This is a genomic window from Anaerotignum faecicola, assembly GCF_003865035.1.
Classification (GTDB): domain Bacteria; phylum Bacillota; class Clostridia; order Lachnospirales; family Anaerotignaceae; genus Anaerotignum_A; species Anaerotignum_A faecicola.
Map to the genome: position 1 here is coordinate 747729 of NZ_BHVZ01000001.1, position 115343 is coordinate 863071.

A 115343-nucleotide genomic window follows, 5' to 3' on the forward strand; every position below is an offset into this window, starting at 1 on the left:
ACAAGGACGCAAAGGCGATTATCGACGGCTGGACAGCGGCAATAAAGCCTGTTTACGATTTCGTTGCCGAGGACGGCATCGGGCATACGGTTTGGGTGATTGACAGCGATACGGAAATCGGCATGCTAGTGGAATCCTTTAAGCAGGTGAAGAATCTCTACATTGCGGACGGACACCACAGAAACGCATCCGCCGTGAAGGTGGCGCTGAAGCGCAGAGAGGCAAAGCCGGATTACACCGGTGAGGAGGAATTCAACTATTATCTGTCCGTACTGTTTGCGGCAGAGGATTTATATATCATGGATTACAACCGCGTGGTAAAGGATTTAAACGGCTACAATACAGAGGAATTCATGCAGGAAATCGGCAAGAAATTCGACATTGCGCCTTACACAGGCGAAGGCCCTTACCACCCCGAAGCACTGCACACCTTTGGGCTGTATCTGGACGGGAAATGGTTCAAGATGACGGCGAAGGAGGAAATTATTACAGACGACCCTGTTCTGGGACTGGATGTTTCCATTTTGCAGAAGGAGCTGCTGGAGCCTGTGCTTGCCATCGGCGACCCCAGAACCGACAAGCGGATTGATTTTGTCGGCGGAATTCGCGGACTGGGTGAGCTGGAGCGCAGAGTAGACAGTGGCGAGATGAGACTGGCGTTTTCCATGTTCCCCACCTCCATGGAGGAGCTGATGGATGTGGCAGATGAGGATATGACGATGCCGCCGAAATCGACATGGTTTGAGCCGAAGCTGCGGAGTGGGTTATTTATTCACGATTTGGGGGAATGAAATAGCGGCGCAGGAGCGTCTAAGTTAGCGGCGCAAGCGCCGATTGGGCTCATTCGAGCCAAATATTTTGCTTGGACAACATCAGAAATTCGCCAGTTTAGAACTATTTTGGCAAGACAGAAGCTTTCTTTCTTACTTTTTATGCTAAAAAGTAACAAAAACTTGGAACCCGTTTCGCAATGGGTTCCAAACCTCCGCAACCGAGGAAAGGGCAACAAAGTTTCCCTTTCCAATCCCTTCCCCACTATGCCGGAAACGGCAGGGAGAAAAGCGGCGCGGTGCGCCTGAAAAAAGGCGGAGAAAATGGCGTTTCGGAATGGGTTCCGAACCTTCGCAGACAGAGAAAGGGACACATCATTTCCCTTTCCTATCCCTTCCCCACCATGCCGGAAACGGCAGGGAGAAAGGCGGTGCGCCTATGAAAAACCCATGATAAAAAGCACATACAAAAAAGAGTGAAATCCAAAAGGGTTTCACTCTTTTTATTTTATGGATTACAAATCCAGTTTCAGGTCATTTTCCTTAATAAGGTTCTTTTTGCGCATAGGATATGCGAAAACGAGGGTCAGGACTGCAGGCAGGATGAAGCAAACCAAAACCAGACCGAGCCAATCCATAGAGGTAATGCCTGCTTTTGTGCCGGCGGTGATATCGTTAATCCAACCAGTATAGACACCAATCTGTCCGACCAGACCGCAGGTACCCATGCCGGAGGCCACGGCATCCCCATTCATCTTCATGCGGAAAATACAGGTTGCGATAGGTCCTGTGACAGCAGATGCCAGTGTAGGCGGAATCCAGATCAGCGGGTTTTTGACGATATTCCCGATTTGCAGCATGGAGGTACCGATGCCCTGCGCCAAAAGACCGCTCCATTTATTTTCCTTAAAGCTCATAACGGCAAAGCCGACCATCTGCGCACAGCAGCCTGCAACTGCCGCACCGCCTGCCAAGCCTGTCAGACCCAGAGCCGCACAAATTGCCGCACTGCTGATGGGGAGCGTCAGCGCGATGCCGACGATAACGGAAACCAGAATCCCCATGAAGAAGGGCTGCAGCTCCGTTGCCCACTTGATGGCATTGCCGACTGCACTTGCCGCCGCACCGATGGAGGGTGCCCACCACATGGAAAGCAGCACGCCGACGCAGATGGTGACAGAGGGGGTCACAATGATATCGACCTTTGTTTCCTTGGAAACCAGCTTACCGAACTCTGCGGCAAAGATGGTGACAACGAAAACAGCCAGAGGACCGCCTGCACCGCCCAGCTGATTCGCCGCGCCGCCGACGGCAATCAATGAAAACAGCACCAGAGGGGGGCATTTCAGCGCATAGCCGATGGAAACTGCCATGGCAGGGCCTGTGACCGCCTGCGCGAAGGTACCGATATCCACCAGAATGGCAACGCCAAGCTGCTGCCCCAAGGTTTTTAAAATTGTCCCAATCAGCAGGGATGCAAACAAGCCCTGTGCCATTGCGCCCAAGGCATCAATGCCGTATCGCTTTGCTGAAAAAACGATATCCTTTTTTGCCAGAAAAGCGGCAAAGCCTTTTTGATTCTCGCTCATGTTCTTTCTCCTTTTTGTCTCTTCACTTGTTTTTACAGTTGTCTTGACAGCTTATCGGTTTGATTATACGTTATCCGTCATGGAAAATCAATAAAAATCCCGAAAACGGTCATACTAATTTCATCAAAGGAGGGATTTTATGAACAAATTTGCAACAGGGATGCTGCTTGGCGGCGCGGCGGCAATGGCAGGCATGGGATACCTGATGAAGGATAAGCGCACCTATCAGAGGCTTGCCAGAAAAGGGAAAAAGATGGTAGTGAAGGCAGAGGAGGCGATTGACGATATCATGGATGACATGATGCCTTAAAATCAGCCATAAAAAGCAAAAGAGCAAATCTTTCGATTTGCTCTTCTTGCTTTTACGTTTTATCATTTAAAAAGGGGAAGGGTATAATACTTATGTTCTCAAAAGGTGGTCCGTTCCTTTTGACACCTTTATCATATCATTCAAATTTGAATTCCATTTGTACAAAAACCAAAGAGTTTTTTAAGAATATTTGAATAATTTATGAACATAAAAGGAATCGATTTACTTACTCAATTTCTCAATCCCCTTGCGGATTCTGCGCAGAGCCTCCTCTTTTCCGAGGATATCCGCCAGCTCCATTGCACCGCCGGGAGAGGTCTGCTCACCGGAGAGGGCTGTTCTGACGGGCCAGAGCAGCTGACCGTTTTTGATGCCCAGCTCACCGACCAGTGCCATCAGGCTGTCATGGATGGCAGTTTCATTCCAATCGGACAGGTTCTCCAAAACAGGCAGAGCCGCCTGTAAGGAGGACAGTGCGATTTCATCGTTGGTTTTCATTTTCTTATGGGTATACAGCTCTGTGCTGTAATCGGGCAGCTCCTTGAAGAAATCCACCAGGCGGGGGATATCATTGAGGGTTTCAAGACGCTTCTGGAGCAGTGCCGCGATTTTTTTCAGGTCTAAATCGGTGCCTGCCAGTGCCTCCTCCAGCTTAGGTCTTGCCAGTTCAAAATATTTATCGAAGTCCATCGCCTTGAGGTATTCACTGTTCATCCATGTCAGCTTTTTGATATCGAAGATGGAGGGAGATTTGCTCAGCCCCGCCATATCAAATTTCTGTTCCAGTTCCTTGAGGGTGAAGATTTCCACATTATCAGAGGGACTCCAGCCAAGCAGTGCGATATAGTTCACGATGGCTTCTACCACATAGCCTTCATTTACCAAATCCTCGAAGGATTTATCGCCATGACGCTTGGAAAGCTTATGGTGTGCGTCACGCATAACGGCGGGCAGGTGTACATAAATAGGAGGCTCCCATCCGAATGCTTTATAAAGCAGGTTATACTTGGGTGTGGAGGAAAGATATTCACTGCCGCGGACAACATGGGTGATGTGCATGAGGTGGTCATCCACAACATTGGCGAAGTTATAGGTCGGGAAGCCGTCTGCCTTCATCAGAATCTGGTCATCCAGCTCCGCATTATCCACGGTGATATCACCATAAACCATGTCATGGAAGGAGGTTGTGCCGCTTTCGGGCATTTTCTGGCGAATAACGAAGGGTTCGCCTGCGGCAAGCTTTGCCTGTACCTCCTCAGGGGACAGATGCAGACAATGGCGGTCATATTTTGCGAAGGAAACGCCCTCTGCATTGGCTTCCTTCAAGCTTTCCAGTCTTTCCTTGGTGCAGAAGCAGTAATACGCTTCGCCCTTTTCCACCAGTTCCTTTGCATAATCCATATACAGACCCATGCGTTCGCTCTGCACATAGGGGCCGTATTCGCCGCCGACATCGGGACCTTCATCATGCTGAAGCCCTGTCATTTTCATGGTTTTATAAATGACATCCAGAGAGCCCTCCACCAGACGGCCCTGATCGGTATCCTCAATACGCAGGATGAATTTCCCACCCTGAGATTTTGCAATGAGGTATTCATAAAGCGCGGTACGCAGGTTGCCGATATGCATATAGCCCGTAGGGGAAGGGGCAAATCTTGTTCTTACTTCCATTTTTTTCTTCCTTTCTGCTTCGATAAATTGACTTTTCTGAAAAAAGCCACATATTCCTTTGTATAGTTTATACGCAAATGCCCGCTGTGTAAAGGAAAAACAGAAGAAAATATTAAGAATTGTGCGCGCGTATTGCAAGAAAATTTGCTTTTGTGATATACTTTCTTCTAATATAAATAAAAATATACCGGGAGTTGATTGGATGCAGTTAGACAAGGATACGCTCCGCAAGCTGCGGGGCTTAATTATATTTACACTGGTGATTCTGGTGGGGCTTTGGCGGTTTAGCATTGTGCTACAGGCGGTAAAAACGATTTTGCACATCCTGTTCCCCTTCCTTCTGGGGGGCGCGATTGCATTTGTGCTGAGTGTGCCGATGAACCGCATCCGGAAGCGGCTGTTTGCAAACGCAAAGGAAAAGCAGAAAAAATTTGCCGCACCCGTCAGCCTGATTCTGACGCTGATTTTTGTGCTGGCACTATTGAGCCTTGTGACGATTGTGGTTGTGCCGGAGCTGGGAAATACCATTGCTACGCTTGGGAAAACACTGCCCGAAAAGGTGCCCATACTGATGAAAAAGGCGGAACAGCTTGTTTCCAACCATCCTGAGCTGGTGGACTACATAGACGAGGTACAGGCACAGCTGAATTGGGAGGAAATTCTGAATCAGCTTGTGACATTCTTCCGCATAGGGGCAAATTCCATGCTGAGTTCTACCATCAGCGTAGCGACAGGAATTGTGAGCGGCGTGGGGACATTTTTCATCGGTCTTGTTTTCGCCTGCTATATCCTGTTGCAGCAGGAATTTCTGAAGCGGCAGATGAAAAAGCTGATTTTCGCCTATCTGAAGGAAAAGCACGCAAACCGTTTTCTGCAAATCTGCGCGCTGACGTATCGCACGTTTTCAAATTTCCTGACAGGGCAGTGCCTAGAGGCGGTGATTCTGGGGATGATGTTCTTCATTTCCATGACGATTCTGCGGTTCCCCTTTGCTGTTCTGGTTGGGGTGCTGATTGCATTTACGGCACTGATTCCCATTTTCGGGGCATTTATCGGCTGTGTCGTAGGGGCGTTTCTGATTTTGACGATCAGCCCCTCGCAAGCAGCTGCGTTTATCGTGCTATTTATTGTATTACAGCAGATTGAAGGAAATCTGATTTACCCGAAGGTGGTCGGCGGCTCGATTGGACTGCCTGCAATCTGGGTGCTGGTTGCGGTGACGCTGGGCGGCAGCCTGTTCGGGATTGTCGGGATGCTGGTGTTTATCCCGATTGTTTCGGTGGTGTATACACTGCTGAAGGAAAACGTCAACCAACGGCTCAGCGAAAAGAATATCAAAATCGACTAAAAAAAGTCCTCTCTCGAGGACTTTTTTTCGTTAAGATAGCTTATTTGAAGTTTTAAGGCTTTTAGCCGTTCGCTTATTTGTTTTTGCCTTACCCTCGGCTGTCTGCGCTCTCCAAATAACCGCAAATGGCACGGTAATACGCCTCTGCCGCATGCTTGCAGCCCTCCTCCGTGCCGAAGCTTTCCACATCGGATGTATTGGTAATAAAGCACTGCTCCGCCAGAACCGCAGGGCAGCTCATATTTTTGAGCATACCAAAGGTATCATAGGAATAGACCGTGGTATCGCTCGAATCGCGCAGCAGCTTATTGCCGTTTTCATCATAATAGCCATAGCGCACGCCTGCAATGCCCGTACCGCGGAGATTTGCGCCTATATTCTGCATTTCCTGCGCCAGACATGCAGCAAAGGCAAGGCTTTCTTCGTGGTTTTCATAGCCGGGAGGCGAAGGATAGCACTCAAAGCCATTGGCACTGCTGCTGTCGCTTGCGTTGCCATGGACAGAGAGCATTAAATCGGGGTGTCTGCGGCGGAATTTATGGTTACGCTCGGTGACGGTTGCGCCCTCGCCTGCCTTACGGGACAGCACCACGCGGAAGCGTCCGTCCTCCTCCAGAAGGGTTTGCAGCGCGGCTACAGTCTGCTCCGTCAGTGCGACCTCCTGTATCACGCCCTCTGCGCCGACATCCGCCCCGCCATGCCCTGCATCCAGTGCAACGGTATAGGGCTTGCCGAAATTATAATAGACCAGAAAGCCGACATAGCCAACCAAAAACAGCACCACTGCGAAACGCAGCTTGCGCAAAAGTCCGCCCTTTCTTCTTCTGCGCCGACGGCGCTTCGGCGGTTCATATTCCCTCCAGTTTTTTCCCTTCATTGCCTTTCCTTCTTCCGCTAAAAAACTAAGCCACAATCGAAATCAGGATTTCGACCGATTCTTTTCTATCCTTAGTATAAATGAAATTCCGCGGAAGAACTTGAAGATTTCCTTAAGAATTTCCGTTTAAATTTCAAATTTTTCGTTTTCCTGCGTGATTTCCGCAATCGTTTCACCATAGCCAAGCTGACGCAGCATCGTGCAGACATCAAAGCGTCCCCAGAAGTGCATGGGAAACAGCCTTTTTGCGCCGACGGTCTTGAGAAAATAATTGACCGCCCAGAAATATTTATCCTGCAGGCGCAAATCCGCAGGGACAAAGGCAACGTCTATTTTCTCGCCCTTCAGCCGATTGATTTCCGCAGTATAGCTTTTTTCGATATCGGCATTAAAGTCCTCCGGCTCGCCGTTCCAATGCCACCAATTCAAATCGCCTGCGTGGTAGATGATTTTGCCATCCGCCTTGACCAGAAACGCAACACCCTCATCATTGGATTGGAGCGTTTGGATGGAAATGCCGTCAAAATCGTATGTCCGGTGCGGCTCGGCGCAGAGGACTCTGCCTTCAAAGCCTGCTTCTGTCCGCACATCAAAGGAAAGCACATAGCGGACATTGGGGAGCTTTGCCCACGAAAGAATCCGTCTGTCATAATGATCCTCATGTGCATGGGAGACAAAGACGAAAACTGCTTTATCGGGGTATGCGGCGGGGTCGAAATACGCTTTTCTGCCGCCCTCTGTATAATAATCAAACAAAAGCACCTTTGTTTCGGTTTCAACGGAAAAGCCGCTGTGGTGCAGATAGGTTATCTTCATTACAGTCACTCCTTACTTTCTGAAATGTCATTAGTATAGCACAGGAAAAAGAGGCGCGCAATGTGCGCGCCCCTTGGGAATATCGACAAATCAGACGGCCTTCTTCGACCAGAAGCCTTCTCTGCCCTCGGTAATTACGGTGTTTCCGTTTGCATCTTTCCCGAAGAACAGCGTCACGCTCTGCCCGACCTTTCCGCTTTGCAGACGGGAAAGCCATTCCTTCGCGTTCAGCATGGCAGGGGCTTCGCCTGCGCCGCCAACGGTAAAGGCTGCATCCTCCGCAACGGGGAGGGTGGTCGTATAGTCAAGATTCAAATCGAAATAGCCGTTATTCGTTCTGCCTGTGGCATCCTCGATACGGATTTTTCTGGCAACGGTGACGGTATTCGCATCCTTGGCAGGGGTAACGGTGCAGAACCAGCCATCCGTAGGTGTTTCCTCATACCAACCATCCCAAGCGGGATTTTTCTTGTGAAAGGTAATCCTATGCGGATCGAAATCATCATTATAGAGATGGAAGGTTTCCGGATAGCAGGTGTCCTCATTGATTTTCTGTGCATCCGCCTGCACCTCGCAGGTAAAGCGGAAATAGGTATTTCCCTCTTTTTCCTCATAATATTCCTTATAATACACAGCATACACAGACTGTCCCGCCTCCTTTGCGCGGCGGATATAGCCTGCCTCATCGGGGTCGCGGAAGGGATTTCTATAATGCATATTCAAGCCGAAATCCACGGTCACCTGTTCTCTGCCGTTTGCCAGAGGGGTGCGTGTCACGCTGATGCGGTTAAAATTGAAGGCCTCCAATTCATACACATCCCAACCGCTTTGGCTGATAAAGCCGACCACGCTCTGCGAAAGAAAGTCCCAAATACCTTCGTCCAAATCCGATTCTGTACGGGAAACGGTGGGATGCACCTTGCCGTCCTCCCAATAGAGATTGGAGGTGAGATAGCCGGCGACAACGGTTTTTCCGTTTTCCTCCCCGAATTTCAAAAGCTCCTTCATGGTGTAATAAGCAGGCTGGCTATCCTGCATGGTATAGGTAATCATGGCTGCATTTTCGCGCTCCTCGATGGTATAGGAATCCACCCAAGGGCTGGAGCCGCCGATGACATAATTCCAATCCTCGCCACCAAGCGCCTTCTGCTCTGCGATAAACTGCGCCTTGGCAGCCTTGCCCATCTCTTTATAGCGGATTTTGCCATCTCTGTCGGAAAGAGCCTCTGCCCACCGCTCAGTCAGCTTGCGCTGTTCTGCGGTCAGGGTGCCTTGACTTACTGCTGTATCCTGCGTGGACTCCGATGCTTTCTCGTCCTTTCCACAGCTGATGAGGCAACCGCAGGTCAATGTCAGCACAAGCATAACAGAAACCAGTGCCATGCCCTTTTTTCGTTTGCTTTGATTCATAATCTCCACCAGCCTTTCCTGCAATGCCCGTTTCCCATCGGTGAAACAGGTTGTCAATGCTGCCTGCTTTTCGATGCTGCGCTCCGCCTCCTGCAAAATCATCAGGCCATACGCCTTGCGATACGCCGCATCCCTGCCCTGCACCGCCATGCTGTCGCAGGAAATTTCCAAATCCCGCTCTGCGCGCTTTGCCATCCGCCAGACCAAAGGGTTGCACCAATGGATACTTCTTGCGGCAAGCAGCAGCAGCTTATACCACAAATCCTTCCGCCGCCAATGGATCAGCTCATGACGGAAAATCATTTCCAGCTCCTGCGCGGTGTAGTGCTCATGGGGCAGATAGACAGTTGTGCGGAATAAACCGACCGCCATAGGACTTTCCAGCACAGGGCAAACCATGAGCCGCGGCTGCGTTTTGCCTGCCGTTTCGGCGAAAAACGCCTTTGCTTCGGCAGAGGGCTCTTTCTCCCAACGGCGGAGCAGCCTTTTCATCCGAAAAACGGAAACCGCTGTCCGCAGGGCGAAAAACAGCACGCCTGCCAGCCAGAGCGCAAAGCCAATCTGCAAGGGCTGCAAGGGTTCGGCTTGGGGCTGTGTCTGCTTTTGTGCTGCGGCTGCTGCGCCTTCTGCCTTTGGCGGTGCCTGCACGGGATTGAATTTCGCCTGTACCCATTCATTCGCCTGCTCCTCGGAAATTGCCACATGGATGGGGGCGGTTTCCTGCGGAAGGGTCAGATTCCACGGAATGAGCAGACGCACGGCAAGCACAAGCCAGATGACATAGGATACCTTAGCGGCATACCGCTTAGACAGGCGCGGCAAAAGCCAAAGTGCCGGCAGAATAATCGGAAGCATCCAAAGGCCGACCTTCAAATATTCCAGAAAAATACGCATGGCAGCTCACCCCTCCGTTTCGTCCTCGATAAACGCCTTCAATTCTTCTAAGTCCTCTTTTGTAACCGAATGATTGACATAAAGACAGGCAACCAAATCCCTGAGAGAGCCACCCGTCCATTTCTGAAAATAGCGGCGGCTATCCTCCGCGAGATAGTCCTCATCTGTGACGAGGGGGGTATAATAGCGGCTTTTGCCCTGCTTCTCCGTCTGCAAAAAGCCACGGCGCACCAGTCTGCCCAGAAGGGTCTGCAAAGCGGATAAATTCCAAGGGCGTTCCTTTTGCAGCTCCTCGCGGACGGCAGAGGTGCTGGCAGGGGATTCGATATGCCAGATTGCCTGCATGACCTTGAGCTCTGTATCGGGTAATTTCTGTTTTTCCATGGGGTTCACCTCTTTTACCTACAAGTGTATGTTTATTTATAACATACAGCTGTATGTCCATTCTGTCAAGCGAAATTTTATAAATTTTCCGTAAAAGAAAAAAAGCCGCCGTTCGTAAAGCGAAAAGCGACTTTTTGTATTTTATTCTTTTCTCTCGGAAACGCCGCGGACTGCGCCCGTATGGGGGTCCATGATGAAGCCGAGCACCTCCAGATCCTTAGGCAGCAGCGGATGCTCCCTAATGGCATCGACGGTGCTTTGCACAGAATGATTGATATCCCCGAAGCCGGTCAGCCATTGCTCCACGTTTTTATGGTTTTCATCCACATGGTCAATCGCTTCCTGTGAAATGCCGCGTTCCTTCATCTTGGCAATCATTTCCTTCGGGTCAAGCAGGCGACCGCCGCAATCATCATGCCCGATGACAACGACCGTATCCACGCCCAGCTCATAGACTGCAACCAGAAGGCTGAAAATGACACTGCCATAGGGGTGCATCACGCGACCGCCTGCGTTTTTAATCAGCTTGACATCGCCGTTTTTCAAGCCGAGGGCGGCAGGCAGAAGCTCCGTCATGCGGGTATCCATGCAGGCAAGAATGGCGATTTTACGGTCCGGATACTTGGTTGTGGTATACTTTTCATAGAGACCATGCTCCACGAAGGCACGGTTATAATCCAACATTTTCTTTACGAAATCATTCATAAAAGGGCTCACCTCGTTCATTGTTTTTTCATATTATACTCTTTTTTAAGGATTTTGTCTCTTTTTGTATGGCAAAATATTACAAAAAAATAAAAAGGCACTTGTCTTTTTATGTGAATATGCTATTCTATTCTTATACAACACTAATGTAACTATTTTTATTTCTGTGCGGACGCAGGAACGGGCGTATGTACAGAAAAAGGCACAATCGGTGAAAGCCGATGTCGCAAAGCCAAGGGTCTAAACGGCGAGGGGATTTGCCGCAGGACAGCCGGCTACCGAAATACATATTGTTTCCCTGTTCCGAAACCCGCAAACAGGAAAAGGGGGGTTTTTATGACAGAGAAAAACAAAGGCAAGAAGCTTCTCACTTGGACATTGGCACTTTCTATGACGCTTGCCCTGCCGCCAGTTGGGGTATTCGCAGAGGATGGTGCCGGGGGCGAAGGCTCTCAGCAGACGAATAGCGCGCCTGCTGCAGAACAGTCTGACGGCTCGTCCAATGGAAGCGGAACAAGCAACAGCGAAACAACAGAACCAACAAGCACACCTGAGAACGGCGGACAGAAGACCGAAACTGCCCCCCCCTCAGGGACAACCGGTACTTCTACTTCTTCCGGTGAGGGGCAGAACGGTAAAGATGAAACCTTAAAGCCTTTACTGGCACCTGTAAGCGGTGGAGAAGCAACGAAAGACGAGGGCGAAAGCAACCCTGCTCCTATCAAGGGTGAAGATGAAAACAAAGACGAAACAACTGGCGAAGTAAAGCATGAGGCAACCATCGATGGAACACAATACGATACGTTGAAAGAAGCAATCAGAGCTGCTCAAGACGGCGATACCGTTGTACTGGCGAAGGATGTAACCGCAAACATCAGTATCAACAAATCTATTACACTGAATTTGAATGGGAAAACCTTAACTGCCGACGAAGGAGAACGTGCGATTGAAATTACTCCTACGGTTGATTTTCCAGATGAGCTTAAAACGATACTCCGACAAAGCCATAGCATTGAAAATCCATATTTCCCCAATATCGATTTCAAAAGCTCCCCCTTCCTCTCTGAATATGAGGAGACCTATCCGGATACGTTTAATCTTCCGGTAATCAATGTTAAAATCAAAAATGGTACTATTACAGGTGGGGATCTTTCAAGCAAACAGGACGGTGAAAATAACCAAGCTTTCATCCGCTGTGGTGGCGGCATCCGTATCAGTTCCTGCACTGTTGAATTAACGGACTGTAATATTGAAGGCAATAAAGCAAGGTATGGTGGCGGTATCTTCTGTTCAAACAGTACCGTTACAATCAAGGGTGGTACTATTTCCGGAAATACAGCGGTAGACGGTCATGGTAACTTATACGCAGCCGGCGGTGGTATTTCTTCCTTCAGAAGCGACTTAATCATAAACGATGTTCGGATTACAGACAATACTGCTAACAAAGGCAACACTAGCTATGGCGGCGGTCTTGGTGTAAGAGGTGGTTCTCTTATCATGACTGACACTACAATTAGCAAGAATAAAGCGATCCAGAGTGGCGGCGGTATCTGCATCGGTCCTGTAAATAGCAGTAGTAAATCTATATTTCCTGTTGAATTTACAATTACAGGCGGCTCTATTTCAGAAAATGAATGTACTTATAATGGTGGGGGCATTTACTATGATTCTGTGCAGACTGCAGAACAAAGCCTCCCATGCTCTATTAGCGGAACTGAAATCACCAAAAACAAATCTACCCACAGCGGCGGCGGTATCTATTTAGGTAACAATACTATGTTAACAGTCGGAGATTCAACCCGCATTTGTGGCAATAGTGCTACAAATGAAGGTGGCGGCATTAGTGCCCTTAATGTCACCTCTCTGAATTTAGGCAAGGTTGATATTAAAAATAATCAAGCCTCTGTTCGCGGTGGCGGTATCTACGCACAGACTGTCGGAGCCTTTCAGCCGATCATCACATGCTCCGAAGGTGCTTGTATTGAGGAAAACAATGCCGCTACCGGCGGTGGTATTGCCACCTATGCATATCCAAACACAGAAGCACCTATGACTATAAACATTGAAGCAGGTGCTTCTGTAAAAAATAATACCGCTACAGCTGGTGGCGGTGTTTACACCTATGATCACACAAATCTGACTGTTGAGGAAGGTGTAGCTCTGTATAACAACACGGCAACCGATATGGCTGATGATTTATTCCTGTATAATTCTACTTCTACGCTTCCAAAAGCTACCGATATGTCCGGTGACAAAATTCTTGCTGATGGCAAAGAAATCACCGGTTGGTTCTATGACGGTTGGTATAAATGGAATACCGAAAAAAATGACTGGGATGCTATCTCGCGTTGGGGAAAAGAAGTAGACGGTTCTAAATATTATGATGAATACACTCCCATCGCAGGAGAAACGACCTCGATGGCATTGAAAGCGGCATACAAACCCGCACCTCCCAGCGGTGGTGGCGGCGGTGGCGGCGGACATCGTCCCAAGCCCAAGCCGACAGTAGAAATTCCTGATGATGACGCACTGGGTCTGAACAACACTGACCACTTTGCTTACATTGTTGGTTACGGGAATGGCGAAGTACAGCCGCAGAATTCCATCACCCGTGCAGAGGTAGCGGCAATCTTCTTCCGTCTGCTTGAGGATGGTATCCGCAGTGAAAACTTCACACATCAGAATGATTTCTCCGATGTGGCGGCAGATGCATGGTATTGCAGCTCCGTTTCCACGCTGAGCAGGATGGGCATTATCGCAGGGTATCCCGATGGGACATTCCGCCCGAACGCACCCATCACGCGTGCGGAATTTGCGGCAATCGCAACACGCTTTGACAACAACGGCGACAAAACGCCCGTAAGCTTCACCGATATCATCGGGCATTGGGCAGAAGGCGAGATTACGGTTGCGGCGAACCATGGCTGGGTAAGCGGCTACGGCGACGATACATTCCGTCCCCAGAATCAGATTACCCGTGCAGAAACCATGTCTCTGGTAAACCGTGTGCTGAAGCGTCTCCCTGAGACTCCGGCGGATTTACTTCCCGACATGATTACATGGACGGATAACGCTGATACAAGCAGCTGGTATTACCTGCCCGTGCAGGAGGCAACCAACAGCCATTACTACGAATTCAAAGAGAATTCCAAGCATGAAAAATGGACAGAGCTGCGCGAAACACGCGATTGGTCTAAATTAGGATAAAAAAGGCAATAAAAAAGGAAGGGTTAACATCCCTTCCTTTTTTATTGCCTTAAAACCATCAGCTTTCAGACAAAGCAAGCTTTATGGTTGTATCCGCATAAGGTACTTTTACCTCCGGCGAGCCTGCCGCGTAAGGCAGGATATCATAAGGATTATAATACAGAACCAGTGCATCCTCGGTCAGGCAGAAATTGACTGCGGAGAGTGCTTTCTCGCTGTTCTGCTGATAATACTCAAGCAATTCGCCTACGGTTTCTTTGACATACGCGTCAAATTTTTCCTTCACATAGCTATCCGTATCGGCGGCATTCTTCCCCAGAACCTCGCTCAGCGTAAGCGCTTTATTTTCCGCCAGATTGAAGGTCTTTGAGCTTTTCAGCGTATTGGGATGTGCGCCGTAGGTATTCGCATAATCCAGCTGTGTGATAGAAAGCAGGTTATCCTGATTCAGACTAACCTCAAAGGAGCGTGTGAAAACCATTGGATGGTAATTCTTGCCCTCGGAAGCAAGGACTGCCGCGGCAGAATCCTTAAATTCCGCTTCCGCTTCGGAAATAGCAGCTTCGGCATCCTTTTTATACTGTTCATTTACCGCTGTGATAAAGGCGTTATTGTCCTTATTTTCAATGACGGGGTATTCAAACGCTACCGTAATCAGGATATTTCCCTTATCATCTGTTATATTCTTGGAAATATGTGCGGATGTAACGGCATACTGCCCCTGTTTTTTCTGAATATCCACGGTTTTGGTATCGGCAGACCAATCAACCGTGCAGTCCAGACCTTCGGAAATGGCTCTCAGCGGCACAAGGGTTCTGCCGTTTACGATTTTCGGCGCAACATCCAGCTTCTTTGTTTCGCCATCAACGGTGATTTCGTTTTTGCCGATTTCCAGAGTGATCCATTGATTGCCTCTGTTTGCCGTAACCACCTGCGCGCCATTCTCCTTCGTATAGGAAACGGCACAATCCAGTGCTTCAAAAATCTTTCTGAACGGCACAAGGGTTCTGCTGTTTTCAATCACGGGATTTACATCAAACTCCATCTGACTGCCGTTCAGCTTTACCGTAACAGCATCCGCCGCATAGGCAGGAACTGCACCGAAAACCAGCACCGCACCTAAGGCAAGGCTTACGTTTCTTTTTACCGTATTTCTTTTCATCCTAAATCCACTCCTTTTTTATTCCGCTTCAATGGCATCCAGAAAAGCATAGAAATTTTTGAGCCTGCTCCATCCCTCTGCGAGGAACTGTGGTAATTCAGGGGAAAAGAGGATATCCTCCATACCGCCGTGTGCCACAAGCAGGACATCCTTTTTGGGATACCACGCCTGCAAAAGCGGGGAAAGCGTTTCATTTTTGAATTTTTTATATGCTCTCCCTTCCAGACGGAAAAGAGGGTCTTTCTCAAATTTTTTCGCCATACGTTCAAACGCCGCAGGATTGCTTTCGATTTTTCTGCGGTATGCCGCAAGGAAGGCAGACGGACTGCACCACATGCCAAGGCCATGCTCATAGCCTTCGGGGTTCAGCTCGAAATAGAAGGAAGGGCGTTCCTTCCATGCCGTTCCCTGCAATGCCGCATCATACAGCACAACCCAACGGCTTGCGCGGTAAGGGCTTTTATCCTTGGAAAAGCGGATATCGCGATTGATACGGGAAACGGAGCATTTCATTTCCCTGCCGCCGAAGGCTATGCTTTCCGCCACAAGCGCCGCCGCAAGGCTATCAAAGGGCTCCTTCAGCACGCGCTTATAGCGGTCGCGGTTCTCCTCCATCCATTCGCGGCTGTTATTCATCCGCAGCTCCCAGAGGAAATCTATTGTTTCCGCGGTAAAGCCTTCAAATGGTTTCATGGCTTAAAACTCCATTTTTTCCTTCAGATAAGGAACCAACTCTGCGATAGGCATTCTTACCTGTTCCATGGTATCTCTGTCACGCACGGTTACGCAGTGATCCTCAACGGAATCGAAATCGTAGGTGATGCAGAAGGGTGTGCCGACCTCATCCTGTCTTCTGTAGCGCTTACCGATAGAGCCTGCGTCATCATAATCGCAGTTAAATTCCTTCGCCAGTGCTGCATAAACCTCTGCCGCCTGTTCGTTCAGCTTTTTGCTCAGAGGCAGAACAGCCGCCTTGATGGGAGCCAGTGCGGGATGGAATTTCAGAACGGTTCTGACATCACCTTCGCCGACCTCCTCTTCGTTATAAGCATCGCACAGGAATGCCAGCGTTACACGGTCCGCACCAACAGAAGGCTCGATGCAGTAAGGCACATATTTTTCATTCTTTGCCTGATCATAATATGTCATATCCTCGCCGCTTGTGTTCTGGTGGCAGGTCAGGTCATAATCGGTTCTGTCCGCAATGCCCCACAGCTCGCCCCAGCCGAACGGGAATTTATATTCGATATCTGTTGTACCCTTGCTGTAGTGAGACAGTTCTTCGGGAGAGTGATCTCTCAGACGGATTGCATCCTCTGTCATATTCAGGCTCAGCAGGAAGTTTTTGCAGTATTTTCTCCAGTAATCCAGCCATTCCAAATCTGTACCGGGTTCGCAGAAGAATTCCAGCTCCATCTGTTCAAATTCTCTGGTACGGAAGGTAAAGTTACCGGGTGTGATTTCGTTACGGAAGGATTTACCAATCTGACCGATACCGAAGGGTAGTTTTTTTCTTGTGGTTCTCTGCACATTTTTGAAGTTTACGAAGATACCCTGTGCGGTTTCGGGACGCAGATAAACCACGTTTTTCGCATCCTCTGTTACGCCCTGGAAGGTCTTGAACATCAGGTTAAACTGACGGATATCTGTGAAGTTATGTGCGCCGCAGGAAGGGCAGACAACCTGATTATCATCTACAAATTTCTTCATTTCTTCATTTGTCCAACCGTCTACAACTACTTCGGGCATATCATGGGATGCCATGTGGTCTTCAATCAGCTTATCGGCGCGGAAACGCTCCTTACATTCCTTACAGTCCATCAGAGGATCGGAGAAGCCGCCAACGTGACCGGATGCCACCCATGTCTGGGGGTTCATCAGGATTGCACAGTCAACGCCGACATTCTTGGGGTTTTCCTGAATAAATTTCTTCCACCATGCTTTTTTCATGTTGTTTTTCAGCTCTACACCCAGAGGGCCATAATCCCATGTGTTTGCCAGACCGCCGTAAATTTCGGAACCGGGGTAAACAAAGCCTCTGTTTTTTGCCAATGCTACGATTTTTTCCATAGATTCTACTGCCATTTGAATTCCTCCTTATTTCTGTGGGACTCACCAATGTATCTTGCAAGGGACGAATAGAAACTAGAAAAGCTCCCGTCTCCTCGCTGTTCAGCAAGGGACGAAAGCTCTTAAAATCTTCCGCGGTTCCACCCTCGTTGATTGATGCCGACGCATCAACCCTCTCTTGTGACACTGCTCCAAAGTGCCCTTCTCTGTTTCGCACCGCTGCCTCACACCAACCGACAGCTCTCTGCAAATGCTCCGCAGATACTCCTCTTCTTCATCGCAGTAATGATTAACTTGTGGTTTATGATAACGCTTTTCTCTTTTTCTGTCAAGGCAAAAAATTGCACTTAAATCCATGTATTTTTCCGTCTTTCTGCAAAGGAATAGACAAAAAATGTACGATACTTTATTCACTGTTCAAAAAAATCGCGTGTTTTCAGCCTTATGCCCATGTGAACCTCCATATATTTCCGTAGGATAAAGGTCAGCTGTTCGAGTGCTTCGGCGGAAAGCTGAAAGCCAAACGCCGCGCGGCTCTCTCTTTCCAGCACAAACCGAACCGCCCTTCGGACGGCATCCAGAACAAAAATGCTATCCTCTGTGCGGTGCTTTTCACAGTAAAACGCACCCATCCTGCCATCAAAATAGAGTGTCCCCTCGCCTTCGCCGCAGATATGACATACATCTGACGCAAAGAGCCCATTCAGCTGCAAAAGCTTTAATTCAAAGATACGGGAAATCAGCTTCGGCGGCAGAATCCCCCTATCCATCACAAGAAAGGCATAATACAAAAGCTCCAACACAGCATCCTGCTCCATACCGGCAGGGCAGCTGCGCTCCGTCAGCTCCGCCAGATACATGCCCTCAGAGAACTTATCCATATCCAGCCGCAGACCATAAAAGCTGTTTTTCAGCTCCGCCTGCGTGACGGAATAAAAGCCCTTACCCTCATAGACCACAAAATCGGCATAGCAGAACAGCTGCGTTGCCGCCAGAAGCTTACTTTTCGCTCTTCTGGCACCGCGGGCAGAAAGCAGCACACGACCCACGCCCTGCGCCAGAAGCACAATCTGCTTATTGCTCTCGCCCTTTGCCTGCTCACGCAGGACAATGCCGCGCAGCTTTTCCGTTCCCATAGCCGACCTCGTTTCCTTCCTAAAGCACTGAAAAAATGCTTAATAAAAATGCTTATACCTTGATGCTTCCTCTATACGGCGGCGCGGATTTTGCGATTCCTTTTCCGCCTGTCTGCGGTAGCGCAGATAATCCGCTACCTGTCCTGTCTGCAAAAATCTCTGCCAGTGTTCTCTTTCGTTCATACAGCACATCCCCTTTCGGGAATAGGATATGGAGAAAGAAAACCGCCCATACTATAAAAAACTTGCCATTCAAAAACCTTAAAACCTTTTTCACGGGACTCTGTCCCGTACCCTGACAGGGGAATGTGGTCAAAGTATCTTCCCTTCGGGAAGACGGCTACGCCGCCGCCTTATCTTGGCGGTACTCATACCCCTGTACCCCCATTTGCAGAAACATAAAATGTTTCTGCGGTATCGGATTCCAAGGGAGTGACTCCCTTGGCGGAGTTTGAGATACGCACCGCCGAACAGATGCGGCGGTTGCCCGAAGGGCAAGGGTTGAAAACCCTGCTTGAACAGAGCCTCAAAAAAATTAAATATTCTTCTTGTCGTAGCCGAAGTTTTTCAGCAGGAAATCACTGTCGCGCCAGTCCTTCTTCACCTTCACCCAAAGCTGTAAATAAATAGGCGAGCCAAGCAGTCTCTGCATATCATAGCGTGCGGTGGAGCCAATGCGCTTGAGCATCGCCCCCTGCTTGCCGATGATAATGCCCTTATGTGAATCCCTCTCGCAATAAATGGTTGCCTGCACATCCACAATATCCTTATCGGGACGCTTCTTCATGGACATAATCTCCACCGCAATCCCATGCGGCACCTCATCCTGCAACAAATACAACGCCTTTTCGCGGATAATCTCCGACGCAATCTGGCGTTCGGGCTGATCCGTCACCATATCCGCAGGGAAATACTGCGGCCCTTCCGGCAGATATTTCCGAATTACCTCCAGCAGCTCGCCTGTATTTCTGTCCTTCATGGCAGAAATCGGCACCACCTCCGCAAAGGGATATGCCTTGCTGTAAACAGAAATCACCTCTAACAGTGCTTCCCGTTCTACGGTGTCGATTTTATTGATAACCAGTACAACGGGTGTTTTTACGTTTTTGATGCGTTCCAGAACGTATTCATCCATTGTCTGCACCTCTGTGGTGGGTTCAATGAGCATCAGCACCAGATCCACCTCGTTAAAGGTGGTTTCCGCAGAACGCATCATATATTCGCCCAGCTTGGATTTCGGCTTATGAATACCGGGGGTATCCAGAAAAACACACTGAAAATCATCCTTCGTCAGAATGGAGGTAATTTTATTTCTTGTGGTCTGCGGCTTATGCGAGGTAATGGCAATCTTCTCCCCGATCAGGCAGTTCATCAGCGTGGATTTGCCGACATTCGGTCTGCCGATCAATGCAACAAAGCCGGAGTGAAATTTTTTCATTCTGTTTCTACCCCTCTTTCCTTCAGCATTTCCTTCTGCTCTGCCAGGAAGATTTCATCCTTTTTCTCCCAATCCTTCGCCATATCCAAAAGAAGCACATATTGCAGCCATCTTTCGTTTTTGGTATCAATATCCTCCTGCGACAGCCCCTTAATCAGACACAGTGCCTGATAATATTTCATGCCGTTTTCTGCTGTCATATATTCGGAATTCATCCCCAGAACAACGTGGATTTTGTTGGTATTGGGCAGACGGTATCTTCTGATATCATCCTGAAAATCGGTTACATCCTTTCCCATCATTTTTGCAAATTCGCAGGCAGCCTTATAATGCGCCATCAGCTCGCTTTCTGTGATCTTCACACGAAATGCGCCCCAGTTTTCCTCGATATAGGCAACCACCTCTTCCATGGTTCTTGCGTTTGCCTTCAGTTCCACATCTGCAAATTTTGCCTTCAAAGCGTCAATGCCGTTCATGTTTTTTCCTCCTAAATTCTCTTTCCATGTTCCTTCAATTCGTCCCACTTGGCACGAATCGCCTGCATATCCTCCCATGCAGGACGTTTTTTTGTGGCATCCCTGAGCAGTGCAGAGGGATGATAGGTTGCTATGATATGATACCCCTTTCGCTCAAACCACTGCCCTCTCTGACGGGTAATGCGAAATTCGGGGTCGATAATTGTTGTGGCGGCAATACGCCCCAGACAGACGATGATTTTCGGCTGAATCAGCATCAGCTGATATCTGAGATAATTCAGACATGCCTCCTTTTCATCATCATGGGGGTCACGGTTGCCGGGCGGACGACACTTGACCACATTGGCAATATAGGCATCCTCTAAGGAAAGTCCGACACTTGCCAGCATTTTATCCAATAATTGTCCCGCAGGGCCTACAAAGGGTACGCCCTGCAAATCCTCCTGCTGGCCGGGGCCCTCCCCGATGAACAGAATATCCGCATTGCGGCTGCCCTTGCCAATGACAACATTGGTGCGCATTTCCCATAGCCTGCATTTTTTGCAGGAATGGCACGCGCCCTCTAAAATTTCCCAGCTTTTTTCCGCCATGCCTTCCACCTCAAACTCTTACTTACAAATATATTCCGCTAAAGCGTCCCGCGCCGAAGTGCTGAAGCTTGCACCTGCGCCCCAGTCAAATCGGAAAATCACCCCTTGACCGCCGCCGCCGGCAGAAAGATGCACCCTCGTGTGCTCCTCCAGATTATCCGCCAGAAAGGTCAGCGTGGCTCTGTTGCCGGAGCGCATATAATATTTCTCGAATAAAACCATGATGATTTCCTTGCCATTCGGCAGGATTCGCACATATTCATCCAGAATTTCTCCCGAATATAAGCCGGCTGTCACCGCTTTCTTGACCTTCTCCGCCGCCTCTTTCGGGGAAAGATATACATAAAAATCCATTTTTTCCATTGGGATTCCTCCTTACCGAATATCCTCCTTGCGAAAGCCCATCGGGAGCAGCTCTCTGACTGTATATGTTACCATGCCCTTTTCCTCGCTGTAAAGCAGGACTTTGCCTTCGGGCATAAATTCCGCTAAAACCTGCCTGCAAATGCCGCAGGGAGAGGCATAGTCCCCACTGCTTGCCACGATTGCGATTTTCTCAAACTCCCGATGCCCCTCGGAAACCGCCTTGAAAACGGCTGTCCGTTCGGCACAGTTCGTTGCTCCATAGGACGCATTTTCAACGTTGCAGCCCTTGAAAACCGCCCCATCCTTCGCTAAAAGCGCCGCCCCGACCCGGAATCCGGAATAGGGCGCGTAGGCATTTTTCATCGCATCCTTCGCCTGTAAAATCAATGCTTCGTCTGTCATAAAGGAATCCCTCCTTTGCTGCCTGCCATCCGGCAGAAAATACTTTTTTGAAGATTTAAAAACGCTGTCAGAACTTTGCTCCGCAAAGCCGCCTGCGGCGGTGCCGTTTCTCTTCGGCATTCATTGCTTTTTCCAATGAGAAAAAGTTTTTTCAACAAGCCGCCGCCCGAAAATCATTCCGCCCGATAGAAAATACTTTTCAGAACTGTTTAGCCTGCGTCTCTGTTCTGAAAAGTTTTTTCTATGCAAGGGCGGCTTCAAGCACTTTTACTTCCTCGGAAAGCCTGCCTGTAATAAAATCTCCTTCTGGCGGCGGAACATCTCCGCTTCCTCCTCCGGCTCCATGTGGTCGTAGCCTAAAAGATGCAGCATGCTGTGCGCCGTCAGAAACGCAATCTCCCGTTTCAGAGAATGTCCGTATTCCTCCGCCTGCTCCTTCGCACGCTCCAGAGAAATAATAATATCCCCCAGAACGATTTCGTCATTCTCGTTGACCTCTGCTTCTTCCCCCTCCGCAAACGTCAGCATGGGAAAGCTGAGTACATCCGTTGCTCTGTCAATGCTTCTGAACTGGCGGTTAATCTCACGGATTTCCTCGTTATCCACAATGGAAACGCTGATTTCGCAGTCCTCGTCAAATTCTTCGTATCGCAGAGCCTCTGCCGCCGCCCTGCGGATGGCATCCTCCAACTCCGCCGTCAATGGCTCGTCCGTTCTGTTGTCAATCAGTAAGTTCACTGCTTTCTTCCTCTCTTTTTTCTTCTCTTTTTTCTTTCTTTTCTTCCGCCTTGCTTTCCTCTGCGCCCTTCTTCGCCGCTGCATTGATTTCTTCCTGCTTGGGATACGCCACTCTCTCGTGATACATCCCCTGGAATACCTTCAAAAATGCTCTGCGGATGATTTCCAGCTCATGAATCCCTAAGCCGCTGTTGTTCAGCTGTCCGTCATCCAGCTTGTCCTTGATGAGCGTTTTAATAACACTTTCCGCTTCTGCCAGTGTTTTTCCGCTGCCAAGCATGGAGCGCACCGCCGCTTCTACCGTATCCGCAAGCATGACAACCGCAGATTCTCTCGTGCTCGGAATCACACCCTGATAGCGGTAATCCGCTTCATTCACGTTATCCGCACCATAAAGCTTGAGCGCCTTAAAATAGAAAAACTTCACAAGGCTTGTCCCATGATGCTCCCGAATGACATCCAGAATGACATTCGGCAGACCGTGTACCCTCCCCATTTCCACACCGTCCTTCGGGTGCTGTGTAATGATTTTCGCACTCGTTTCGGGTGCAAGGTCATCATGGGGATTATAGCCCGCCTGATTTTCCGAAAACATCTGCGGATTTTTCAGCTTGCCGATATCGTGATAATATGCACCTGCTCTTGCCAGAGCAGTATTTGCGCCGATTTCATACGCCGCCGTCTCTGCCAGATTTGCCACAATCAGGCTATGATGATACGTTCCCGGCGCTTCAATCATCAGCCGACGAAGCAGCTCATTATTCGGGTTTGTCAGCTCCAGCAGGCGCAGGGGCGTGTTCGCCTCAAAGGTTGCCTCCCAGAAGGGCAGGCTGCCCACCGCAATCACAACGGAAACCAGTCCCATCACCGCCGCAAACAGGCACTTTAACAAAAGTCCTGCGGAATAGCCGCTTTCAAAAAACAGCCCTACCCCAAACATTGCCGCAAAGCTGACCGCCGCCATCGCCACAGCCACCCAGACCATCCGCTGACGCTTTTCCGTTTTCTGGATGAGCAATGCACCTAAGGTGCCGACCAGAAGGGAATACATCAGAAACTGCACATCCCCATTGAAGATGAAGCAGCCAATGATGCAGAACAGCGTATTCATCACCAATGCTACGCGCCGCCCCACCAGAATGCTTGTCAGCATGGCAAACAGCCCAAGTGGAATCAGCGTAAAATAAGCCGCGCCGCCCATCAGCCGCAGCAGCAGTATCATAATCACATAAATCGTAAAGAGCATTTTCGCTTCATTGGGCTTCAGCTCAAACTGCCCTCTGCCCCATACGAAGAAGAGATACAGCGCAACAAACAGCAGCACAACCAGCAGAAAGCTCCCCAAAAGCGGCAGCACACTGCTTTTATAATCGGCACCGCCGACCAGATGCAGGCTCACCAATCTATCATAAATCTCCTGCGTGATGATTTCGCCCTCATCTACAATTTTCTGGTTTTTGCGGATCATCACATCCGCAACCTCTGCGCGCTTTTCCTCTCTCGCGGCTTCGATTGCCGCTTCATCGGGCAAAAGGTTCGGTGTAATCGCCGCATCGAAAATCGCCCCTGCCATTTCCTTTAAGCCTTTATTCCATGCCGTTGCCGCAAAGGCTTCGTTTGCCTTCTGCCTGCCTTCCTCCAGCGCATCGGCGGTAATGCCCTCGGTATAGAGATTGTTCATCGTGACCAGGCAATCCTCCTGAAAAAGGGTGCGGTTAGATTTCCCCAATGCCTGATACGCCTTAAGCTCCCGTTCGGAAAGCACAACCGGCAGCTTCCAGGGGGCCTCCTGCGCCTTCTCGACAAAGCTTTCGCCCTGCTTCAAATTGGCAAGAATCTGTTCCAAATCCTGAAACAGCTCCTTCACCTCGGCATTGCTTCCCTCCTCCACCGCAGCATCCTGCTTATAAATAGGGGCAACGCTGTCCGCCGCCGCGTCCTTGAGCTTATTGGTCGCAACCTCATCCACCGCATCCGCTTCGGCAACATAGCGTTTTTCCGCCACAGAGCCGACCTGCACAGTATCCAGCTGCTGCACATAGGAGCCTGTGCCGATGCAGAGAAGCGTCAGCAGAAAGGCAACCGCAAACATCACCTTGCGCGCCTTTTTCTGCTTTCTGTTATTTATGAGGGATTCGTCTTTCCTTCTTGCCATCCTGCTCGCCTCGTTTCCTGTTTTCAAACTTTTCGTATGCCAGAATGATTTTCTGCACCAGAGGATGACGCACAACGTCCTTATTCGTCAGGGTAATCTGCCCGATGCCCTCGATACCGGAGAGAATCCTTGTTGCCTCCATCAAGCCGCTGCGCTTGCCCTCCGTCAGGTCAATCTGCGTCACATCTCCCGTAATAACCGCCTTCGAGCCATACCCGATACGGGTCAGAAACATTTTCATCTGCTCAGGTGTCGTATTCTGCGCTTCATCCAGAACGATAAACGCATTATCCAACGTGCGTCCACGCATATATGCCAGAGGGGCAACCTCAATCAGACCCTTTTCCATGTTTTTCATGAAATTTTCCGCGCCCATGATTTCATACAGCGCATCATACAGGGGACGCAGATAGGGGTCTACCTTCTGCTGCAAATCTCCGGGCAGAAAGCCCAGCTTTTCCCCCGCTTCAATGGCAGGACGGGTCAGGATAATGCGGTTCACCTCGTTATTTTTAAAGGCAGTAATCGCCATTGCCATTGCCAGATAGGTTTTCCCTGTACCGGCAGGACCAATGCCGAACACAATCGTATTATTCTTAATTAAATCAACATATTTTTTCTGCCCCAGTGTTTTGGGCTTCAGCGGTCTGCCGTTTACGGTAATGCAGATTAAATCATCATACATTTTTTCCAGCTCACGCAGGTCGGTTTCCTCTGCGGAGGAAATGAAATATTCCAGATTCTGCTCCGTAATTTCCTCGCCTTTTTTCACCAGAGCAACAAGAGAATGGAGGATATTCCAAGCCTTATGGACATCCTTTTCCTCGCCCGAAATCTTTACATCATCCCCACGATTGACAATGCTCACGCCGCACGCCTTCTCGATTTTCTTGATATTTGCATCAAACTGCCCGAATACAGGCAGAATGATATGGTTTTCCATCTGTATGGTTCTTTCAAAGCTCATTCGCGTTTTCCTGCTCCTTTTCTTCGTTCTGATTTTCTGTTTCTATGTTCTGCCTTTTCTCCTCTATTCTTTCCGCCATGGTAACTTCCGCATCTGCGCGGACACTGTTGGCGTAAACCTCATATCTGATTTGTATATCCTCTATTGTACCGTAAGAAGACAATAAATTCTCTGCATTTTTTCTTAATTTTTCTTCCAGAAGCGTTTTTGCTTCCGCCACGGTGCGCGTTTTCTGCACCGTTTCGTATGCCCGCCAGCACTCCATCCGCCATGTGAGGGGCAGTTTCCTATCCCCCAGACCGAGGGTTTTCTCGGAAAGCAGCTCCCTCTCCCACTGCACATCACTGTCGGGGTGAAGGATATCCAATTCCCTTCCCGAAAAGAGAAGGCTGTGGTTTTTCCTTTCCTCGCCGCTATAGACGGCTTCCTCATACTGCAAGGGCAGCTCCTCAGTCAGCCGCCGCCAGATGCGCGCCGTTACGGTGCCTTCCGCCGCAGTATATGCGGTATGCTGTTCCTCCCCCTCCAAGCCAATCGTCAGCGCGGAGGAAATCAGCACATCCCCCTTTTTCACTACATCCCCTGCGGCAACCAGAGGGGTTCCCCGTTCCGCAGTAATCTGCAAAATCACGCCATCCGTCGATGCAACGATATCACAGGGCGTTTCCTTATCAATGATTTCGACCCCTTCAATCGTTTCCGCAAGTCGGATGGTCGCATCTGTTCCGTGAATCCCGACGCTTACCCACGAAATGTCCGCAAAGTCCTCCAAAAGACCATTGGTGACAGCCTGTGTATCCACACTCCGTTTCCGGACACCGGGGTATAGTCCCATTTCCCTGCAGGCGGAGAGAAGCTCCTCTCTGGAAAGGCGTTCATTCCCTTCAATCCGCATTACCCAGACAAACGAGGACAGAAGATACAGCCCTGCCGCAAAGCACAAAAGCCCTGCCGTCCAGACCTGCCGCCTGCCAAATCGCCCCAGAAAAACGGGCAGACCGCCATAGGAAAGCACCTCCAGCGCACAGCCCGTTTTTTCGGCACACGCCTGCAAAAGCTCCAGGCTGTTTCCTGCTGCTTTCATCGTCATGCTGGCACCTTCGCGCGCCACCTCCCATAGATAGACACCGCGATACGCCGCCATATTCATAAAGCGTTCCGCCGAAAAGCCTTTCACCCTTATTTTAACATATCCACATAAATAATACCATAACGCTAGGAACAAAATCCTCCCCCCAATGTCCTGCCCGGATGCTCATTGCAGAAATTCCATTTTTTCCACTCTGCCCGTCACCACCATGCACTCCGCCGAAAGCTGCTTCAGGCAAAGCCTCTGCCCCTCCAGCCGCAGAACCCCTGCCGCCGTGCCGATGCGCACCGTCTCCTCGCTGTATTCCAGAATCCCCTTATAATTTTCTATCGTAACCTCCTCCTGTCCGATAAAGGAAATCAGCGGCAGATGCAGCAGTATTTCCTTCGGCAGCTCCAGTGCCTCTGTCATATTCCTACGAAATCCCATGCCATCACCTCATTTATTCACTTTATGCAAGCAGGGGATAAACTAGAATTTTCTACATGCTTTTCTGCATGCAAAAAGGCAGAGCCTTTGCTCCGCCTTTTCGCTGTGCGCATTCATTTTTTTCAGAGGAACTCTCATGTGAGAGGAACTGCTTCATTTTTGATTGCTGCTCTTTAGTTTTCGATTGCTACCATATCCTCGGGAATGGTGATATTCAGTGCTTCTGCGATGTCAGCATTGTATTTTTCTGTAATGCCATCAGTTACATAGCCGATTGCCATCTGTGCGGGATCTGCGCCGTTTGTCAGAATTTCATAAGCCATTTCCGCTGCCTTTACGCCCAAATCATAGTAGCTGATGGACAGAGTTGCCAGACCACAGCCGCTGCACATGCCTTCTTCACCGGTTACAACAGGAATCCCTGCGGGAACCGCTACGTTCTTTACGATTTCTGTGTTATTTGCGATGGTGTTGTCTGTAGGGATATACAGTGCATCACATTCGCCGACTGCCTTTGTTACAACAGACTGTACCTCGTTGGAATCTGCTGCTGTAAATTCAGCCCATGCAATGCCTTCCTTATCCAGCTCAGCCTCTGCCAGCTTCGCCTGATATGCAGAGTTGGGTTCTGCAGAGCAGTATACGATGCCAACCTTCTTTGTATCGGGAACCAGCTTCATGAGCAGCTGAATCTGCTGATCAACGGGTGCCAGATCGGAAACACCGGTTACATTTCTGCCGGGCTTTTCATTGGAATCAACCACGCCTGCTGTTTTATAGTCTGTTACGGAGGTACCAACGATAGGAATATCCCCTGTTGCCGCTGCTGCCGCCTGCAAAGCTGTGGTTGCGTTTGCCATAATCAAATCAACATCATTGGAAACAAATTTTGTTGCAATCGTGGTGCAGTTTGTCTGCTCGCCCTGTGCGTTCTGATAATCGAATTTTACCTTATCGCCCAGAAGCTCTGTCAGCTTATCCTCAAAGCCCTTTGTTGCCGCATCCAATGCAGGGTGCTCCAGCTGCTGAATGATGCCGACTGTATATGTTTCGCCTGCATCAGCGGAATCGTCTGCCGCATCATTGCCGCCGCAGGCTGTCAATGCCATTGCTGCAGCCATCATTGTGGCTGTCATTTTCATCCATTTTTTCATAAGAATCTCTCCCTTTTTCCTCAGTTTCCCCTTTCGGGTTTTGCTTTATTACATGCACGCATATCCGCGTCACACTGTTAAAGTCATTATAGCACTCAAATCTTCAATGTCAAGCATAATCCTCCCTTTTTTGCAAGTATTTTGTATACCTGTATCCGCCGTCCGCGCACAAAAAAAGGACACATCCTATAGAGTGTCCTTTTTGTTTTTTCTGTTTTCAAATCAGCCGAGCAAAGCACGGTCGTTTGCAAATTCCTTGCCGCTGGCAACGGTGAACTGATGCAGCAGGTCATCAACGGTCAGGTTTTTCTTTTCCTCTCCCTTGATGTCCAGAATAATCTTGCCGTCCCACATCATAATCAGACGGTTGCCATGCACAATGGCATCCTTCATGTTATGCGTTACCATCAGCGCAGTCAGGTTATGCTCCGCAATAATCTTATCGGAAAGCTCCAGAACCTTCGCCGCTGTTTTAGGGTCCAGTGCCGCGGTATGCTCATCGAGCAGGAGCAGCTTGGGCTTTTTCAGCGTTGCCATCAGAAGGGTCAGTGCCTGTCTCTGCCCGCCGGAAAGCAGACCTACCTTTGCGCGCAGACGGGTTTCCAGCCCCAGATCCAGTGGCTTCAGCAGCTCAACATATTCTTCTCTCTCTTTTTTTGTAATCCCCCATCTGAGGGTACGGGTCTGTCCGCGGCGTTTTGCCACAGCCAGATTTTCTTCGATTTCCATATCGGCAGCTGTCCCGTTCATGGGATCCTGGAATACGCGCCCCAGATATTTTGCTCTTTTGTGTTCGGGCAGCTTTGTGATATCCTCGCCGTCAATGATAACAGAGCCGCTGTCTACAGGCCAAACGCCCGCAATGGCATTCAGCATGGTGGATTTCCCTGCACCGTTGCCGCCGATGATGGTAACAAAGTCGCCATCCTCCAGCGTCAGATTGATGCCGTTTAAGGCTCTTTTTTCATTGATAGAACCTGGATTGAAGGTTTTATAAATATTTTTCAGCTCAAGCATTCTTGCCGCCTCCTCTCTTTACATGGCTGGCAGCATATTTGCCCTTCAGGTGGGGCAAAGCAAGGAATGCCGCTACAATCAAAGCACTGATCAGCTTCAGGTCGGTGGTTTCCAGACCAAGCCACAGCACCACTGCGATAACGATATAATACAGGATTGCACCGCCGACAACGCCAAGCATACGCAGTGCATAGTTATAATCAAATCTCTTGAATACAACGCCCGCAATGATAACGGATGCCAGACCGATAACGATGGCACCACGCCCCATGTTTACGTCTGCATTGCCCTGATACTGCGCATACAGACCGCCTGCAAGCGCAACCAGACCATTGGATACCATAAGCCCCAGAACCTTCATTGTATTGGTATTGATGCCCTGTGCGCGCGCCATTTTTTCATTATTGCCCGTTGCACGGAAGGCACGACCCATTTCTGTACCGAAGAAGCCATACATCAGCGCGATGACTACAATACAGAAAATCGCGGAAACAATGATTGCACCATGGATATCTCTCAGGCTGAGAATCAGATTATATTTATCTACGCTGATTGCCTGATTGGATTTACCCAAAATACGCATATTGACAGAATACAGACCCAGCTGGGACAGGATGCCTGCCAGAATACCGGGGATACCCAAAGCCACATGGAAGATACCTGTTACCATGCCTGCCAGCATACCGACAATCGTAGCCACTACCAGAGCAACCGCTACGTTATGCCCGGAAAGCATCATCATAACTGCAACGGAGCCGCCTGTCGCAATGCTGCCGTCTACGGTCATATCCGCAAAATCCAATACCTTAAAGGTGATGTAAACGCCGATGGCAAAAACACCCCAAATCAGCCCTTGGGCGATGGAGCCCGGAAGGGCATTGAGCAATGCCATAATATTCATAAATATACCTCTTTCTATGCTTTCTTTTTTTACAGGAATAAGCGAAGCACATGCTTCGCTTATTCCTGTATTCAATTCAAATCAAACCGCAGGTCTTTCGCTTAAGCAACCGGCTCCATCCCTTCGGGGATTGTAACACCCAATGCTTCTGCGATATCTACATTATATTTGGGAACCAGACCATCTGTCAGATATTCAATGGGCATTTCCGCAGGCTTCTTCCCGTTCACCAAAATATCATACGCCATTTCGGCAGCCTTTGCGCCCAGATCATAGTAGCTGATAGACAGTGTTGCCAATGCGCCAACCTCGCACATTGCTTCCGCACCTGTAACAGTGGGCACGCGTGCGGGAACTGCGATATTCTTTACGATTTCCATGTTGTTTGCAAATGTGTTATCAGTAGGGATATACATTGCGTTGCAGTCTGCAACTGCCTTTGTCACAACCGCCTGAATTTCGTTAGAATCTGCTGCGGTGTAGATTGCATAAGGAATCTTCTGTTCCTCCAGATATTTCTTTGCCAGCTCTGCCTGATAGGTAGAGTTCGGCTCTGCGGAGCAGTAAACCACTGCAACCTTTGTGCTTTCCTTATCACAGAACTGCATCAGCACATCAATCTGCTTTTCGACGGAAGCCAGATCGGAAACGCCTGTGACATTTTTGCCGGGTGCTTCATTGGATTCTACCACGCCTGCTGTCACATAATCTGTAACGGAGGTACCGACGATGGGGATATCGGAGGTTGCTGCCGCCGCTGTCTGCAATGCTGTGGTTGCGTTTGCCATAATCAGGTCACAGCCGTCGGAAACAAATTTCGTGGAAATGGTGGTGCAGTTTGCCTGCTCCCCCTGTGCATTCTGGTAGTCAAATTCCACATTATCCTCACCCAGAAGCTCTGTCAGCTTATCCTCAAAGCCCTTTGTTGCCTGATCCAGAGAACCGTGCTCCATCTGCTGAATAATGCCGATGTGATATACCTTATTCCCTGTGCTTTCATCTGCCGCATCATTGCCGCCGCAGCCTGTCATTGCCATTACTGCCGCTACGGTCATAGCCAGAAGGCCTGTTACTTTTTTCATTTTCATAATCTACCCTCTCCCTCTTTGATTTTTTTCATGTCTGATTTCGACATATAATTTCATCGCAAAATGAATTATAGCATCCCTGTTTTGATTGTCAACAGCAAATCGAATTTTTCGATTAAGTGTATCGAAAAAACTGTTTCTTCGATACAGGTACTTTCATCCTCTGCGAAGGGGAAGGTTATTCCATCGTTTCCTCCAGTGCTTCCATATCGGCAGGAGGAGTGATGCCCAAAGCCCTTGCGATTTCCGCATTATACTTCGGTGTCACGCCGTCGGAAACAAACGCGATTGGCATTTCGGCAGGCTTTGTGCCGTTTACCAGAATATTATACGCCATTTCCGCCGCCTTCACCCCCAGGTCATAATAACGAACGGAAAGCGTAGCCAGCGCACCGATGCGGCTCATATATTCCGCCCCTGCAAAGGTAGGTACACCTGCCGGAATCGTGATATTTTTTACGATTTCCATGCTGTTCGCCATGGTGTTATCGGTCGGGATGAAGATAGCGCCACATTCCTGCACCGCCTTTGTCAGCACCGCCTGCACATCATTGGAATCCGCAACGGTGTAGATGGCACAGTCCCGTTTGAGCCGCTTCAGATATCTTTCCGCGCGCTCTGCCTGATAGATGGAGTTGGGCTCTGCGGAGCAGTAAACCACCGCAATCTTCGTATCGGGCTTGCAGAATGTAAGCAGCACATCCACCTGTGCCTTGATTTCGCCCAAATCGGAAACACCTGTGACATTTGTGCCGGGCTTTTCATTGGAATTCACTGCACCTGCCGCGATATAATCCGTTACGGATGTACCCACGATAGGGATATCCGCCGTTGCCGCTGCCGCAGACTGCAAAGCCGTTGTGCCGTTTGCCAGAATCAAATCGCAGCCATCGGAAACAAATTTCGTAGCAATGGTGGTGCTGTTTGCCTGTTCGCCCTGCGCGTTCTGGTAATCGAAGGTGATATTTTCTTCTCCCAGCAGCTCCATCAGCTTGTCCTCAAAGCCCTGCGTTGCCGCATCCAGAGAGGAATGTTCATCCTGCTGGACAATGCCGATGCGGTATGCCGTTTCTCCTGTGCTGCCGCAGCCGGATAAAGCCAGTGCCGCGCACAAAAAAGCCGCCGTTACGCCCATCATTTTTCTGAATTTCATAGCCTTTCCCCCTTCAACGTAAAAGGGTCACAGGCAATCGCCTGTGACCCTATGGTTTCGATTATTACTTGCCTTGGAGCATTTTTTTCACAAGACCGCCGACAATTTTCATATCTGCGCGACCTTTCGCCTTGGCTGTCACGATACCCATGACTTTGCCCATATCCTTAATGGTAGAGGCTCCGGTCTGTGCGATGGCGTCTTCAACAATCTTCTGAATTTCATCCTCGCTTAACTGCTCTGGAAGGTAACTTAACAAAACTTCGATCTCTTTATTGAGTTTTTCGATCAGATCCTGTCTGCCGCTTTTTTCATAGTCGGGCAGGGAATCCCTTCTGCTTTTCAGCTGCTTGGAGATAACCTCGATGACACCTTCATCATCCAGCTCAACCTTGTTATCCTTTTCGATCTGCAGGACACCGGAACGAATCAGCTGAATCGTATCCTTCTTGATGGTATCCTTTTCTTTCATAGCAGTTTTCAAATCTGCAAAAAGCTGCTCTTTTAATGACATATAATCATCCCTTTTCGCTTCGTAAAACTTAGTAAAATTTATCAAACCATGAAAGCAATTCGTAAAACTTCGTTTTACTCATCCACTCAGGTTTTCTCGTGTCTGCTCAAAAATGCCTGCAAGCAGTCATTTTGTTGACAGCCACGGAAAACGCTTTCATACGATTATCTGAATTTACGTTTTCTAGCGGCTTCGGATTTCTTTTTGCGTTTTACGCTGGGTTTGTCATAATGCTCTCTTTTGCGTACTTCGCCCATGATACCATCTCTGGCACATGTTCTTTTAAAACGACGCAGTGCGCTGTCCAAGGATTCATTTTCTTTAACTTTTACCTCTGACATGAATTTCCCTCCCTCCCAGTGCGAGATTCGTTGATGGCAAGAAAGGTGCTTTTACGCCTTTTTTTACCATACATTTAAGAATTATACACAAAAACTCGCGCAACGTCAATAAGAACTAAGAGAAATTCTCAAGAAAAATCATGGCAAATCTGCCTGTTTGGCGGTTTTTTCCGTATTTTTTTCGGGATGCTTCCGTTTTGCATCTGTTTTTGTACCATTTGCCGCCGTCCTTGTCTTAGGCTTTTTTGCCCGCGGCTGCTTCTTCGGCTGCTCCCGCTCCAGAATGACCATCCCCAGAGGCGGCACATCCAGCTCTACCCGAAACGGGCAGCGACCTGCCGGCTCCGCCCTGCTTTGCAGCGGTACGGCGTTGATGACATCACTGCCGCCGAAGCGCGCGGCATCGCTGTTCAGCCGTTCATGATAAACACCCTCCTGCGGCACGCCGAGCGAAAACCCACGATGCACCACAGGTGTAAAATTGCAGAGGAAAACCAGCTCCTTCTCCTGACTGCGGCGCACAAAGGAAACAATCGAGCTTTCCGCATCGTCACATTCAATCCATTGGAAGCCGTTCGGGTCGAAATCCTCCGCCCAGAAGGCAGACTCCTCTGCATAAAGATGATTCAGCTCCTTCACATACGCCTGCATTTCCTGATGGTCTGCATATTGCAGCAGATGCCAATCCAAAGAGCGTGCCTCGCTCCATTCGCTGTACTGCGCAAATTCACCGCCCATAAACAGCAGCTTTTTCCCCGGATGCCCCATCATGAAGCCATAGGAAAGGCGCAAATTCGCAAAGCTCTGCCAAACATCCCCCGGCATTTTCCCAATCATTGAGGATTTTGTATGTACCACCTCATCATGCGAAAGCACCAGCACAAAATTCTCCGCATAATGATATGCCATGCCGAAGGTCAGCTTATTCTGATGATATTTCCGATAAATAGGGTCAAGCTTGATATAGGAGAGAAAATCATTCATCCAACCCATGTTCCATTTCAGGCTGAACCCAAGACCGCCCTCATCAACCTTCTTCGTCACACCGGGCCATGCGGTGCTGTCCTCCGCAATCATGAGTGCGCCCGGCTCCCTCTCGGCAATGACGGAATTCATGTGCTTGAGAAATTCGATTGCCTCAAGGTTTTCACTGCCGCCGTATACATTGGGGAGCCACTGCCCCTCCTCCTTGCAGAAATCCAGCCGCAAAAGAGATGCTACCGCATCCACGCGCAGCCCGTCTATATGGAAAATATCCATCCAGTAGAGCGCATTTGCAAGCAGGAAATTCGCAACCTCTTTTCTGCCGTAATTGAAAATATACGTCCCCCACTGGATATGCTCCCCCAGACGGGGGTCTTGGTGCTCATAAAGTGCCGTGCCGTCAAAGCGTGCCAGTGCAAAATCATCCTTCGGGAAATGCGCAGGCACCCAGTCCAGAATGACGGAAATGCCGTTCTGATGGCAGGCATCCACAAACTGCTTAAATTCGTCCGGGCTGCCGTAGCGGCTCGTCGGGGCATAATAGCCCGTCACCTGATAGCCCCAGCTGCCGTCAAAGGGATGCTCCTCCACAGGCAGCATCTCGATATGCGTATAGCCCATTTCCTTCACATAGGGAATCAGCTGCTCCGCCAATTCGGTATAGGTCAGAAAACGATCACCCTCTGCCCGCTTCCAGCTGCCCAGATGCACCTCATAGATATTCATGGGGGCTGTCCTGAAATCATATTTCCTTCGTGCCGTCATCCAACGGCGATCCTTCCATTTATAGCGTTTCAGAGGATACAGCACAGATGCATTGTTCGGGCGCACCTCTGCATACACACCGTAGGGGTCTGTTTTATCAACCACCCTGCCATCACACTGCGTCACATGGAATTTATATTTATCCCCCTCTGCCGCCGCAGGCAGAAACAGCTCCCAGATGCCAGATTCGCCCAGCCTTCGCATGGGACTTCTGCGCGCATCCCAGTTGTTGAAATCCCCGATTACACTGACCGCCTTCGCATTGGGTGCCCAGACGGAAAATGCCGCCCCCCTTGCGCCCTCGTGCGTCATAAGCCTGCCGCCCATTTTTTCGTAAATCTCATAATGCGTCCCTGCGCCGAAAAGATGTCGGTCAAATTCAGAAAGGGTCGGCGAGAAGGAATAGGGGTCATAGCTGCGCCATGTGTTGCCGTCCGCATCGGTGTACTCCAGCTGATAGCGGAACCATTCCTCCCTGTCCGCAATCGTCACCTCAAAAAAGCCGTCTGCATGCAGCCGCTCCATCGGGTATTTTTTCCGTTTATTTGCATAGTCAATCACGGTAATGCCTGCCGCATTCGGCAAAAAGGCACGCACCACAACGGCTTTTCTGCCGTCCTCCTCCATTTCGTGCATCCCCAGCACCGTATGGGGATCACTGTGTTCCCCGTTGACAATATGAAAAATATCATAAAGCTTTGTGGTTGTGAGCATAGTCTCCCTCCCTTTTGCTTGTGTTTGTTTCCTTGATATATCTTATTTATTATACCATATTTCCAACGTATTGCCAGATGGAAACAGAGCCATATTTTGGCAAAACCATTCTTGTTTTTTACGAAAATCGATGTTTTTCAGACGGTACTTGTCAGCAGAACGCAAAAGGTCTATACTAACAGTAGGAATTACAAAAGACATTTGTCCATTTTTCATAAAAATACTGCAATCAAGGAGGAGTGATCTCTATGAAACTGATGTTTTTAGGTGCTGACCACGAGGTAACCGGCAGCTGCCATTATATCGAAGCCTGCGGCAAGAGCATCCTTTTGGACTGTGGCATGGAGCAGGGACGGGATACCTATGAAAATCAGGAAATCCCCGTAGCGGCAGGAAGGATTGATTATGTGTTCCTTTCTCACGCGCATATTGACCACTCTGGACTACTCCCTCTGCTTCACAAAAACGGCTTTCAGGGACAGATTTACGCCACCGAGGCCACCACAGACCTCTGCCGCATCATGCTTCTGGACAGTGCGCATATTCAGGAATTTGAAGCGCAGTGGCGCAACCGCAAAAATAAGCGTGCCGGCAAAGCCCCCTTTGAGCCACTTTATACCACAGAGGATGCGATGGCAGTCATGGAGCATTTTGTTCCCTGCGATTATATGAAGGAAATCGAGGTCTGCGAAGGGGTGAAAATCCGCTTTACGGATGTCGGGCATCTGCTCGGCTCCTCCAGTATTGAAATCTGGCTGACGGAAAACGGCGTATCGAAAAAAATCGTATTCTCCGGTGATATCGGCAATATCAATCAGCCCATCATCCATGACCCCCGTTATACCACCGAAGCAGATTTTGTCATTATGGAAAGTACATACGGCGACCGTTACCATACCGCGCCGCCCGATTATGTGGCAGAGCTTGCCGGGCAGATTCAGCAGACCTTTGACCGCGGCGGCAATCTGGTCATCCCCTCCTTTGCCGTCGGGCGAACGCAGGAAATGCTGTATTTCATCCGCGAAATCAAGGAAAGAGGACTGGTGCGGGGGCATGAGGGCTTCAAGGTTTATGTGGACAGCCCCCTTGCAATCGAAGCAACGCGCGTGTTTGCGGAAAACTATCTGGGCTGCTATGACACCGACGCAATGGCATTGGTACAGAAGGGCATCAATCCGCTGACCTTTCAGGGTCTTGAGGTTGCCGTAACGCCGGATGATTCCATGGCAATCAATTTCGATAAAAGCCCGAAGGTTATCATCTCCGCATCGGGGATGTGCGAGGCAGGGCGCATCCGCCATCATTTAAAGCATAACCTCTGGCGGCCCGAATGTACGATTCTTTTCGTTGGATATCAGGCAATCGGCACACTTGGCAGAAATATCATTGAGGGCGAAAAAGAGGTGCGCCTGTTTGGCGAGACAATTACCGTCAACGCGCATATCGAGGAGCTGGCAGGCGTGAGCGGACATGCGGATAAGAAGGGACTTCTGAATTGGGTGAACCATTTCGAGAAGAAGCCGGAGCGCGTTTTTGTAGTACATGGCGAGGATTTGGTCTGCGAGGACTTCACAAAATGCTTAAAGGAAGAATACGGCTACAATGCCTTTGCCCCCTACAGCGGTGCCTGCTTCGATTTAGCGGCAAATCAGATGATTTCCGAGGGCGTAAAAATCCCCGTTGTACCGAAGGAGCTGCCAAGGGGACATGCCGCCTCCGAGGGCGGCAAGCGCGCGATGTATCTGGCAAATCAGCTTGATCTGGCAAATAAACGCCTGCAGCAGATTATCAATCTGAATAAGGGCGGCACCAATCGGGATATGGAAAAGATGCTCAAGCAAATCAACGACCTTTGCGACAAATTAGACGGATAAGCTTACAAAGACTACATAAAAAAAGACCTAAGAGACACGCTCTTAGGTCTTTTTTATTAGCTTCCTGCAATAGCCAGTCCTCTCACCAGAACGGACGGCGAGCCGACACCGCCGGAGCCGAAATACAAATCATCGGCAATTTCCTCCACCTCTGCCAGAAGCTGATAAAAATTGCCTGCAACGGTAATCTGCTCCACAGGCGCGTCAATCCTGCCGCCTTTGATACGGAACCCCTCCGCCGAAAGGGAAAAATCGCCCGAAACGGCATTTGTGCCTGCGTGCAGTCCCATCAGGCTTGTAATCAAAAGACCGGTTCCCATTTTGGCAAGCAAGACATCCTGCGAAATCTCACCCCTTGCCAGATAGAAATTCGTGGGCGCAGTTTTAACAGAGCCTGTCAGCCCCATCTTAAAGCCATTGCCTGTGGATGCCACGCCATCCTTTTTCGCCGTCCTGCGATTATAAAGCAGGGTTTTCAGCACGCCGTTTTCGATAATGGCTTTATTTTTGCCCGAAACGCCCTCACTGTCGAAGGGCTGTGTGCCATAGCCGCCTAAAAGCAGGGCATCATCCCGCAGTGTAACCCCTTCGGATGCGATTTTTTCGCCCGTTTTGCCCTGCAAAAGAGAGAAGCCCTTCTGCGCATTTTCCGCAAAAAATACTCCTGCAAACGCGCCCAAAAGAGAAACCATCGCCCTACCGTCGAAAATTACATCGTATTTCCCACTTGGCACAGACGCTGCCCCCAGATGGGATGCGGCACGCTTTGCCGCCATTCTGCCCGTTTCCTCAGGGTTGAACTCATTCCAATCCTGCGCCTTCCAGAAATAGGAGCCTGTTTTGGTTTCTCCGCCCTTTTTTGCAATCGCAGAAACATAAGCCGTCGCAAAATTCTTCGCAAAGGAAACATCCAGCCCTCTGGTGTTGCGGATGACAACCTCCGCCAGAGATGTCCCCAGCGCGCAGTAATCCAGAGAAGCAACCTCCTCCGCTCCTGCCAGTGCCGCTGTTTCCATACGCATGGCGGCGCTGATTTTTTCCTCTACCCTTAATTCCTCCAGAGCGGCATTCACGCCCTCCAACTCAGGGTAGTTTTCCTCTCCCGCATAAAGCTCCTCGCAGTCCTCCGGAGAAAGAAGCGCCGCATTTTCCTTCGCCGTTTCCACCAGATATGCAATGGCATCCTCTGTCAGCTGTTCGGTATAGGCATAGCCTGTCCGCCCGTTGATGTTTCCGCGAAACGCCAGACCCTCCTCCCTGCTGTTTTCATAATCGCTGACCTCGCCCTCCAGAATCAGCACCTCAAACGCCTTGCCGCCGCGGTAATAAACCTCGCAGTCCGCAAAGCCTGCCTGTCTGCCGTAGGCAAGCACCTTTTCCAAAAATTCCTTCCGTTCCATTCCGCTTACCCCCTTCCGCCGACAGTCATGCTGCTGACGCGAATCATAGGCTGCCCTACATCGGTCGGGATAGAGCCACTCTTGCTGCCGCACATCCCCTGCGCCCGTCTCAGATTATTGCCGACCATGTCAATATCACGCAGCACCTCCGCGCCCTTGCCGATAAGGGTTGCCCCTCTGACCGGCTCGGCAATCCTCCCGTTGCGAATCATATAGCCCTCCAGAACGGCAAAGTTAAACGAACCCGTTGCAGGGTCAACGCTGCCGCCGCCCATCTGCTTGGCATAAAGCCCAAATTCCGTATTTGCGATGATTTCCTCCGGCGTGCTTTTACCGTTGGCAATGAAGGTATTCGTCATGCGGCTGGTGGGGGCAAAGCGGTAATCCTGTCTGCGCGAGGAGCCGGTAATTGCCGTGTGCATGCGTCTGCTGTTCAGGCGGTCAACCAGATAGGACCGCAGAATCCCGTTTTCAATCAGGATATTTTTTGCCGTGGGCGTGCCCTCGTCATCCATTTCGGCAGAGCCCCAGCCATTGGGGATTGTCCCATCATCCAGCGCCGTCACCAGAGGGGACGCAATCTGCTGTCCCAGCCTCCCTGCGAAAACGGACGCATTTCTTGCCACCGCCGTTGCCTCCAGACCATGTCCGCAGGCCTCATGGAAAATGACACCGCCGAAGCCATTATCAATCACAACAGGGATTTTCCCCGCAGGGCAGGGCTTTGCGCCAAGCATGGTAACGGCAATGCGTGCCGCCTCCCTTGCAGTATCCTCCACATTGATGCGCTCAAACAGCTCATACCCCTCGGAGCCGCCCGGCCCCAGATGTCCGCTCTGCTTTTCCGTCGCAGAGGATGCCACTGCCTCAATGGTAAAGCGGCTGCGTGTGCGGTTCTCCTCGCCCCAGATGCCCTCGGAATTGGCAACCAGCACATGCTTCATCACCTCAAGATAGCCTGCCCTTGTCTGCGTAACGGCATCGTGATATGCCCTTGCCGCCGCGGATGCCAGCCGAAGCTGCTCCGCCTTTCTCTGCTTGGACACGCTTTCCGGCAGGATACGGATGGGATTGATGCAGCGCTCCGCCATCCTTTTCCAGCCGCAGATATCATAAATGCGGTCGCCGCGCAGAGCCGCCGCGCCCTCCCTCGCAATGCGAATGAGGCTTTCCTCGGAAAGGTCATTCGTAAAGCCGTAAATCGCCTGATTCCCGAAAAACAGCCGCACCCCTGCGCCGTAATCCATGCCGCCCAGTGCCGTTTCCACCTTGCCGTTGACCATGGCAATGCTGCTTCTCTTTGTCCGCTCTGCATAAATTTCGGCAAAATCGGCACCGCTTTCCAGTGCCGCTGCCAGTATATTTTCTACTGCCGCTTTTTTCAGCATGATTCCTCACTTCCTTGCTTTTCCGTTTCCTCCAGATACAGGCTGACCGCCTCCAGATAATGCAGGAGATTGCCCGTCTGCCGGATGCTGTATTTTTCCTCAAAGGCAGCAAGGGGAATAGATTTGCGTCCGCCCCTTGCCGCATTTTCCCAATATATCTTCAGTGTTTCAAACGGCAGAAGATAATATGCATCTGCCGCAGAAAAATGCACGAGAAGAAAGGAAAGTCCCCGCTGGCGGCGAAATTCCCCCATAAAAGCCATCTGATGTGCATGAATATTCTGCAGGGGCAGGCTTTTTCCTGCCGTTTCCTTGGCATCAAAGGCAATGGGAATCCCCTGCGCCACGCCGATATAATCAACCGTAGACTGCTTTTCAAAATACGCAAGGGTAATCGTCCGCGTTTGCTCATCCATCCGCACAGGGGTGATGGGCGTGGGGATTTTCTGGAATAATGCCACACCCGACTGCCTGTAGCGTTCATTTGTGAAATTGATGATTTCTTCAAAACTGCTGCCGCGCAGTCCTCTGGAATTCCAATGTGCCACTGCTTTTCTCTCCTTTATTCACTGTATGTATTCAGTATAGCACATCTGCTGTCATTTTGCCAATTCACTGACGGTCACAAAGGCAATGCCTGCCCGCTCCAGCTCCGGCGCAACCTCTTTGATTGCCTGCGCCGTAATTTTTCCGCCCTCGGGGCCGACATGCCCAATGGCAATCGCAGACCCTTTTTCCAGTGCGACCTCTCCTGCCTTGCGCAGATGCTCCTTGACGACCGCAACAGAATCCGTGCTGTCCAGAAACACATCCCGCTCCAGAAGGGCTACGCCCTTTTCCGCGGCAACGGCTTTTCCAAGGCTTTTCGCCGTTGTCATGCTGTCTACAAAGGGAACGCCCTTTTCCTTCAGCACCTCCATCACCGCCGAAAGGCTGCGTGCATCCTCCATAATGGCAGAGCCCATGTGGTTATTCATGCCTGCCGCATCCGGAAGAACAGAAAAGGCTTCCTCCACACATTCCCGAATGGCGGCATCATCCATATCCCGAAAAACCCCCTTCTCGCCGACCCATTCACGCTTACCCGTGAGGGATTCCATCGGCATGTGGATAAAAATTTCCTTGCCTGCCTGCCGCACTCGCTCCGCATCCTCCGCCGTGCAGGAGGAAAAGGGCATAACCGCCGCCGTAAAGGGGATGGAAAGCGCAAGCATTTCCTCTGTCCCTGCGCCGCAATAGCCGAAATCATCAATCAGAATTGCCAGTCTGCAAGGCTTTTCTCCGTCAACACGCACCGTCTGCCCTGCCGCCAAGCTTCTGCCGCCCAGAAAGCACATCCCGAACAAAGCCAGATATTTGATCCCCGTTTTTATGTTTTCTCTCATCTCAGAATCATCCCGTTTTTTTGGTGTGCTTTATAAATATGAATCTACGCAGAAAAAAAGACATCGGAAGCCTCCGATGCCTTTATGCTGTCATATTTTTCTTTTTCCAGCCGCGCAGCTCCCTTTTCAAGAGCAAAGCCGCAAGCAAAAACGCCAACACATCCGCGACAGGAGCCGCGCCCAACGCACCATCCATCCCAAAATGCGCCGAAAGAAGGAGTGCAAACGGAATCAGGAAAATCACCTGTCGGGAAAGCGAAACCGCCAGAGATTTCACAGGGCTGCCGATTGCCTGAAAGAAGGATGCCGTCACATTTGGCAGTCCATAGACAAAGAAGCCCAGCATATACAAGCGGAAGCAATGCACCGCAAATTCCTGATAGAGCGGTTCCTCCTCCACAAAAAGCGCCGCCAGAAAGCCGCCGCCATAGCGGAACACCAGAAACCACAGCACAGAAATCCCGATGGAAATTTTTGCGGCAGTCTGAATCGTCTGCTTGACCCTTTCGTATTGCCTTGCGCCAAAATTAAAGCCGTTAATCGGCTGTGTCCCCGAAGCAAGCCCAACGAACATCGCATGTGCAATCTGATAAATTTTCATCATTAAGCCATAGCAGGAAAGCGCAATTTCGCTGCCGTAAATCGTCGCCGCACCATATTTGCGCATGAGGTTATTCATCACAATCTGGGTTGCCGCCGTTGCGGTCTGTGTGCAAAGGCTGGGAAAGCCAAGCCGTACAATATCCCCGATAAATCTCCATTTCAGGCGAAGATATTTTTTCCGAATGGCAAAATGGGAAAAACGGGGAAGATACGCCAGTGCAATCACACCCGAAACAATCTGCCCGATAATCGTTGCCAATGCCGCGCCCTGAATCCCCCATCGGAACACAAAAATAAAAACGGGGTCAAGCACAACATTTAATGCCGCACCTATCATCATACTGCGCATCATATACTGCGGATTGCCGTCCGCGCGGATAATTGCCGTAAATGCCATATTGCACATGCCGAAGGGCTGTCCCAGAAGAATGATGCTCATATACAGAACCGCCTCCGCCACAACAGAGGGCGATGCCCCGAAAAACACCACAAGCTGCCTTGCGAAGATGCACCCGAACACCGAAAGCAGTATCCCTACGCCGAACAGAAGCATAACCGCGTTCGCAAAGGTACGGTCTGCCTCCTCCTGCTCCCCTCTGCCAAGGTGCAGGCTGATGTTTGCGGCACAGCCGTCCCCAATCAAAAGCGCCAGCGCAGCCGCAATGATACCGATGGGAAAGGTCACATTCGTGGCGGCAACGCCCTTGATGCCCACCGCATGCCCGATGTAAATCTGGTCTACGATGTTATACAGGCAGTTCACCATCAGCGTCAGCGCCGTCGGAACGGAGAATTTCAGCAGCAGCCGCCCGATTGGCTCTGTGCCTAAGCTATTCTGTTTTGTTTCCGTCATGCGTCCTCACCCGCCTTCCCCGTTCGATGCGAAAAGCCCCTACTTCAAAAAAAAGCCTTGTTGCTTTTATTTTATTTCTCTACCGGCTTGCCACATTCACCGCAGAATTTCTGTCCCTCGGCAAGCACCGCGCCGCATTCCGCGCAGACAGGCACAGGCTCCTTTTCAATGCCCGCTCTTTCTGCCGCCTGCTCTGCCTCCGCCGCCTTTTCTGCCGCCTTGCGTTCTGCGCGTTCCGCTTCACGCTCTGCCTTTCTTGCCTCCCCTTCGGCTTTGATTTGCGCAATCTGCGCTTCCATGCCATGAATTTTATCCTGCGCGGCTACGATTTTGTCGCAAATCATCATTGCCTCCTCATCAAACTGCTCCCCTGTGACAAATTTCGCCCAGAAATGCTCGCCCAGCTCTCTCTGGAAGGACTGAATATTGCCCTTTGTCAGGTTAATCTCCCCAATCAGCTTATTGATTTCCAAGCTGTCATTTGTCTTTTCGGATACCGTTTTTGCCATTTCATTCAATCTATCAAAAAAAGCCATGCTACATTCCTCCTTAGATATCTGTTTCTTTATTTAATTTCGCTTTTTTTCCTGAAATTCCTTTTTCTGTCCGCGTTTTTTCCGCATGAAAAGCCAAAATTCTTTCATATTAAATAGAAAACAGAACCACAAAGGAGGAATGACACATGGATTGGCTTCGCAAATGGGACACCTTGCCGCAGGAGGTGCGCCAACTGATTCTGCATAACGGCGCGGACATGGAACGCTTCTACACCCTCTCCACCGAGGAGCGGCAGGAGGTGCTCAACCGCATCCGCATGGCAAACACGCCCGACGAGCTGGATGCAACGGCAAAGCGAAAATAGCCGTTTTTCCCTCAGAAAATCCGCCAAAACTTTTTGAAAAAAAGGAAACTTTCTATTCAAATTCCCGATTCTCTCTAAAATCCGGCTGTTTTCGGCAAAGAGCGGTTTACATCCCCGGATGCACGCCGTATAATAGTGAATACTTGAGAAAAAGCAAAGCATTGCAAAAATGAGAGAGAGCAGCGGAAATTTTAGAGAAGGAGCCGGCAACATGGATTTGTTAAAGAGAAGAATTATCGAAGACGGTACAGAATTAGGTACAGAAGTTGTAAAAGTGGATTCTTTTTTGAATCACCAGTTGGATATTGGTCTTTTTATGGCGATTGGGAAAGAAATCAGCCGCCGTTTCGGTCATCTGGGAATCAATAAGATTCTGACTATCGAATCCTCCGGCATCGGCATTGCTGCCATCACTGCATTATATTTTGATCTGGTGCCTGTGGTTTTCGCAAAGAAAACACAGCCCAACACCATGACAGAGGATTTTTACGGCGCAGAGGTAAAATCCTTCACAAAGGGTACGGTTTCTGTCGCGCGCGTATCCAAGCAGTACCTCAATCCTGAGGACAGAGTGCTCATTATCGATGATTTCCTTGCGCACGGCGAGGCTGCCATGGGGCTTTGCTCCCTTGTAGAGCAGGCAGGCGGCACCGTCTGCGGCATTGCGGCTGTCATTGAAAAGGAATTTCAGGGCGGCAGCAAAAAGCTGCGGGATGCAGGCTATTATGTAGACTCTCTGGCTGTCATTACCGCCATCAGGGATGGTCAGATTACCTTCAAGGATTGAGTACAGAAGAAAAACAACAGGAAAAGCAGGATTCCCGTCCTATGGGTAGGACGGGATTTTTCATGCTTCGCCGAACTGTAAAATCTTAACACAAAATTTGCACAAAAAAGGGTTGGAAAAATCTACACTTTTCACAGTTGAGAAGTCTCTGCGGCTTTGTTATGATATTCAGGCATGCTTTCTTCCGAAAAAGCAGCTTTTCCACAAAAATGCAAGGGTTATCGTATGAAAGGGGAATTCGTGATGCTGAGTAAATTTATCAGCAGTTTAAAACAGGAATTTGGCGGCTATAATGCTGCCGCATTGACAAAGGACTTAATGGCAGGTCTGACGGTTGCCGCCGTTGCGCTGCCTCTGGCGCTTGCCTTCGGTGTCAGCAGTGGTGCGGATGCCGCATCGGGGTTAATCACTGCCATCATTGCCGGGCTGATTATGAGCCTGCTTTCCGGCGGCTATTATCAGATTTCCGGGCCTACGGGTGCCATGGCGGCAATTCTGATGTCTCTGGTTGCAGCCTACGGGATGGACGGCGTATTTATCGCAACGCTGATTGCGGGCATCATCCTGCTTCTGGCAGGGATTCTGCATCTGGGCAAGCTGACCTCCTTCATCCCCGCCCCCGTTATCACAGGCTTTACCTCCGGTATCGCCGTTATCATCGCCTTGGGACAGGTTGATAATTTCTTCGGAACACATTCCGAGGGAACCTCTGCCATCGGCAAGCTGTTCAGCTATGCGCGCCTTGGCTTCTCCCCCAATCTGACCGCTGTCGGTCTGGGGCTGTTCGTGGTTCTGTTTATGGTATTCTTTCCGAAAAAATGGAACGCCGTTGTCCCTGCCTCTCTTGTCAGCATCATCCTCACCACTGCGTTTTCCATTTTCATGCAGCTGGATGTCGCTGTGGTTGGGGAAATCCCCAAAACACTGATTCCCGAAAACCGCCTGCTGTTTGGCGCGCTGAATCTGAAAACCATCGGCGCACTGGTCACACCTGCGTTTTCCATCGCCATTCTGGGCATGATTGAAAGCCTGCTTTGCGGCGCATCCGCAGGGCGCATGACAGGCGTGCGTCTGGATGCCAATCAAGAGCTGATTGCACAGGGGGTCGGGAATATCCTGCTGCCCTTCTTCGGCGGCATCCCCGCAACCGCGGCAATCGCGCGTACCAGTGTTGCCATCAAATCCGGTGCAAAAACAAGACTGACCGGCGTATTCCATGCCGTTGGGCTTCTGATTTCCATGTTCCTGCTGGCTCCCGTCATGTCCAAGATTCCTCTGGCGGCTCTGGCAGGGGTGCTGATGGTAACAGCATGGAGAATGAACGAATGGGAATCCATCCGCTATATCTTCTCCCATAAATTCAAGGGCGCAATGCTCGAATTTACGGCAACCATGTTTGCAACCATCATCTTCGATCTGACCGTTGCCATTTTGATTGGTGTGCTGATTGGTCTGGTATTTCTGGTATCCCGTCTGTCCTTCATTGAAATCAACTATGAAAGCGTGGACATGAACCGTATGCATGTAACCGATCCTGTGCTTTGCGAACGCTACAGCAATGCAAAGGTTGTTTATATCACAGGCCCTATGATTTTCGCCAACACACAGGCAGTTGCGGATATCGCAGGAAAGGTAGAGGGCTCCGATACGGTGCTGTTCTCCATGAGAGGCGTATCCAATATCGATATTTCCTGCGCACAGACCCTGCGTGAGCTGGTGGAGGGTCTGCGTAAAAAAGGTGTGGACGTTGCCATCTGCGGTATGACCACCCACGCAATGAAAATGATGGACCGTACTGATTTGCATGAGCTTATCGGGGACGAAAACTTCTACTGGAGCGTAGAGCGGGTGCTTTTAACAAACCGTCCTCGCCCTGCCGCAAAAGTAGATTGATAAAAAGCGCAAGCTGATAAAAAAGCTTGGAAAAAAGAACATCCTCCGCTCTTGACGGACAGTAGCAAGGATGTTATGATTAAAAAAACTTCAAAAAAGGGGAGCTTGCGTAAGTAGGCTGAGAGTAAGCTATCATGCTTTGACCCATAACCTGATTTGGATAATGCCAACGTAGGGACATACTGTTGACGCGAGGAAGCTGCGCTATGTTTTTGGCATAGTGCAGCTTTTTTATTGTCCATGGGTGAGGATTGCTTCCCTCTGTGGCAGGCTGCATGCACCACAGCCCGACACAGAAAAACAGCAGCACAGCAAAATTTGGTGCGACATGGACAAGGAGGAACCGAATATGTACACAACACAGATGGACGCGGCAAGACAGGGTATCATCACACCGCAGATGAAAATTGTGGCGGAAAAGGAACGCATGGACGCGGAGGAAATCCGCAGTCTGGTTGCAAAGGGGCAGGTTATTATTCCCTGCAACAAAAACCATAAAGCCCTGCACCCCAGCGGTGTCGGCGCAAGGCTGACAACAAAAATCAACGTCAACCTCGGCGTTTCGCGCGACTGGAAGGACGTGGATATGGAGTATGAAAAGGTACGCTCCGCAGTAGAAATGGGCGCAGAGGCGATTATGGATTTAAGCTCCTACGGGGATACCAGAAGCTTCCGCCGCAAGCTGACCGCCGATTGCCCTGCTATGATCGGCACCGTGCCGATTTATGATGCCGTTGTGTATTATCATAAGCCTCTGGCACAAATCACAGCAGAGGAATGGCTGGATATCGTGCGGATGCACGCAGAGGACGGCGTAGATTTCATGACCATCCATTGCGGCATGAATCGTGCAACAGCGGCACGCTTTAAGCAGAATAAGCGTCTGATGAATATTGTTTCCCGCGGCGGCTCCATCATGTTTGCATGGATGGAAATGACAGGCAACGAAAACCCCTTCTATGAGCATTATGATGAAATTCTGGATATCTGTCGGGAATATGATATCACCATGAGCCTTGGGGATGCCTGCCGCCCCGGCTGTCTTGCAGATGCAACCGATACGGCGCAGATTGAGGAGCTGATTACTCTTGGCGAGCTGACAAAGCGCGCATGGGCGAAGGATGTGCAGGTCATGATTGAAGGCCCCGGCCACATGCCCATGAATCAGATTGCCGCAAATATGGAAATTCAGAAAACACTCTGCCACGGCGCACCGTTTTATGTATTGGGGCCCTTGGTGACAGATGTTGCCCCCGGCTATGACCACATCACCTCTGCCATCGGCGGTGCGCTTGCGGCGGCATCGGGTGCGGCATTCCTGTGCTATGTAACCCCTGCGGAGCATTTGCGCCTGCCCAACGCGGCAGATGTAAAAGAAGGGATCATTGCGGCGAAGATTGCGGCACACGCAGCCGATATCGCAAAGGGAATCCCTCATGCGGCAGATTGGGACTACAAAATGAGCGAAGCAAGAAAGCGTCTGGATTGGGAGGAAATGTTCCGCCTGAGCATGGACCCCGAAAAGGCGCGCCGTTACAGAGCAGAGGCAAAGCCCGAAAAAGAGGATACCTGCAGCATGTGCGGCAATTTCTGTGCAGTCAAGAACACAAATCGTATTCTGGATGGCGAAATTGTCAGCATTTTTGATGAATAATCTCGGTCAAAACAAACTGTTTTCATAGGAATATACCAAATACGGCGGACATTTGTCCGAGTGGGAGGCGGCGTTTTGCTGAAAAACTCCGTCCGGTATTGACAGGTGTCTTTGAAAGAGGTACGATAGACAAAATTTTTTCAGCAAAAATTTTTTAGACTAGATGAGAACAGCAAAGAAAAGACGAGAGGAGAAAACAGAATGAAAACAGAAAAGAACATTCCCTACAAAATTTATCTGGATGAGCAGGAAATGCCGAAAAAATGGTACAACGTGCGTGCGGATATGAAAAATAAACCGGCACCGCTTCTGAACCCCGGCACACTGCAGCCCATGACAGCCGAGGAGCTTGGCGCAGTTTTCTGCGATGAATTGGTACAGCAGGAATTGGATAACGATACTGCTTACATCGACATCCCACAGGAAATTTTGGATTTTTATAAAATGTACAGACCATCTCCTTTGGTTCGTGCATATTGTCTGGAAGAAAAATTGCAGACACCCGCAAAGATTTATTATAAGTTCGAGGGCAATAACACCAGTGGCAGCCATAAGCTGAATTCTGCCATCGCGCAGGCGTATTATGCAAAGAAGCAGGGCCTGAAGGGCGTGACAACAGAAACCGGCGCAGGGCAGTGGGGCACAGCGCTTTCCATGGCGTGTGCATATCTGGGTCTGGACTGCAACGTATACATGGTTAAGGTTTCCTATGAGCAAAAGCCCTTCCGCCGCGAGGTCATGCGCACCTATGGCGCAACCGTAACCCCTTCCCCCTCCACTACAACGGAAATCGGGAAGAAGATTCTGGCGGAGCATCCCGGCACAACGGGCAGCCTTGGCTGTGCCATTTCCGAAGCCGTAGAAACGGCAGTCGGCAAGGAGGGCTATCGTTATGTTCTGGGCAGTGTGCTGAATCAGGTTCTGCTGCATCAGTCCATCATCGGTATGGAAACAAAGGCAGCACTCGATAAATACGGCATTGAGCCCGATATCATCATCGGCTGTGCAGGCGGCGGCTCCAATCTGGGCGGTCTGATTTCTCCCTTCATGGGCGAAAAGCTGCGCGGCGAAAAGGATTATCAGATTATCGCAGTTGAGCCTGCATCCTGTCCGAGCCTGACAAGAGGGAAATTTGCGTATGACTTCTGCGATACAGGCATGGTAACCCCTCTGGCAAAGATGTATACGCTGGGCAGCGACTTTATCCCCTCCCCTAACCACGCAGGCGGTCTGCGGTATCATGGCATGAGCCCCGTTGTCTCTCAGCTGTATCATGATGGGCTGATGGAGGCGCGCTCCGTAGAGCAGACCTCTGTATTCGAGGCGGCAGAGCAGTTTGCAAGAATCGAAGGCATCCTGCCCGCACCCGAAAGCTCTCACGCCATTCGCGTAGCGATTGATGAAGCACTGAAATGCAAGGAAACCGGCGAGGAAAAGACCATTGTATTCGGTCTGACCGGCACAGGCTACTTCGATATGATGGCATACGAAAAGTTTAATAACGGCGAAATGTCGGATGATATCCCTACCGATGCAGATTTGGAAATCGGCTTCAAGGGACTGCCCGATATCCCCGAAAAATAACTACGGCATTGCAATCGCAAACTAAGGCTTTGACTATAAAAGGTCAAAGCCTTTTTCTGTATCCGAAATCCACACATCAGAAAAGCGGCATGCTTACGCATGCCGCTCCCAATAAACAATCTGCTGTTTTATAAAATCGCGCCCTTGTTTGCCTTATGCAATCTCAGCAACCTTTGCTTCAATATCCGCATCCAAAGCGTCCACCTTATCCTGTGCCGCCTGCAGGTCATCCGCCTTCACGCCGATGTAGAATTTCAGCTTCGGCTCTGTACCGGAAGGGCGGATACATACCCATGTTCCATCCTCCAGTGTATAATGCAGTACATCCGAAACAGGCAGAGGGCTGCCGCTTTCCTCCCCCGTTTCCAGATTCCGGAACACCTGTGTCTGATAATCCTTTGCCATAACGACCTTGTAGCCGCCCAGCTCCTTCGGCGTATTTTCGCGGAAGGTTTTCATGATGCGCTGAATTCTTGCCATCCCCTCCAGACCCTTCATCGTCATGGATTTCACGCCATCGCGGTAATAGCCATATTTTTCATACAGCTTCAGCAACGCTTCATACAGCGTCATGCTCTTTTCCTTATAATAAGCCGCCATTTCGCAGACCAGAACTGCCGCATAAACGCCATCCTTATCCCTTGCATAAGTCCCTGCCAGGCAGCCGTAGCTTTCCTCAAAGCCGAACAGATAGGTATGAGAGCCGGTTTCCTCAAAGCCCTTAATCTGCTCCCCGATGTATTTAAACCCGGTCAGCACATCAATTTTCCCCACGCCGTATGCCCTGCAAATGGGTGTAATCATTTCTGTGCTTACGATGGTTTTCACCACCACGCCGTTTGCGGGCAGTCTGCCCTGCTCCTTTCTCTGAGAAAGAATGTAATCCGTTGCCAGTGCGCCAACCATGTTGCCTGTCAGCGCAACAAAATTGCCCTCGGAATCCTTCACCATCGCACCCATACGGTCACAGTCGGGGTCTGTCCCAATCAGCACATCCGCGTTCACCTCAGCCGCCAGCTTCCGCGCCAATGTGAACACCTTCGTGTCCTCCGGATTGGGGTAATCCACAGTGGAAAAAGAAGAATCCGGCAGCTCCTGCTCCTTTACGATAAATACATTTTTGAAGCCTGCCTTTGCCAGATTGCGGCGCACCGGCAGATTGCCGGAGCCATGCAGGGGCGTATAAACGATATTCAGCTTATCTCCCATTCTCGCAATCATTTCGGGGTTCATCAGCTGTGCCTGCACGTTTCTGTCAAACGCTTCGTCCACTTCCTCGCCGATGAGGGTATACAGCTTTTTCTCCACAGCCTCCGCCTTTTCCATCCGCTGAATCTGTCCGAAGTTTTCTACGGCGTTCACCTCTGTGATAATCCCCTTATCTCTGGGTGCAACCACCTGTGCGCCGTCTGCCCAATATACCTTATAGCCGTTGTATTCGGGAGGGTTATGGCTTGCCGTCAGCACAACCCCTGCCGTACAGCCCAGCTCTCTCACCGCAAAGGAAAGCATGGGAACGGGGCGCAAAGAGGGATATACATACGCGGGAATCCCGTTTGCCGCAAAAATCAGCCCTGCCACCTCCGCAAATTCGGGAGACATGAAACGGGAATCGTATGCAATCGCTACGCCCTGCTTCTGTGTGCCTTCCTTTTTGATATAATTTGCCAGTCCCTGCGAAGCCTTCCCAACGGTATAGCGGTTCAGTCTGTTGCTGCCGTTGCCGATAATGCCGCGCAGACCGCCTGTCCCGAATTCCAGCTCCTTAAAGAACCGCTCCTTGATTTCGTTTTCGTCTGTAATGCCTCTCAGCTCCGCTTTTGTTTCCTCGTCAATAAAAGGATCCTCCAGCCATTGCTGATATCTTACACGATAGTCTTCCATTCTTCTTTCCTCCTCGAATTTTATCTGAAGCCGTTTCGCTTTTTTATTCCATCGTTGCATGGATTGCCGCCGTTTGGGACGAAATCTGTATGCTCTGCTTATAGCTCTGATAGCCGCTCTTTTCCAGCATCACGTTATAAGAGCCATAGGGCAGATTTACCTGCATCGGTGCTACGCCGTATTCCTCGCCGTTGATATACACCCATGCGCCGTCCACATCCGCCGTAACGGTCAGTGTGCCATATTGCACATCCTTTTGCAGCTCCGCTGTCACATTCAGCGTGTCCTTATCCAGCGTCACATGCTGACTCCATTCCGTATAGCCGTTTTTCAGGATAACCAAATCATATTCTCCCATCGGCAGCACCGCAGGGCTTTCCGCCGCCGCACCGTTGATGTAAAGCTTATAGTCCTTCACATTGGCATTGATGATGATAACACCCATTTTCTCCTGCGCCTTGGAAAGGTCGTAGACCGTTTCCTCGCCTGCCTCCACCACAACGGCATCCTTTCTGGTCTCAATATTCGAGCCGGTCACCGTTACGGTGTGGTGTCCCTCTGCTGTGGCAAGCTGCATCCCCTCTGTAAGCGGAACGGCCTCCGCCTCATCCAGCTGGATTTTGCCGTTTTTCACTGCATCCGTGTTTTCCACCACGATATACCCATGGTATGCCTGCACCTCAACCGACCAGACCGTATCCCCTACCAGTTTCAGCAGAAGCTCGTCGCAGGGTGCTAAGTCCGCCGCATCAATTTCCTCTCCGTCATAGAAAAATACGCTTTCCTTTTCATAGGAATAAGAAAGATTTTCTGCTTTATTCGTCAGCGTCCGCTTCTTGCGGTTGACGGTCAGCCCCGTTGCTTCCTCTGTGCGGATGGCATTACTGCTGTAATCCACGCTGATGAGCGTTTTGCCGTCCTCATCCAGCTCCGCCGCCAGAAGGTCGCCCTCCGCAAGGCTTGCCTTGGAAATCTTGCGTCCGCTTGCGTCCGTCATTTTTGTTTTCTCCGTCAGGAATACGGTTTTCCGCTCCTGCTCCGCAATATCATACGCCAGATATTCGCCGTCTCCGCGGTCTGTCTGAATCAGCAGGGGTGTCCCTGCCTCCTCCTCCACAAGGGGGATTGTCTTGCTCGGGTGAAAGCTGCACCGCACCAGAGAAAATCCGATTCCGCATGCAAGCACCGCCAGAACAATCACCAGTGCAACCGTTTTTTTATTCAGCCCGAAGGATTCGCCCAAGGCAAAAATGCCGCGTCCCTCTCCTTCGTATTCCTCGTCATCGTCCTCCCAATCGTCCTCCTCGCCTTCTTCCGCGGCAGGCGCAGGGAAAACGCCGTCCCTTCTTGTTTCGCCCAGAGCATCCTCCAAAGCATCCGCATCCTCCAGGGTATCCACAAGGGCATCCTCTGTATTTCCATCTGTTTCCGCAGGGTCGTCGAATTTTTCCGATTCAAACACATTCAGAAATTCGTTTGCGTCCCCCAGCTCGTCTGTTTCCTCTTTTTTCTTGATTTCCTTCACCTTATCATTTATCGCATCCAAACGAACGGTAGAACCAAAGTCCTTCTCGTTTTCCTGAAAATGATATTTCTTCATCCTTTTCTCCTCCTTCGGGGAAAATTTTGCAGAGTTCTTCATCCTCTATTTTAATCCCTAGTCAGAGAAGTTGCAACAAAAAAAGTACTTCGCCCATCGCGAAAGTACTCCTAATCATAGCGGAAGGGTTCGGGAAACAAAGAGTTTCCCGAGTAAAATCCGCAAAGGGGGCTTTGCCCACTTGAGGAAAACCGGGAGTTTCAAGGCTTTGCCGCCGGAACTCATCGGTTTATTCTTCTGTCCTGACAAGTCGAAATCCTGATTTCGACTTAGCGTGTTCTCCTAGCAGCCGCCCGCAATGATACTTTTTAAACGAACCCCGTTCAGCTCCTCCTTCGCCGCCGCCGCAAGCCGCTCGCGCATCGCAGGCGAGACACACGTTCTGCGCCGATTATAATATTCATTGATGAGCCGCAGAAATTTCTCCGGATACAGCAGCATCCCCTGCAATAAAATCATATCTCTCTCGGAAAGGGGGCAATGCCTGCCGTAACGCTCCAGCATAGCAGAAATCCCCGCCGCCGTCCCCTCCGTTTTCTTGAAATAGCGGCGGATATATGCCGCAAGGTCTGCCAATGGCAATTCTGCGATACATTTATCGAAATTCCCCACAAAAATCCTGCCATCCGTCTCCTGCCGCAGTGCCTCCCCCTTGTAGGCATTATGGCAGAAGCCGCCCTCCTGCGCCGTCCGTGCGATCGCCTCCGCATAGCCGCCCCTGCATAGCAGCTCCTCTGCCTCTGCCGCCCGTTCCATGTATGGCTCATAATATTGTAATAGCAATAAATCAATCGCGTCATAGCTGCCCCGTTTGTCGTTCCTGCGGCGCACCTTCGCCAGCTCACTCCGCCGTTTGGCGTATAGCTGCGGCAGGCGGTTTTTCTCCCAGTGTGCCGCCTCGCTTGCAAGCCCCTTTGCCGCCGCATGCATCTCGCCTAAGGTTTCCGCCCCCTGCAAAAAGGTCTCCACGCTGTCCTCCGCCAGTGTCCCCTGCGGCAGCACATCCTCCAGAATATAAAGCGTCCCGTCCTGCCGATAAAACGGCTCGCCCTCCAGTGTCGGGTAGCAGCGGCTGATGTTCGCAAAGCCGTTTTCCCTGAGCCGCTTTTTCACATCAAATGCAAGCCGCAGGCTGTCCGTACTGCCGCGCGGCTTTTTCAGCTCGCAAAGCCCCCTGTCTGTCCGGCAGACCAGACCTGTCCGCGTTCTTGTGCCATGGCGCAGCTGCAAGCCGTAGCCCTCTCGCATGATTTTTTCATAGATCTCCTCCATACTTCACTCCCCCTGTTTCACCGCGACCGAACATCGTCTCTGAAACATTCTATGGGGCAAGGGCAAAAAAAAGAACCATTCCCGACCGTACCGAGAATGGCTGTTATCCTTTAAAATATAAAATTATAAAATATAAAAACGGAATGAACCAACCCTAAGTTAATCCATCCCGCTTTTTTCAAGCTGCGCCTTTAGGGACTCGAACCCTAGACCCACTGATTAAGAGTCAGTTGCTCTACCAACTGAGCTAAAGGCGCATAATGTTTGTTTGCTTTGTTTTGCAATTCCTAACTGCAAGAGATATATTATCACGAACTTGTTCTCCTGTCAACAACATTTTTCAAATTTTTTAAAAAATAATTTTTTCACAAATTTTACATTTTCCTCTTGCACGCAACAGCCTTTTGTGTTATGGTTGAAATGTGAAAAATATAACGTGATTCTTCGGGGCAGGGTGCAATTCCCTACCGGCGGTAAAAGTCCGCGACCCTCAGGTATCTTGAAACGCGAAGTGCTGAAAGATGCGAAAGGCTGATATGGTGCAATTCCATAACCGACGGTAACAGTCCGGATGAGAGAAGAAACTTTGATGCTGTTCATGCGTACCTCGCATGAAAATTCGTTTGCGCGTGCAATGCCCCTTGGAATGTGTTCCGAGGGCTTTTTTATTGCAAAAATACAGTGTCAATCGCAAGTCTTAAGAAGAATCCAATCAGAAAAATTGGAGGAATAAAACATGAAAACGAAATTCAAAACCAGAGATTTAACCATGATTGCCATGATGGGTGCCATCTGCTGCATCCTGCTGCATATTGATTTCCCGCTTCCCTTCCTGCCCCCCTTCATGAACTTTGATCTGGCAGGTCTGGTAGAAATCATCGGCGGCTTTGCCATGGGGCCTTTGCAGGCAGTCTGCATCATTCTGGTGAAAATCCTGCTGAAGCTGGCAACAGAGGGTACCTCCTCCGCATTTACGGGCGAGCTGCAAAACTTCCTGCTCAGCTGTGCGTATGTGCTGCCTCCCGTTATCATGTATCACCAGAAAAAATCTAAAAGAACCGCAATCGTCGGCATGGCAATCAGCTCTGTCTTCACAGGCATCGTTGCCATCTTTACCAACCTGTATATCATCATTCCCTTCTATATGGCACTGATGGGACAGGATATGAGCTATTTCGTAGCCATGTGTACCGAGGTCAACCCTCTGATTTCCAATGTATTCACACTGGCAATCCTTGGGATTCTGCCCTTCAACCTGATTAAATGCGGCATCAACTCCGTTGGCGCAATGCTGCTGTATAAGCACTTAAGCCCCATCATCCACGGCAATGCCTCTGCAAAAAATAAAAAGGCAAACGCCATAAAGAAAGCGGACGAAACAAAAATCTGAGTATAAAAAGCACAGAGAAGCAAAGGAGAAACCGAAATGAAATTCAGCTTAGACAAAAACCTTACCTTTGAACAGGCAAAAGCCCTTTTCTTTGAACAGCTGGGTGATTGGAAGATTATGGCGCTTGCCAGCAGCGTAAACGATTACGTTATGGTGCGCAACGTCAGCTGCCTGTTCTACAATGACAAAATCTATTTCAAAACAGACAAGGACTTCCGCAAAACAAAGCAGCTTTACGAAAACCCCAATGTTGCCCTCTGCTATGGCGGCATTCAGGTGGAAGGGACTGCGAAAAACTGCGGTCTGGTTGTGGATGAGCCCGGCAGAGTGTTTGAAGGCCTTTATAAAAAACACCTCTGGGGCAGCTACAATAAATACAGCCACGAGGATTCCGAAATCATCATCGAGGTAACCCCGAAATTCGTTGAGGTCTGGGATACCAGCGAGGATAACTACGCTTATCAGATTTTCATCGACTTCGATAAAAAAGAGGTTACGGTAAAGCCTTACGATAAGAAATAATTCTCGAAATCCCTTGTATTATTTCCCCTATAGAAAAAAAGAGCATCTGTTCTCCGCAGATGTTCTTTTTTTGTATCAGAAATATTTTTATGGTATAATACCCACGGACATATCCGTGGGTTAGCCGCTTACAGCGTCTATCTGCTGTTTTCACAGCAAATTCTACGATTCGCAGGCATAGCCTGCTCATACCATGCCTTGCGGAAGAAAATATCTGCTTCGCAGCTGCTCTCTTCCTCTGCAAACATGGTATAATAAATGCAAAAATTTCCGAAAAGGAGGAGAAGCCTTGCAGAAGCTGAATATTGCCATTCCGCAGGACGCGGTCTGGATTCTGAATAAACTGAATGAGGGCGGTCACGAAGCGTATATCGTCGGGGGCTGTGTCCGCGATTCCATTCTGGGGCGCATACCGCAGGATTGGGATATCACCACCTCCGCCCTGCCCGAGGAAACCAAGACCATCTTCGACCATACCTTTGATACGGGCATCAAGCATGGCACGATTACCGTCGTCCTGCATCATGAAAATTATGAGGTCACAACCTATCGCATCGACGGCGAATATGCCGACTGCCGCCATCCGGACGAGGTCTCCTTCACCAAAAAGCTGAATGAGGATTTGCTCCGCCGCGATTTTACCATGAACGCCATTGCCTATCACCCCAAGGAGGGCTTTCGCGACCCCTTCCATGGGCAGGAGGATATTGCCGCAGGCATGATCCGCGGCGTGGGTGAGCCGGCAAAGCGCTTTCAGGAGGATGCCCTGCGGATGCTGCGCTGTGTGCGCTTTTCCGCGCAGCTTGGCTTTGCGATTGACCCCGAAACATGGGCGGCTCTCTGCGCCAATACGGCGCTGATTCAGAAAATCAGTGCGGAGCGAATTCGCGAGGAGCTGCAAAAGCTCTGGCTTGCCCCCTTTGCGAAAAAAATGCCCCTGCTCTGGGAAAGCGGTCTGCTCGCACAGATAGATGCGACCCTTTCCGCAAGCCTTATCGCAAACAGCCGGACCCTTTTGGAGGAAATTTCCCTTTGTCCGAAGGATAGTATTCTGCGGTGGTGCATTGTTTTGCAGCATTACCCCCTCAGCGAGGTGAAGGGCTTTTTAAGAGGTATGCGGCTCGATAACCACTCCATCAAGCGGATTTCCCTGCTTCTGGATGAGCTGTCCGCGGATTTGCCGACAGAGCCCTATCCGCTCCGCAAAAAGCTCCGCACCATCGGACAGGAGGCAACAGAGCAGCTTCTGCTTCTGCAAAGCATCCTGCGTCCCGCCTCTCCCCACGCCGAAACAAAAGCCGCCTTGGAAAAAATCCTTGCGGCAGGGGATTGCCTTTCTCTGAAAACCCTTGCCCTAACGGGGCAGGATTTGATGGCACTCGGTGCGCCGCACGGCAAAATCCTAGGCACTATCCTTGCAGAGCTGCTGGATATCGTTCTGCATGCGCCCGAAAAAAATACAAAAGAAACGCTGACAACGCTTGCACTTGCGCTGTTGGAAAAACGGTAAGGAGGAAACAGCCATGATTAGTGAAAAAGGATTTATTTTGGAAAACGGTACGGAAATGCCCTTCCTTGGTTTTGGCACCTATCTGGTGCAGGAGGAAAAAATCATTCTGGATGCGCTGGACTGCGGCTACCGCCATATCGACACCGCCAGAAGATACGAAAACGAAAAAATGATTGGCAACGCCCTACAGCAGTGCGGTATCCCCCGCAGAGAGCTGTTCCTGACCTCTAAGGTCTGGAAAACGGACTTAGGCTATGATAAAACCATGGCAAGCTTTGAAGCCTCCCTCAAGGATTTGCAGGTGCAGTATCTGGATTTGTTCCTCATTCATTGGCCCCTGCCCTTCCCCGGCGCAGATTGGAAGCCGCTGGTAACGGAAAGCTGGAAGGCACTCGAAAGGCTCTATGATGAAGGGGCCGTGCGTGCCATCGGTGTCTGCAATTTCCTGCCGCAGCACCTCCTGCACGTTCTGAAAACCGCCAATACCGCCCCCATGATTGATCAGTTTGAATTCCACCCCGGCTATCCGCAGTATGAAACATTACAGTTCTGCCAGAGCCGCGGCATACAGGCGGAGGCATGGAGTCCCCTTGGCAGAGGGCGGCTTCTGGAGGCCCCTTTGGTTCTGGAGCTTGCGAAAAAATACGGCAAAAGTCCGGCGCAAATCTGTCTGCGCTTCTGCCTGCAAAATAATGTCCTGCCCCTGCCGAAATCCTCCGCACCACAGCGCATGAAGGCAAACCTCGATATCTTCGATTTCGAGATAGAGCAGGAGGATATCTATCGCCTGCTGACCATGCCCCAAACAGGCTGGTCGGGGATTCATCCGGAGCATTTTGAGTAAAGTCGAAATTATTTAGACAGAAGAATAACCTGATAGCGATTGTTTGATCCATACAAAATCACTCGAAATTATTTGCAGCCGCTTGACTGGGTATTTTCCTTGTAATAAAATAAAAATTGTCAAAAACAGCAAATTTTATCGAAAATCATTCATAGCAGAAAGGAAGGAATCTCATGAAAACACGCATACTCTCTTATCTTTTGGTGTTTTCCATGATACTCGCCCTTTTGCCTGCTTCCGCATTGGCAGAAGGGGAAAGTACCACAACGCAGCATGTCACAGCCACAGTGAAACACGCTTTTGACAACAGCGGAGCGGAAACGGGGCAGATTACAGCGCAAATCGAAGCCTATCTGACGGATACGGATGACCAATCCCGCACCGTTAAGCCCTGCGATATCATCTTCTTGATAGAGCAATCCACCTTTATGAATACGCAAACCGATACAACGCAGTATGGGCAGGAGCGAGCGGATATTCTCAATTCCATGGAAAGTCTGCTGAAAAATCTTCCTACCCCCACCACAGACGGCGAACATCGGGTGGCAATCGCAGGCTTTGGGCGTATCAATAACAGCGGCTCATCCGATTCATACATCGAAAGTCAGCACCCCGGCACACAGCTATCTGCAACCCAAAACCCCAGCTTGAACACAGGCTATTATACCTGTGAAAACAATGCTCCTGACTTCCATTCCCAAAGCGGTTGGACAGAATGGGACAAAATCACAGATCACAACGATACAACCCTGCCGGAGATGCCGGAAGGCTATCTTGCCAATGAAAGCTACGATAAAGTCTTTATGAGCATTGACGATGCAAAGAATGTCATTGATGTTGATAAAATGGTATCTTGGCACGCAGGTGCCTCCCGTATGGATGCAGGTCTGCAAATCACAGAGCAGTTGGCAAAAATTGCACAAGCACACAAAGCAACCGACGAGGACCGCAACCTTATCATCTTTGTTGCCGCCAGCTCTCTGCCCTATCAGAACGGCGTAGGCGTTCAGTTTCTCCGCTCTGAGGCGGCACAGGCAGCGGCAACGGAATTGAAAAATAAATATAACGCTACCATCTTCGGCTTTGGTGACTTCCGTGCGCTGAACTTGCAAAACGGAATGTCCTCAGAGGACCAGCGTACACAATTCAATGAAACCATGGCCGGAATCTGCGGCAATTCCACCACACAGGATGGCACACCCTATTTCAAGGGCTTGAGCCAAGTGCATGATATTGGTGAGGCGCTCAATGAGCTGCTGATTCAGATTGACGCAAATGTCAATCCAAATGCGGAACGCCGGCATATCAATGTGGAGAACTTCCAAGAAAAATCCACAGAGCATACCTCGCATACTTGGAAGGAATTGAAAGAGAAACACCATATTCTTACAAGCAGTGCCATCAACGAAACTGCCTCTGTGGATTATTACCGCTTTACGGGGTATGAAAACGGCAATCCGCAATTTGGCACAACCCCCATTCGGCACATCGAGCTGCGCCTTTCCGATATCGGCAGTAGCGACAGCATTCAAACGGCACTCAGCCTTCTGCCGATTCCCCCTGCAGACACAAAAGGGACTGCCTACGGCGAAAAAGCAGTGATTACCATTACCGATCCCGTATGTGTGGACTATAAATGGGCAGGGCGTTGGAGACCGAAATTCGATCCGCCCGACCACGAGCACGCCGCGCGTGGTGTGAAGCACAGCCCCTCAAATCTGGAACAAAATGAAACCACCCTCGAAGACATGAAATTAAAATTTGACGGTTGGTACCGTCTTTGGGATAACCGCATTGACGGCGACGCGGGCGAAAAGAAAACTTGGACGTATGAAGGAAAAACATACGTTGCCTATCAGGATAACGTATATGATGCCTTCGGCAGTGATTTAACCCTGTATGGGCGTTGGATTCCTTCCATTGATGTAAATTTCCAATGGATTGGCTCTGTCATCCCCGCAGATGCCACACCGCCTTCCACCGTTTCCCTTGCACTGAGCGATGACGGAACCGCTTCCTTTACCCCCATCGTACCATCCCAAGAGGGGTATGAATTTGACGGCTGGTATAAGAATTCCGCCTGCACAGATCGTTATAATGAAAGCGGCGAAAACCTAACAAAGAATACCTTCCTTTACGGCCGTTGGACGAAAATCGGCACAAAAAAGGTTACCTTTACCGTTGTAAACGGCAGCTGGAATACGGAAAGCGATTGGTACAAAAATAACATCGGAAATACAGATGCAGATACAGCTACTGACACCATTACCGTCAATGTTCCCCTGCGCAACGGCAAAGGCACGCTGACACCCGATTTGGTTCCTCATGTAGATAATCAGGATATGACACCCGCAGATGACTACAAAGCACCCGGCACTTGGGGAGATAAAGCCCCCGATACCAATACGGATGCCATCACCGAGAACGGCGACTACGAATACACCTATACCTTCCCCGAAGCGGATACCTATACGATTACCTATCGTTGGGTAACCGGCACAGAGGTACCTGAGGGTGTGAGCCTGCCGGCACAGCAGACAGAAAAAGAAAGCAATGCCGGCAAAAATCCGACCTTTGAGATTGCAACCGTAACCTTTGCTGATAAAAAATGGAGTTTTAGCGGTTGGTATACAAACGAAGCATTAACCGGCACAGCAATTAGCGACAGTTATACCTTCCCTGAAGGCAACGTAAATGACACAAAAAACCTCACGCTTTACGGCAAATGGACACACGATCCCTGCACCGTAACCTTCTATGCGGACTACTTCCAGCCTGCACAGGGGCATTTTAATACAGATGATTATACAATCAGCTATACCGTTCCTTATGGCTCTACACTTGCCAAGGTATCCAAAGCGGTTCCCACACCCGTCACAGATCCTGCACACCCCTACTACTTCGAAGGTTGGGGGGATTTTGAACCACCCGATACACAGGGAGAGCAGGAGGGTACAGAGGGTACAGAGGATACAGAAGATGCAGAAGATACGAAGGATACGGAGGAACCCGTCACCCATTCTGATGATTCTCTCTCCACAGCAGGCACCTTCTATACCAGTAAGGCAATTCAGGATATGACGATAAAGTCTGACTTGAATTTCGTGGCACAATGGTGGCCCATCGTTACCTTTAATGCCAACGGCGGCGATTGGGAGCTTACGGAAGGCAGACCTACCGAACGCTATGTCCCCGTACCTGCAAACAAAAACCATATTGATTCCCTGCGTCCCCCCGCAAGGGAAGGCTACACCTTCCTTGGATGGTATGACACCTCCGGAAAACCCATTGATTTTAAAACCCAAACCTTCGATCGTGCGGAAACCGTTTATGCACACTGGGCAAAAAATGCCACCGTCACCTTCAAAATCGTAAACGGCTATTGGTCTGGCAACACCACAGAGGATAAAACGGTTACCGTTGTACTGCATCCGCAGGCAAATGGTTCTGCAAGCGGCACATTGGGTGCAAGCCATGTTCCCACCATTATGATTCCTGCCGCAGGCTATGAAAACACCCCCGGTCATTGGGATGTGACACCAAATACCGAAGAAAACGGCATCAGCGGTGATGTCACCTACACCTATATCTTTGGCAAAAAGCACCACAGCAGCAGCAGCAAAGACGAAAACAAGGACAAGGATAACAACAAAGAAAATAACAAAGACAATAACAAAGACAACAATACCGGCGAAACCACGCCGACAAAGGTTCCCGATTTGCTCAACGGCAGCAATCATTTTGCTTATGTTGTAGGCTATAAAGACGGCAACGTAAGGCCGCAGGGCAACATCACCCGTGCGGAAACCGCCGCTATCTTCTTCCGCCTGCTGAAGGAGGAGGTACGCAGCGAAAACCTCAGCAAGCACAACGATTTTGCCGATGTAACAGAGGACAGCTGGTACAACACAGCAGTTTCCACCATGGCAGGCATGAATATTCTCAAGGGCCGCACAGCAAATAGCTTTGTACCACAGGCACCCATCACCCGTGCGGAATTTGCCGCCATCTGCGCCCGTTTTGACAGCGGTAAGGCAGAGGAAAACAATAGCTTTACGGATATTTCCGGTCATTGGGCGGAAAAGGAAATTGAGCGTGCCGCCACCCTTGGCTGGGTAAGCGGTTATACGGACGGCAGCTTCCACCCCGATGCCCCGATTACAAGAGCAGAGGCAATGACACTGATTAACCGTGTGCTTTGCCGTATGCCCGAAACAAAGGCCGACCTTTTGGACAGCATGACCAAATGGCCCGATAATCAGCCCGGCGCATGGTATTATCTGGCTGTGCAGGAGGCAACCAACAGCCACACCTATGAACAGAAGGATTCCAAGTATGAAACATGGACAGCCCTGACCGCAGAGCCGGATTGGAGCAAATATTAAACGAAAGCAATCAAAAAGACTGTCATTCCGGTAAAAGGGATGACAGCCTTTTTCTTTTCTTTAAAACAGAAGATTTAATTCCGTTTTCGCCTTTTCGATATCCTGCAAAATGGTTTTCTGCTTTTCATCGAAAAGCAGCTCCGCGTTATACCGATAATATTTCTCCGAACCATTCTCGCTGATGAATTTCACGCTATAGAAGTTCGTGGTCAGCTCCGTAATAAAGATAACCATCTCCTGCCCTGCGCCGAAGGCTTCCTCCAGAAATGCAAAGGCATTGTCCAGCATCGCAGACGCATCCGCAATGGCGTTTTCCCGTCCTTCCGCCTCTTTTGCGAAAAGTCCCTTCATCAGCGCAAACGCCTCCTCCTTTTCCCGACAGCCGCTCCGTTTTCCCTCCGCAAGGAAGAAATGCAGCCGCTCCAATTCCTTCAAGCAGGCATGCTCCGCCGTTTTCTCCAGAAGTCCCGCCTTCCGTTCCTTCGCAAAGGCGGCTTCTCTTTCCTCCACCAGTCCAGTAAAGAGGTTCTCCCATGGCGTTTCCTTGCAATAGGGGCTATTGAACCGCTCCTTCAGCTCCAGCAGCGCGCCATGCAGTCCCGTTACGGTCAAATCCGCCTCGTATGCCCCTCGGAAGCCCTCGGAAAGCCTGCTCAGCAAAAGCCCCATCACGCTCAGTCGCTCGTCAAACGGTGCATCCTGCAGCTTCGTCACCGCCTGCTTGGTATATTTCCCCTGCAAAATGTCGTCCACGCGGTAATCGGTGCGATATTTGCGGTACAAATCCAAATAATTCGCAAAATCCTTCGCAATCCTGCGGTGCTGCAAATATTGATAAATCAAGCCCTCCTCAACAGGCAGCTTCATATCCTCATACACCTTCAGGATGGTAGAAAGATCCTCCCACCCTCTCGCCGTCACAAACCGCTTGCCATCCACCGTTGTCTCCATGGCATAAAAATGATCCTTGCGAATTTCCAGATAGGACAGAATCGCCCCATGGATGCCCTGCTTATAGGCATATTCCTTCCAAACGGAAAAATCAGGCTCTACGTCGATTTTCTTCACACGGTCAAGCGTTACCACATCAAATTCGCGCACGCTTTTGTTGTATTCGGGGGGATTGCCTGCCGCGGCAATCAGCCACCCCTTCGGCACCTTATGCGCCCCAAAGGTCTTGCACTGCAAAAATTGCAGCATCGCAGGCGCAAGCGTTTCGGAGGCGCAGTTGATTTCATCAATAAACAAAATCCCCTCCTGCAGGCCCGTTTCCTCCATTTTATCATAAACCGATGCGATAATTTCGCTCATGGTGTATTCCGTTACGGTGTATTCCTTTCCGCCGTATTCCTTCTTGCTGATAAAGGGCAGCCCGATGGCAGACTGGCGCGTATGGTGCGTAATGCTGTAGGATACCAGTGCCACACCGCACTCCCTCGCCACCTGCTCCATCACGGCGGTTTTCCCGATACCGGGCGCGCCCATCAGCAGAACGGGTCTTTGTCTGACCGCAGGAATACGGTATTCCCCAAACTCGTCCTTCGCCAGATACGCTTGAATGGCATATTTAATTTCTTCCTTCGCTTTTTTAATATTCATGCTATCCTCCTAACGCCCATGAGACGGCAGTCCCAAGGACAAATCCTCTTTCCCCAGTATCAGCTTCATCGCCCATGGCGGCACGCCGACATCCGTATAATCCTCATGATAGAACACAAATGCGGCATCATAGGGCGGTCTGCGCTTCGGGAAGGTGCCGTAGCCGTCTGTGAAATAAATCAGACCCTTCAGGTTCTGAAACGCCCTTTCGGCAATCAATTGATCAACGTATTGGAACACAGGGCGGAAATCCGTACCGCCGCTGCCGCGCAGTGCAAAATCCTCCATAAACTGCGCCAGCTCCTCCTTGGAGGTGATCCTTTTATCCATCTGCACCGCCGCATCGCACTGTATGATATGCACGTTCATTTTATGGAAAAAGCTTTCACTGCTCGAAAGAATCGCGTAGGTTTCCTCTAAGAACCGCTTCACCGTTTCCCCCTCGCAGGATTCGGAGGTATCAATGGCTATCACCAGCTCCTCCACCTTTTTGACCTCCTTATATTCCAATGCCTCAATCAACGGCAGATTGCCGTACATCTGCAAGCCATAGGTATAGAAGATAAAATCGAAGGCATCCTCATCCACGCGTATATCCTCCTTGAGCGTCACAAATTTCTGCAAAAACTGCCGATAATCGTAGCGCTCCCTGTTCTCGACCTTCAGATATTGCAGAAGCTCGCCTGCCTCTGCGCCCATATCCTTGGAGTAGGTTTCGAGGTTAGTTTCGGTCTTTTCCCCGATTTCCGTCCATTTTTCCTCCAGCTGCTGCTGTTTTTCGTCCTGCTCCTCCTGCTCCTGCTGTTGGTCGTTGCTGTTATCTTGGTTATCTCCGTCCTTGCTATTCTCGTCCTCGTCATCCTTCTGATGCTCCCAAAAGACATGGTCGTCTACCCAAAATTCCAGCTGCAGCTTACCAAATTCCTGCAAGGAAAGCTTTTTTTCTTCCAGCACGCGATAAATGCCCTCGGCGGAGAGCACCTTCAATTCTCTGCGGAGCATATCGTACATTTCGTTTCGTTTATCGGAGACAACGAGCCGCACCGCCTTCACGGACAGCGAATCCACGATAGATTCCACCGCGATATCGCAGGCGAGGTGCCAAAGCTCCTCATCCCGATGATTCAGATGGAAGGGATGGCGGAACAGGCAATGCAGAACCATGTGCAGATAGGCGCGATTGACAAGCACGCGGTCGCTCAGATAACGCTGTACGAGGTAGCGCGGGTTAAACAGTATCTTTTCGCCGTCTGTCCCGACGTACAGGGATGAAAGGTTCATTTCGTACCTAAGACCGCTGAGTGCCAAATCAAGAAAGCGCATGGAAAGGTATAGCTCATTACGCGATGCGCTTAAAATATCCGTACCGATACGGATGAGGTTTTGATGTGTTTCGTTCATGCCTTCTCACCTCCTAGAACTTTAAAACCGTGGGACGCTGTCCCACACCCTGACAGGGGAATGATTCCCCTGTACCCCCATTTGCAGAACCATATTCATGGTTCTGCGGCATAGCGGAAGGGTTTGGGAAACCTCGTTTCCCGAATGAAATCCGCAGTCGGCATGGCAGTTTGCTGACAAACCAGCCCAAAGGGCTGCTGCTATGCAGTGCCAGTATTTCCGACGAGGAAAACAGCGAGTTTCAAGGCTTTTCAGCCGATGGAACTCGTCTGTTTATTCTTCTGTTTCAACAAGTCGAAATCCTGATTTCGACTTAGGTGTCGACTTTGTCGACACCCTTATAACTCGAATGTTTTTTTCTTTTTGGTTGCACCGAATGTTTTATGCTGATAATCCATCAAAAAGCTCAGCACTGCCGTCTGCCCCTTTTTCTGCGCAAGGGCAATCAATTCGGGTGTGGTTTCCGCCGTCAGCAGTCCCCAATCCGCGAACAGCCGCAGGGTTTCCCCCTCCTTCTGCTCCATGAAATACGCCGCCGCCCAAAGCAAATGCTCCCTCAGATAATCAAGGTAGACCTCCCTGTGCTTCTCCTGCAAGCGGTACGGATACCGCAGGCGGCTCATGGCAAGCAAAAGCACTGTTTCCGCGGCATCCTCGCGCTTCGTCAGGTAGAAAATCTCATCATAGCGGCGAAAGTCAATCTCGGAATTCCCGATGCACTGGCGGAAAATATGCCCCGTGCCGTAATTCACCTGATGGAACAGCCTCGCCGGCGTATCCTCGATATATTCATACTGAAAATCGGGCAGTACCAGCTCCGCGTGCTTCGTTTCGCCGCCCTCGATGGGGAAATCAATCGACAGCTGCAATTCATGGTTCAGTCCCGAAATCAAATCGGAAATATGTCTGCAACGCCCGAAGGAAAGGTGCTTCAAGCTGTCGCAATTCAGAAACAGCCCCGTATTTAATTCCCTTGCCGCCAGTGGGATATTGATTTTCTCCATCCTGCGGCAGTTATAAAAGGCATACCGCCCGATGCTTTTCACGCCCTCCGGCAGACGAAGCTCCTGCAGCCGCTCACAGCCGTAAAACGCATAATCCCCGATGCTTCTGACCGCCCTCGGCAGGGAAATTTCCTGCAGCGCCCCGCAGCCATCGAACATCCGCTTGGAAACCGCCGTCAATCTCTCCGGCAGATGTACCCGCTCCAGTGCGGCACAGCCCGAAAAGGCAAACGCCCCAATTTCCGTAATCGTATCCGGCAGGAAAACCCTTCGCAATGCCTGCCCCTCCGCGGTTTCGGCAGGCGGCTCCGTCACAAAGGAAAGGCTCGCCTCCTTCTCCTCGCCGATTTCCGCAGGGGGTGCCTCTCCTTCTGCCGCAAATGCGTTTTCCGCAACGGCAATGACGGGCAGCCCATCAATCTCCGCAGGAATATGCAGCTCCGCACAGCGGCCATGCAGCTTTTTCAGCACTGCGCCGCCCTCTTTTTTTTCGTATTCTATTTGTATGGACAAATTCTCTTTTGCCATTGGAATTTTCCTTTCTTCCGTCCACCCTTTGCCTGTCCGCTTTCGCAATTTTTTCGTGTTTTTTACCTGTCCACTCTGTCCACTTTGTCTATCCTCTGTCCACCCTTTTTCATACTGTATCCATTATATTCTCCTTGCAACAGACTGTCAATTTCGGCATAAAAAAGCCCTCCGAAAAGGAGGGCTTGCGCAGTCGAAATCCTGATTTCGACTTAATTATTTCAGGTTTGCTTTCAGAACCTCTGCAATCTTTGTGATACCTTCAACAATCTTGTCTTCGGGCATGCAGGAGTAGTTCAGACGGAAGTGGTTTTCCTTACCGCCGTTAGGGAAGAAGCTGCCGCCGGGAACGTAAGCAACGTTCTTTTCCAGACACTGAGGCGCAATAACCTTTGCGTCCATGTATTCGGGCAGTACGCACCATGTGAACAGACCACCTTCGGGATGTGTGAATTTTACTTCCTTCGGGAAGGTTTCTTCCATTGTTTTCAGCATTGCGTCACGTCTCTTAACGTAAACTGCTTTGATCTTTTCAACGTGTGCATCCAGATCGTTATCCTCCAAGAACTGATTTGTAATCAGCTGGTCGATTGTGGAGGACTGCAGGTCAGCACCCTGTTTGATGAAGTTATATTTGCCCAGAACCTCTGCGTTTGTGGAGCAAACCCAACCGATACGCAGACCGGGAGCGAAAATCTTGGACATTGTGCCCAGGAAGATTACCAGATCCTTTGTATCCATGGATTTCAGGGAGGGCAGGAATTCGCCTTCAAAACGCAGTTCGCCGTAAGGGTTATCTTCGATAACGGGGATTTCATATTTGTTAATCAGTTCCATGAATTTCTGTCTTCTTTCCAGAGTCCATGTTTTACCTGTGGGATTCTGGAAATCGGGGATAACGTAAATCATTTTTACGTTTTCTGTTGTAGCCAGAATCTTATCCAGCTCTTCGGGAATCATACCTGCATCATCTGTAGGAACTTCTACGAAAGTAGGTTCACAAGCCTTGAACGCATTGATTGCACCCAGATAAGAGGGGCTTTCTACCAGAACAACATCGCCGGGGTTCAGGAATACACGAGCGGAGAAATCCAGACCCTGCTGAGAACCGCTTGTAATCAGGATATCATCGATGCTTACATGGATATCGTTTTTCGCTGCCATTCTTGCAACGATTTTTTCACGCAGGGATGCAAAACCGTCTGTACCTGTGTACTGCAGCGCAACTCTACCCATATTATCCATTACCTTACAAGCCGCTTCCTTAACGCCTTCTGTAGGGAACAGCTCGGGTGCGGGCATACCGCCTGCGAAAGAGATAACTTCGGGTTTTGCTGTCAGTGCCAACAAAGCTCTGATTTCGGAACCTTTTAACAGATTCATTCTGTTTGCAAATTTAACTGCCATTGGATCTTCCTCCTTAAGAATATAAAATGAATACGTGCATTAGTGTCAGACAACAATAAAGGAATTTTCTTTTATTTTGGCAAAATATCAAAAATATTCCTTCATACCGTTATTAAAACACAAAAAATAAACAAAGTCAATCCCTTCTGCCTTTTGTACAAAAACAAAAACAACCAAAACATAGAAATGATTTTCAGGAATTTTACATCAATTCGATATTTTTAGCAAACCGATAGAAAAATCATATACATTCTATTTTCATAGGAAAAATAGGAAAAGAAGTTTCATTTTTTCCGCATCTTTTCATGTTACTTTGTCATAGTTTATGCTATAATGAAAAATATTGGGCTTCTGCGCCCATATTGATGTACCGAACGAAGTACATCTTACCATTTCATGACAGAGAAAACAAGCATAGACAGGGTGTGAACGATGGAAGTTTTCAAAAACATTTTCGACAACCTCGGAATCACAGAATTCGCAAGACCATCCCTCGGCATTTCCGATATTCTGGATATCCTCATTGTTGCCTATATTATTTATAAAATCATATTCTGGATCAAGGAAACACGCGCGTGGGTGCTGTTCAAGGGGATTCTGGTTATTTTCGCCCTTGCGGCGGTTGCCATGCTCTTAAAGCTGAATACGATTCTTTGGATTCTTTCCAACACCATTTCCGTCGGCATCATTGCGGTTATCGTTGTATTCCAGCCGGAGCTGCGAAAGGCACTGGAGCAGCTGGGCAAAGGAAAATTCTTCACCGCCTTCGCCAGAAGCTCTGAAGAAACCGATGATAAAGCTGCACAACGAACCGTGGATGAAATTGTGAAGGCTGCTGAAAAAATGGGCTCTGTGAAAACAGGTGCCTTAATCCTGATTGAGCAGAAGGTTCCTCTTGGAGACTTTGAACGCACGGGGATTCCTGTGGATGCCATCGTTTCCAGTCAGCTGCTCATCAATATTTTTGAACACAATACACCACTGCATGACGGCGCAGTGATTGTGCGGCGCAACCGCGTAGCCGCCGCTACATGCTTTCTGCCCCTGACGGACAGCAACGAGGTCAGCATGGAGCTTGGCACAAGGCACAGAGCCGCTATCGGCGCAAGCGAGGTTTCCGATGCGTATGTTATTGTGGTTTCCGAGGAAACCGGCGCCATCTCTCTGGCAAGGGGCGGCGTGCTTTACCGTGACCTCTCCCCTGAGCAGCTGAAAAATATGATTTCTCAGCCGCGCAAGGAAGGCAGCAAGAAGACATTTGCAACCATTTGGAAAGGACGGCAGGAGAAAGAATGAAAAAATTTCAGGAATTACTGACGAAGGATCTTGGCTGGAAGCTGCTTTCCATTGCCATTGCCGCGACCATGTGGTTTATGGTAATCAACATCACGCAGCCTGTGGATACGCGCAGCTACAGCAGACCTTTAACCTTGGAAAATATGGATACACTGACCTCCCGCGGGCTGACCGTCGGCAATGCGGAGGAGCTGAAAAACACAAAAATTACCGTAAAGGTGAAGGCACAGCGAACCGCACTGGACAGACTGAGCCAGAACCCCGACTGGATTACCGCCTCGGTGGATTTATCCGAGCTGGCTTATGCAGTGAACGGGGATTCCGTTGCGCTGCCCGTCAATGTTTCCATTGATCAGGGCGGTACAGCCTATGCCATCAGCAGCAAGGCACCTGCCGTTGTGGAGGCACAGGTGGAAACCCTGCGAACAAAGGAATTTCCCATTGAGGTAGAATTAAACGGCAAGCCCGACAGTGACATTACCCTTTCCGACCCTGTTCTGAGCGCAGAGACCGTAACCGTTTCCGGTCCCGTATCTCTGGTGCGGCAGGTTGCGAAGGTAAAGGCAATCATCAACGCGGAGGAGCTGGAAGAAAATACAGATATTCACGCAAAGCTTGCCTGCTATGATTACCATGGCGCAGAGGTAACGGGCGTTTCGCTGAACATCCGCGAGGTAACGGTTTCCTATGCGGTACATGATGCAAAGCAGGTGCCGATTCAGGTGGATATCACAGGCACGCCTGCAAACGGCTATCAGGTCGGCACGGTTTCCTGCTCGCCGAAATATGCAGAGGTGACAGGCTCTAAAGAGGATTTGGATGCCCTGCTTTCCATTCATCTGGACAGCATTGACGTTTCGGGGCGCACTGCCGCAGTGACAAAGACATTCAATCTGGAAAATTATCTGCCGGACGGCATTTCCTTAAATGATGACAACCGCAGCAGCGTACAGGTAACGGTTGCCATCGAGACGGCGCAGAAAGGAAAGCAGTTCACACTGGATGAATCCCGTTTAACCATTCTGGGGCAGGAGGACGGCAAGACCTACTCTTTCGGGACGGCACATGTCACCGTTACAGGCGACAGCAGCAGCCTGAACGGACTGCGCGCAGAGGATCTGAATGGCAGTGTGCATGTAAACGGCATGTCCGAAGGGACGCATCGAGTTCTGGTGCATCTGGATTTGCCCAACGGCTTGAACGCAAGCCCTGTTTATATTGATGTAACCGTTTCCGGTGACGGCAGTGCATCGGCGAACGAATAAGGTTTTGGAGGAAGAAAAATGGCTAGATTATTTGGTACAGACGGCGTAAGAGGTGTTGCAAACACAGAATTGACAGGCGAGCTGGCGTTCCGCTTAGGCAGAGCCGGTGCGTATGTGCTGACAAAGGAAACAAAGCACGCCCCCCGTATTCTGGTTGCTATGGATACCCGTATCAGTGGGGATATGCTGGAAAGCGCACTGGTTTCCGGCATCTGCTCTGTCGGCGCGCACGCAGTTGTGGCAGGGGTGATCCCCACGCCTGCGGTTGCGTATCTGGTAAGAAAATACAGACTGGATGCAGGTGTTATGATTTCCGCATCCCATAACCCTGTGGAATATAACGGGATTAAATTCTTCAACAATCAGGGCTATAAGCTGAGCGATGCACTGGAGGATGAAATCGAAAACATTATCATGAGTCATCCGGAAATTCTGCCCAGTCCTACCGGCATTGGGCTTGGCACGAAGGAATATGCCGAGGATGCATTAGATGATTATATTGCATTTCTGACACGGACAACCACCGAAAAATTTGACGGCATCAAGGTTGCATTGGACTGTGCAAACGGGGCAGCCTACAAAGCGGCTCCCATTGCCATGCTTGATTTGGGCGCAAGCCTGTGCATCATCCATAATGAGCCTGACGGCACAAATATCAATGATAAATGCGGCTCCACCCACATGGATGATTTGAAAGAAATGGTTGTGAAAAACGGGGCGGATATCGGGTTCGCCTTTGACGGGGACGCTGACCGCTGTCTGGCTGTGGATGAAAAGGGCAACTTGATCGACGGGGATAAGATTCTTGCCATCTGCGGTCTGGATATGAAGGAAAGAGGCGCATTGGCGAAGGATACGATTGTCGGGACGGTGATGTCCAACCTTGGGCTGACGATGATGGGCAAGGAAAAGGATATCCATATTTTGCAGACCTCTGTCGGGGACAGATACGTTTTGGAACGGATGCTTGCGGATGGCTACAACATCGGCGGCGAGCAGAGCGGTCATGTTATCTTCCTTGACCACAACACTACGGGCGATGGCACGCTGACTGCCATTCAACTGCTTTCCGTACTGAAACGCAGCGGCAAGAAGGCATCCGAGCTGGCAGGCATTATGCAGACCATGCCACAGGTTCTGGTCAATGCGCGCGTGAATAATGCAAAGAAAAACAGCTACATGGAGGATGATGTGGTACGCAGAGGGATTGCGGAGCTGGAGGAAAAATTCGCACAGGACGGACGCGTGCTGATTCGTACCTCCGGCACAGAGCCACTGGTACGCGTGATGATTGAAGGGACAGATATTAAAAAAATGGATGCAGAGGCAAGAAAGCTTGCTGCGCTCATCGAAGAACGTTTGCAGTGATTTCTGAGGATTGACAGAAAATTCCTTTCCCGTTACAATATAGATTGGAATATAGGTCGGAGAACTCTCCGACCATGCTGTCCTTCTGCTCAGTTGGATAGAGCACACGCTCCCTAAGCGGTTGTTCAATCCTCACTATTTACAATTTCATTTGATATACGCGCCAATAGCTCAGTTGGATAGAGCGTCCCCCTCCTAAGGTTGTGCTCTACCAGCTGCCTTACGGGGAAAAGTGATCGTTGCCAGTCTCAATTTAATATAAGTCTCTGTAGCTCAGCAGGATAGAGCGTTCGCCTCCTAAGCGAAAGGCCGTGGGTTCGAATCCCGCCAGGGACGCCAGCAAACACGCCGAAAACCTTTGATTTATCAGGGTTTTCGGCTTTTCTTATTTCTGCGGCTTTTGTGGCTTTTTTGCAAAAAACCTTGGTTTGCTAACATTTGCTAACGAGATTTGGCCTTTTGCTAAGAAAGGCGGTAAGTCAGAGGTTCGATTTTTACCAAAGGAACTTGCAAACATTTGTTAGCAGAAATTAGAGGAAGTTGCAAACAAAATCGCGAATTTGCTAACATCGCTCAAAAATGCTTTCAGAACCTTGCTAACAAAAAAAGTGTTTGGTCACTGTGCAAAGTGGTTCAAACGAAGAAAACCTCTCACAAAGTGAGAGGCGTTCTTCTGAGGGAGGGACTTTATAAAGCTTTTGCCAGCTGCTTGAGCAGTGCGGCAGTTTCGGGATTTTTAAGCAGTTCCAGTATCTTCGCTGCATCACTTTCATCACTTTCAGTGACGGCAGTATCCGCAGTTTTAGGCTCTGTATCTTCAACAGGGTCAGGAGTCTTGGATGAGTAAAATGCTTCCTCCAATCGCTGAGCGTTTATGCAGCGATCCTCGTCGATGATGTGAGAGTAGACATCTGCAACCATTTTTACCTGAGCATGACCAGAGTCGCCCTGGACGGATTTCATATCGCCACCATTGAGTTTCAGCTTGTAGGTGATACTGGAGTGACGGAGAGAATGGAATACAACATGAGGCAGTCCGTTTTCTTTGATAAGTTTATTGAAAGCACGGTTAATCACCTGGCTTTCCATCGGACGGCCATTGCTGGAGCAAAAGACCAGGTTATTGTCGATGTATTCATCTCCAAACAGATCCATCAGCTCATCAATTTCTTTTTTTCTCTCTACCAGCATATAGGCAACTGTTTTCGGCAGGTACACGCGGCGAATACTGGTTTTGGTTTTAGGCTCTTTCAGGACCAGAGCAGTATGGGTACTGGCTATGCAAGGTGGAAACTTCTTAATAACACCTTTGTCGCTCAAATCGTCCAATGCACCTCGTGTAACCCGTTGCAGCTCTTTGTTGACGAATATATAAGCTGAACCATTTTCTATGCTCTGTGGTGCAATATCAATGCAGTCCCAGGTAAGGCCCAGCATTTCACCAATGCGTAAAGAGCAGGAGAACGCCAGATTTAAGGCAAGGGAGAGGATAGGATCATCACAGACTTCCATAGCCTTGCTCAGCGTTTCGGCAGTCCATATATCCCGTTCTTTATGTTCTTCTTTGGGAAGTGTCGCATTCAGGACAGGGTTACGGCTGATTAGTTCCCAACGCACCGCCTGATTAAAGGCACTGCGAAGTAGCTTGTGAATTTCTCTTACTGTATGCGGGGTCAGATATTCGCTTGTGGGTTTGCGGTTGTTGACGCTTACCGTTTTCACAGAGAGCAGATCACGGTAATACTTATCCATCATCCTTGGAGTGATGTCGGATAGTAACATATCTCCGATAATAGGAGTTATGTAGTTTCTCGCCAGACCACGGCGGCTTTCATATGTTGACATTGCCCAGGTATTTACACCATAGATGGACATATATTCATCGAGCAGATCGTTCAGGGTCTTTGCCGTAGGAATAAAGAAGGTTCCAGAGTCCTGCTCATACTCAATTTGCTTTTTTCGTTTTTTTGCTTCTGCATTTGTGCTGAAGGTTTCCCAACGCTGTCTGCGTTTTCCGTTTTCATCTGTGTAATCATACACCACAGAATATTTGCTTTTACGCTTCACGATAGATGCCATTTTCATTGCTCCTTTCTGAGATTTTCACATAATGAGTTTGCTTTTGATACCAGGCTTCAAAACTGCTGGTAATGATACGAATTCTTCGATCAATCAAGGTCGTCTCAAAATAGCCCCTTTTAACAAGGTCATAAGCTGTGCCAGATTTCAGCCCCAAAAGATCCGCCATTTCCGGAACTGACATCGTAGTATGCCTCCATTTCTCTCCGGGCGGTGTACCATCCACTTTTTTATAGTGGAACTGGCCGGCATACCAATCTTCAAAGCTATCCAGCATAACTCTCATTCGTCCGGCCGCTTGAATTGTTTTGAAATAGTTCTTTTTAACCAACCAGTAGGATTCTACTTTACCAAGCCCAAGCATTTTGCCCATCTCTGGTACAGACATACTGGTCTTTACTCTTTGTTTTTGCATGGCTTTTGCCTCCTCTATAAAGTTTTTCTTGCTATGGCCTCATTGTAAGAGAAAGCAGAAAAAAAGTTAAGGATGTCGATTTGGAGATCGGCATCCTTGACAAATCATTCATCTGCGTGATCCAGCCAGTCATCAAAGCTCTTTTTGGAAATGCGGATATGACCGCCGACTCTGACGCTGTGGAATACACCCTGTTTTACCAGATTATATGCTGTGGGACGACTGATACCCAGAATGTCCTGAATCTCATCGACCGTATAGGTTCTTTTGTCATAGCTGACAGGATTTTGTTCATTAAAGCGGTTCAATTCCGCAATTCTTGCTTCAAACATAAAAACGCCTCCTTTATCCGGTAAGTGGCCTTACGGAGCCTCCATTTCCTCCGGAATATGAATATCTAAACTAACTTGCAGAGCATCATCAATCGCTCTCATTTCTTCGCGAGATACGCGCCCAATGTACGATAAAACACGCCTTTTATCAATCGTTTTAATTTGCTCCAGCAGAACAACAGATTTCAGTCCAAGCTCTGGAACGCTCTCCAGTGCATAGTGTGTGGGCAGCTCCTTTTTCTTAATCCATTTACTGGTGAGTGGAGCTACGATCAAAGTGGGGCAGAAAAAATTCCCCACATTGTTTTGAAGAACCAGGACAGGACGGGTGCCGCCTTGCTCTGATCCAAAATAAGGGTTCAAATTGGCATAATATAAATCCCCACGCTTATAAATCCAATCTTCTTTCATGTTCATCCTCCTATGTTTTGAGATTTGATTATGTAAGAAGGAGGCTCTGCAAATTACAGAGTCTCCTTCAATTTAGCGCCTGTTTTATCCCTTACTTGTCCACGACACCCCAGGGATTTGGGTAATCATTAAGCCGCAGGTGGCTGGCCTGCTTCTCAGGAGTTTCACCTCCACTTCGTTTGGTCTTACCCATGGCCTGCGACGGTTATTATCACGCTCGGACTATGGCTGTAAGAGAGCTTTCCTCCTTGTTATGCCATGACCGGATGCCATCCGATGTATTCCAGCCTGATATATTTCTGATAAACCGAAAACTCATCTATACAGCAAAAATGGGTTGGCCTGTTATGCGAGTGGCAGCTCTCAGAAAATATACCGCTGATGTAGCGGCTATTACGCCCAAAGAGGATCAAACTTAATGATTCGTATATGAGGTTGTCAAGGTGCAAGTGAAAGGATTTCCCTCTCACTTGCTACTGCCACTTTTTTAGAAAATCGCAACCAACTTTTTTATTTTTTCTTCAATTTTTTTCAATCGCTTATCTGCGGCTTGCCGAGTAATACCATATCGTTGGGCTAAACAAGTTGCATTTGGTATTTTCATTTCATAATAGGACAATATAAAATCTCGTTCTGCTGGACTCAGTTTCAATAGAGCTTGGTGTAAATCCTCAAGAAGTAAATTCTGAATAGCTTGTTCCGCAGTATCAACAGATTCATCCACAAACAAATCTGTATCCTGATAACCTTCCTCTGTGCCGTCACGATCTCCCACATGAGAAGCCGGGAATATAGAGCGACTTTTCTCATGTTCCTGGAGATAGCGGCTGTGGCGGTCCTCCTGTTGGTATTTTTCAAAATCTTTGCGAGAACATTCCATGATAATGCGGTCATCTTCATCACGGAACATTTTGACTGTTTCAACAAAAAAGCGCCCAGTAAAGCAACCATTGCGGCGTGCCTTACTGAACGCTGAAAAACTGATTTCCTCCCATTCCTGTGGGCTGTTATTTTTCCAAATGAATACTCTCGTCATATCCTTTCCTCCGTTCAAATTCTTGGTAGTCAGCGAATTTGAACGGTGTCATGGATATTTTGCTATGTACGCCTCCCAGCGCATACCGGCCTCCTAATACCGGGCAAAGAAAAAGGCCGGAAGTGTTTTCACCTCCAGCCATGTTCCTGCCGCCATATTGCAGCAGGAATGAAAAAAGCCCGGTTAATGCCGGGCCTTATGTAGAAAAGTATTCAATTTAGCGCATTCCTGCCACTATAACAAGTATAGCAGGTCGGAAGTCGGAAGGGAGTAGGGATTAGGTCGGGGATTTGTCGGGATTTAGTCGGGGCAGCTCCTCCAGGACTTCTGGAATAGAATATCCAAACAAGCAAACAGAAAATAAATAGATGGCTTCTCGTTTTCGGTCATAAAAGACACTGCGCTCTATATTTAGTTCTTCCAGCAATTCTTTCTCTGTACTGTTGAACCGATAGATAAATTGCTTAGTCAAAATTTCATAGTAAAGTTCTCCTCGATCCGGATACCGTTTCAGACGAAGGAGTGCACGGTCAATAATATTGACTAGCATTTGATTTTGAACAAGGCAGCAAACTTTTTCTTCAAAGGCTTGCAGTTCAATATCTGGTGCAAAATTTTCAAGATAGCAGAGGCCAGACTCTATATCTTGTTCTCCCATAATCCAAGCAGTTTCTTGTAATTCTTCTGCCCGTTCACTCAGAACCCAGACTACATCACGGTAAATCTTTAGAATCAGCTTACTTCTATGAAACGCAGCGTCGCTGTTAAGCCCCAAAGCTGTTAGCCTGCTGTTACATTTTTGGATTGTTGTGCTTTCTTTTCTCATAGAACATCCCTCCTTGTTCGCAATATTGCGAACATATTAGGTACAAAATAGCATAGCAGAGGAGCGTGAGAGAGGGCAGTGCCTCTCTCTATTCCCCCATTTGGTTATATCAGGTTTCTGGATTTTAGACGAATCTGCATTGCTTGCTTGGAAACCTCAAAAATATTTGCCATTTCAGCAATGAGCTGTTCATCTGTCCGGCCTATTTTAAGCCGGTAAAAACATTTTTTGATCTGCGGTAAAGGCATCAGCAGAGCAGAAGCCAGAGTATCCGCCTGACGCTCAATTATGCCATGACTTTCGTCGGAAGAAACATTTCCGTTATAAGCAGCAACATCTCCAGTACCAGAGTACAACTTCTTATGTAGTACCCAATGAGCCAGCTCATGGGCACAGGTAAAACGGAGCCGCCCTAATTTTGACGGATCACAAAGCCGTTCATCAATTAAGATTGTACCGGCTCTTACTGCAATCATTCGATACTGTCTCTGTATCTGGTCATATAAGACAACAGCACCGTCATCGAAAATTGTTTCCCCTAATATCTTGGGGTTTTTTCTTAGTGTATGAAACTCCAGGATTAGATCAAACTTTGTCTCGATAATGGTTTCGATTGGCACAGGACATGGTTGCCCGGATAGCAGAGAGGGATCATATTCCATCAGGATTTTTCGCCCTACTGCCTCGATTGCTTCTGTACGGATTTGTGGAATTGACAAAGCTCTCCCCCCTATCGTTTACGCTCCTTTAGCATTTTCATAAATGTCTGCCATTCTTCATCGGTAGCATCTACTTCTTTTGCCACACGCAAGGCTGCCCGAACAATATCTTTTTCCATGATATAGTCTGGCAAATCAGCAGATACTGTATTGCGTGATTTTGCAGCCAGATCCAAAAGCAACTCATGTTCTGATTTATCCAAATTCAGAAAGGCAGAGATGCGTTCCACAAAATCTCCAGTGGGAGCAGGACGGCGGCTTTGCTCAATATCACACAGATAACCGTAAGCAATATTCAAATGCTTGGCTGTATCGCGTAAATTGAATTTGTGCGCCTTGCGTTTCTCGGCTATAAATGATCCAAAAGTTATATTGCCCACAGCATTCACCTCTCATTTGTTCGACGAACTGCGAACATCTTGCTTATATTGTATATCGAACATCTGTTCACTTCAAGGATAAAAATTTCATTTGAAAAGAGGTGTTAAAAATCAATAACACCTCTTTTGCGCTATATAAATTCCTGAGCGATTTGCTGCATTTCCGTAATGCACTCTTTGGGAGAGAGAATTTTTATTTTCCCTTTGAATTTGAATATCCAGCCATAAAAAGTTCCACTGGGGTTCACTTCAATTTTGGCTGTGAAGTGTGTATCATCATACCTATCAACAGCAGCATCTTCTCCATAATGATCTATGATTACTCTCATCAATTCGTTTTCACATAGAAGGGTTACTTCCTTCGATGACTCCGATGTAAACATATCAACCATTTTATTTGTATAGGAGGCTACATCAAATCCCTCTATCGGCATAAAGTAAGTTTCCAGATTTTCTACACTTGTTAGCCGATCTACACGGAAGTGAGCAATTTTCTGATGCTTCAGAGAAAATCCAATCAAATAGTAATGGTCATTTTTCCATTCAAGCGCATAAGGATTTACGACATAATAATATCCATCATGCTTTAAGATTTTCTTTTTTTCTTGAGTATATTCATAGTATTGGAACCGAATTTGCTGATGGTTTCCAATCGCTGTTTGGATATTGTCAATGATGTAGTAAACCTTTTCATTATACGGTTTGACACGGCTGGATAAAGCAGCAAATTTTTGAAGCTGCTTTGCCTGATGTAGACTGGTCAGACGGCATAATTTCTGCACCAGCTCCTCAGACTTCTTGGCAGAAATGATCTTCGAGGATGCTACTGCGTCTGTCAGCATTTTCAGTTCTGGATACTCAAACAGGCGGTTTCCCATAAAATATTGGTTTTGGGTACTCTTAACCACCACAATATCAATCCCCGCATCGATCAGCGCATTGGTATCTGCGTAAACAGTCTGCCGCACTGCCTGAATTCCTTTTCCATTCAGATGGGCAATGATGTCAGATACTGTGGCGGGATGGTTTTCATCGGTCCGCTCATAGAGAAACCGGAGTAATTCCAGTATCCGCATATTTGTTGAATTCTGCATACTTCACCTCCTCGATTCTTAAAATGGCCTATTTTGTATGGTGTCCAGCCCCAAAGACCAGAAGCAGGGCGACAGCACAGAGAAGCAGGCCGATCCAATTTCGATCTATAATCAGCTTGATCACCGCCACAAGCAGAAGTCCGCCTACCAGGAGCACAACGCCATTCATTCAGCGTCCTCCCGAAGCATAGTTTCCCATGTTGATGTCCAGCACCCCTCTGGGCGGCTGGATCAGGGCGTCCTCATACTGGCACTTCCACTGGATCTCCCGACACATCTGGCCATCCGCCACGCCGTCTATGGTTTCACCATCCCCAATGGGATTATCATGCTCCAGAATATAGGACGCAACATTATAGGCGTGGTTTACCACCCAGTTTGGGTCCATGTCGTGGAAGTGGTACTGGAGGTCGGGCAGAAACAGGGTACTCATGCCCACCGTGTCGATGAGCATATCCTCAGTGCCCTCAATGTTAAAGAAGCGGACATTGACCCCAAAGCGGATGAACCGATCCGGACCCTCAATCTGGTGGGAGCGTACATCCTCTGCCAGAAACAGCTTGCCGCAGTTCTGGAAATAGAATGCCTCACAGGTGGGGTACAGCTCCGCAAGAGCCTCCAAAAAGTCGGCATCCAGGTTGGCACGCTCCAGCGCCGGAAGTGTCGCAGCCAGCATATCGGTGGCTACCACCTGATATTTGCACTCCCGGAAGATCCGCTCCCGGTCCTCCTGGCAGTCCCACATCTGGCTCATCAGGAAGGCATCAAAGCCTTTGCCCTTGAACTTGTCGCATTTCATCACCATCAGCTGCACCGGGCATTTTCCGTCCTTGAACTCTGCAATATGCTCCTGTGCGGCAAAGCCAGCCATTTTCTTATCATAACAGAAGCACTCTGTTGATCCGATGTGCTTCTCCATTACAGCAGTCATTTTTTCTTTATCCGGCATTTCTACCGGCTCTTTGAACAGCATCTGAATGAGATAGGGGCCACCGGGCTGGGGGCCTTTTTTGTCGTCCAGATTTTGCTGGAAAGCTTTATTGCTCATTTGGTTTCCTCCTTCTTTTCTGGGAACAGTTTCCACCGAAACTCCAGCTCTTTCTGGACAAACTCTTTCGGCAGGCCGCGGGGGTTGGCGATGAGATACCATACCCGAAAGGTGCGCTTCTTCGGATCTGTTTCCTGCCGGTAGAGCTGATAGCCCGCCTCATCCTCCTGTGTCCACTGTCCTGTCTGCCGCTTGGCCTGCACAAAGGGTTCCACCACCTGGTCCAGTTCCTCTCTGGTGCGGCTTGAGGCCCAGGCTTGATCCACATCATTGGCGTGGGAGAGGTGGAACAACATCGAACCCATCCAGTTCTTTGCCTTGTGTTCAGGCGTTCCGCGCAATTCCGCCTGATGGCGGTACTCCGCCAGCTGCTCCGATGTTCCGTACCGTTCCACCATCTGCTCATCCACATGAATGCACCAGCTGTAATCCTCCGGCTGGATAAAGGGGGCGCAGACCGGCTGGAGCGCCTCTGCTGGGTCCACCTCAAAGTGAGAGATAAAGTCAAGGTAGTGGGCTTGGATCAGGGGCAGGAAGGTGTCCAGCAGCCCGGTGTCCAACCGCAGATCCTCTGTCAGCATCCGAAAGAACGAACCGCCTGTTGTCGGTTCTATTTTGAAAGAGTAGAGACAATCATCTCCCTGCTTTATGATACAGGTGAAGCCCACCTCAACATTTCCATGGCCGATTTCGTAGTCTATGTAGTTGTAGCGCCTCCGATCAAACCAGATCAGGTAGGTCAGGCCGTTTTTTGTTCTCTTTTTGAAGTCGCCCTTTTTCAGCCGCTTCCAGCCCTTTTCCTCCAGGCCCAGGCCGTTCCATAGGTAGTCCAGAAGCTCCTGAAATATATCTGCCGGCCGTTTTTGTTCCACGGTCTCCACCCCCTGACGAATTCTCTTTAATAGTCAAGCAGGATAGGCACCTGCTGCTCCTCGGCAAACCGCATGGCCCGCCAGAACACGGAGAAGGCAAACTTGGCCAAGGATTGGGTGTCATACTGGGTGTGTTCCGGGATGTCTGCCTTGCTGTACTGTCCATCTGAGTCTACGGTTCCGTCTACCGGGTATCCCTCCGTGTCTGCCCAACCAAGGATAGTGTCCTCATCGGCCTGCCATGCCAGCTGGTTCAGCTTTTCCAGCTCCTTCCGCAGTCCGCCCAAGGTGGCGATCATCGTCTGATCATCGGTGGGCAGAGGGCCTTGGAATAGAAAGCTGTCGGTGAGGGGAAGCCACCAAGTCGCGCCCCGAAGCAGGGACCACACCCGCTCCTCGTCCGATGCAAGGCGGGCAATCAGGGGATGCTCCCCGAAGTCCCAGTCCTTCTCCACGGTGAGAGGCACCGGTTCCTCGTATGTATGACAGGCAGCCACCAGCAGCATAGCGCCAAAGGCATCCCAATCCGGCTTATCGGTGTAATAGGGCCGCTCGTTGTCCTCCGGCCATGGAGTGTAGTGCGGCTGGTTCGGCTGGGAAATGGCGGCTAAGATCTGATCCCGCCAGTCCTCCACTGCCGCCTGGATCTCAGCCGGGGACAGCTCCTCCTCGTTGTCGGCGGGTTCTCCATCCGGGGTGATCCGGTTAAAGGTGTATCCGTTTTCCTCCGCCCACTGCTGAACAACAGTTTTCCAGTTGTGAGAATAGTACCGGGTCAGCGGCCCGGCGTAAATATCAAGTCCCATAGCAATGTCTCCTTTTCTGTTATGCAGTCATTCTTTTGCTGGAGCGAACATCTGGTCAATCTTCTCCAGATCGTATTCCAAAATCCAGTCATGAAATTGATGATAGAGAGGCAATAGCAGCTTCTGTGAGCCGCCCAGCACATCCAGCCCACGGTCATCGTACAAATGGTAGAGGAACGGCCCCGGCCCAGCCAGATAGACGCTGGACACAAAGCCGTTCCAGCCGCCGATGTCCCCCAGAATGATTTCCCGAAGAAGCAGCTCTGGTTGAAAGCTGATCTTGCTGAGATCCCAGTAAAACTGCACTTGTGCATGGGTATCCCCATCTTCATCCTGCTCTGTGGCCGAAAGTTGTTCATCGGGAACTGGGAGGCCCACTCGCTGCCGGATAACGGTCAGCAGGGACTCGGCGGGTTCTTCATCGGGATACCCGTCGATCCGCAGAAGGTCCGGCACCGCCGGAAGTGCCCGATAGATCGCGGCGGCTCGGTCCAGCGCCCCCTGAACATAAGCGGGGTTGGTTTTCAGCTTCGCCGCACGCCTATCCAGATAGATTGGTTCCTCCCCGCCGATCTTAAAACGAATGCCCACCGGTGCATGGTAGAACAGAGGGTGTTCCAGCCCAGCCATGCCCAGATCATGTAAAATGTGTTCAAACCGCTTTGCCAGCATGGTATCCCTCCGTTCTCATGTCATTTCATACAGCAGAGCAGCATCGCCCTGCACCAGTTCCAGATGGGAGCGCAGCGTATTAAGCCCGCTTTGCACCGCCTCGGTGGGCAGATCCCAGTCCGGGGCAATTTCAGCGGCCAGCTCCGGGAGATCCTGCTCCCGCAGAGCTGCCAGCAGTTGAGACGCCAGCTCTCCCTCCAGCAGAGCGCAGTCCAGGGTGTCTTCCGTCTGGGGAGCAGGAAAACGGACATCCAGATCCAGTTCGCTCTCACACCAGTCCCAGATGGCCATATAGACCGCGCCGGAGCAGTCACCGTCGGACAACTCCTGCCGCTGGTTATTTTTTATCAGATAAAAGGACGCGATCTGTGACATGGTGGTTCCTCCTAAATGTTATTCGCTTCCATCAGCCCTTCGGCCTGCAACCGGATCACATAGAAAGCCCGCACCCAGTCCAGTTCCTGCTCCATGGAGTCCTCCAAAGCCAGCAGGCGGCGCTTGCCAAGCCTGCGATCCAGAAGGGCAAAGATACGGACAAGGGGATTCTCGCTGACAAGGCTTTTCTCGATGCTCTGGTTGTCAAAGATCCCAAACGCCTCATAGAACACCTTTTGGTCAAAGGTGCCCTGCTCCAGCGCATAGGCATGAGCCTGATTGATGGCCTCTTTTGCGGAGTCGTGATCTTTCAGCGTGGTGGAGCGCAAGTGATGAAATTTCGTCCACACATTTTCAAAATAGGTGTAGTAGTTGCTCCGCAGCACTTCCACGCCGTCCACACGAATGGCGGCCCGGCCCTCATGGTCGGCGCTTTTGCTGTAACTGGTGGCAAAATACTGGATGTGGCCCCGGAGTGCCGGGCACAGGTAGTCATTCTCCAATTTGTTCCGGATTCCACTCCAAGTGGATACTCTACTGTTTGACATAGGTGTTGTTTCCTTTCTGCTGATTCCTACTGCTTTTGGAGATACTCCCGGAAGCATTCGATGAACTCCCGATTCCGCTTAGGGACATCGAACCCCTTCCGATGGGGGAAGAACCCCTCCTGTTCCACATCGTCCAGCAGCTTGGGCAGATTGGAAAACCGGGCAAAGAATGGTAGTGCATAGTCCTGGATCTGCCCGGAAATTTCCTGGATAGAGCGTTCCCGCTCCAGCAGAGTAGATACCTCATAGCGGGGGAAGTCATCATACCGGTGGGTCAGCCGGGCGATGGAGGTACCCACGATACCATCATAGGTTTCCTCCGTCCCTTCCTGCTCACTGCGCCACTGGGCAATCACCGGGGAACTCACATCGAAGAAGGCAGTAAAAGTGGTGGAGCCAAAGCGGATGGAGGGGGAAAAGTAAAAGGAGAACACAAAGATGCCGTCTTTTTTGTAGATGTCATTTTTGCTCTTGCGGTATTTGTAGCCCAGCGGGTTCAAAGGCTCCGCGATCCGCTCACAGGTATAGACGAAGATCTCACGGGGCTTGGTTCCCTTGGGAAAATCCTTCTTCTCCATGTTGCCACCTCAATCAAAATCCATCCAGACCAGGTGTTTTCCGCAGTGGAGGCACTGGAACAGATAGCATTGCAGATGCCCGCCATTGACGGATTCCTGAATCATTTTCTTCTGTTCGTCATCCCACATGGGATCGTCCAACACTTCCTCGAGCACACCCAGCGCCCGCAGTTCTCTGGCACCCACATGGCCCAGGTAGGCGCAGTAGTCGCCACAGTGGGCGCGCCAGTATTCCTGCTGCCAACCGGAGTAGCCGGGAGTTCGGTGGATGAGCTCGTCCAGCTTCTCTGGATCGTCTACACCATTATCCAGAGAGCAATCGTCCTGGAAGCAGCCGTCATATTTCCGGGCTGCTTCGCCACTGGAGATACACTCCGGGCACAGATACTCAATATCCTCCACGGCGTAAAAGGGGGCTGTATAGAAAATATGGGTCGTCTTGCCACAGCAGTCGCAGACAACGCCGTCTGCGGATTCCTCAAAAGCCCCAGTTTCCAGAGGGTTTGGGTGATACCGGAAGGCGGGCAGGCCCAGCTGGGCCTGCCGTTCCTTCTCTTTCTGCTTTTCCTCCGGCGTTTTGGGCTTGGGGAGAGCATAATGATTGCCCCAGTTTTCCGCATAGTCCTTCAGCGTGCCCAGCCGCTTGAGGGTCTTTTTATCGGAACGATTTCCGATTTGGCAGAGCAGTTCGTAGGCGTCCTTCTTAAAGTCCAGCAGGTCATATACATCCACCAGCACTTCCTTGGCCTGCTGATCCTCACTCTGCTCAAGTTCTTCCTTGAAGGTATATAGAGCGCGGACATTGTCTGGACCTTCATTGGTCGCAACAAACTGTTTTTTTAGTTCGATATAGGTTTTCTGATATTCTGTCATTGGTCGCACCTCCCATCAATCCCACCAGAAATACCAGACAGTGGACTGCCACAGGACATCTGCCAAGGAGCCAATGCTTCCATCCTCATTCTGATCCAGATCTGGGCAGAAGCCATATTGCTCCACAGCCACTTCCATAGCTCTTTCCTTGGAGATCGGAGTCGGAAGTTCAAACTCCAATTCATCGTGGCTCATGGCGGCAGGGATGGCACCATGCTGCTCGAACCAGTATTTCGCCACTGCCATCAGGTCCGGCGTGTCGGGGCACTCATTCCAATTTCCAAAGGGCAGATAGGCGAAGATCTCCCAGGGGTTCTTGACCGGAATTTTGGCCAGAATGAGCGGATAGGTCATGTGGCTATCCGAATCCCAATAGCAGGAGAAGCGGTCATTGTCATAGCCGCCCTCCATCTCGCCCAGGACTTCCGCCTCCCAGTCCATGTCATCGTCCTCGGCTTCTTCCTTGCGCTGGCCGGTCAATTCCTCCAGAACCGCCTTTCCGTCCTTGATGGGAGCGGAGAGCATCTTCTTTCGATACTCCTCTACTGTTTTGAGGTCAAATTCGTAGAAGTCCGCATTGTGCTCCGGATCGGCGTTCATCACCAGACACTCCAACAGCGTTTCATCATCCGCCTTGATGAGCACGGGAACAAAGCCCTCCCGTACCCCCAGCCGCTGGGCGTAGCTGTATGCCGACATGATGGGGTCATCATCTGCCATGGATGGGAAATAGGTACACTCGCAGTCCAGATACTCCATGATGGCATGAGCCACTTCGGAAGGCTCCAGCGTGTCCTCGTCGAAGTCCTGTCCCTGCCAGTTTTCAAAGCGTTCCTCAATCACTTGAGCCATGGTCTGATAGTATTTCTCATCAAATGGGATGAATAAGTATGCCTCCTGTTGAAATTCATTGGAGTGGTATCGGGACGGACCAAAATATTTCAGGGCATAGTCATCAATGTCGGCAGGATAGTAGGGACTGTCGCCCTCTCCGTAGTAATAGCCTGCAAAGGCACGGCCTTGCTGATTGAACAGCACAAAGAACAGACAGCCGTCCAGCTCATCCCGGATAAACTCCCGCAGATCCACGCTGGCAGGGTCGGCTTTGACCTGTTTGGCCACTTCGCTGTATTCTTTCAGGAAGTCCTCGCCCATCAGGTCGTGCTCCATGCACCAGCGCAAGTAGATGGCCATGTGGTTATAAGCATTGATGGGGTCAATAGGCAGTTCCTTCTCCTCAATGCTCTCAAGGTGATAGGAAGCGTCGTCCATCTCACCGTCAAAATTATCATTGGAAAGGGTGCCACGGGTGATCGCATTCTGGCGAGTGGGGTTTACAACAAAACTGATCCCCCTCATCTTGTTCAGCAGAGCGTCTACATCATGTTCCAGTTTATAGTCCAACTCGTCCTCATAAAGCGGAATGACCTGATAGAAGTTGACCTCCTCGCCACTCGGCAGGATGCAGACCTCGCTGCCATCTTCGGTATCCTGGGGACCAGTCAGAATGGCGGCGCACAGCTTTGTGTCCTTTGCAAAATCCTCCTCATTGTCCATGGTATGGCCGAAGCCCAGCCAGGTATCGCTGGCAATGGGAAGGCGGGCCAAGGATTTCAGCAGGCGGATGGGCCAGTACCACTTTTCGTCTTTCATGGACTCCTGATCCAGCTTCCAGTCCGCAGGCAGGGCAATGGCCAGCTCCGCCCGCTCCAGCTTATATTCCGCCAGTTCCTCCGGCACATTCATCCGGTGAGCGCCCATGCCCATGGTGACCAGGGTGCAGTAGTCCCGCTCCTCAGAGGGCGGCACCACGCAGATGTCCACATGGATGTCGGGAGAAACCAGCTCATGGAACACATTCTCGAACTTGCCGAAATACTGCTCAATGTGCCCCTCGACGGCTTCCATCTCCTCCTCGGTGTAGACTTCGGGATTACTGAATTCTTCCTCATCCTGCGTGTCATCATTGTCTGAGTGGTCGCAGCTGTCATCCTCCGGATCTCCCTTTATAGGCTCGTAACCGATCTTCAGGGTCATCTGTTCCTCCGGCAGGGAGACGCCGGGGCTGCGGGTGATGGTGTGCTTATCGTCCGCAGAAAAACCGATGGTCTCGCCGTCTTGCAGTGTCACATCACACGCCAGCACATAGGAGGCAAGGCTGGCCAAAAAGTCCCGCAGTTCCTCCGGCTCAGCGTCGGTGTTCAACACCTCCATTTCCTCCTTGCCAAACACATCCATGCCGTAGGTGTAGCCGTTTAGGCCCCCCTCGCTCCGGTACAGGCCGAACCAAACCCAGTTGAAGATGGGCAGTTCGTCCTCTTTGAGCATATCGGCAAGGCCCTCATAGAAACGAGGCTCAAATACCACGCCGCTGGTGTAGACACCGGTGGCGTATTTCTGCTTGCAGCACACTGCCATCGCCTTGGTGAACAGCTTGCCCCGTTCCAGCAGTTTTTCCTCCTCGCCCAATACAGCCACCATGATATGGGCCTTGTGCGCTTTGGCCACCTCTACGGCCTCTGGCCACATATAGTTGTTTTCGGCGTTGATCTCCGCTTCATTGTCCGGGATGTGACCGTGGAAGAGTGTCACGATCAGCATCATGCCGCCGACCCGCATTACCACAGCGTCATCGCTGTTCTCATCATCTTCGTCGCCCTCATCCGGCTCCTCATCTACGATGCCCCATTCTTCCCGTAGATTCCGGATCAACTGCTCCTTGTCCCATTCCGCTTTGGAGAGGAGCACAGACCCGGCAAAGGAGCCCTTACAGTCAGTTTTCTCCTCGTCGGCGTCATCCTCAAGATCCTCTACATCTTCATCCGGATCATAGAGGGATTCATGCTCCAGTCCGCGGACAAATTCCTCAAAGCTGTCTGCCAGATGGGTAATCTTGTAGTCGTTTTCCTGATCCACATGGACTACCGCAGGCTCTCCCTGGGGGCCGCAAGCTCGGTAGTCCAGGAAAATCATATCGTGTCCGGCGCTTGGACAGTCACAGATGGCCACACCGATGGCAGGATACTCCCACTCATCGATCATAAACTGGCTGCCCAGCTCTCCGCAGAGGGAGCAGCTCTTTTCTCGTCCGATGCCGAAAATGCCAGTGATGGCCACATGGTCATCTGCCCAGGAGGTAGGTTCATCGCAGGGATAGCAGGTGTTCACCGGAATGCCGCCGTTGTGCTGCTTCATCAGCCAGATGTAGGCGGCGGGCAGCTTGTAGCCCAGTTCCTCCTCCACGCTGGCGATCAGCTCATCGGAAGGCGGATCACTGACATATTCTTTCAGTGCATACCAATTATCATCCCAGAAGTTGGTGAGGTCGAAGCCCTCAAATGGAGTATCACCGGGCACGAATTTGGCCTTCTTCTTCCGGCTGCGCTGGCGTTTCCGGATCTCCGCCTTACACTCCCGAATTACTGCCGGGGCATTTTCGTCCTCGGGGTCCAGCTCCGCCCACCGCTCGGCGTAGGGGATGGCCTTTTCCTCCTGACCATAGAGATACTGATAGCCATAGGCCATCCGCATATTCCACTCCGCCTTGTCCTGGCCTTCCTCCCGGACGGACTCCAGCACCTCAATGGCCCTCAGAAGGGCTTTGTCTCCCTTGGATTTCAAAGTACCTTCGTCATGGTCCCCGATGATGGCGTAGTTCTCCAGTGCACGGGCCAGGGCGTAGGCGGTGCGGTAGTTCCTCCAGTTCTCCGGGATGGCATTCAGTGCCTGGATACAGCGGGTGTACTCATCCTCGTCGTTCCACTGCTCCAGCTGCTGGAAGAAGGATTCGGCGTTCTGTTGGGTGTAAGGAATATAGTCCATGCCCGTCAGCGTTTCGTCCAACTCGTCATCCTGATTCTCAGTTTCTGTCCCATCATCTTGTTGCTTTAGGGGTACAGAACCGGCTTCACGGCGGAAGGTGTGGAAGATGGCCCATGGGATGTCCGTGCCTTCAAAGAACTCTTTCGCCATGTTCAGCGCCTCTTGGATGTCCCAGGCGATGAAGTCCACATAGCCACAGTAGAGGCCGGTAGCCCCGCCGGTGAGAGTGAGCACTTCCGAACCATCCCCGCCGGTGAGCACTTCCTCCAGTTTGTCCCGGAAGTCGAAAATTTTCTGACTGCCTTCCTCCTCCCGCAGGGTATCCAGGGGATAGCAGAAGAAGCCCGCCACCGCGCCGTCGGCATGGAGATCGTCCATAAAATCATTGTCGGCATTCAGATAGCCGTTGATGAGCGGCACACAGCAGGTGGAACCGGCCATTACATCCAGCCGCCAATCGGCGTCCGGGTCCTGTTTGGGTTCCATTTTGTAACCAAGGTAGCTCTCCAGATAGGCTTCCGGGTCGGTGGAGAGCTCCAGGCCCTGCTCCCGCAGTTTGTCGGGCAGCTGGGACAGGAGGAAGGACGGCTCTGCCTTGGGTTCCTCCAGCACATCAAAGCTGTCTATGTATCTCATGTGGGAGATCTCGCCCAGCACTTGGTCGGTGAAGGTAGTGAGCATCCACCAGACCCGGCCTTCTTCCTCCCGGAGCATAGGCAGCAGCTTTTCGCAGTAGGCGGAGATGGCGAAGCTGTTTTCACCCTGCTCCTCCAGCCAGATCTGCACATCCTCCCCGGAGATGTCCCAGCCATCCTCAGTACGCAGGCCGATGTTCTGGAAAGGCTGACGGCCCACAAGGATATTCCAGTGCTCCAGCACCTCCTTGGGGGCGTGCTTCTGGAAGTAGACCAGCTCAAACAGTTTGACCTTATCCCCCTCCGGGGTGAGGATCAGCTCATGCTTTTCGCCGTTGAAGCCAATCTCGAAGGAAATCTCGTCAAAAACCAAATTCAGGGTTTCCTCCATTTGGGCCACGAGTTCTGCGCCGCGGGTATGGTCTTTGTCCTCGTCCATCATCTGGCGCAGCTCTGCTTCCATCTCGGCAAAGGTTTCCCACCAGTCCTCTGTCCTTTCCCGGAAGCACTCCGAGAACTGAGGCAGAGAAATACCCTTCTTGCACGAGTCAATTAGTTCCTCCATGTCCTGTCGGGTGTTGAGCTTCGGATCATCACCGGGATGCAGTTCCAGAGCTTTTTCAAAATGCCGCAGAGCGCGGCCCTCCTGATCCAGATAATAATAGGCATACCCCATACGGAAATTCCAGGAATAAGTATCTCCCAGTTCCTCCTCATGGGACTGCATCAGTTCCAGTGCCTGGTGAAGCAGCTTCCTTCCCTCCGGCTCGCTGGGGTCCGCCAGATTGTTGTAGGCGCGGGCCAGCTCCATATCAATTTCCGGGGTACGCTCCTCGGCGGGGATGGCCTCCAGCGCGTCAACGATTTTCAGGTGTTTGTCCTCCTCATGCCACTTCTGGCACTGCTTCAAAATGTCCATATCAGGGTCCTCCTCGTCCTCATCCGGTTTCCAGTCTTTGATCTGCTGGAACACGCCGTTCTCATCCCGCTCAAAGGCGCAGGGGGCGGGGGTGTTCAGCAGAGGAATGATGTCGGGATCGTCGTTGCAAATTGTGTTCAGCTTGTAGATCCCGGCGTTGTTGGGGTCGTCCATGTACGCCTCGCTCTCGTCACCAGCGGTGAAGCGCCAGCCACTGTCCCAGCCGCCGTCCGGCTTCTCCCTGTAGCAGTAGCCAACCTTGCAGCCCTCCACTGTGATGCGGTTGGTGGCGATACAGCCATCGGCACCCTCCCAGTCGGGGAGCAGATCTTTTACATCTTCCGCCTTTACATGGTAGTTCCGGTTGCGGCCAGAGGCTTCGTACAGCTCCTTCCGCAGCATCTCCACCTGAGAAGCCATATCCGTGATCTCATCCTCGCCCATCATCTCGCTGATGTCGTATTCCAGCGGGGCATGGACAAAGTCCGCCAGGGCCTTGTCCATGGCCTCGTGCTCCTCCGGCGTAGCAGTGATGCGGATACGGCGGGCGGGGGTGTTGTACTCGTCCAGATCCTGAAGGTTTACACTGCCACTGACGCTGCACTCCAGCAGGATGGCGGCCAGGTCGGTGACCACATCAATGGCGAAGTGGAAGTCCATCTCCACGCCGTCCGAATGGGTGAACTCCAGATACTCCACGGTCTGGCGGAAGTCCCAGTTCTGCTTGTCCAGACCAATCTTGGCGAAAATCTCGCTGAGGGGGATCTCCTCCTTTTTCTGATCCTCTAAAAATGCCACAAGGTTCAGACTGTCATCGGAACCGCCAATAAAGTTGCCCCAGTATTTTTTGATATACATGCGTCATGCCTCCTGTTCCGAGATCAGCCGCTTGATGAGCCAGTCCAAATGCTCTGACCACACAGGAGCGATCTCACCGCTGTCCTCGTTCTTCCAAAGATCCACAATCTCACGGATGCCGTCCTCGTCCGGCACCTCGTTTTTGATGTCGGTGAGCTGCCGCAGCAGGAAAGCAAGGGCTTCTTTGGATGCTGTGAAACCGGTGACTTTATCCCATATAGCTTCTTCATGATCGTAGTCCAGCTTGCCATTATCCTTCCATTGGAAATACAGCTCCGCCAGAGCCATCGCAGTATTGTCAAAGAGGAAGTCGATTTGTGAGAAGTCAGCTCCCAGCATGACTTCCTCTTTCATCAGTTCGATCATCTCGCCCAGATCCATTACCGGATGCTCCGGTACATATTCATTTTTGAGGATGTCCAGTACATCCAGCCCTTCGTCACGCTCTAATGCTTTTATGCCCCATGCTCCCATGTCGGCACCTCTCTTTCTTTATTTTGTATCAAGCTTCTATTGTCAATCATGGTTCTCCAGCCGAATGATAGGCCGATAAAAGTCATAATCTCCGTTTAGTTCATTGTCCTCCTGCACTTCCGGCTTACAGTGGGGCGAACAGGGTAGGAAACCGAGAAATGGGCCCAGCCCACCGCAGATATTGCATCCGCCGTCACCGCCGCAGGTGGTAAGCCTATCAGCCTGCACCACTTCCCGCATATAGGGATCGTAGGCGATGGACAGGCCGAAGAAGTTGGGCTCCTCCATGTCATAGGGCCGGTTCTCATCCTCATCCATGTTCTCAAACCAGTGCAGACGCATGGAGTAGTCTAACCCATCTCCCCATGGAAACAGGGTCCGACACCCGCCGCCACACAGGTAGGCCCACTCGTCCGCCGTGGGCAGGGAGAAGCCCCTGTTTTCCAGCATGGCAAGAAGCGCATCGTAGTCTGTGTGGTTATAGATACAGATCTGAAAGCCCTTTTCCGTCCGCTCAATGCGGGCCGACTGATGCAAGGTAAGACTGCTGCTGTCACTCCAGGCAAAATCACGGAATTCCTTCAGCCAGTCAGGGTGGACAGTCAGTCTGGGATCATCCATTTTGACTGGCTCCCAGTTAATTTCCTCCAGCTCCCGGCCCACCAGCATGGGTCCAATGGCCGCCTGCCGAACAGGAGCCATGCTTTCCCGAATCATCTCCTCCGGGTCCCGCTCCATTTCCCATTCTCGGAACAGATACTCCAATTCCTCCCGGCTCTCCTGATTCAATCCCACGGCAAACTGCTCCCAGCCCAGGGTGACGGTATCGCCGGGGACAAAGACGAACTCCCGACCATCTTTCTTGAAGATGCCGGTGGTGCAGCTCTGGCCCCAGCGGTCAAAAGTATGTAGACCGAGAAAGGTCATATCATAACGGGTAGCCAGGCTCTCCATCAGCACCTGCTTCTCGATGTTTTCCATTTGATTGAATTGGGTGCGGAATAGTCTTTTGTTCATAACAAGTCCTCCTACAGCCTATCCAGGTTTTCCTGTAAATCGCCCTGCATCAAGTGCTGGGCAATGGCTTGGTTCAGTGCCTTATGGGGGTGATAGGCTGCCTGCTCTACATCGTGCAGGCACTCCTCCATCAATGCCTCCGGAGAAATGCCTTCCCGTTTGCCATAAAGATGGCCGAAGGCATAGCACACGGACTTGAGAAAGTCGAAAATATAGTCGTGATTTCCACGCATACTGGGCAGGTCGTTGAACGAGCCCATACCTCCGTATGCCCGAAGATGGTGGGCAACCTCCCGCCGCTGGTTCCAGTCCTGAATGTCCCGCTCCAACCAGTCGATCCAGTTTTGGAACTCTGGATGGTCTGCCAGAAGGATGGAGCGCAGACAGGTCAGAGCCTCGGTATAAATATCAGACTGTTTCATTGGCCATCGCTCCCCCAAATACCTCCATAGAGCACACCATCTTTTCCAAGGAACAACATCCGGCTGCGAAGCAGGCTGCACTGCTCCACAGCGACCTTGTTTCCGTCACAGGTGGGAATAGCCTCCTGTTTTTTCCCAAGGTGATCACCATGAGCGGTAAGGAAGTAGAATTTATCCCGTTGCTGGTATCCGCCTTGAAACAGGAAGGTATTGCCGGACGGGGCAACAGAAAAAGCTCCGCTTCCTTCGATTGGCAGTTCAAATACAAAGTCCTCTTTGAAGTTCGTCCGCACCAGCCGGAATTCATCGTAATAATAAAACCACAGGTTTTCTTCTTCGTCCAGGCTGATGGCATAGCAGTCATAGATGGAATACTTCTCATTCTTCCAGAGAGGAGTTCCCTCCGATGTCCATGCAATCAGGCCGCAAGCGCCCAGAGGTTCATCCCAACCGTAATTACCAAATACACCTTCGTCAAAGTAGCTGGTAATGATGGTGCCATCTTTTTTTACCACACAGTCTTGAATGCCATCCCCCAGGCAGAAACGGGACAGCACAGCTCCGTCCCGGCTGACGATCCAGGCGTTCTGGTCGGGGCCATTTTCCCGATAGGCGCATCTTGCCCCCAGCAGGAGGAAGTGGTCACCTGCGGGCCGCAAATAATGGAACTGGAACTTCAAGAGGCCAAGAGGAAACAGCGTCATTTCCAGCACCCGCTGTTCCGCCCAATCCAGCTGGATTTCCACTGCGGTATAGGTGGAAGGAGTGCTGAGCCAGTCCTTACCCTGTGTTTCGGACGGCTGTTCCATGAGAAGATAGACTTTTCCATCCCTTGCCGTGAAAAAGTCTGTCACTTCTGTGCCCTCCAGATGGTTTTCCCGGCGCAGCTGGTTCAGGTCAATGATGGAGAACAACGGCAGATTTTTGGCTTTTATAGGTTTGTTCATAGTGTCTCCTCCTGGCTACTTTAACGCTCCATCATAGGTGTGAGTTTCCCAGATGGCCTCAAATTCCGCCTTCTCTATGATGCAGGCGTGGAACTCCTCGCCCCAGACATGGGCGTTCAATTCCTCCACGGTGAGGATTGGTGTGATCTCGATGGCGCCGTCGTAAAGGGCAGGGATGTTGCGGGTGCGGCCATCCGCAAAGATGTCAATGGAGCGGAGGGCCAACCGCTCATTTTCGGTATCCACTTCATAGAGGATGACCGATGGTTCACCCTCCGGTGCGCCCTCCCAAAAGAGCTTGATATACTCGATCATTCCATTTCCCTCATTTGAACCAATGCCACCCCGTCATGGTGCCGGTTACCTCATCTATCTGTATTGCAATATCATAATTGCCGCGACAGCCCAGCAAGGCCGCAAGATGATCATTTTCCATAATCAAATCATAAAACTCAACCGCTATACCTTGGAATTCCTCTGGGATCTCCAGCACAGAAAAGAAATCCACTGACTGAGCATTTTGGAAAAATTCAATGGCCGTTTTACTGCATTTTACTACTATCCCTGTTTGAGTAGTTAACTCTCTCATGCTTCCGCTGCCTCGCTCATGTTCAGATACATCCGCATCGTTTTTTCATCGGCACAGGCTGCTCGGATCATTTTGGCCAGCATCATCAAATCGTCGATGTATTGGGAGTACACGCAGAACACATCTTCGTCGGAGTCGAAGTGAAACAGATCCACGCCGCTGTTGTTTTCCTCGAACTCCTGGATCACGCCCCGGACAAGCCGCTCCCAATCCTCGCTGCTGCCGATCAGTCCCAGCCGTCGGAATTCCTCTGTCCGGAATCCGTCACTGATTTTCAGCAGAAGGGAGATCGCATAGGGGTGGTGGGGAATGAGAAAGAATGGCGCGATCTGCTCCGGCTTCGCCCAAATTTTGAAGGGCGGGCGCGGGTCAGGTATCCAGGGCAAGATTTCCCATTCGTCCTCCGGTCGGTTTCCGTATTGGCAAAGGTCTTTCATAGTGTTCTCCTTTGTTCTGTCACATTTTTAATCCTGCTCTCGATAACTGGCTTCAATGTCAATGAACCGCACATACACGGCGCAGATTTTGCCCTTGGCGTCATACCCGAAGTAGACAGGATAGTAACCATCCCCCCAGCCGGAGGCAAAGATGGGCAGGTTGCAGTCCGTGCCCGGCACTGTCCAGTTGAGCCAGTCGCCGCAGTCCCCCTGATATTTGGGGTAGGCTTTGGCGTTTTCTTCCAGAAGATCGCAGAACAGGTCGTTGTAGGGGTCGATGTCCGGGTCCTCCTCCAGCCGCTTGGCCCAGTATGTTTTGAAAGCCGCCTGGGTCTGGATGTCTGCAATACACCCCATTCCGGCATCTACGCCGAAACCGAAGTAGTCATCATCTCCCAGTGCCGCGTCCAGATTCTCGTTGCCCACCATGCCCAGCTCATGGCGGACAGGCTTTTCCCGGCTGACCTCCACCTTGACGCAGGCGTAGCGGTCGCCGTATTGTTCGCTGGGTACCACGCAGATTTTCACCGGGTAAGTTCCGGCGGGGATCGTTTGAAGGAAAGGCAGAGTGTCCTCCAGCTCCACCAGCGGATCGCAGGCGAAAATCGTTCCTGTTAGGAAATTGACGACGCCAATGTCCAGTACATCCACCGCCATGTTCCCAATCACTTTCTCTGTGAAATGGGCCTCCAAGTCATCTTTACAGGTCAATTTATCCTTGATTGCTTCGTATTTGTTCAACCATTCAGTTGTAGGCATATCAGTTTCCTCCTGTTGGTTCTGTTTTTTGATATACGCGCTCTTAGAGCCGTCCCAGTAGCAGTTCACACATCGGCCATTCTGGAAATGATGGTCACAATTCGGGTAGCCATAGAGAACATGGGCACATTCCGGGCACAGCCCCATCATCTGTGAGGAGCCTTTGAAAAACAGGCTTCCGCACTCATCACAAAGGACCAGTTCTTTTTCTGCCATAGGGTTCACCAGTCCCGTTCCCGGATGGCCTCCTCGGTGTCAATAGGAATGCCAAACCACTCCAGAATGTAGGCCACGGTTGCCGCGATACATTCCCGTGCCACCGTTTCGATCTCGCTGTCGTGCTCGTCAAACTCCTCCTGGAGATCATTGATGCCGCAGACCGCCTCGTCCAGCGTTTCCTGCACCACTTCGGTGTCGGTTTCGCCGCTCTCCAACAGGTCGATGACCTTCTGAAGCTCGTCCTTTACCTTGTCCACCAGAAAAGCAGGATAGTAATCGTCCTGATACATCTCGTCCAGCAGCTTGTAATTGGGGTCAAATGCTTTCATAGGGATTGCTCCTTTCCTCGTGTATGTCAGTCACGCTCAGCTCTCATGTGTGATACAGAAAATCTCCTTGTTCAAATCAAAGTAGATTACCATCAGTTCGTCGGTAATCTCCGGGTTAAAGGACAGATCCAGAATGAAAACTTGCTGGTTCATCTCGCTATCCACCAGACTGCCGAACCGCTTGAGCTTCAAAAAGTCAACCATCTCAGCAAAGGACAGTTTGGCTGGGTCGGTTCCCGGAAAAAGTTCCGCCACAATATCCGGGCCTACATCGTCCCGATGGAACTCCATGAAAAATGTCACAACGCTATGGTAGCGGCTGTCCTCGTCTGCCAGCGCCGCTTTGATGGCGGCTTTGGCCTTCTCCGCCAATTTCTCCGCCTCATCCAGCATTTCGCCCACCGCGTCCATGGCAGAAGGATTGTCGGTCAGTTCCTCATCTACATCAAAGAGAAAGGGCAGTCCCGTGTCCTCGGGAAAAGTAAAGATTTCCTCGTCGGGCGTGTATTCAAAATCAATGCGTTTACTGTTTAGTTTCATCAGGCTATCCTCCTTATCCTGCAAGGTTGGCATAGGTAATGCCCTTCTTCAAAGAGCCGCTAACCTCTACCGAATGGCCCCAGAACATATCGTCATCGTTATAATAGGCGGTAAAACGGCCGCCGGGAGAAACGGAAACCTCGGTGAGCAGGATGCGCTGGGTAAACTCCTCCTCCGTGATGGGGGCTGTTTCCGGGTCACGGGCGCTTTCCTCATCCTGGGAAAGCCAGTTGTTGGCAAGCCCAGTCAGGTTTTTGGCCGCAAAGTCCCGCATGGCCTTGTCCCAGGTTTCCTGATCTGTAACCAGCCTCTTGGCGGCGTTGCGGGCGCGAGTCCATGAGGGCTTGCTCTCAGCATTGACCTCCAGAGAAAGGCGTACATCCTTTCCGCACCACTGGATCTCACCCTCAAAGGCATCATAGTCCTTATCCAGCGTCAGCTCACCCAGCACTTCGTCCTGGATCACCACCGGCTTGTGGTACTCGTCCAGAATGGCCTGAAGCTCCGGGCAGTCCTCATGAGCTCTGACCACTTCGGAGATGCACCAGGGCCGCGCCACCAGATTTTGCGCCCGTTCTTCTTTCATCCGGCGGATCTTCAGGCGGCAGATCTGCTCCTTGCCAAAGCGTCCCCAGCCCTTTTCGCCGTTACGCTCCTCCTCGGTGACCGGCCAATCCAGCCGCTCCTCTTTGGTGCTGACCTTGCCGGTGTCACAGAACACTATGCCCAGCGTCACAATGGTCATTTCCCAAAAGTTACCTTTCCAGTTAAATCCGCCCCCAATGCAGCGATTGATCAAAGCGACCACTTCCTGCTCCTCGGACTCGTACATCTCATAAAATTCTTCAAACATAGATCATTCTCCTCATCCCTCTATATGATTGCGGTATTCCTTTTCAAGCTGGGTGTACCACCGTTTCAGCATGGTTTCCAGACTGGTCTTTCCGTTGCGATCTGTAAAAACAAGAAACTTCTGCATCAGTCTGGGGAACAGATATTTGCCCGCTTTTGTCAGATCCTGATTGAGATAGACCATCCGCAGGATACGGCCCTGCCGGTCCAGAGGGTCCTTTTTCAGCAGTTCCTTTTCAAAGCAGAAGCGCAGGAATACCACATTCTCGTCGTAGAAGTCCTCCACCACAGCCGCGCCGATGCTGGTGTAGGTGATGTCGTACACCAAACGGCTCCAATCAAATTTCTCGGCATAGAGAAGTTTCAGCGCCTTCGCCCAATGTTCCTCCGGGATCACCAGCATCCTGTGCTGGGCGGTGCTGGAGTAGCCGTGGTAGACGGGTTCCGGCTGCCCCAGCAGTTCACTCACACTGTCGGCATAGACGAAGCACAACTCCTCGTCGAACAGACCACCGATAAAGTTACCATTGCAGTACAGCATATAATTCTTGGACTTGGCCGGAGAATAAGAGAGGTTATATTCCTGGGAGTCCAGGCTTTTATGTACCTTGTTCAGAAAGTCTATGGATGTCATGGTCTTGCTCCTTATTCCTCAAACTCACCCTCGATCATCCCGTTCAGATACCGTCCGGGATCTGCGATGAAGTCATCCCATTTGGCCAGAGGGTGGAATTCCTCATGCTCGATGTCCAGATACCACAGTTTTTTGTCCCTGGGGCTCCACAGCAGCAGATAGTCGCTGTAGTTGTCCATCTGCACCATCAGGGAGAGCAGCTTCTTCCGTTTCCAGGTCATCTCCTGCACATCCATGAAGGAGTAGAGCTCCGCCCACTTCACCCATTCCTGATCCGGGAACTCCAGCCGCAGGGGGCCGGTCTTCAAGTATTCCACCAGCTTGGCAGGCAGCTTGTAGGGCATAAGCTGCCGGATCTTTTCCTGCTCGTTGTGCCATTCCTCCGGCTCCAGGGCTTTCAGGTAGTCGGCCATCTCCTGATTCTTGTTCTGCACCGCCACGGTGTAAGGCCGGTCGCCGTATTTGTCAGCAATGGTGATGTCGGCTCCTTGCTCAATGAGCCAGCGCACCATGGGGAGATTCTTATGCCGAGCCGCTTCGGTGACAGCGGTGGGGGCGTTCGGAAACACCATGTCCGGCTTGTGGTAATTGATGTCTGCCCCTTTTTCCAGAAGCAGCCGGGCAAGTTTGGTGTTGCCCTCGGACACAGCGGCCCGGAATGCCTCGCCGCCAAACTTGTCCACTGTGATCCCAGCTTGCTCCAGCACCTGGATATTCTCCGCTCGCTGTCCCCAGCGTACTTCCTGGAAGGCCCGCTCTTTCTGCTTCGAGCTGAGTTTTGCGGCCTGTCCAGCAAAGAGCGCCACCACCTCCGGCCCACAACAGCGGGCGGCGGTGAGCAGCAGGGGCTGTTCCTCTGCCAGATCGGGATCAGCTCCATGCTCCAGCAGGAAGTGGATCATGGGCACATCATTCCGAAAAACCGCGATCTCCAATGGCATCAGCTTGATGTATTCGCTGAGCTGGATGGGAACATCTAAATCCAGACCGCCTTGTAGCAACGCCTCCAACTTGGGAGTGTCATGGTCACAGATGGCAGCAGCCGTTTCCGGAAGGGTCTCCCAGCGGCCAATATATGCAATTTGGTACATAAGGCACCTACTTTCGTTGTTGTTTCACTTTATAGGGAACGGTTCGGCCCAGCACCCGGCCCTTGCCAACGGCATTGGCTCCCTCATAGATCAAAAATTCCGCATTGTTTTCCAGCGGGGCATAGTCAATGGTATCTGGATATAGGGGTTGGGCATTTCCCAAAGCTGGTGTATCAAATGTACACTCGGTTCCGTCCAGAAAGCATACACCCAAATATTCTGTAGTTCCTGTGACCACAAAATGGGGACAATACTTTCCGCTGACCAGGCTGGGTGGTATTTTTCGTTTGCCGCTCCAGAAGATGACCTCCACATGGAGCACCGCCCGGTTTTCATCTGTCCCGATCACGCTGTCGCCCTCCTTTATCCCGTCATCTGGCTGCGGTATACTCAGGCCAGCTCTGCGTCCAGGATCTGGACTGGTTTTCCTTTCTCGTTCACATAGTAAAGGGCGATATAGTCGATGCCGTCCCGCTTGGCCTGCTCCCACGGCATCCGTTCACCGTTGATCAGTTCCACGGTATCCGCCTCATCCGGTTCAAAGGTCTCTTTTTCGTCCTCATAGTCAATGCTGTACCCCAGCTCCAGCACCAACTTGGAGGCGGGGATCTCATACCGCTTGAGGGGGCGGTGCTCCAGCTCGGATGGATCATGTTCATCGCAGAACATATTGCCGTAGCCATGCCGTCCATCGTCAAAGATGACGAACTCCTCGCCGCTCTCCGGGTCACGGGCTGTCACCAGTCCGGGGGCCTCGTCGCTATCTATGATATAGGATTGGGGTTCTCCTTTCACCGTGAGCAGATCTCCGTAATACCAAACCTCCAGCAGTTCATTGCCGGTGGTGGAACAAAGTATCACGGTGGGCAAACGCTTCTCCGCCCATTCTTTCACATGGCCGATGAGCCAGGTGGGATATTTCTCAGTCATCATAGTCTTTCTCCTCCTATTTCAATTTCAGCACAAATCCCCAGATACTCACCACAATCAAGAGGACACCCAACAGAAAGAACACCACCCGCCGGTATCCTCTGCTGTGGCGGTGGGCATCCCGCGTACCAGTGGGGTCGCAGAGCCAGTTCCAGTTGCGGGTCGCTCCAATTAAAATCACGGCCCCGATGAGCACCGAGGCAATATACCAATGCTCTTGCAAAAATACTGTGATCTGTTCGCTGTTCATTTACATATAACCCCCTTTTCATCATCGGGAGTTTCCCGCCGAATAAATTCCTCCCGTTCTTTCAAATCTATTTCCAAGGCTTTTTCCTCCTCAAGATATTCCTCGCAGTCCCGAACCAGCTTTTGGGCGGCTGGGTCATCCGGGGCCAGGGCCAGCCAGCATTTTGCGTATTCATAGGCGGTGGCTGCGGAGCGGTACGCCATCAGGCAGGAATAGCCCATCCGGGAGTTCCAGTAGGGATCGTTCTCTCCCTGGGTGCGAACGGACTCCAGCAGTCGGATGGCGTACTGGATGAGATTTCCGTCCACTTCACTGTCGGTTCCGTGCTCTCCATGATCTCCCAGCACCGCCAGATTGCTGTAAGCCCGACTCAGCTTGACGGTCAGCAGATAGCCCCGCTCCTGTTCCGGGATGGCTTCAATGGCCCGGATACACCGGGAATACTCGTCCTTCTTATTCCATTGCTCAAGCTGCTCCAGCAGCTTTGCTTCTTCTGCCTGATTCATCATTTCACCGCCTTTTCTGTGTCATGCTTTGCCTTTTTTGAAGTGTCCACTGCCTCGCCAAGTGTTGACCACACAGGTGAAGATCTGGCCGCAGTGCTTGCACCTAATCATGTGAGCCATGATTTCATCCGCCCAGCCATCCTCTGTCTTTACCTTCTCCAGTAGGCAGGTGGATTCCTCTTGCATCAGTTCAAATTCCCCCTCCGACACCAACTGCTGAATGTAAGCAATACAGGCCAGATAGTCCTTTGGGGCGTCAAATTTTCTCCATGTTTGAATGTTTCGGCAGTGCTCGCACATAGTGGACGCCTCCTTACGCAAATACCTGCTGGTATTTCTCTTTTCATACTGTGCGACTTTTTCAGGTCTGCTGGTGCTGCATGGATACGATCTGGCAGTCCGGGCAGAATTCCACATAGAGCGTGCCCTCCGCACAGTCAAACACCGTATCCCACTGAATCTGGGCCAGATACTTCATGGGCTTGCCGCAGTGGGGGCAGGTCGTATATTCCGCGTCCTGTACCCAGTTGGCAAAGCCACCCACCGTGTTCACATCCTGGCAGGCCGCACCGTAAAACAGGGGCACGGGCGCTTCGCCCAGCACAAAGGGATTTTCCGTGAGGGCCTTGTACTCCTCGGGACTGACATAGCAATCCGTCTTCTCCGTGCCGTCAAAGAGTTCGGAGGGAAAGACCTCCACGCCGCCATCCAGAGCGAACCGGTTGAAGGCGGGGCCTTTGAGGAATCCCACGCAGCTGGGGCAGCAGGTGGCAGTCAGGATACCATCCAGCCCCAGGAACCGGAGCCGCTCATCCCGGCCATCCAGCACCAAAATATCCACCATCCGCCCGCCGCAGTGGGGACAGGTGTCCTCCCGTGCCCGGCCAATGCGGACGGGAGATTTCTCGCCAGTGGTTCCCTTGACCATAGGATAGCAGGTATCGAAGCCCAGTCGGATTCTCTGGCCCTCCTTGTCGAAGGTCCAGCCTCCGATCTGCGCATAGCTGGATGGGTCTACATAGAGGCCCTTGCGCCAGGGCCGGGGATTTCGCTCCAGCTCCAGCAGAGTCTCCATTGCCTTGTCATCTCCTTGCATAGCAAGGCAACTCATCAGGTTGGAGGCCGCGCTGGAATATTCTGCGGACAACAGCGCATGGATCAGACCATCCCGCACATCGGCGGGAGCATGATAATAGATCTCACAGGGCCAGAACACCTCTGCGGCCAGTGCCACTCGCTGAATCTCCGGGGTGATGGCATCATGGTAGCCAAGCAGCTGCCAAAAGTCGGCGAACTCTGGGTCCTCCATATCAGCCAGCCTCTGGATGTTCTGTATCAAGTTTCTTTGTTTTTCGACAATTTGTTCCGGCATCCAGGCCAGAGCAGCTTGCCGTTCTTGCTCGCACTTACATTTCCAACACAATCCCTCATAACCCAATGGGGTTCCACAGCTGGGGCAGGTATATTTCAGACTCATGTTCTCATACTCCTTTCAGGCAATAAAAAAGCCCCACGCCGCACTGTCATAAAGACAGGCTGACGCAGGACATGAAGAAGCCGCGTTGAAGGAGCCGCATCCACCAGCAGATGTAGTTTCTTCAACAACCAAAATATTTTTTTCGTATCTTAAAGCAGCAAATTGCTGTCCAATATATTTGTTCATAGCGGCACCATTTATTCTGAGCGTAGTTTTATATTTTATTATATCACAGCACCCCTTCAATGAAAATATTTTGTTGGAAATGCTAATGAAAAATTTTTGTGAATTTGTTAAGGCGCAGGGGCTGTTATCTCCATAGTGTCTGGATGGATCAGAGTGATTACTTTTCCCTGATGCAAGGCATAGTTGACTGTCTGTGCTGTGCCTGAACGCAGCTTTTTCTGATTATCAAACACACCGATGAGGTACTCTGCATGATCGACCATATAGTAATTCCTTTTTTTATAACTGGAAACATCCGCAGAATGTGAAATAACAATGGAATCGTTTGCGTTTTGGATCAGCTTTTTCAATCTATGTCTACTCTGATCCGGCCATTTAGAGTCATAACCGATGAAGGGAACTACAACGACAATTTTAATATCTTCGTATCCCGTTTGTGCCCTCAATGTCAGCAGCTGTTCTCCAGCCCACATATCCACACCAAGAGCACCGCCGACAAAAAAAGTACGGACAAATTTCTCGTCATGAAGTATCCGAAACTGCTCCAGGAGACATTCTTTTAATTTTTGGCATAGGGGATCTTCCTCATTATATCAAAAGCAAAATCTTGTTGGTCGGTGGCCGGTAATGGCGCAGGCATACTGATTCATATAAATCACCCTTGATAACTGCCTTGATTACGCATATAAAGCAAAAATAACGCAAATAATAATGCGTATAAAGGTTGTATTATAAAATTATAACACAATACATACGAAGTATCAAGAATTGCTTTCTGCTATGCTAAAAGTGCAGAGAGGTGAGCGTATGGACGAAGAATTTATCCGCAATCGGATCACAGAATTGCGATTGAAAAAAGGTGTTTCAGAATATCAGATGAGCATGGAGTTAGGGCAGAACAGAAGCTATATTCAGGCGATTTCCTCTGGGCGTTCTATGCCGTCTATGAAGCAGTTCCTCAACATCTGTGAGTATTTTGAAATCACACTGCTTCAATTTTTTGATGCACAGGAAAATAACCCTCAGCTTATCAAGAAGGCTTTGGACGGAATGAGAAAGATGTCAGATGACGATTTGATTATGCTGATTGGTTTTATAAGTCGCTTAAACACAGAAAACTAACGATAGGAGGCAGTAAGCGTCCCGTCGTTAGTTTTTCATTTTATGCGCAGCATATTGTGGCAAGCAATGCTTGTGGCTATCCATTTCGCCACAAGCTGCTTGTTGAGGGCAGCGCCCCCAAGCCCCTTTGAACACAGAATTTCATTCTGTGGCTGCGCGTTCTGCGAACGCTTTTGACCAGGACCAGCTTACCGCTGGCCGTGGTCTTTTTCTTTTTCAACATCCTGTTCTACCTCCATTTTCAGCACTCGGTCTACATTAGCCTTTGCCGTTAAAAGCTCCCGCATTTCTTCACGGGAACGCCGGTACTCGGCATAGGTCTTTTTCTTTTCTTCCAGCAATTTCGCGTACTCCGTCTGCAACTCTTTGACCTTGGGCAGCTTCTTGACGCCCATCTCATCAAAGGCATTCTTAGCAGCCTGGTGGAGCAGAATTTCTTCCTCATGTTCCTCCCGGAATTTCTTAGAGTAGCCGGCCTTGCGGTAGTCCACATAGACCTCACGGGTCTTGGCATAATTTACGATGTGAGTACGCAGAACAGCAATCTCTGCCATGCGCTTTTCAGCTGCTTTGATCTGTGCCGAAAGCTCATTGTGATGTGCCGTGGCAGCCGCAGCCTTTTCTTCCAAAACCGCATACTCCAGCAGGTTATGCTCTGATAGGTAGTTCATGGTCTGCGCCATTTGCTTCAGATTGAAAACTTTAGCCCATCGAGCATAGCCAGCACCTTTTCCTGCCTGCAATTTTGCCTGAATGTCCACCAGCAGATTGACCTTCTGCGTCTCTGCCTGTGTAACTATTTTCTTTCGTGGGGTATGCGCTTTCTTCCCGGAGAGAACCGCCTGCAAATCATCTAATCCATATCCTTCGCCCAGGCTGTCCATTCGGGCGGCTTTCTCCCAACCGGGGAGCTTCAGGCGATACGATTTCCCGCGCTTTGATACCTCACAGCCGGACTCTTGCAGCAGCCTCAGCAGCTCCTCAAAATTAGCAGGACTTTGTGATAATGCGTTGTCAATCGCTACACGCAGCAGCTCTCGGTGAGAGGGCTTTGCCTGATCGCCCAGCCATTTGTTATAGCTCTTTCCGTGAGGTTTCGGATTCTCCACAATGGACAGTCCGTTTTCGATGCAGATGGTGTCACTTAACTGTCGGACTGCCTTGGTGCTGCCCCAAAAGTTTCGGAATTTCCGGTCATATTCTAAGCTGACCGATGACCAGATAATGTGATTATGAATGTGCGATTTGTCTATATGAGTGCAGACCACAAAGGCATGATTGCCCTTGGTAAAACGCTTGGCAAATTCCACACCCAGCCGGTTCGCTTCTTCCGGAGTGATCTCACCGGGGCGGAACGACTGGCGCACATGATAGGCGATCACATCATCCGCGCCGCGCACTCGTCCGGTAGCGGCAATGTACTGCCGCTTTGCCAGAAGGAACTCCGCATCCACAGTCCGGCTGTCACACGCATAGCCGGTAATGAGTCTGCCGTCATCTGTTTTCTTTGGGTTGGCCACATAGTCGATGATGTCACTGATCGCCCGACTTTCTGTGCGGCCCTTGCCGACATGAAGCGGCATGATTCTCGTGGTTGCCATAGGTCAGACCTCCTTCCCGAAAAGAAAACGGCCTGCCATAGCAGACCGCTTTCACTATTCTATAAAACTTTCTTCATCGAAAAAATTGAACTCATCATCTTCTAAGTGTCTTGGTGGAAATCTCATTTCATATTGCTCTTGCGCCAATGCACGGACATCAGGCCGCCTATCCTTTAGTCGATTTTTCAGCCAGGACAACTGCTCTTTCGATAGCCTCCATGGAAGATTCAAAAGACGATTCAGTGTCATCAGTTCAGCCTGCGTTTCTGCTGGTAGCGAAGCACAGGATTTACAAATGTGGGATGCATGACCTTTGCCTGAAAATTTTTCGTTGGCTTTGTATTCACCACAAACTTTACAATAGTGTCCATGCTTTTTCATAAGCTGATGCCCTTCTCGCAAAGAACATATAACCTGCGAATTGCTTTCATAATCACATCCCATTCCAAATCAGAAGCATAAGAAAACTTTTTACGGTATGCCTCCCAAAGTTTTTGCATAACCGAATCATTTTCCACTTCGTCAAAAACTTCTTCAGCCTGGTTAAGATACTTCTCCGATCCCCGTTTATGAGCAGTTGCCAGAAGCGCATCATGTAAAATTTTCGGGTTCAGCGTGGTTCCATGCAGCTGTTCTAAAATGTAAATATCGTAGAAATCTCTCATGCGGGTATTGGTTGTGGTTCTGGTAATAATGGTTTCCAGTTTTTCTGCCAGCACAGTTTCTAAATTATAAGCCCAAATATCAATGGAGCGATCTTCCAGCATAAGTTTGAATGAATACCGAACCTCTCTTGGAGTGATTGCATCTCCCGTAGAAATATCAATTTTCAAAGGGGTCACTACACCATCGAATGTTGTACTCATGCTGACACGAATCCCCGGATACTCTGCTTCATCCATAATCTCCGAAATACTTTTCAGCTGAAATTTAACACCATCATCAATCGGAACAATTACGATTGATGAAATTAGATTCTCAATATCCTCCACATTAACATTAGCTCCTTTTATGGTTGCATCCAAATCCATCGTAGAGCGGGCATCCAATCCAACCATAGCCGCTACCAACATACCACCCTTCAAGATAAACTTATCACGATACTCAGAAAGAGAAATACGCTCCAAAAAACGCTCCATCATGTAGTTCCTCATTAAAATCTGAGCATCTGCGGATTTTTCTCTGGAAAGGTTTCGTATTAAATCTTTAAGCTGTCTTGCTGTTTTTATCATAAAAGTACCTCCAAATACTGTCGTAAAATTTTTTCCACCTTGAACATCCCAGCATATTGCATTAAAGCTCGCAGGTTCTTATCTTTTCTACGGGCATACGCTTTCAGTGCTCCCTGAAAGGTCTGAATTTCAATTCTGCTGCGGCTTCTGAGCAAATCACAGATTGTTCGCTCCATATCATAAACCGGCACAGTATGCCCGAACGGAGTTTTCGCTGTTGTAAGTCCTACATCATGTAAGTCTGCTTTAATCGTAAAAACTTGAATGCCTTCTGCTTTCATTTTGCTTGGATTGCATCCAGTTTTGACCGTAACTGTATATTCTATTGGTTCACGATCTGTCAGATCGTGAAAAAATAAAGCTGTTTCATGTGAAAATACTGCTTGTTCAAATCGCAAATGAAGCAGATACATGGCATCCACCCAGGAATCTTTGGACAGATAAATCCCATGTGCGACTCTATCCAAATCTCGTGAACGCACATAATCATAAAATACCGGCTTTGAAATTCCAGAAGATACGACCTGCGATGTTCGCAGCATTCCTTCTTGTTCTGTTAGCATCTGATCCAGCTGTTCAAATTGTCCCATCATATCACTTCCTTTCGCACTAATATTATACGCGATATTAGTTCAAAAGTAAAGTCGTGGATATATAGTTTCTCTTTCCAAATTTAACAGACGGTGTCTGGCATTTTTATGGTTTTGCGTATTTTTATCCATAAACCAACTCCTGAATTGCAAATTTCAAACTCTGCACCTTACCCATCAGCCAGATTGCAGCCAACGGCAGCCCCATAGGGCTAATCAAAAATGCCATAACCAGCAAAATCACACCATTCTGCGGGGAATAGGTAAGCAGCACAGCCACACCAAGCAGAGCAATCACGGTACTGAACAGGCCGAGCACCAGACCGGATATGTAGATCAGCCCTGTGCAGAGCCAGACAAAAAGTGTCAGAACCAAAATGACCGGTGCAGTTATAATCATCAAAAGCCCTTTCAAAATCTTCATGTCATTTCCTCCTTGCAGCGTTCTTGGTATCTTTTCTAATCATATTATCCGGCATGGGCAGGCAAAAGACAAGGATACCGATAAAAAGAAAAAGCGGAGAGAGGAGCAGCGAAGTAATGCCGTTCCTCCCTCCGCAAATGGAGTATCTATCCCCGTTATAAAAGTTTGGAAAGCTGGGTAAGGATTTCCTTTACGCCCTCCCATAACTGTTCCTGCCGCTGGGATATATCCTCCAAGTCAGCATCATAAACCCGCCCAGTCTCATGCACTTTACGGGTCAGCTGGTTTAAGTTGTTGCTGCTTCGGCGCATCAGGGAAACAAGCTCCTTCAGCTCCGGCAGCTCCAGCTTGACTACATACCCATCCAGCGCCATTTTTCTTAGATAGGCTTCACGGTTGGAGGTTCCAAACTGAGACATTTTTTGCTCAATCACAGCAAGCTCCTCCGCTGAAACTCTAAAGTTTAATTGCATATCCCGCTTACGCTTTGCCATAGTTATCGCTCCGGCTCCCGTTTCTTTGAGGCGGCGGGCTTATGGGCCGGCAGCTCCTGTTTGAGCTTATCCCGTACTGAGGGACGGGACGGTTGCAGTTTTTCTCCCTGAGTACGGCTACGCTGCTGTTCTTCACGCACCAGATCAATAAAGCCATCCAGTACAGCAGGGTGGCTGTTCAGGACATAACCACAACGGACGGTTTCGGGGTTCTCGTTGGGAATGGTCTTAGCCCATTCCTTATTGCATCGGGAGTAGCGCCCATCCCAGTCCTGAAGCTGGACGGTGTTGGCCAGAACCAAAGCCACACGCTCCATGCCATAGGTCTCGATCACACCCTTTGCCGCATCGTGACTGAGATACATTCCGTCGAAGTGTTCCCGCACCGCCGCTTCAATGGACTCCTTGCATTGGAGATTTACATTGTTGAAAGCTCGGTACTGCTCCAGCTCCCCATGTTCTCTCGCATAGGCGGCAGAGTGGGGATAGACCGGTGTTGTTCGCAGTTCCTCTTTGGCTCTGCACACATCATTGGCACGGTTCTCAATGCTGTCCCGGATCACATCCATGTGGCCGGTCTCCAGCTTTTCAAAATAGCGGTACACATCCGCCAGCGGCGAGGGAGATTCCAAAAGCGCCTCTGCCTGGGCATCGGTCAGCTCCAGTTCCTCCATCGCCATCACGATGTCCTCACGGATGGTGTACTCATAGGTGTGGTGCAGAATTTCTTCCGGGGGCTGGCTTTTCAGCCAGTCCCTGTATTTGTCCTGCTCAGCGGCCATCTTTTCATAAAGGGCCATATTCAAATCGTTGGTATTCATGTTATCGCACCTCCTCATGTTGTTTTGGTTTCTTGTCAGTACTGCGGGGCGGCACCGGGCGTTTCAGATGATCCAATACCGAAGGCCGTGTGCTTTTGGCAACGACAGCTTCATCGTGTGCCGGTCCCTTTCCGTCGATGTTGAGCAGGGTATCCAGCTCCACCAGACGGGCGTTTTTGCTTCTCAGTTCTTCTTCATAAAGGAATGGCTTTCCAACTTCCTCCTTTGCGGCAGCCTGCTGCTGATAGAGGTTATCCAGCTGGGCCTTTGCCGCCTCCAGACGCTGGGGCATCTGGGCGAGGGCATTGTCGATACGGGTAAGATTTCCGCGAGGGTCTGTACCAAGGGTTGCCCGGTGGGTCATCTGTCCTTTCAGCAGGAGCGTATACTCCTGTTTCCAAGCGGAAAATTCCACGGATATGGCATAGCCCCGGTAGCTGCCGATCTGCACCGGATCGGAGGTTTTGACCTCCTTGCAGGCATCCAAAAGGGCTGCACCGGCGTTCTCCTTATCGGTCAGCAGATCGCCACGGATTTCCATACCAGCAAAACCGTCCTCCGGGTGCGGGTGCGCTGCCAAAACCTCCAGATCGGATTCAAAGCCCTTGATAAAACCTTTGTGCTTTTCAATCTCCTCCGGGAAGTATTTGAGCAGCTGGTCCTCCAGACGATATTGCTTGCTCTGGTGGTCGGCTTTCATCAGCTTCAGGCGGGATACCTCCACATCCAAATCCATACGCTCCTTGATGCGGGGATCTCCGGCACACAGAGCCTTGATCTCAGCAAAACTGAGGGCTGTTTCATCCACATCATCGCAGGAGCGCACCGGCGATTTAGAAGTCATGATCTGACTGATGAATTTCTGCTTGTTCTCCACTGTCTGCCAGAGGTATGCGTCAAAGGTTCCCTCGGTCACATAGCGGTACACATGAACAAGGGGGTTCTGGTTGCCCTGACGCTCGATACGCCCCTTTCTCTGGGCAAGGTCAGTCGGTCATTTTTTGCGGACAGTTCATACATGCTATCCTTTTCTGTTCTCTGCTCCTGCGTTTGCTCTCGTTTGATTTCTCCCTCCGTATCTTCTTGGCACAAGCAGGACAATACCTTGATGCACCAGAGCCCGGGACATATTCAACGCCGCACACCGTACAATTTTTAGCGGGCATTGCTGCCCACCGTTTTGTAGGTATGATATGTAATTCATCGACAAAGCCGATGAATTTATAGTAAATCTTGATTTCCTGCTTCACTGTTCCGTCTGCCATCTTCTCACGCTCCGAAACAAGTATCTTGTCTATGAGTGCGTTTATAACTGTTGCATCCAGTTCTTTTAAGCCTTGATAATTTCGGATAAGGGCGAGGAAGTCACGGATTCCCCGTGATTTCTCGTAGCTTTCATTAAGAGTTTCCGTCACCTCTTTCAGCCTTGCTTCAATTTCAAGCTGCTCTTTCTGGTATTTCCCCGACATCATCTCAAAATTCCGCTCGGTAATACGCTCCATGACCTTATCCTCGTAGAGAGAGGAAAACAGCCTGTCCAGTTCCGCAAGGCGTTTGTTCAGCTTCTTACGTTCTTTCTCTAATGCTTTCGCCCTGCTCTGGTCTGTTTCCGTGAGCCGCTTTTCTATGGCCCTGACCGCCTTTTCATCATTCACTGCCATATCCGCAAAACAGTTGATGTCGGCAAGAACGGCATTGAATAAATCCCTTGCTTCTATATTGTGGGCACTACACTCGCTTCTTCCGTTTCTTGCATAATTATTACATGAATACTGTACACAGTCGATAATCTCTGGGCGTTTCCTCCTGTGTACGTTCATTGCCCGCAGAGCACATCCGCAGTCCACACACTTGATAACGCCTGCAAAAATATTTACAAATCCTCCCTTGTTCTGTGGAAGCCTACGACTTGTAATAAGCTGTTGGACAATATCAAATTCCTCCTGCGTGACTATTCCCTCATGGGTATTGGGTATCACTTCCCATTCTTCGGGCAGCTTAGAGGGGCGTTTCTTGCTTTTCATATTGGCGGCAATCCGTTTGTAGCCTACAAGATTTCCCGCATATATCGGGCTTCTTAAAATGCTCCTCACGCTGTTCCCACTCCAAATATAGCGTTTGTCCTCGTTCCCCTCAAAATGACGTTCAAAGCCTGTTTCGCCACGCTCCGCCGCATAAGCGGCAGGGCGTAGGATATGCTGTTTATTAAGATGTCTGCAAATTTTGGCAACTCCATTCCCTTTTAATGCAAGGTCGAATATCTCTTTTACAACATGTGCCACTTTATCATCTATCAGCAGATGGTTGTGGTCGGCAGGGTCTTTGATATAGCCATAAGGGGCGGTAGTTCCCATGAATTTCCCCTGTTGAAACCTCGCCCGATATGCCGATTTTATCTTAACAGATATGTCAGCGGCATACATTTCGTTTAAAATGTTGCGGAAAGGCGTGATGTCCATAGCAGATTTATTCAAGGTATCTACGCCGTCATTGACCGCTATATACCTCACGTTATGCTCTGGGAAGAAAACTTCCAGATATAACCCACAATCAAGATAGTTTCTCCCCAGACGGGATAAATCTTTCGTAATCACGCAGTTTATCAGACCGCTTTCAATGTCTTTTATCATATTCTGGAAACTTGGTCTTTGGAAAGCTGACGTTAGATAACGATACTTTTGAAAACACTGGAAAATCAAGGTTTTTCGAGCGACGGACAAGCAGGGTATTGTACTAAAAACTGAATACGACGCAGAAGCGGCGTTTCTTACTCTCTACATGGGAGAACAGGAACGCCGCTTTTTTCATGCCCTTTGTTACGCAGTAGGGGCAGAAAAAGCCTTGCTACAAGCGGTTTTCCGGGCGCGTATCTGGCGAGGAAAGGGATTTATACCTTATCCCCCGAAACCGCGCTTCTACTGCGTAACAAATCCAAAGCAAAGGAGCTATGAACTATGGCAGTTTTCAGAGTGGAACGGAACAAGGGCTACACCGTAATGAGCAACCACCACCTACGCAACAAGGAGCTTTCCCTAAAGGCAAAGGGGCTGTTGTCGCAAATGCTGTCACTCCCCGAAGATTGGGACTACACCTTGAAAGGCTTATCCCTTATCAACCGGGAGAAGATAGACGCTATCCGCGAAGCCGTTAAGGAGCTTGAACGCGCCGGGTATATCGTCCGTTCAAGGGAGCGCGACGAGAAAGGACGCTTGCGGGGCGCGGACTATGTGATATTCGAGCAGCCGCAGCCGCCTACGCCGGATTTACCTACATTGGAAAATCCAACATTGGATAATCCAACGCAGGAAAAACCAACATTGGAAAAACCTACGTTGGAAAATCCAACGCAATTAAATAAAGATATACAAAGAACCGACTTACCAAAAAAAGAAAAAATAATTACTGATGAACAAAGTACCCATTCCATTCCTATCCTTTCCCCTAACCCCTCTCCTTGCAGAGAAGCGGCTACGCCGCCGGAACGGAAAGGAACGGAAGCGACAGCACAGAGCGCAGTTGATATATACCGGGAAATCATCAAGGACAATATCGACTACCACATTCTCAAACAGGACATGAAGTTTGACAGTGACAGGCTTGACGAGATTGTAGACCTCATGCTTGAAACCGTATGCACCGCCAGAAAGCGGGTACGGATTGCGGGGGACGACTACCCGGCAGAGCTTGTGAAATCTAAGTTTATGAAACTGGACGGCGAGCATATCCGCTTTGTGCTTGACTGTATGCGGGAGAACACAACGAAAATCCGCAACATCAAGCAATATCTGAAAGCAGCCCTTTTCAACGCCCCGTCCACTATCGGCAATTATTACACTTCCCTTGTCGCCCATGACATGGCAAGCGGCGCACTGTCACCGAAGAAGCCGCAGTACGGCGACCCGGACTATTATTCATGCAACGAGGGCGAAAGCCTGTAACCACCCACAACCACAAAAGGAGGATTTTATTATGGCACAGAAAATGACAGGAGCATTGGTATTTGACGAGCGCACCGACCGTTACGACATCCGCTTTGACTTAAACAGCTACTACGGGGGCTTGCATTGCGGCGAATGCTTTGACGTATTCGTGCGGGGCAAGTGGAAGCCGACCCGGATTGAGTACGGCGACAACTGGTATCTTGTGGGTATCAGAGCCGAGGACTTGAACGGGCTGCGGGTGCGTATCTGACCGCCGCCCCATAAAGAAACGCGAAAGGAGGACGCGACAAATTGCAGGACGAAGTAAACGAAAAGACCATAGCCCTTTACATCAAGACCGGGAAGCTGACCGCGCAGACGCTCCAAAAGGCAATGAAAGCCATACTGTCAAAGGGCAAAAAGCAGCTTGCAAAACCGCCACAGGGCAAGCAGAGCTTAAAGCAGCTTATGAAGCAGAACGCGGGCGTTTCCAACATTGAGATTACCGAGGGCAATATCAAAGCCTTTGAGAGTACGGCGAAAAAGTACGGTATCGACTTTGCGCTGAAAAAGGACGCGACGGAAAGCCCGCCCCGCTATCTGGTTTTCTTCAAGGGGCGGGACGCGGACGTACTGACCGCAGCCTTTAAGGAATTTTCCGCAAAAAAGCTGACACAGGAGAAAAAGCCCTCAATCCGAAAGCTGCTCTCTACCCTCAAAGAAGCTGCACAGGGCAGAAACGCGGAACGGGCAAAGGTCAAGAACAAGGACAGGGAGGTATCGCTATGAAGCCGGAAATCAAGAAGCTGCTTATCCTAAATCTCCCGTATCTGCTCTTTGTCTGGCTCTTTGATAAAGTGGGCGCGGCTGTCCGGCTCTCCCCCGGCGCGGACGCAAGCGCAAAGCTGCTACATCTTGGGGACGGTTTTACCGCCGCCTTTTCCAGTATCGCGCCGAGCTTCCACCCGGCAGACTTAGCTTTAGGCATTGCGG

Annotated in this window: 113 protein-coding genes, 2 tRNA genes, 4 pseudogenes and 2 riboswitches (2 of these 121 cut by a window edge); of the genes and pseudogenes, 25 read left to right on the top strand and 94 right to left on the bottom strand. The window is 50.2% G+C overall.

Features of this window, described 5'->3' with window-relative positions; genetic code table 11:
* Window positions 1-791, top strand: the 3' portion of a protein-coding gene (locus tag EJE48_RS03600; protein WP_118580147.1) for a DUF1015 domain-containing protein. 460 nt of this gene lie to the left of the window's left edge; only the last 791 of its 1251 coding nucleotides appear in the window; the start codon falls outside the window, past its left edge; the stop codon is at window positions 789-791.
* A gap of 278 nt (window positions 792-1069) precedes the next feature.
* Window positions 1070-1213 carry a hypothetical protein gene (locus EJE48_RS12240; protein ID WP_160117309.1) on the top strand — a complete coding sequence of 48 codons (144 nt, stop codon included), beginning with the start codon at window positions 1070-1072 and terminating at the stop codon, window positions 1211-1213.
* A 72-nt stretch (window positions 1214-1285) separates the two neighbouring features.
* Here the strand turns inward: EJE48_RS12240 and EJE48_RS03610 are convergent, their stop codons facing one another.
* Entirely contained in the window at window positions 1286-2359 is a 1074-nt protein-coding gene (locus EJE48_RS03610; protein WP_118580150.1) for a PTS transporter subunit IIC, read from the bottom strand.
* A 139-nt stretch (window positions 2360-2498) separates the two neighbouring features.
* Between EJE48_RS03610 and EJE48_RS12245 the strand changes: the two genes are divergently transcribed.
* Window positions 2499-2669, top strand: a complete 171-nt coding sequence (locus EJE48_RS12245; RefSeq protein ID WP_160117310.1) for a hypothetical protein — start codon at window positions 2499-2501, stop codon at window positions 2667-2669.
* Between the two features lie 222 nt (window positions 2670-2891).
* On the opposite strand, the gene gltX is transcribed toward EJE48_RS12245, so the two are convergent.
* Window positions 2892-4340: a glutamate--tRNA ligase gene (gltX, locus tag EJE48_RS03615; RefSeq protein WP_118580153.1), complete on the bottom strand. Its 1449-nt coding sequence runs from the start codon at window positions 4338-4340 to the stop codon at window positions 2892-2894.
* A 202-nt stretch (window positions 4341-4542) separates the two neighbouring features.
* Between gltX and EJE48_RS03620 the strand changes: the two genes are divergently transcribed.
* Complete coding sequence (locus EJE48_RS03620) at window positions 4543-5688, top strand: AI-2E family transporter (protein WP_118580156.1); 1146 nt, start codon at window positions 4543-4545, stop codon at window positions 5686-5688.
* Window positions 5689-5776: 88 nt separating this feature from the next.
* Here EJE48_RS03620 and EJE48_RS03625 read toward each other — a convergent pair whose 3' ends face one another.
* The 5 genes from EJE48_RS03625 to EJE48_RS03645 form a co-directional block, all read right to left on the bottom strand.
* Complete coding sequence (locus EJE48_RS03625) at window positions 5777-6565, bottom strand: N-acetylmuramoyl-L-alanine amidase (protein ID WP_118580159.1); 789 nt, start codon at window positions 6563-6565, stop codon at window positions 5777-5779.
* Between the two features lie 126 nt (window positions 6566-6691).
* Window positions 6692-7381: an MBL fold metallo-hydrolase gene (locus EJE48_RS03630; RefSeq protein WP_118580162.1), complete on the bottom strand. Its 690-nt coding sequence runs from the start codon at window positions 7379-7381 to the stop codon at window positions 6692-6694.
* 90 nt (window positions 7382-7471) lie between these two features.
* The gene (locus tag EJE48_RS03635) at window positions 7472-9685 is read right to left on the bottom strand and encodes a M56 family metallopeptidase (RefSeq protein WP_118580165.1); all 2214 of its coding nucleotides are present in this window, start codon (window positions 9683-9685) and stop codon (window positions 7472-7474) included.
* A 6-nt stretch (window positions 9686-9691) separates the two neighbouring features.
* Window positions 9692-10069, bottom strand: coding sequence for a BlaI/MecI/CopY family transcriptional regulator (locus EJE48_RS03640; protein WP_118580168.1), 378 nt, complete (start codon window positions 10067-10069; stop codon window positions 9692-9694).
* A 141-nt stretch (window positions 10070-10210) separates the two neighbouring features.
* Window positions 10211-10774 (bottom strand): beta-class carbonic anhydrase, encoded by a 564-nt coding sequence (locus EJE48_RS03645; RefSeq protein ID WP_016406721.1) that lies wholly within the window; start codon window positions 10772-10774, stop codon window positions 10211-10213.
* A gap of 191 nt (window positions 10775-10965) precedes the next feature.
* Window positions 10966-11057, top strand: a riboswitch (cyclic di-GMP riboswitch).
* A 53-nt stretch (window positions 11058-11110) separates the two neighbouring features.
* Between EJE48_RS03645 and EJE48_RS03650 the strand changes: the two genes are divergently transcribed.
* Window positions 11111-13981 (top strand): S-layer homology domain-containing protein, encoded by a 2871-nt coding sequence (locus tag EJE48_RS03650; protein ID WP_118580171.1) that lies wholly within the window; start codon window positions 11111-11113, stop codon window positions 13979-13981.
* Between the two features lie 58 nt (window positions 13982-14039).
* Here the strand turns inward: EJE48_RS03650 and EJE48_RS03655 are convergent, their stop codons facing one another.
* From EJE48_RS03655 to glgB, 24 genes are all read right to left on the bottom strand, one after another.
* On the bottom strand, window positions 14040-15143 hold the full coding sequence (locus EJE48_RS03655; RefSeq protein ID WP_118580174.1) for a stalk domain-containing protein: 1104 nt from the start codon (window positions 15141-15143) through the stop codon (window positions 14040-14042).
* A gap of 18 nt (window positions 15144-15161) precedes the next feature.
* Complete coding sequence (locus EJE48_RS03660) at window positions 15162-15836, bottom strand: DUF2461 domain-containing protein (protein WP_118580177.1); 675 nt, start codon at window positions 15834-15836, stop codon at window positions 15162-15164.
* Window positions 15837-15839: 3 nt separating this feature from the next.
* Window positions 15840-17228: a glycine--tRNA ligase gene (locus EJE48_RS03665; protein ID WP_118580180.1), complete on the bottom strand. Its 1389-nt coding sequence runs from the start codon at window positions 17226-17228 to the stop codon at window positions 15840-15842.
* Between the two features lie 395 nt (window positions 17229-17623).
* Window positions 17624-18349: a DNA repair protein RecO gene (gene recO / locus EJE48_RS03670; RefSeq protein ID WP_118580183.1), complete on the bottom strand. Its 726-nt coding sequence runs from the start codon at window positions 18347-18349 to the stop codon at window positions 17624-17626.
* Window positions 18350-18388: 39 nt separating this feature from the next.
* The gene (locus EJE48_RS12250) at window positions 18389-18532 is read right to left on the bottom strand and encodes a hypothetical protein (protein WP_160117311.1); all 144 of its coding nucleotides are present in this window, start codon (window positions 18530-18532) and stop codon (window positions 18389-18391) included.
* A 352-nt stretch (window positions 18533-18884) separates the two neighbouring features.
* The gene (gene era, locus EJE48_RS03675; RefSeq protein WP_016406728.1) at window positions 18885-19787 is read right to left on the bottom strand and encodes a GTPase Era; all 903 of its coding nucleotides are present in this window, start codon (window positions 19785-19787) and stop codon (window positions 18885-18887) included.
* Window positions 19784-20263 (bottom strand): hypothetical protein, encoded by a 480-nt coding sequence (locus EJE48_RS03680; RefSeq protein ID WP_016406729.1) that lies wholly within the window; start codon window positions 20261-20263, stop codon window positions 19784-19786. Before EJE48_RS03680 ends, era begins: the two co-directional genes overlap by 4 nt.
* A gap of 11 nt (window positions 20264-20274) precedes the next feature.
* Window positions 20275-20853 carry a uracil-DNA glycosylase gene (locus tag EJE48_RS03685; protein WP_016406730.1) on the bottom strand — a complete coding sequence of 193 codons (579 nt, stop codon included), beginning with the start codon at window positions 20851-20853 and terminating at the stop codon, window positions 20275-20277.
* Window positions 20854-20871: 18 nt separating this feature from the next.
* On the bottom strand, window positions 20872-21216 hold the full coding sequence (locus EJE48_RS03690) for a DUF6054 family protein (protein ID WP_118580186.1): 345 nt from the start codon (window positions 21214-21216) through the stop codon (window positions 20872-20874).
* A 12-nt stretch (window positions 21217-21228) separates the two neighbouring features.
* A complete protein-coding gene (gene cdd / locus EJE48_RS03695) occupies window positions 21229-21621 on the bottom strand; it encodes a cytidine deaminase (RefSeq protein ID WP_016406732.1) in 393 nt (130 codons plus the stop codon).
* Window positions 21618-21776 carry a hypothetical protein gene (locus EJE48_RS12525; protein ID WP_243107954.1) on the bottom strand — a complete coding sequence of 53 codons (159 nt, stop codon included), beginning with the start codon at window positions 21774-21776 and terminating at the stop codon, window positions 21618-21620. Before EJE48_RS12525 ends, cdd begins: the two co-directional genes overlap by 4 nt.
* 112 nt (window positions 21777-21888) lie before the next feature.
* Window positions 21889-22359, bottom strand: a complete 471-nt coding sequence (gene ybeY / locus EJE48_RS03700; protein WP_016406733.1) for an rRNA maturation RNase YbeY — start codon at window positions 22357-22359, stop codon at window positions 21889-21891.
* Window positions 22343-24514: an HD family phosphohydrolase gene (locus EJE48_RS03705; protein ID WP_118580192.1), complete on the bottom strand. Its 2172-nt coding sequence runs from the start codon at window positions 24512-24514 to the stop codon at window positions 22343-22345. The genes ybeY and EJE48_RS03705 overlap by 17 nt, the downstream gene beginning before the upstream one ends.
* The gene (locus EJE48_RS03710) at window positions 24480-25481 is read right to left on the bottom strand and encodes a PhoH family protein (RefSeq protein WP_118580195.1); all 1002 of its coding nucleotides are present in this window, start codon (window positions 25479-25481) and stop codon (window positions 24480-24482) included. The genes EJE48_RS03705 and EJE48_RS03710 overlap by 35 nt, the downstream gene beginning before the upstream one ends.
* Window positions 25471-26706, bottom strand: a complete 1236-nt coding sequence (locus tag EJE48_RS03715; protein WP_160117313.1) for a sporulation protein YqfD — start codon at window positions 26704-26706, stop codon at window positions 25471-25473. Before EJE48_RS03715 ends, EJE48_RS03710 begins: the two co-directional genes overlap by 11 nt.
* Before the next feature lie 30 nt (window positions 26707-26736).
* Window positions 26737-27000: a sporulation protein YqfC gene (gene yqfC, locus EJE48_RS03720; protein ID WP_118580201.1), complete on the bottom strand. Its 264-nt coding sequence runs from the start codon at window positions 26998-27000 to the stop codon at window positions 26737-26739.
* Between the two features lie 173 nt (window positions 27001-27173).
* The gene (locus EJE48_RS03725; RefSeq protein ID WP_118580204.1) at window positions 27174-28154 is read right to left on the bottom strand and encodes an ABC transporter substrate-binding protein; all 981 of its coding nucleotides are present in this window, start codon (window positions 28152-28154) and stop codon (window positions 27174-27176) included.
* Window positions 28155-28376: 222 nt separating this feature from the next.
* Complete coding sequence (locus EJE48_RS03730; RefSeq protein ID WP_016406739.1) at window positions 28377-29171, bottom strand: ABC transporter ATP-binding protein; 795 nt, start codon at window positions 29169-29171, stop codon at window positions 28377-28379.
* Window positions 29164-30072 (bottom strand): ABC transporter permease, encoded by a 909-nt coding sequence (locus tag EJE48_RS03735; RefSeq protein ID WP_118580207.1) that lies wholly within the window; start codon window positions 30070-30072, stop codon window positions 29164-29166. Before EJE48_RS03735 ends, EJE48_RS03730 begins: the two co-directional genes overlap by 8 nt.
* A gap of 101 nt (window positions 30073-30173) precedes the next feature.
* Window positions 30174-31160, bottom strand: coding sequence for an ABC transporter substrate-binding protein (locus EJE48_RS03740; RefSeq protein WP_118580210.1), 987 nt, complete (start codon window positions 31158-31160; stop codon window positions 30174-30176).
* A 178-nt stretch (window positions 31161-31338) separates the two neighbouring features.
* A complete protein-coding gene (locus EJE48_RS03745) occupies window positions 31339-32313 on the bottom strand; it encodes an ABC transporter substrate-binding protein (RefSeq protein WP_118580213.1) in 975 nt (324 codons plus the stop codon).
* Window positions 32314-32377: 64 nt separating this feature from the next.
* The gene (locus EJE48_RS03750) at window positions 32378-32827 is read right to left on the bottom strand and encodes a GatB/YqeY domain-containing protein (RefSeq protein ID WP_016406743.1); all 450 of its coding nucleotides are present in this window, start codon (window positions 32825-32827) and stop codon (window positions 32378-32380) included.
* Window positions 32828-32991: 164 nt separating this feature from the next.
* Entirely contained in the window at window positions 32992-33168 is a 177-nt protein-coding gene (gene rpsU, locus EJE48_RS03755; RefSeq protein ID WP_016406744.1) for a 30S ribosomal protein S21, read from the bottom strand.
* A 138-nt stretch (window positions 33169-33306) separates the two neighbouring features.
* A complete protein-coding gene (gene glgB, locus EJE48_RS03760) occupies window positions 33307-35631 on the bottom strand; it encodes a 1,4-alpha-glucan branching protein GlgB (protein WP_124984309.1) in 2325 nt (774 codons plus the stop codon).
* Window positions 35632-35879: 248 nt separating this feature from the next.
* Between glgB and EJE48_RS03765 the strand changes: the two genes are divergently transcribed.
* The gene (locus EJE48_RS03765; RefSeq protein WP_118580219.1) at window positions 35880-37505 is read left to right on the top strand and encodes an MBL fold metallo-hydrolase RNA specificity domain-containing protein; all 1626 of its coding nucleotides are present in this window, start codon (window positions 35880-35882) and stop codon (window positions 37503-37505) included.
* Window positions 37506-37561: 56 nt separating this feature from the next.
* On the opposite strand, the gene EJE48_RS03770 is transcribed toward EJE48_RS03765, so the two are convergent.
* The 6 genes from EJE48_RS03770 to EJE48_RS03795 form a co-directional block, all read right to left on the bottom strand.
* The gene (locus tag EJE48_RS03770; protein ID WP_118580222.1) at window positions 37562-38905 is read right to left on the bottom strand and encodes a TldD/PmbA family protein; all 1344 of its coding nucleotides are present in this window, start codon (window positions 38903-38905) and stop codon (window positions 37562-37564) included.
* Window positions 38906-38910: 5 nt separating this feature from the next.
* Window positions 38911-40293: a TldD/PmbA family protein gene (locus EJE48_RS03775; RefSeq protein WP_118580225.1), complete on the bottom strand. Its 1383-nt coding sequence runs from the start codon at window positions 40291-40293 to the stop codon at window positions 38911-38913.
* Window positions 40287-40841: a Holliday junction resolvase RecU gene (locus EJE48_RS03780; RefSeq protein WP_118580228.1), complete on the bottom strand. Its 555-nt coding sequence runs from the start codon at window positions 40839-40841 to the stop codon at window positions 40287-40289. Before EJE48_RS03780 ends, EJE48_RS03775 begins: the two co-directional genes overlap by 7 nt.
* A gap of 51 nt (window positions 40842-40892) precedes the next feature.
* Window positions 40893-41678: a divergent polysaccharide deacetylase family protein gene (locus tag EJE48_RS03785; RefSeq protein ID WP_118580231.1), complete on the bottom strand. Its 786-nt coding sequence runs from the start codon at window positions 41676-41678 to the stop codon at window positions 40893-40895.
* Window positions 41679-41760: 82 nt separating this feature from the next.
* Window positions 41761-43134 carry an MATE family efflux transporter gene (locus EJE48_RS03790; protein WP_118580234.1) on the bottom strand — a complete coding sequence of 458 codons (1374 nt, stop codon included), beginning with the start codon at window positions 43132-43134 and terminating at the stop codon, window positions 41761-41763.
* 71 nt (window positions 43135-43205) lie between these two features.
* Window positions 43206-43670, bottom strand: a complete 465-nt coding sequence (locus EJE48_RS03795; RefSeq protein ID WP_118580237.1) for a zinc-ribbon domain-containing protein — start codon at window positions 43668-43670, stop codon at window positions 43206-43208.
* A 146-nt stretch (window positions 43671-43816) separates the two neighbouring features.
* On the opposite strand from EJE48_RS03795, the gene EJE48_RS03800 reads away from it, so the two are divergent.
* The 5 genes from EJE48_RS03800 (at window position 43817) to EJE48_RS03820 (ending at window position 49914) form a co-directional block, all read left to right on the top strand.
* Complete coding sequence (locus EJE48_RS03800; protein WP_016406753.1) at window positions 43817-43996, top strand: hypothetical protein; 180 nt, start codon at window positions 43817-43819, stop codon at window positions 43994-43996.
* A 211-nt stretch (window positions 43997-44207) separates the two neighbouring features.
* Window positions 44208-44783, top strand: coding sequence for a xanthine phosphoribosyltransferase (locus tag EJE48_RS03805; protein ID WP_118580240.1), 576 nt, complete (start codon window positions 44208-44210; stop codon window positions 44781-44783).
* A 243-nt stretch (window positions 44784-45026) separates the two neighbouring features.
* Window positions 45027-46676, top strand: coding sequence for a SulP family inorganic anion transporter (locus EJE48_RS03810; protein ID WP_118580505.1), 1650 nt, complete (start codon window positions 45027-45029; stop codon window positions 46674-46676).
* 349 nt (window positions 46677-47025) lie between these two features.
* The gene (gene thiC / locus EJE48_RS03815) at window positions 47026-48330 is read left to right on the top strand and encodes a phosphomethylpyrimidine synthase ThiC (RefSeq protein WP_016406756.1); all 1305 of its coding nucleotides are present in this window, start codon (window positions 47026-47028) and stop codon (window positions 48328-48330) included.
* A 201-nt stretch (window positions 48331-48531) separates the two neighbouring features.
* Complete coding sequence (locus tag EJE48_RS03820; protein WP_118580243.1) at window positions 48532-49914, top strand: TrpB-like pyridoxal phosphate-dependent enzyme; 1383 nt, start codon at window positions 48532-48534, stop codon at window positions 49912-49914.
* Between the two features lie 153 nt (window positions 49915-50067).
* On the opposite strand, the gene EJE48_RS03825 is transcribed toward EJE48_RS03820, so the two are convergent.
* The 4 genes from EJE48_RS03825 to EJE48_RS03840 all read right to left on the bottom strand — a co-directional run bounded on the left by EJE48_RS03825 (window position 50068) and on the right by EJE48_RS03840 (window position 54927).
* Window positions 50068-51798 carry a phospho-sugar mutase gene (locus EJE48_RS03825; RefSeq protein ID WP_118580246.1) on the bottom strand — a complete coding sequence of 577 codons (1731 nt, stop codon included), beginning with the start codon at window positions 51796-51798 and terminating at the stop codon, window positions 50068-50070.
* A gap of 43 nt (window positions 51799-51841) precedes the next feature.
* Entirely contained in the window at window positions 51842-53398 is a 1557-nt protein-coding gene (locus tag EJE48_RS03830; protein WP_160117314.1) for a PEGA domain-containing protein, read from the bottom strand.
* A 282-nt stretch (window positions 53399-53680) separates the two neighbouring features.
* Window positions 53681-54670: a protein kinase family protein gene (locus EJE48_RS03835; protein ID WP_118580252.1), complete on the bottom strand. Its 990-nt coding sequence runs from the start codon at window positions 54668-54670 to the stop codon at window positions 53681-53683.
* 184 nt (window positions 54671-54854) lie between these two features.
* A tRNA-Lys gene (locus EJE48_RS03840) sits at window positions 54855-54927 on the bottom strand.
* A 179-nt stretch (window positions 54928-55106) separates the two neighbouring features.
* Window positions 55107-55257, top strand: a riboswitch (FMN riboswitch).
* 149 nt (window positions 55258-55406) lie between these two features.
* Here EJE48_RS03840 and EJE48_RS03845 point away from each other — a divergent pair.
* From EJE48_RS03845 to EJE48_RS03865, 5 genes are all read left to right on the top strand, one after another.
* Window positions 55407-56060, top strand: coding sequence for an ECF transporter S component (locus tag EJE48_RS03845; protein WP_118580255.1), 654 nt, complete (start codon window positions 55407-55409; stop codon window positions 56058-56060).
* A gap of 36 nt (window positions 56061-56096) precedes the next feature.
* Complete coding sequence (locus tag EJE48_RS03850) at window positions 56097-56582, top strand: pyridoxamine 5'-phosphate oxidase family protein (protein WP_016406762.1); 486 nt, start codon at window positions 56097-56099, stop codon at window positions 56580-56582.
* 289 nt (window positions 56583-56871) lie between these two features.
* On the top strand, window positions 56872-58092 hold the full coding sequence (locus EJE48_RS03855) for a CCA tRNA nucleotidyltransferase (protein ID WP_160117315.1): 1221 nt from the start codon (window positions 56872-56874) through the stop codon (window positions 58090-58092).
* A 13-nt stretch (window positions 58093-58105) separates the two neighbouring features.
* Window positions 58106-58936, top strand: coding sequence for an aldo/keto reductase (locus EJE48_RS03860; protein WP_118580261.1), 831 nt, complete (start codon window positions 58106-58108; stop codon window positions 58934-58936).
* Between the two features lie 173 nt (window positions 58937-59109).
* On the top strand, window positions 59110-63321 hold the full coding sequence (locus EJE48_RS03865) for an S-layer homology domain-containing protein (protein WP_124984311.1): 4212 nt from the start codon (window positions 59110-59112) through the stop codon (window positions 63319-63321).
* Window positions 63322-63381: 60 nt separating this feature from the next.
* Here the strand turns inward: EJE48_RS03865 and EJE48_RS03870 are convergent, their stop codons facing one another.
* The 4 genes from EJE48_RS03870 to EJE48_RS03885 form a co-directional block, all read right to left on the bottom strand.
* Window positions 63382-64920, bottom strand: coding sequence for an ATP-binding protein (locus EJE48_RS03870; RefSeq protein ID WP_118580269.1), 1539 nt, complete (start codon window positions 64918-64920; stop codon window positions 63382-63384).
* Window positions 64921-64929: 9 nt separating this feature from the next.
* Window positions 64930-66321: a vWA domain-containing protein gene (locus EJE48_RS03875; RefSeq protein WP_118580272.1), complete on the bottom strand. Its 1392-nt coding sequence runs from the start codon at window positions 66319-66321 to the stop codon at window positions 64930-64932.
* 338 nt (window positions 66322-66659) lie between these two features.
* A complete protein-coding gene (locus EJE48_RS03880) occupies window positions 66660-67853 on the bottom strand; it encodes a leucine-rich repeat domain-containing protein (RefSeq protein ID WP_118580275.1) in 1194 nt (397 codons plus the stop codon).
* A 216-nt stretch (window positions 67854-68069) separates the two neighbouring features.
* Entirely contained in the window at window positions 68070-69260 is a 1191-nt protein-coding gene (locus EJE48_RS03885) for an aminotransferase-like domain-containing protein (protein ID WP_118580278.1), read from the bottom strand.
* Between the two features lie 432 nt (window positions 69261-69692).
* Between EJE48_RS03885 and cdaA the strand changes: the two genes are divergently transcribed.
* The 4 genes from cdaA (at window position 69693) to EJE48_RS03905 (ending at window position 73528) form a co-directional block, all read left to right on the top strand.
* Window positions 69693-70556, top strand: coding sequence for a diadenylate cyclase CdaA (cdaA, locus tag EJE48_RS03890; protein ID WP_016406770.1), 864 nt, complete (start codon window positions 69693-69695; stop codon window positions 70554-70556).
* Window positions 70553-71821 carry a CdaR family protein gene (locus EJE48_RS03895; RefSeq protein ID WP_016406771.1) on the top strand — a complete coding sequence of 423 codons (1269 nt, stop codon included), beginning with the start codon at window positions 70553-70555 and terminating at the stop codon, window positions 71819-71821. Before cdaA ends, EJE48_RS03895 begins: the two co-directional genes overlap by 4 nt.
* Window positions 71822-71839: 18 nt before the next feature.
* Window positions 71840-73189 carry a phosphoglucosamine mutase gene (gene glmM, locus EJE48_RS03900; RefSeq protein ID WP_118580281.1) on the top strand — a complete coding sequence of 450 codons (1350 nt, stop codon included), beginning with the start codon at window positions 71840-71842 and terminating at the stop codon, window positions 73187-73189.
* A gap of 262 nt (window positions 73190-73451) precedes the next feature.
* A tRNA-Arg gene (locus tag EJE48_RS03905) sits at window positions 73452-73528 on the top strand.
* Between the two features lie 348 nt (window positions 73529-73876).
* Here the strand turns inward: EJE48_RS03905 and EJE48_RS03910 are convergent.
* The 40 genes and pseudogenes from EJE48_RS03910 to EJE48_RS04095 form a co-directional block, all read right to left on the bottom strand.
* Window positions 73877-75268: a tyrosine-type recombinase/integrase gene (locus EJE48_RS03910; protein WP_007862346.1), complete on the bottom strand. Its 1392-nt coding sequence runs from the start codon at window positions 75266-75268 to the stop codon at window positions 73877-73879.
* Window positions 75246-75683 carry a helix-turn-helix domain-containing protein gene (locus tag EJE48_RS03915; RefSeq protein WP_117505328.1) on the bottom strand — a complete coding sequence of 146 codons (438 nt, stop codon included), beginning with the start codon at window positions 75681-75683 and terminating at the stop codon, window positions 75246-75248. The genes EJE48_RS03910 and EJE48_RS03915 overlap by 23 nt, the downstream gene beginning before the upstream one ends.
* A 104-nt stretch (window positions 75684-75787) precedes the next feature.
* Complete coding sequence (locus tag EJE48_RS03920) at window positions 75788-76015, bottom strand: helix-turn-helix domain-containing protein (RefSeq protein WP_002569114.1); 228 nt, start codon at window positions 76013-76015, stop codon at window positions 75788-75790.
* 30 nt (window positions 76016-76045) lie between these two features.
* A complete protein-coding gene (locus tag EJE48_RS03925; RefSeq protein ID WP_002569115.1) occupies window positions 76046-76426 on the bottom strand; it encodes a type II toxin-antitoxin system PemK/MazF family toxin in 381 nt (126 codons plus the stop codon).
* A gap of 487 nt (window positions 76427-76913) precedes the next feature.
* Complete coding sequence (locus tag EJE48_RS03935) at window positions 76914-77462, bottom strand: sigma-70 family RNA polymerase sigma factor (RefSeq protein WP_006059623.1); 549 nt, start codon at window positions 77460-77462, stop codon at window positions 76914-76916.
* Between the two features lie 277 nt (window positions 77463-77739).
* Entirely contained in the window at window positions 77740-78288 is a 549-nt protein-coding gene (locus EJE48_RS03940) for a hypothetical protein (RefSeq protein ID WP_003524838.1), read from the bottom strand.
* A gap of 104 nt (window positions 78289-78392) precedes the next feature.
* The gene (locus EJE48_RS03945) at window positions 78393-79007 is read right to left on the bottom strand and encodes an ImmA/IrrE family metallo-endopeptidase (protein WP_002592912.1); all 615 of its coding nucleotides are present in this window, start codon (window positions 79005-79007) and stop codon (window positions 78393-78395) included.
* 11 nt (window positions 79008-79018) lie between these two features.
* Complete coding sequence (locus EJE48_RS03950; RefSeq protein ID WP_117504955.1) at window positions 79019-79387, bottom strand: helix-turn-helix domain-containing protein; 369 nt, start codon at window positions 79385-79387, stop codon at window positions 79019-79021.
* A 131-nt stretch (window positions 79388-79518) separates the two neighbouring features.
* On the bottom strand, window positions 79519-80481 hold the full coding sequence (locus EJE48_RS03955) for a helix-turn-helix transcriptional regulator (RefSeq protein WP_118580284.1): 963 nt from the start codon (window positions 80479-80481) through the stop codon (window positions 79519-79521).
* A 28-nt stretch (window positions 80482-80509) separates the two neighbouring features.
* Window positions 80510-80650 carry a hypothetical protein gene (locus EJE48_RS12345; RefSeq protein ID WP_006059618.1) on the bottom strand — a complete coding sequence of 47 codons (141 nt, stop codon included), beginning with the start codon at window positions 80648-80650 and terminating at the stop codon, window positions 80510-80512.
* On the bottom strand, window positions 80651-81529 hold the full coding sequence (locus EJE48_RS03960; protein ID WP_006059617.1) for a DUF4261 domain-containing protein: 879 nt from the start codon (window positions 81527-81529) through the stop codon (window positions 80651-80653).
* The gene (locus tag EJE48_RS03965; protein WP_054354337.1) at window positions 81526-82401 is read right to left on the bottom strand and encodes a hypothetical protein; all 876 of its coding nucleotides are present in this window, start codon (window positions 82399-82401) and stop codon (window positions 81526-81528) included. The genes EJE48_RS03960 and EJE48_RS03965 overlap by 4 nt, the downstream gene beginning before the upstream one ends.
* 26 nt (window positions 82402-82427) lie before the next feature.
* Window positions 82428-83207 (bottom strand): hypothetical protein, encoded by a 780-nt coding sequence (locus EJE48_RS03970; RefSeq protein ID WP_006059615.1) that lies wholly within the window; start codon window positions 83205-83207, stop codon window positions 82428-82430.
* A gap of 27 nt (window positions 83208-83234) precedes the next feature.
* Window positions 83235-83879 carry a DUF3885 domain-containing protein gene (locus EJE48_RS03975; protein ID WP_008723402.1) on the bottom strand — a complete coding sequence of 215 codons (645 nt, stop codon included), beginning with the start codon at window positions 83877-83879 and terminating at the stop codon, window positions 83235-83237.
* Between the two features lie 15 nt (window positions 83880-83894).
* Entirely contained in the window at window positions 83895-84254 is a 360-nt protein-coding gene (locus tag EJE48_RS03980) for a hypothetical protein (protein WP_006059613.1), read from the bottom strand.
* 11 nt (window positions 84255-84265) lie between these two features.
* Window positions 84266-84802, bottom strand: a complete 537-nt coding sequence (locus EJE48_RS03985) for an SF0329 family protein (RefSeq protein WP_006059612.1) — start codon at window positions 84800-84802, stop codon at window positions 84266-84268.
* A gap of 26 nt (window positions 84803-84828) precedes the next feature.
* Complete coding sequence (locus EJE48_RS03990) at window positions 84829-85380, bottom strand: DUF4304 domain-containing protein (RefSeq protein WP_006059611.1); 552 nt, start codon at window positions 85378-85380, stop codon at window positions 84829-84831.
* 9 nt (window positions 85381-85389) lie between these two features.
* Window positions 85390-86253, bottom strand: a complete 864-nt coding sequence (locus EJE48_RS03995; RefSeq protein ID WP_124984370.1) for a CbrC family protein — start codon at window positions 86251-86253, stop codon at window positions 85390-85392.
* A 15-nt stretch (window positions 86254-86268) separates the two neighbouring features.
* Window positions 86269-92487 carry an immunity protein Imm33 domain-containing protein gene (locus tag EJE48_RS04000; RefSeq protein WP_243107956.1) on the bottom strand — a complete coding sequence of 2073 codons (6219 nt, stop codon included), beginning with the start codon at window positions 92485-92487 and terminating at the stop codon, window positions 86269-86271.
* A 3-nt stretch (window positions 92488-92490) separates the two neighbouring features.
* A complete protein-coding gene (locus EJE48_RS12530) occupies window positions 92491-92961 on the bottom strand; it encodes a DUF4259 domain-containing protein (RefSeq protein ID WP_243107957.1) in 471 nt (156 codons plus the stop codon).
* A gap of 42 nt (window positions 92962-93003) precedes the next feature.
* Window positions 93004-93978 (bottom strand): hypothetical protein, encoded by a 975-nt coding sequence (locus tag EJE48_RS04005; protein WP_117470814.1) that lies wholly within the window; start codon window positions 93976-93978, stop codon window positions 93004-93006.
* A gap of 11 nt (window positions 93979-93989) precedes the next feature.
* Window positions 93990-94400, bottom strand: coding sequence for a DUF6966 domain-containing protein (locus EJE48_RS04010; protein WP_002588992.1), 411 nt, complete (start codon window positions 94398-94400; stop codon window positions 93990-93992).
* Complete coding sequence (locus EJE48_RS04015; RefSeq protein WP_117470815.1) at window positions 94397-95347, bottom strand: hypothetical protein; 951 nt, start codon at window positions 95345-95347, stop codon at window positions 94397-94399. Before EJE48_RS04015 ends, EJE48_RS04010 begins: the two co-directional genes overlap by 4 nt.
* Before the next feature lie 15 nt (window positions 95348-95362).
* Entirely contained in the window at window positions 95363-95662 is a 300-nt protein-coding gene (locus EJE48_RS04020; protein ID WP_006059605.1) for a DUF6881 domain-containing protein, read from the bottom strand.
* A 10-nt stretch (window positions 95663-95672) separates the two neighbouring features.
* On the bottom strand, window positions 95673-95936 hold the full coding sequence (locus EJE48_RS04025; RefSeq protein ID WP_006059604.1) for a hypothetical protein: 264 nt from the start codon (window positions 95934-95936) through the stop codon (window positions 95673-95675).
* Window positions 95933-96373 carry an immunity 51 family protein gene (locus tag EJE48_RS04030; RefSeq protein WP_117504947.1) on the bottom strand — a complete coding sequence of 147 codons (441 nt, stop codon included), beginning with the start codon at window positions 96371-96373 and terminating at the stop codon, window positions 95933-95935. Before EJE48_RS04030 ends, EJE48_RS04025 begins: the two co-directional genes overlap by 4 nt.
* A 27-nt stretch (window positions 96374-96400) precedes the next feature.
* Window positions 96401-97348 (bottom strand): DUF4241 domain-containing protein, encoded by a 948-nt coding sequence (locus EJE48_RS04035; RefSeq protein WP_118580296.1) that lies wholly within the window; start codon window positions 97346-97348, stop codon window positions 96401-96403.
* A gap of 5 nt (window positions 97349-97353) precedes the next feature.
* Window positions 97354-97680 carry a DUF5713 family protein gene (locus EJE48_RS04040; RefSeq protein WP_118322262.1) on the bottom strand — a complete coding sequence of 109 codons (327 nt, stop codon included), beginning with the start codon at window positions 97678-97680 and terminating at the stop codon, window positions 97354-97356.
* A gap of 36 nt (window positions 97681-97716) precedes the next feature.
* A complete protein-coding gene (locus EJE48_RS04045) occupies window positions 97717-98220 on the bottom strand; it encodes a DUF2004 domain-containing protein (RefSeq protein ID WP_118580508.1) in 504 nt (167 codons plus the stop codon).
* Window positions 98221-98233: 13 nt separating this feature from the next.
* On the bottom strand, window positions 98234-99073 hold the full coding sequence (locus tag EJE48_RS04050; protein ID WP_118580299.1) for a DUF2262 domain-containing protein: 840 nt from the start codon (window positions 99071-99073) through the stop codon (window positions 98234-98236).
* A 12-nt stretch (window positions 99074-99085) separates the two neighbouring features.
* Window positions 99086-99706 (bottom strand): hypothetical protein, encoded by a 621-nt coding sequence (locus EJE48_RS04055; RefSeq protein WP_097838497.1) that lies wholly within the window; start codon window positions 99704-99706, stop codon window positions 99086-99088.
* A gap of 11 nt (window positions 99707-99717) precedes the next feature.
* Complete coding sequence (locus EJE48_RS04060; protein WP_117470819.1) at window positions 99718-100797, bottom strand: ankyrin repeat domain-containing protein; 1080 nt, start codon at window positions 100795-100797, stop codon at window positions 99718-99720.
* 7 nt (window positions 100798-100804) lie between these two features.
* Window positions 100805-101146: a hypothetical protein gene (locus tag EJE48_RS04065; protein ID WP_006773019.1), complete on the bottom strand. Its 342-nt coding sequence runs from the start codon at window positions 101144-101146 to the stop codon at window positions 100805-100807.
* Between the two features lie 41 nt (window positions 101147-101187).
* Entirely contained in the window at window positions 101188-101730 is a 543-nt protein-coding gene (locus tag EJE48_RS04070; RefSeq protein WP_117470820.1) for a hypothetical protein, read from the bottom strand.
* A gap of 13 nt (window positions 101731-101743) precedes the next feature.
* Window positions 101744-101977 (bottom strand): immunity 17 family protein, encoded by a 234-nt coding sequence (locus EJE48_RS04075; protein ID WP_015563522.1) that lies wholly within the window; start codon window positions 101975-101977, stop codon window positions 101744-101746.
* Window positions 101974-102483 carry a hypothetical protein gene (locus EJE48_RS04080; protein ID WP_117504941.1) on the bottom strand — a complete coding sequence of 170 codons (510 nt, stop codon included), beginning with the start codon at window positions 102481-102483 and terminating at the stop codon, window positions 101974-101976. The genes EJE48_RS04075 and EJE48_RS04080 overlap by 4 nt, the downstream gene beginning before the upstream one ends.
* Before the next feature lie 21 nt (window positions 102484-102504).
* A complete protein-coding gene (locus EJE48_RS04085) occupies window positions 102505-102783 on the bottom strand; it encodes a hypothetical protein (protein WP_117504940.1) in 279 nt (92 codons plus the stop codon).
* Between the two features lie 61 nt (window positions 102784-102844).
* Entirely contained in the window at window positions 102845-103960 is a 1116-nt protein-coding gene (locus EJE48_RS04090; RefSeq protein WP_117504938.1) for a hypothetical protein, read from the bottom strand.
* A 15-nt stretch (window positions 103961-103975) separates the two neighbouring features.
* The gene (locus tag EJE48_RS12350) at window positions 103976-104146 is read right to left on the bottom strand and encodes a hypothetical protein (protein ID WP_008723379.1); all 171 of its coding nucleotides are present in this window, start codon (window positions 104144-104146) and stop codon (window positions 103976-103978) included.
* A 107-nt stretch (window positions 104147-104253) separates the two neighbouring features.
* A pseudogene (locus EJE48_RS04095) lies at window positions 104254-104727 on the bottom strand (SLOG family protein); the annotation flags it as partial.
* A 226-nt stretch (window positions 104728-104953) separates the two neighbouring features.
* Between EJE48_RS04095 and EJE48_RS04100 the strand changes: the two are divergent.
* Window positions 104954-105268 carry a helix-turn-helix transcriptional regulator gene (locus EJE48_RS04100; RefSeq protein ID WP_124984312.1) on the top strand — a complete coding sequence of 105 codons (315 nt, stop codon included), beginning with the start codon at window positions 104954-104956 and terminating at the stop codon, window positions 105266-105268.
* Window positions 105269-105456: 188 nt separating this feature from the next.
* Here EJE48_RS04100 and EJE48_RS04105 read toward each other — a convergent pair whose 3' ends face one another.
* The 9 genes and pseudogenes from EJE48_RS04105 to EJE48_RS04145 form a co-directional block, all read right to left on the bottom strand.
* Window positions 105457-106869: a relaxase/mobilization nuclease domain-containing protein gene (locus EJE48_RS04105; RefSeq protein ID WP_117504936.1), complete on the bottom strand. Its 1413-nt coding sequence runs from the start codon at window positions 106867-106869 to the stop codon at window positions 105457-105459.
* Window positions 106870-106923: 54 nt separating this feature from the next.
* Window positions 106924-107250 (bottom strand): hypothetical protein, encoded by a 327-nt coding sequence (locus EJE48_RS04110; RefSeq protein WP_006059593.1) that lies wholly within the window; start codon window positions 107248-107250, stop codon window positions 106924-106926.
* Window positions 107247-108101, bottom strand: coding sequence for a nucleotidyl transferase AbiEii/AbiGii toxin family protein (locus EJE48_RS04115; protein WP_002592900.1), 855 nt, complete (start codon window positions 108099-108101; stop codon window positions 107247-107249). The genes EJE48_RS04110 and EJE48_RS04115 overlap by 4 nt, the downstream gene beginning before the upstream one ends.
* Window positions 108098-108691, bottom strand: a complete 594-nt coding sequence (locus tag EJE48_RS04120; protein ID WP_425474077.1) for a type IV toxin-antitoxin system AbiEi family antitoxin domain-containing protein — start codon at window positions 108689-108691, stop codon at window positions 108098-108100. The genes EJE48_RS04115 and EJE48_RS04120 overlap by 4 nt, the downstream gene beginning before the upstream one ends.
* A gap of 124 nt (window positions 108692-108815) precedes the next feature.
* Window positions 108816-109115, bottom strand: coding sequence for a CD1845 family protein (locus EJE48_RS04125; protein ID WP_002588980.1), 300 nt, complete (start codon window positions 109113-109115; stop codon window positions 108816-108818).
* A gap of 155 nt (window positions 109116-109270) precedes the next feature.
* A complete protein-coding gene (locus tag EJE48_RS04130; RefSeq protein ID WP_002588979.1) occupies window positions 109271-109609 on the bottom strand; it encodes a plasmid mobilization protein in 339 nt (112 codons plus the stop codon).
* A gap of 2 nt (window positions 109610-109611) precedes the next feature.
* Window positions 109612-110430 carry a DUF3849 domain-containing protein gene (locus tag EJE48_RS04135; protein WP_124984313.1) on the bottom strand — a complete coding sequence of 273 codons (819 nt, stop codon included), beginning with the start codon at window positions 110428-110430 and terminating at the stop codon, window positions 109612-109614.
* Window position 110431: 1 nt separating this feature from the next.
* Window positions 110432-111424, bottom strand: a pseudogene (locus tag EJE48_RS04140) (SNF2-related protein); the annotation flags it as partial.
* Window positions 111343-113060, bottom strand: a pseudogene (locus EJE48_RS04145) (recombinase family protein). The pseudogenes EJE48_RS04140 and EJE48_RS04145, both read right to left, overlap by 82 nt.
* Before the next feature lie 324 nt (window positions 113061-113384).
* On the opposite strand from EJE48_RS04145, the gene EJE48_RS04150 reads away from it, so the two are divergent.
* The 4 genes and pseudogenes from EJE48_RS04150 to EJE48_RS04165 form a co-directional block, all read left to right on the top strand.
* Window positions 113385-114368, top strand: a complete 984-nt coding sequence (locus EJE48_RS04150; protein WP_118580302.1) for a DUF6017 domain-containing protein — start codon at window positions 113385-113387, stop codon at window positions 114366-114368.
* 31 nt (window positions 114369-114399) lie between these two features.
* Complete coding sequence (locus tag EJE48_RS04155) at window positions 114400-114621, top strand: DUF5348 domain-containing protein (RefSeq protein ID WP_002569164.1); 222 nt, start codon at window positions 114400-114402, stop codon at window positions 114619-114621.
* A 41-nt stretch (window positions 114622-114662) separates the two neighbouring features.
* Window positions 114663-115139 (top strand): PcfB family protein, encoded by a 477-nt coding sequence (locus EJE48_RS04160; RefSeq protein ID WP_007037035.1) that lies wholly within the window; start codon window positions 114663-114665, stop codon window positions 115137-115139.
* Window positions 115136-115343 (top strand): annotated as a pseudogene (locus tag EJE48_RS04165) (type IV secretory system conjugative DNA transfer family protein) (its annotated part continues 761 nt past the right edge of the window); the annotation flags it as partial. The gene EJE48_RS04160 and the pseudogene EJE48_RS04165, both read left to right, overlap by 4 nt.

Excerpts from the sequence above, each read along its gene's own strand:
- EJE48_RS03610 (WP_118580150.1), bottom strand. The coding sequence starts at position 2,359 with ATGAGCGAGAATCAAAAAGGCTTTGCCGCTTTTCTGGCAAAAAAGGAT.
- EJE48_RS12245 (WP_160117310.1), top strand. The coding sequence starts at position 2,499 with ATGAACAAATTTGCAACAGGGATGCTGCTTGGCGGCGCGGCGGCAATG.
- gltX (WP_118580153.1), bottom strand. The coding sequence starts at position 4,340 with ATGGAAGTAAGAACAAGATTTGCCCCTTCCCCTACGGGCTATATGCAT.
- EJE48_RS03620 (WP_118580156.1), top strand. The coding sequence starts at position 4,543 with ATGCAGTTAGACAAGGATACGCTCCGCAAGCTGCGGGGCTTAATTATA.
- EJE48_RS03625 (WP_118580159.1), bottom strand. The coding sequence starts at position 6,565 with ATGAAGGGAAAAAACTGGAGGGAATATGAACCGCCGAAGCGCCGTCGG.
- EJE48_RS03630 (WP_118580162.1), bottom strand. The coding sequence starts at position 7,381 with ATGAAGATAACCTATCTGCACCACAGCGGCTTTTCCGTTGAAACCGAA.
- EJE48_RS03635 (WP_118580165.1), bottom strand. The coding sequence starts at position 9,685 with ATGCGTATTTTTCTGGAATATTTGAAGGTCGGCCTTTGGATGCTTCCG.
- EJE48_RS03640 (WP_118580168.1), bottom strand. The coding sequence starts at position 10,069 with ATGGAAAAACAGAAATTACCCGATACAGAGCTCAAGGTCATGCAGGCA.
- EJE48_RS03645 (WP_016406721.1), bottom strand. The coding sequence starts at position 10,774 with ATGAATGATTTCGTAAAGAAAATGTTGGATTATAACCGTGCCTTCGTG.
- EJE48_RS03650 (WP_118580171.1), top strand. The coding sequence starts at position 11,111 with ATGACAGAGAAAAACAAAGGCAAGAAGCTTCTCACTTGGACATTGGCA.
- EJE48_RS03655 (WP_118580174.1), bottom strand. The coding sequence starts at position 15,143 with ATGAAAAGAAATACGGTAAAAAGAAACGTAAGCCTTGCCTTAGGTGCG.
- EJE48_RS03660 (WP_118580177.1), bottom strand. The coding sequence starts at position 15,836 with ATGAAACCATTTGAAGGCTTTACCGCGGAAACAATAGATTTCCTCTGG.
- EJE48_RS03665 (WP_118580180.1), bottom strand. The coding sequence starts at position 17,228 with ATGGCAGTAGAATCTATGGAAAAAATCGTAGCATTGGCAAAAAACAGA.
- recO (WP_118580183.1), bottom strand. The coding sequence starts at position 18,349 with ATGGGAACGGAAAAGCTGCGCGGCATTGTCCTGCGTGAGCAGGCAAAG.
- EJE48_RS12250 (WP_160117311.1), bottom strand. The coding sequence starts at position 18,532 with ATGAACGAAAGAGAACACTGGCAGAGATTTTTGCAGACAGGACAGGTA.
- era (WP_016406728.1), bottom strand. The coding sequence starts at position 19,787 with ATGAAAAAATTTCACTCCGGCTTTGTTGCATTGATCGGCAGACCGAAT.
- EJE48_RS03680 (WP_016406729.1), bottom strand. The coding sequence starts at position 20,263 with ATGAACGGCATTGACGCTTTGAAGGCAAAATTTGCAGATGTGGAACTG.
- EJE48_RS03685 (WP_016406730.1), bottom strand. The coding sequence starts at position 20,853 with ATGGCGGAAAAAAGCTGGGAAATTTTAGAGGGCGCGTGCCATTCCTGC.
- EJE48_RS03690 (WP_118580186.1), bottom strand. The coding sequence starts at position 21,216 with ATGGAAAAAATGGATTTTTATGTATATCTTTCCCCGAAAGAGGCGGCG.
- cdd (WP_016406732.1), bottom strand. The coding sequence starts at position 21,621 with ATGACAGACGAAGCATTGATTTTACAGGCGAAGGATGCGATGAAAAAT.
- EJE48_RS03705 (WP_118580192.1), bottom strand. The coding sequence starts at position 24,514 with ATGGCAAGAAGGAAAGACGAATCCCTCATAAATAACAGAAAGCAGAAA.
- EJE48_RS03710 (WP_118580195.1), bottom strand. The coding sequence starts at position 25,481 with ATGAGCTTTGAAAGAACCATACAGATGGAAAACCATATCATTCTGCCT.
- yqfC (WP_118580201.1), bottom strand. The coding sequence starts at position 27,000 with ATGGGATTTCGTAGGAATATGACAGAGGCACTGGAGCTGCCGAAGGAA.
- EJE48_RS03725 (WP_118580204.1), bottom strand. The coding sequence starts at position 28,154 with ATGAAAAAATGGATGAAAATGACAGCCACAATGATGGCTGCAGCAATG.
- EJE48_RS03730 (WP_016406739.1), bottom strand. The coding sequence starts at position 29,171 with ATGCTTGAGCTGAAAAATATTTATAAAACCTTCAATCCAGGTTCTATC.
- EJE48_RS03735 (WP_118580207.1), bottom strand. The coding sequence starts at position 30,072 with ATGAATATTATGGCATTGCTCAATGCCCTTCCGGGCTCCATCGCCCAA.
- EJE48_RS03740 (WP_118580210.1), bottom strand. The coding sequence starts at position 31,160 with ATGAAAATGAAAAAAGTAACAGGCCTTCTGGCTATGACCGTAGCGGCA.
- EJE48_RS03745 (WP_118580213.1), bottom strand. The coding sequence starts at position 32,313 with ATGAAATTCAGAAAAATGATGGGCGTAACGGCGGCTTTTTTGTGCGCG.
- EJE48_RS03750 (WP_016406743.1), bottom strand. The coding sequence starts at position 32,827 with ATGTCATTAAAAGAGCAGCTTTTTGCAGATTTGAAAACTGCTATGAAA.
- rpsU (WP_016406744.1), bottom strand. The coding sequence starts at position 33,168 with ATGTCAGAGGTAAAAGTTAAAGAAAATGAATCCTTGGACAGCGCACTG.
- glgB (WP_124984309.1), bottom strand. The coding sequence starts at position 35,631 with ATGCTCACAACCACAAAGCTTTATGATATTTTTCATATTGTCAACGGG.
- EJE48_RS03765 (WP_118580219.1), top strand. The coding sequence starts at position 35,880 with ATGAAACTGATGTTTTTAGGTGCTGACCACGAGGTAACCGGCAGCTGC.
- EJE48_RS03770 (WP_118580222.1), bottom strand. The coding sequence starts at position 38,905 with ATGGAACGGAAGGAATTTTTGGAAAAGGTGCTTGCCTACGGCAGACAG.
- EJE48_RS03775 (WP_118580225.1), bottom strand. The coding sequence starts at position 40,293 with ATGCTGAAAAAAGCGGCAGTAGAAAATATACTGGCAGCGGCACTGGAA.
- EJE48_RS03785 (WP_118580231.1), bottom strand. The coding sequence starts at position 41,678 with ATGAGAGAAAACATAAAAACGGGGATCAAATATCTGGCTTTGTTCGGG.
- EJE48_RS03790 (WP_118580234.1), bottom strand. The coding sequence starts at position 43,134 with ATGACGGAAACAAAACAGAATAGCTTAGGCACAGAGCCAATCGGGCGG.
- EJE48_RS03795 (WP_118580237.1), bottom strand. The coding sequence starts at position 43,670 with ATGGCTTTTTTTGATAGATTGAATGAAATGGCAAAAACGGTATCCGAA.
- EJE48_RS03800 (WP_016406753.1), top strand. The coding sequence starts at position 43,817 with ATGGATTGGCTTCGCAAATGGGACACCTTGCCGCAGGAGGTGCGCCAA.
- EJE48_RS03805 (WP_118580240.1), top strand. The coding sequence starts at position 44,208 with ATGGATTTGTTAAAGAGAAGAATTATCGAAGACGGTACAGAATTAGGT.
- EJE48_RS03810 (WP_118580505.1), top strand. The coding sequence starts at position 45,027 with ATGCTGAGTAAATTTATCAGCAGTTTAAAACAGGAATTTGGCGGCTAT.
- thiC (WP_016406756.1), top strand. The coding sequence starts at position 47,026 with ATGTACACAACACAGATGGACGCGGCAAGACAGGGTATCATCACACCG.
- EJE48_RS03820 (WP_118580243.1), top strand. The coding sequence starts at position 48,532 with ATGAAAACAGAAAAGAACATTCCCTACAAAATTTATCTGGATGAGCAG.
- EJE48_RS03825 (WP_118580246.1), bottom strand. The coding sequence starts at position 51,798 with ATGGAAGACTATCGTGTAAGATATCAGCAATGGCTGGAGGATCCTTTT.
- EJE48_RS03830 (WP_160117314.1), bottom strand. The coding sequence starts at position 53,398 with ATGAAGAAATATCATTTTCAGGAAAACGAGAAGGACTTTGGTTCTACC.
- EJE48_RS03835 (WP_118580252.1), bottom strand. The coding sequence starts at position 54,670 with ATGGAGGAGATCTATGAAAAAATCATGCGAGAGGGCTACGGCTTGCAG.
- EJE48_RS03845 (WP_118580255.1), top strand. The coding sequence starts at position 55,407 with ATGAAAACGAAATTCAAAACCAGAGATTTAACCATGATTGCCATGATG.
- EJE48_RS03850 (WP_016406762.1), top strand. The coding sequence starts at position 56,097 with ATGAAATTCAGCTTAGACAAAAACCTTACCTTTGAACAGGCAAAAGCC.
- EJE48_RS03860 (WP_118580261.1), top strand. The coding sequence starts at position 58,106 with ATGATTAGTGAAAAAGGATTTATTTTGGAAAACGGTACGGAAATGCCC.
- EJE48_RS03865 (WP_124984311.1), top strand. The coding sequence starts at position 59,110 with ATGAAAACACGCATACTCTCTTATCTTTTGGTGTTTTCCATGATACTC.
- EJE48_RS03870 (WP_118580269.1), bottom strand. The coding sequence starts at position 64,920 with ATGAATATTAAAAAAGCGAAGGAAGAAATTAAATATGCCATTCAAGCG.
- EJE48_RS03875 (WP_118580272.1), bottom strand. The coding sequence starts at position 66,321 with ATGAACGAAACACATCAAAACCTCATCCGTATCGGTACGGATATTTTA.
- EJE48_RS03880 (WP_118580275.1), bottom strand. The coding sequence starts at position 67,853 with ATGGCAAAAGAGAATTTGTCCATACAAATAGAATACGAAAAAAAAGAG.
- EJE48_RS03885 (WP_118580278.1), bottom strand. The coding sequence starts at position 69,260 with ATGGCAGTTAAATTTGCAAACAGAATGAATCTGTTAAAAGGTTCCGAA.
- cdaA (WP_016406770.1), top strand. The coding sequence starts at position 69,693 with ATGGAAGTTTTCAAAAACATTTTCGACAACCTCGGAATCACAGAATTC.
- EJE48_RS03895 (WP_016406771.1), top strand. The coding sequence starts at position 70,553 with ATGAAAAAATTTCAGGAATTACTGACGAAGGATCTTGGCTGGAAGCTG.
- glmM (WP_118580281.1), top strand. The coding sequence starts at position 71,840 with ATGGCTAGATTATTTGGTACAGACGGCGTAAGAGGTGTTGCAAACACA.
- EJE48_RS03910 (WP_007862346.1), bottom strand. The coding sequence starts at position 75,268 with ATGGCATCTATCGTGAAGCGTAAAAGCAAATATTCTGTGGTGTATGAT.
- EJE48_RS03915 (WP_117505328.1), bottom strand. The coding sequence starts at position 75,683 with ATGCAAAAACAAAGAGTAAAGACCAGTATGTCTGTACCAGAGATGGGC.
- EJE48_RS03920 (WP_002569114.1), bottom strand. The coding sequence starts at position 76,015 with ATGTTTGAAGCAAGAATTGCGGAATTGAACCGCTTTAATGAACAAAAT.
- EJE48_RS03925 (WP_002569115.1), bottom strand. The coding sequence starts at position 76,426 with ATGAAAGAAGATTGGATTTATAAGCGTGGGGATTTATATTATGCCAAT.
- EJE48_RS03935 (WP_006059623.1), bottom strand. The coding sequence starts at position 77,462 with ATGACGAGAGTATTCATTTGGAAAAATAACAGCCCACAGGAATGGGAG.
- EJE48_RS03940 (WP_003524838.1), bottom strand. The coding sequence starts at position 78,288 with ATGAGAAAAGAAAGCACAACAATCCAAAAATGTAACAGCAGGCTAACA.
- EJE48_RS03955 (WP_118580284.1), bottom strand. The coding sequence starts at position 80,481 with ATGCAGAATTCAACAAATATGCGGATACTGGAATTACTCCGGTTTCTC.
- EJE48_RS12345 (WP_006059618.1), bottom strand. The coding sequence starts at position 80,650 with ATGAATGGCGTTGTGCTCCTGGTAGGCGGACTTCTGCTTGTGGCGGTG.
- EJE48_RS03960 (WP_006059617.1), bottom strand. The coding sequence starts at position 81,529 with ATGAGCAATAAAGCTTTCCAGCAAAATCTGGACGACAAAAAAGGCCCC.
- EJE48_RS03970 (WP_006059615.1), bottom strand. The coding sequence starts at position 83,207 with ATGGGACTTGATATTTACGCCGGGCCGCTGACCCGGTACTATTCTCAC.
- EJE48_RS03975 (WP_008723402.1), bottom strand. The coding sequence starts at position 83,879 with ATGCTGGCAAAGCGGTTTGAACACATTTTACATGATCTGGGCATGGCT.
- EJE48_RS03980 (WP_006059613.1), bottom strand. The coding sequence starts at position 84,254 with ATGTCACAGATCGCGTCCTTTTATCTGATAAAAAATAACCAGCGGCAG.
- EJE48_RS03985 (WP_006059612.1), bottom strand. The coding sequence starts at position 84,802 with ATGTCAAACAGTAGAGTATCCACTTGGAGTGGAATCCGGAACAAATTG.
- EJE48_RS03990 (WP_006059611.1), bottom strand. The coding sequence starts at position 85,380 with ATGGAGAAGAAGGATTTTCCCAAGGGAACCAAGCCCCGTGAGATCTTC.
- EJE48_RS03995 (WP_124984370.1), bottom strand. The coding sequence starts at position 86,253 with ATGACAGAATATCAGAAAACCTATATCGAACTAAAAAAACAGTTTGTT.
- EJE48_RS04000 (WP_243107956.1), bottom strand. The coding sequence starts at position 92,487 with ATGTATATCAAAAAATACTGGGGCAACTTTATTGGCGGTTCCGATGAC.
- EJE48_RS12530 (WP_243107957.1), bottom strand. The coding sequence starts at position 92,961 with ATGGGAGCATGGGGCATAAAAGCATTAGAGCGTGACGAAGGGCTGGAT.
- EJE48_RS04005 (WP_117470814.1), bottom strand. The coding sequence starts at position 93,978 with ATGAACAAAAGACTATTCCGCACCCAATTCAATCAAATGGAAAACATC.
- EJE48_RS04010 (WP_002588992.1), bottom strand. The coding sequence starts at position 94,400 with ATGAAACAGTCTGATATTTATACCGAGGCTCTGACCTGTCTGCGCTCC.
- EJE48_RS04015 (WP_117470815.1), bottom strand. The coding sequence starts at position 95,347 with ATGAACAAACCTATAAAAGCCAAAAATCTGCCGTTGTTCTCCATCATT.
- EJE48_RS04020 (WP_006059605.1), bottom strand. The coding sequence starts at position 95,662 with ATGATCGAGTATATCAAGCTCTTTTGGGAGGGCGCACCGGAGGGTGAA.
- EJE48_RS04025 (WP_006059604.1), bottom strand. The coding sequence starts at position 95,936 with ATGAGAGAGTTAACTACTCAAACAGGGATAGTAGTAAAATGCAGTAAA.
- EJE48_RS04030 (WP_117504947.1), bottom strand. The coding sequence starts at position 96,373 with ATGAAAGACCTTTGCCAATACGGAAACCGACCGGAGGACGAATGGGAA.
- EJE48_RS04035 (WP_118580296.1), bottom strand. The coding sequence starts at position 97,348 with ATGGCAGAAAAAGAACTGGTCCTTTGTGATGAGTGCGGAAGCCTGTTT.
- EJE48_RS04040 (WP_118322262.1), bottom strand. The coding sequence starts at position 97,680 with ATGAAAGCATTTGACCCCAATTACAAGCTGCTGGACGAGATGTATCAG.
- EJE48_RS04045 (WP_118580508.1), bottom strand. The coding sequence starts at position 98,220 with ATGAAACTAAACAGTAAACGCATTGATTTTGAATACACGCCCGACGAG.
- EJE48_RS04050 (WP_118580299.1), bottom strand. The coding sequence starts at position 99,073 with ATGTTTGAAGAATTTTATGAGATGTACGAGTCCGAGGAGCAGGAAGTG.
- EJE48_RS04055 (WP_097838497.1), bottom strand. The coding sequence starts at position 99,706 with ATGACATCCATAGACTTTCTGAACAAGGTACATAAAAGCCTGGACTCC.
- EJE48_RS04060 (WP_117470819.1), bottom strand. The coding sequence starts at position 100,797 with ATGTACCAAATTGCATATATTGGCCGCTGGGAGACCCTTCCGGAAACG.
- EJE48_RS04070 (WP_117470820.1), bottom strand. The coding sequence starts at position 101,730 with ATGATGACTGAGAAATATCCCACCTGGCTCATCGGCCATGTGAAAGAA.
- EJE48_RS04075 (WP_015563522.1), bottom strand. The coding sequence starts at position 101,977 with ATGAACAGCGAACAGATCACAGTATTTTTGCAAGAGCATTGGTATATT.
- EJE48_RS04080 (WP_117504941.1), bottom strand. The coding sequence starts at position 102,483 with ATGAATCAGGCAGAAGAAGCAAAGCTGCTGGAGCAGCTTGAGCAATGG.
- EJE48_RS04085 (WP_117504940.1), bottom strand. The coding sequence starts at position 102,783 with ATGTGCGAGCACTGCCGAAACATTCAAACATGGAGAAAATTTGACGCC.
- EJE48_RS04090 (WP_117504938.1), bottom strand. The coding sequence starts at position 103,960 with ATGAGTCTGAAATATACCTGCCCCAGCTGTGGAACCCCATTGGGTTAT.
- EJE48_RS12350 (WP_008723379.1), bottom strand. The coding sequence starts at position 104,146 with ATGAACAAATATATTGGACAGCAATTTGCTGCTTTAAGATACGAAAAA.
- EJE48_RS04100 (WP_124984312.1), top strand. The coding sequence starts at position 104,954 with ATGGACGAAGAATTTATCCGCAATCGGATCACAGAATTGCGATTGAAA.
- EJE48_RS04105 (WP_117504936.1), bottom strand. The coding sequence starts at position 106,869 with ATGGCAACCACGAGAATCATGCCGCTTCATGTCGGCAAGGGCCGCACA.
- EJE48_RS04110 (WP_006059593.1), bottom strand. The coding sequence starts at position 107,250 with ATGAAAAAGCATGGACACTATTGTAAAGTTTGTGGTGAATACAAAGCC.
- EJE48_RS04115 (WP_002592900.1), bottom strand. The coding sequence starts at position 108,101 with ATGATAAAAACAGCAAGACAGCTTAAAGATTTAATACGAAACCTTTCC.
- EJE48_RS04120 (WP_425474077.1), bottom strand. The coding sequence starts at position 108,691 with ATGGGACAATTTGAACAGCTGGATCAGATGCTAACAGAACAAGAAGGA.
- EJE48_RS04125 (WP_002588980.1), bottom strand. The coding sequence starts at position 109,115 with ATGAAGATTTTGAAAGGGCTTTTGATGATTATAACTGCACCGGTCATT.
- EJE48_RS04130 (WP_002588979.1), bottom strand. The coding sequence starts at position 109,609 with ATGGCAAAGCGTAAGCGGGATATGCAATTAAACTTTAGAGTTTCAGCG.
- EJE48_RS04135 (WP_124984313.1), bottom strand. The coding sequence starts at position 110,430 with ATGAATACCAACGATTTGAATATGGCCCTTTATGAAAAGATGGCCGCT.
- EJE48_RS04150 (WP_118580302.1), top strand. The coding sequence starts at position 113,385 with ATGGCAGTTTTCAGAGTGGAACGGAACAAGGGCTACACCGTAATGAGC.
- EJE48_RS04155 (WP_002569164.1), top strand. The coding sequence starts at position 114,400 with ATGGCACAGAAAATGACAGGAGCATTGGTATTTGACGAGCGCACCGAC.